99 protein-coding genes (2 of these 99 only partly in view) are annotated in these 114,447 nt (G+C 68.1%); 43 read left to right on the top strand and 56 right to left on the bottom strand.

Annotation, left to right across the window (positions count from 1 at the left end):
* The 12 genes from EDC64_RS24045 to EDC64_RS11845 form a co-directional block, all read left to right on the top strand.
* Positions 1–14, top strand: partial view of an SH3-like domain-containing protein gene (locus EDC64_RS24045; RefSeq protein WP_165933734.1) — the 3' end only. 307 nt of this gene lie to the left of the window's left edge; 14 of the gene's 321 nt are visible here — the last part of the coding sequence; its start codon lies beyond the left edge, outside the window; the stop codon is at positions 12–14.
* Complete coding sequence (locus EDC64_RS24040) at positions 4–318, top strand: SH3-like domain-containing protein (protein WP_132031531.1); 315 nt, start codon at positions 4–6, stop codon at positions 316–318. The genes EDC64_RS24045 and EDC64_RS24040 overlap by 11 nt, the downstream gene beginning before the upstream one ends.
* The gene (locus EDC64_RS11890; RefSeq protein WP_132031529.1) at positions 315–1,004 is read left to right on the top strand and encodes a nitrile hydratase subunit alpha; all 690 of its coding nucleotides are present in this window, start codon (positions 315–317) and stop codon (positions 1,002–1,004) included. Before EDC64_RS24040 ends, EDC64_RS11890 begins: the two co-directional genes overlap by 4 nt.
* 122 nt (positions 1,005–1,126) lie before the next feature.
* Positions 1,127–3,466: an amidase family protein gene (locus EDC64_RS11885; protein WP_132031527.1), complete on the top strand. Its 2,340-nt coding sequence runs from the start codon at positions 1,127–1,129 to the stop codon at positions 3,464–3,466.
* A gap of 102 nt (positions 3,467–3,568) precedes the next feature.
* Positions 3,569–4,246: a phosphoribosylanthranilate isomerase gene (locus EDC64_RS11880; RefSeq protein WP_132031525.1), complete on the top strand. Its 678-nt coding sequence runs from the start codon at positions 3,569–3,571 to the stop codon at positions 4,244–4,246.
* Entirely contained in the window at positions 4,243–5,454 is a 1,212-nt protein-coding gene (gene trpB / locus EDC64_RS11875; protein ID WP_132031523.1) for a tryptophan synthase subunit beta, read from the top strand. The genes EDC64_RS11880 and trpB overlap by 4 nt, the downstream gene beginning before the upstream one ends.
* A complete protein-coding gene (locus EDC64_RS11870; RefSeq protein WP_132031521.1) occupies positions 5,451–5,831 on the top strand; it encodes a hypothetical protein in 381 nt (126 codons plus the stop codon). Before trpB ends, EDC64_RS11870 begins: the two co-directional genes overlap by 4 nt.
* A 111-nt stretch (positions 5,832–5,942) precedes the next feature.
* Positions 5,943–6,779: a tryptophan synthase subunit alpha gene (gene trpA, locus EDC64_RS11865; protein WP_132031519.1), complete on the top strand. Its 837-nt coding sequence runs from the start codon at positions 5,943–5,945 to the stop codon at positions 6,777–6,779.
* 99 nt (positions 6,780–6,878) lie between these two features.
* A complete protein-coding gene (locus EDC64_RS11860) occupies positions 6,879–7,970 on the top strand; it encodes a linear amide C-N hydrolase (protein WP_132031517.1) in 1,092 nt (363 codons plus the stop codon).
* Between the two features lie 230 nt (positions 7,971–8,200).
* A complete protein-coding gene (accD, locus tag EDC64_RS11855) occupies positions 8,201–9,094 on the top strand; it encodes an acetyl-CoA carboxylase, carboxyltransferase subunit beta (RefSeq protein ID WP_132031515.1) in 894 nt (297 codons plus the stop codon).
* 24 nt (positions 9,095–9,118) lie between these two features.
* Positions 9,119–10,444, top strand: coding sequence for a bifunctional folylpolyglutamate synthase/dihydrofolate synthase (locus EDC64_RS11850; RefSeq protein WP_132031513.1), 1,326 nt, complete (start codon positions 9,119–9,121; stop codon positions 10,442–10,444).
* A gap of 264 nt (positions 10,445–10,708) precedes the next feature.
* The gene (locus tag EDC64_RS11845; RefSeq protein ID WP_245504666.1) at positions 10,709–12,277 is read left to right on the top strand and encodes an APC family permease; all 1,569 of its coding nucleotides are present in this window, start codon (positions 10,709–10,711) and stop codon (positions 12,275–12,277) included.
* A gap of 21 nt (positions 12,278–12,298) precedes the next feature.
* On the opposite strand, the gene rpoN is transcribed toward EDC64_RS11845, so the two are convergent.
* The 7 genes from rpoN to EDC64_RS11810 all read right to left on the bottom strand — a co-directional run bounded on the left by rpoN (position 12,299) and on the right by EDC64_RS11810 (position 23,195).
* Positions 12,299–13,828, bottom strand: coding sequence for an RNA polymerase factor sigma-54 (rpoN, locus tag EDC64_RS11840; protein WP_132031511.1), 1,530 nt, complete (start codon positions 13,826–13,828; stop codon positions 12,299–12,301).
* 37 nt (positions 13,829–13,865) lie between these two features.
* Complete coding sequence (gene lptB, locus EDC64_RS11835; RefSeq protein ID WP_245504665.1) at positions 13,866–14,762, bottom strand: LPS export ABC transporter ATP-binding protein; 897 nt, start codon at positions 14,760–14,762, stop codon at positions 13,866–13,868.
* Between the two features lie 262 nt (positions 14,763–15,024).
* Positions 15,025–15,591 carry an LptA/OstA family protein gene (locus tag EDC64_RS11830; protein ID WP_132031509.1) on the bottom strand — a complete coding sequence of 189 codons (567 nt, stop codon included), beginning with the start codon at positions 15,589–15,591 and terminating at the stop codon, positions 15,025–15,027.
* Positions 15,588–16,316: an LPS export ABC transporter periplasmic protein LptC gene (gene lptC, locus EDC64_RS11825; protein ID WP_132031507.1), complete on the bottom strand. Its 729-nt coding sequence runs from the start codon at positions 16,314–16,316 to the stop codon at positions 15,588–15,590. Before lptC ends, EDC64_RS11830 begins: the two co-directional genes overlap by 4 nt.
* A gap of 108 nt (positions 16,317–16,424) precedes the next feature.
* Positions 16,425–17,045 (bottom strand): ribonuclease D, encoded by a 621-nt coding sequence (locus tag EDC64_RS11820; RefSeq protein ID WP_132031505.1) that lies wholly within the window; start codon positions 17,043–17,045, stop codon positions 16,425–16,427.
* A 111-nt stretch (positions 17,046–17,156) separates the two neighbouring features.
* Positions 17,157–18,068, bottom strand: coding sequence for an NAD-dependent epimerase/dehydratase family protein (locus tag EDC64_RS11815; RefSeq protein WP_132031504.1), 912 nt, complete (start codon positions 18,066–18,068; stop codon positions 17,157–17,159).
* 288 nt (positions 18,069–18,356) lie between these two features.
* Entirely contained in the window at positions 18,357–23,195 is a 4,839-nt protein-coding gene (locus EDC64_RS11810; protein WP_132031503.1) for a rhamnan synthesis F family protein, read from the bottom strand.
* A gap of 230 nt (positions 23,196–23,425) precedes the next feature.
* Between EDC64_RS11810 and EDC64_RS11805 the strand changes: the two genes are divergently transcribed.
* Entirely contained in the window at positions 23,426–23,893 is a 468-nt protein-coding gene (locus EDC64_RS11805; RefSeq protein WP_132031502.1) for a CVNH domain-containing protein, read from the top strand.
* A 115-nt stretch (positions 23,894–24,008) separates the two neighbouring features.
* Complete coding sequence (locus EDC64_RS11800; protein ID WP_132031501.1) at positions 24,009–24,626, top strand: carboxymuconolactone decarboxylase family protein; 618 nt, start codon at positions 24,009–24,011, stop codon at positions 24,624–24,626.
* 45 nt (positions 24,627–24,671) lie between these two features.
* On the opposite strand, the gene ilvD is transcribed toward EDC64_RS11800, so the two are convergent.
* Complete coding sequence (gene ilvD / locus EDC64_RS11795; RefSeq protein ID WP_132031500.1) at positions 24,672–26,528, bottom strand: dihydroxy-acid dehydratase; 1,857 nt, start codon at positions 26,526–26,528, stop codon at positions 24,672–24,674.
* Positions 26,529–26,819: 291 nt separating this feature from the next.
* Between ilvD and EDC64_RS11790 the strand changes: the two genes are divergently transcribed.
* From EDC64_RS11790 to EDC64_RS11780, 3 genes are all read left to right on the top strand, one after another.
* Positions 26,820–27,746 carry a ring-cleaving dioxygenase gene (locus EDC64_RS11790; RefSeq protein ID WP_132031499.1) on the top strand — a complete coding sequence of 309 codons (927 nt, stop codon included), beginning with the start codon at positions 26,820–26,822 and terminating at the stop codon, positions 27,744–27,746.
* Between the two features lie 88 nt (positions 27,747–27,834).
* A complete protein-coding gene (locus tag EDC64_RS11785) occupies positions 27,835–28,470 on the top strand; it encodes an alpha/beta hydrolase (RefSeq protein ID WP_132031498.1) in 636 nt (211 codons plus the stop codon).
* Between the two features lie 92 nt (positions 28,471–28,562).
* Complete coding sequence (locus tag EDC64_RS11780) at positions 28,563–28,985, top strand: OsmC family protein (RefSeq protein WP_132031497.1); 423 nt, start codon at positions 28,563–28,565, stop codon at positions 28,983–28,985.
* A gap of 87 nt (positions 28,986–29,072) precedes the next feature.
* Here EDC64_RS11780 and EDC64_RS11775 read toward each other — a convergent pair whose 3' ends face one another.
* On the bottom strand, positions 29,073–30,206 hold the full coding sequence (locus tag EDC64_RS11775; RefSeq protein ID WP_132031496.1) for a zinc-binding metallopeptidase family protein: 1,134 nt from the start codon (positions 30,204–30,206) through the stop codon (positions 29,073–29,075).
* A 367-nt stretch (positions 30,207–30,573) separates the two neighbouring features.
* Between EDC64_RS11775 and EDC64_RS11770 the strand changes: the two genes are divergently transcribed.
* Positions 30,574–31,599 carry a Gfo/Idh/MocA family protein gene (locus EDC64_RS11770; protein ID WP_132031495.1) on the top strand — a complete coding sequence of 342 codons (1,026 nt, stop codon included), beginning with the start codon at positions 30,574–30,576 and terminating at the stop codon, positions 31,597–31,599.
* Between the two features lie 33 nt (positions 31,600–31,632).
* Here the strand turns inward: EDC64_RS11770 and EDC64_RS11765 are convergent, their stop codons facing one another.
* On the bottom strand, positions 31,633–32,103 hold the full coding sequence (locus EDC64_RS11765) for a peroxiredoxin (RefSeq protein WP_132031494.1): 471 nt from the start codon (positions 32,101–32,103) through the stop codon (positions 31,633–31,635).
* A gap of 316 nt (positions 32,104–32,419) precedes the next feature.
* Between EDC64_RS11765 and EDC64_RS11760 the strand changes: the two genes are divergently transcribed.
* Positions 32,420–35,902 (top strand): YhdP family protein, encoded by a 3,483-nt coding sequence (locus EDC64_RS11760; RefSeq protein WP_132031493.1) that lies wholly within the window; start codon positions 32,420–32,422, stop codon positions 35,900–35,902.
* A gap of 7 nt (positions 35,903–35,909) precedes the next feature.
* Here EDC64_RS11760 and EDC64_RS11755 read toward each other — a convergent pair whose 3' ends face one another.
* From EDC64_RS11755 to EDC64_RS11730, 6 genes are all read right to left on the bottom strand, one after another.
* Positions 35,910–37,541, bottom strand: a complete 1,632-nt coding sequence (locus tag EDC64_RS11755; RefSeq protein WP_132031492.1) for an acyl-CoA synthetase — start codon at positions 37,539–37,541, stop codon at positions 35,910–35,912.
* Between the two features lie 76 nt (positions 37,542–37,617).
* A complete protein-coding gene (rpe, locus tag EDC64_RS11750) occupies positions 37,618–38,298 on the bottom strand; it encodes a ribulose-phosphate 3-epimerase (RefSeq protein WP_132031491.1) in 681 nt (226 codons plus the stop codon).
* Between the two features lie 48 nt (positions 38,299–38,346).
* On the bottom strand, positions 38,347–39,330 hold the full coding sequence (locus tag EDC64_RS11745) for a class 1 fructose-bisphosphatase (protein WP_132031490.1): 984 nt from the start codon (positions 39,328–39,330) through the stop codon (positions 38,347–38,349).
* Between the two features lie 75 nt (positions 39,331–39,405).
* Positions 39,406–39,840 (bottom strand): dihydroneopterin aldolase, encoded by a 435-nt coding sequence (folB, locus tag EDC64_RS11740; RefSeq protein ID WP_132031489.1) that lies wholly within the window; start codon positions 39,838–39,840, stop codon positions 39,406–39,408.
* On the bottom strand, positions 39,837–40,919 hold the full coding sequence (locus EDC64_RS11735; protein ID WP_132031488.1) for a hydantoinase/oxoprolinase family protein: 1,083 nt from the start codon (positions 40,917–40,919) through the stop codon (positions 39,837–39,839). The genes folB and EDC64_RS11735 overlap by 4 nt, the downstream gene beginning before the upstream one ends.
* Positions 40,916–41,878 carry an ATP-grasp domain-containing protein gene (locus tag EDC64_RS11730; protein ID WP_132031487.1) on the bottom strand — a complete coding sequence of 321 codons (963 nt, stop codon included), beginning with the start codon at positions 41,876–41,878 and terminating at the stop codon, positions 40,916–40,918. Before EDC64_RS11730 ends, EDC64_RS11735 begins: the two co-directional genes overlap by 4 nt.
* 26 nt (positions 41,879–41,904) lie before the next feature.
* On the opposite strand from EDC64_RS11730, the gene EDC64_RS11725 reads away from it, so the two are divergent.
* Positions 41,905–42,597 carry a HisA/HisF-related TIM barrel protein gene (locus tag EDC64_RS11725; protein ID WP_132031486.1) on the top strand — a complete coding sequence of 231 codons (693 nt, stop codon included), beginning with the start codon at positions 41,905–41,907 and terminating at the stop codon, positions 42,595–42,597.
* Between the two features lie 11 nt (positions 42,598–42,608).
* Here EDC64_RS11725 and EDC64_RS11720 read toward each other — a convergent pair whose 3' ends face one another.
* The 10 genes from EDC64_RS11720 to EDC64_RS11675 form a co-directional block, all read right to left on the bottom strand.
* On the bottom strand, positions 42,609–43,439 hold the full coding sequence (locus tag EDC64_RS11720) for a triphosphoribosyl-dephospho-CoA synthase (RefSeq protein ID WP_132031485.1): 831 nt from the start codon (positions 43,437–43,439) through the stop codon (positions 42,609–42,611).
* On the bottom strand, positions 43,436–44,314 hold the full coding sequence (locus EDC64_RS11715; protein ID WP_132031484.1) for an ATP-grasp domain-containing protein: 879 nt from the start codon (positions 44,312–44,314) through the stop codon (positions 43,436–43,438). The genes EDC64_RS11720 and EDC64_RS11715 overlap by 4 nt, the downstream gene beginning before the upstream one ends.
* Positions 44,315–44,316: 2 nt before the next feature.
* On the bottom strand, positions 44,317–45,291 hold the full coding sequence (mch, locus tag EDC64_RS11710) for a methenyltetrahydromethanopterin cyclohydrolase (protein WP_420808955.1): 975 nt from the start codon (positions 45,289–45,291) through the stop codon (positions 44,317–44,319).
* 19 nt (positions 45,292–45,310) lie between these two features.
* Positions 45,311–46,441, bottom strand: coding sequence for an ATP-grasp domain-containing protein (locus EDC64_RS11705; RefSeq protein ID WP_132031482.1), 1,131 nt, complete (start codon positions 46,439–46,441; stop codon positions 45,311–45,313).
* 4 nt (positions 46,442–46,445) lie between these two features.
* The gene (locus EDC64_RS11700; protein WP_132031481.1) at positions 46,446–47,324 is read right to left on the bottom strand and encodes an NAD(P)-dependent methylenetetrahydromethanopterin dehydrogenase; all 879 of its coding nucleotides are present in this window, start codon (positions 47,322–47,324) and stop codon (positions 46,446–46,448) included.
* A gap of 99 nt (positions 47,325–47,423) precedes the next feature.
* Positions 47,424–48,392 (bottom strand): beta-ribofuranosylaminobenzene 5'-phosphate synthase family protein, encoded by a 969-nt coding sequence (locus EDC64_RS11695; protein WP_245504663.1) that lies wholly within the window; start codon positions 48,390–48,392, stop codon positions 47,424–47,426.
* Positions 48,389–48,823: an HIT family protein gene (locus EDC64_RS11690; protein ID WP_132031480.1), complete on the bottom strand. Its 435-nt coding sequence runs from the start codon at positions 48,821–48,823 to the stop codon at positions 48,389–48,391. Before EDC64_RS11690 ends, EDC64_RS11695 begins: the two co-directional genes overlap by 4 nt.
* Before the next feature lie 63 nt (positions 48,824–48,886).
* Positions 48,887–49,717 carry a transglutaminase family protein gene (locus tag EDC64_RS11685; protein ID WP_132031479.1) on the bottom strand — a complete coding sequence of 277 codons (831 nt, stop codon included), beginning with the start codon at positions 49,715–49,717 and terminating at the stop codon, positions 48,887–48,889.
* 34 nt (positions 49,718–49,751) lie between these two features.
* Positions 49,752–50,702, bottom strand: a complete 951-nt coding sequence (locus EDC64_RS11680; RefSeq protein ID WP_132031478.1) for an alpha-E domain-containing protein — start codon at positions 50,700–50,702, stop codon at positions 49,752–49,754.
* A gap of 77 nt (positions 50,703–50,779) precedes the next feature.
* Positions 50,780–52,195, bottom strand: a complete 1,416-nt coding sequence (locus EDC64_RS11675; RefSeq protein WP_132031477.1) for a circularly permuted type 2 ATP-grasp protein — start codon at positions 52,193–52,195, stop codon at positions 50,780–50,782.
* Between the two features lie 159 nt (positions 52,196–52,354).
* Here EDC64_RS11675 and EDC64_RS11670 point away from each other — a divergent pair, with 159 nt between their 5' ends.
* The 3 genes from EDC64_RS11670 (at position 52,355) to EDC64_RS11660 (ending at position 56,143) form a co-directional block, all read left to right on the top strand.
* Positions 52,355–53,107, top strand: a complete 753-nt coding sequence (locus EDC64_RS11670) for a competence/damage-inducible protein A (protein WP_132031476.1) — start codon at positions 52,355–52,357, stop codon at positions 53,105–53,107.
* Positions 53,108–53,238: 131 nt separating this feature from the next.
* Positions 53,239–55,551, top strand: coding sequence for a xanthine dehydrogenase family protein molybdopterin-binding subunit (locus EDC64_RS11665; RefSeq protein WP_132031475.1), 2,313 nt, complete (start codon positions 53,239–53,241; stop codon positions 55,549–55,551).
* Positions 55,552–55,714: 163 nt separating this feature from the next.
* The gene (locus EDC64_RS11660; protein WP_165933733.1) at positions 55,715–56,143 is read left to right on the top strand and encodes a c-type cytochrome; all 429 of its coding nucleotides are present in this window, start codon (positions 55,715–55,717) and stop codon (positions 56,141–56,143) included.
* A gap of 8 nt (positions 56,144–56,151) precedes the next feature.
* On the opposite strand, the gene EDC64_RS11655 is transcribed toward EDC64_RS11660, so the two are convergent.
* The gene (locus EDC64_RS11655; RefSeq protein WP_132031473.1) at positions 56,152–56,814 is read right to left on the bottom strand and encodes a cytochrome b/b6 domain-containing protein; all 663 of its coding nucleotides are present in this window, start codon (positions 56,812–56,814) and stop codon (positions 56,152–56,154) included.
* A 193-nt stretch (positions 56,815–57,007) separates the two neighbouring features.
* On the opposite strand from EDC64_RS11655, the gene EDC64_RS11650 reads away from it, so the two are divergent.
* From EDC64_RS11650 to EDC64_RS11635, 4 genes are all read left to right on the top strand, one after another.
* Positions 57,008–57,907, top strand: coding sequence for a DMT family transporter (locus EDC64_RS11650; RefSeq protein ID WP_132031472.1), 900 nt, complete (start codon positions 57,008–57,010; stop codon positions 57,905–57,907).
* On the top strand, positions 57,904–58,476 hold the full coding sequence (locus EDC64_RS11645) for a chromate transporter (protein ID WP_165933732.1): 573 nt from the start codon (positions 57,904–57,906) through the stop codon (positions 58,474–58,476). Before EDC64_RS11650 ends, EDC64_RS11645 begins: the two co-directional genes overlap by 4 nt.
* A complete protein-coding gene (locus tag EDC64_RS11640; RefSeq protein WP_207916025.1) occupies positions 58,473–59,003 on the top strand; it encodes a chromate transporter in 531 nt (176 codons plus the stop codon). Before EDC64_RS11645 ends, EDC64_RS11640 begins: the two co-directional genes overlap by 4 nt.
* Positions 59,004–59,114: 111 nt before the next feature.
* Positions 59,115–60,053 (top strand): cytochrome c oxidase assembly protein, encoded by a 939-nt coding sequence (locus EDC64_RS11635; protein ID WP_165933731.1) that lies wholly within the window; start codon positions 59,115–59,117, stop codon positions 60,051–60,053.
* Here EDC64_RS11635 and EDC64_RS11630 read toward each other — a convergent pair.
* The 7 genes from EDC64_RS11630 to EDC64_RS11600 all read right to left on the bottom strand — a co-directional run bounded on the left by EDC64_RS11630 (position 59,976) and on the right by EDC64_RS11600 (position 68,731).
* A complete protein-coding gene (locus EDC64_RS11630) occupies positions 59,976–60,311 on the bottom strand; it encodes a hypothetical protein (protein ID WP_132031469.1) in 336 nt (111 codons plus the stop codon). The genes EDC64_RS11635 and EDC64_RS11630 overlap by 78 nt on opposite strands.
* Positions 60,311–62,842 (bottom strand): cytochrome c oxidase subunit I, encoded by a 2,532-nt coding sequence (gene ctaD / locus EDC64_RS11625; protein ID WP_132031468.1) that lies wholly within the window; start codon positions 62,840–62,842, stop codon positions 60,311–60,313. The genes EDC64_RS11630 and ctaD overlap by 1 nt, the downstream gene beginning before the upstream one ends.
* 232 nt (positions 62,843–63,074) lie before the next feature.
* Complete coding sequence (locus EDC64_RS11620; protein WP_132031467.1) at positions 63,075–63,311, bottom strand: Lrp/AsnC ligand binding domain-containing protein; 237 nt, start codon at positions 63,309–63,311, stop codon at positions 63,075–63,077.
* Between the two features lie 92 nt (positions 63,312–63,403).
* The gene (locus tag EDC64_RS11615; protein ID WP_132031466.1) at positions 63,404–64,663 is read right to left on the bottom strand and encodes a PepSY-associated TM helix domain-containing protein; all 1,260 of its coding nucleotides are present in this window, start codon (positions 64,661–64,663) and stop codon (positions 63,404–63,406) included.
* The gene (locus EDC64_RS11610) at positions 64,660–67,137 is read right to left on the bottom strand and encodes a TonB-dependent siderophore receptor (RefSeq protein ID WP_132031465.1); all 2,478 of its coding nucleotides are present in this window, start codon (positions 67,135–67,137) and stop codon (positions 64,660–64,662) included. The genes EDC64_RS11615 and EDC64_RS11610 overlap by 4 nt, the downstream gene beginning before the upstream one ends.
* A gap of 104 nt (positions 67,138–67,241) precedes the next feature.
* Positions 67,242–68,192 (bottom strand): FecR family protein, encoded by a 951-nt coding sequence (locus EDC64_RS11605; protein ID WP_132031464.1) that lies wholly within the window; start codon positions 68,190–68,192, stop codon positions 67,242–67,244.
* Positions 68,192–68,731: an RNA polymerase sigma factor gene (locus EDC64_RS11600; protein ID WP_132031463.1), complete on the bottom strand. Its 540-nt coding sequence runs from the start codon at positions 68,729–68,731 to the stop codon at positions 68,192–68,194. The genes EDC64_RS11605 and EDC64_RS11600 overlap by 1 nt, the downstream gene beginning before the upstream one ends.
* Positions 68,732–69,058: 327 nt before the next feature.
* On the opposite strand from EDC64_RS11600, the gene thiD reads away from it, so the two are divergent.
* Positions 69,059–69,871 (top strand): bifunctional hydroxymethylpyrimidine kinase/phosphomethylpyrimidine kinase, encoded by an 813-nt coding sequence (gene thiD, locus EDC64_RS11595; RefSeq protein WP_245504662.1) that lies wholly within the window; start codon positions 69,059–69,061, stop codon positions 69,869–69,871.
* A 79-nt stretch (positions 69,872–69,950) separates the two neighbouring features.
* Positions 69,951–70,568: a helix-turn-helix domain-containing protein gene (locus EDC64_RS11590; RefSeq protein ID WP_132031462.1), complete on the top strand. Its 618-nt coding sequence runs from the start codon at positions 69,951–69,953 to the stop codon at positions 70,566–70,568.
* Between the two features lie 22 nt (positions 70,569–70,590).
* Here the strand turns inward: EDC64_RS11590 and EDC64_RS11585 are convergent, their stop codons facing one another.
* The 7 genes from EDC64_RS11585 to rfbC form a co-directional block, all read right to left on the bottom strand.
* Positions 70,591–73,248, bottom strand: coding sequence for a sulfite reductase flavoprotein subunit alpha (locus EDC64_RS11585; RefSeq protein WP_132031461.1), 2,658 nt, complete (start codon positions 73,246–73,248; stop codon positions 70,591–70,593).
* A gap of 20 nt (positions 73,249–73,268) precedes the next feature.
* Positions 73,269–73,994, bottom strand: a complete 726-nt coding sequence (locus tag EDC64_RS11580; RefSeq protein WP_132031460.1) for a DUF4198 domain-containing protein — start codon at positions 73,992–73,994, stop codon at positions 73,269–73,271.
* Positions 73,995–74,224: 230 nt separating this feature from the next.
* Positions 74,225–74,998 (bottom strand): ferredoxin--NADP reductase, encoded by a 774-nt coding sequence (locus EDC64_RS11575; RefSeq protein ID WP_132031459.1) that lies wholly within the window; start codon positions 74,996–74,998, stop codon positions 74,225–74,227.
* 178 nt (positions 74,999–75,176) lie between these two features.
* Positions 75,177–76,049, bottom strand: a complete 873-nt coding sequence (gene rfbA, locus EDC64_RS11570; protein ID WP_132031458.1) for a glucose-1-phosphate thymidylyltransferase RfbA — start codon at positions 76,047–76,049, stop codon at positions 75,177–75,179.
* 10 nt (positions 76,050–76,059) lie between these two features.
* Positions 76,060–76,941, bottom strand: coding sequence for a dTDP-4-dehydrorhamnose reductase (gene rfbD, locus EDC64_RS11565; protein ID WP_132031611.1), 882 nt, complete (start codon positions 76,939–76,941; stop codon positions 76,060–76,062).
* On the bottom strand, positions 76,938–77,990 hold the full coding sequence (rfbB, locus tag EDC64_RS11560) for a dTDP-glucose 4,6-dehydratase (protein ID WP_132031457.1): 1,053 nt from the start codon (positions 77,988–77,990) through the stop codon (positions 76,938–76,940). The genes rfbD and rfbB overlap by 4 nt, the downstream gene beginning before the upstream one ends.
* Positions 77,991–78,011: 21 nt before the next feature.
* Positions 78,012–78,569, bottom strand: a complete 558-nt coding sequence (rfbC, locus tag EDC64_RS11555; RefSeq protein ID WP_132031456.1) for a dTDP-4-dehydrorhamnose 3,5-epimerase — start codon at positions 78,567–78,569, stop codon at positions 78,012–78,014.
* A gap of 318 nt (positions 78,570–78,887) precedes the next feature.
* On the opposite strand from rfbC, the gene EDC64_RS11550 reads away from it, so the two are divergent.
* Positions 78,888–79,580: an EAL domain-containing protein gene (locus EDC64_RS11550; RefSeq protein WP_245504661.1), complete on the top strand. Its 693-nt coding sequence runs from the start codon at positions 78,888–78,890 to the stop codon at positions 79,578–79,580.
* A 40-nt stretch (positions 79,581–79,620) separates the two neighbouring features.
* Here EDC64_RS11550 and EDC64_RS11545 read toward each other — a convergent pair whose 3' ends face one another.
* Positions 79,621–81,042, bottom strand: a complete 1,422-nt coding sequence (locus EDC64_RS11545; protein ID WP_132031454.1) for a mannose-1-phosphate guanylyltransferase/mannose-6-phosphate isomerase — start codon at positions 81,040–81,042, stop codon at positions 79,621–79,623.
* 182 nt (positions 81,043–81,224) lie between these two features.
* Between EDC64_RS11545 and EDC64_RS11540 the strand changes: the two genes are divergently transcribed.
* Positions 81,225–83,366 carry a sodium-translocating pyrophosphatase gene (locus EDC64_RS11540; protein WP_132031453.1) on the top strand — a complete coding sequence of 714 codons (2,142 nt, stop codon included), beginning with the start codon at positions 81,225–81,227 and terminating at the stop codon, positions 83,364–83,366.
* A 135-nt stretch (positions 83,367–83,501) separates the two neighbouring features.
* Here the strand turns inward: EDC64_RS11540 and EDC64_RS11535 are convergent, their stop codons facing one another.
* From EDC64_RS11535 to EDC64_RS11490, 10 genes are all read right to left on the bottom strand, one after another.
* Positions 83,502–84,188 (bottom strand): ribonuclease HII, encoded by a 687-nt coding sequence (locus tag EDC64_RS11535; RefSeq protein WP_132031452.1) that lies wholly within the window; start codon positions 84,186–84,188, stop codon positions 83,502–83,504.
* Between the two features lie 131 nt (positions 84,189–84,319).
* Positions 84,320–85,195, bottom strand: coding sequence for a VOC family protein (locus EDC64_RS11530; RefSeq protein ID WP_132031451.1), 876 nt, complete (start codon positions 85,193–85,195; stop codon positions 84,320–84,322).
* A gap of 107 nt (positions 85,196–85,302) precedes the next feature.
* Complete coding sequence (locus EDC64_RS11525) at positions 85,303–86,931, bottom strand: CTP synthase (protein WP_132031450.1); 1,629 nt, start codon at positions 86,929–86,931, stop codon at positions 85,303–85,305.
* Positions 86,932–87,038: 107 nt separating this feature from the next.
* On the bottom strand, positions 87,039–87,461 hold the full coding sequence (secG, locus tag EDC64_RS11520) for a preprotein translocase subunit SecG (RefSeq protein ID WP_132031449.1): 423 nt from the start codon (positions 87,459–87,461) through the stop codon (positions 87,039–87,041).
* Positions 87,462–87,604: 143 nt separating this feature from the next.
* Entirely contained in the window at positions 87,605–88,504 is a 900-nt protein-coding gene (locus tag EDC64_RS11515; RefSeq protein WP_132031448.1) for an MBL fold metallo-hydrolase, read from the bottom strand.
* Positions 88,505–88,511: 7 nt separating this feature from the next.
* Entirely contained in the window at positions 88,512–90,668 is a 2,157-nt protein-coding gene (gene scpA / locus EDC64_RS11510) for a methylmalonyl-CoA mutase (protein WP_132031447.1), read from the bottom strand.
* A 128-nt stretch (positions 90,669–90,796) separates the two neighbouring features.
* Positions 90,797–92,626, bottom strand: coding sequence for a methylmalonyl-CoA mutase family protein (locus EDC64_RS11505; RefSeq protein WP_132031446.1), 1,830 nt, complete (start codon positions 92,624–92,626; stop codon positions 90,797–90,799).
* Positions 92,623–93,864, bottom strand: a complete 1,242-nt coding sequence (locus tag EDC64_RS11500; RefSeq protein WP_132031445.1) for an SAM-dependent methyltransferase — start codon at positions 93,862–93,864, stop codon at positions 92,623–92,625. Before EDC64_RS11500 ends, EDC64_RS11505 begins: the two co-directional genes overlap by 4 nt.
* Before the next feature lie 89 nt (positions 93,865–93,953).
* A complete protein-coding gene (locus EDC64_RS11495) occupies positions 93,954–95,981 on the bottom strand; it encodes an acetyl-CoA carboxylase biotin carboxylase subunit (RefSeq protein ID WP_132031444.1) in 2,028 nt (675 codons plus the stop codon).
* Positions 95,982–96,125: 144 nt separating this feature from the next.
* On the bottom strand, positions 96,126–97,658 hold the full coding sequence (locus tag EDC64_RS11490; RefSeq protein ID WP_132031443.1) for an acyl-CoA carboxylase subunit beta: 1,533 nt from the start codon (positions 97,656–97,658) through the stop codon (positions 96,126–96,128).
* A 294-nt stretch (positions 97,659–97,952) separates the two neighbouring features.
* On the opposite strand from EDC64_RS11490, the gene EDC64_RS11485 reads away from it, so the two are divergent.
* The 7 genes from EDC64_RS11485 (at position 97,953) to budA (ending at position 106,072) form a co-directional block, all read left to right on the top strand.
* The gene (locus EDC64_RS11485) at positions 97,953–99,017 is read left to right on the top strand and encodes an SH3 domain-containing protein (protein ID WP_165933729.1); all 1,065 of its coding nucleotides are present in this window, start codon (positions 97,953–97,955) and stop codon (positions 99,015–99,017) included.
* Positions 99,018–99,087: 70 nt separating this feature from the next.
* Positions 99,088–100,440, top strand: a complete 1,353-nt coding sequence (locus EDC64_RS11480) for a glutamate--tRNA ligase (RefSeq protein ID WP_132031441.1) — start codon at positions 99,088–99,090, stop codon at positions 100,438–100,440.
* A 46-nt stretch (positions 100,441–100,486) separates the two neighbouring features.
* Positions 100,487–100,897 (top strand): lysozyme inhibitor LprI family protein, encoded by a 411-nt coding sequence (locus EDC64_RS11475; RefSeq protein ID WP_165933728.1) that lies wholly within the window; start codon positions 100,487–100,489, stop codon positions 100,895–100,897.
* Positions 100,898–100,911: 14 nt separating this feature from the next.
* Entirely contained in the window at positions 100,912–101,367 is a 456-nt protein-coding gene (locus tag EDC64_RS11470) for a GNAT family N-acetyltransferase (RefSeq protein WP_132031439.1), read from the top strand.
* 45 nt (positions 101,368–101,412) lie between these two features.
* The gene (gene uvrB, locus EDC64_RS11465) at positions 101,413–104,013 is read left to right on the top strand and encodes an excinuclease ABC subunit UvrB (protein WP_132031438.1); all 2,601 of its coding nucleotides are present in this window, start codon (positions 101,413–101,415) and stop codon (positions 104,011–104,013) included.
* Positions 104,014–104,194: 181 nt separating this feature from the next.
* A complete protein-coding gene (locus tag EDC64_RS11460) occupies positions 104,195–105,076 on the top strand; it encodes a DUF3313 domain-containing protein (protein WP_245504660.1) in 882 nt (293 codons plus the stop codon).
* A 159-nt stretch (positions 105,077–105,235) separates the two neighbouring features.
* Positions 105,236–106,072: an acetolactate decarboxylase gene (budA, locus tag EDC64_RS11455; RefSeq protein ID WP_132031436.1), complete on the top strand. Its 837-nt coding sequence runs from the start codon at positions 105,236–105,238 to the stop codon at positions 106,070–106,072.
* A gap of 54 nt (positions 106,073–106,126) precedes the next feature.
* Here the strand turns inward: budA and EDC64_RS11450 are convergent, their stop codons facing one another.
* Together EDC64_RS11450 and EDC64_RS11445 are read right to left on the bottom strand one after the other, a co-directional pair.
* The gene (locus EDC64_RS11450; RefSeq protein ID WP_132031435.1) at positions 106,127–108,022 is read right to left on the bottom strand and encodes a DEAD/DEAH box helicase; all 1,896 of its coding nucleotides are present in this window, start codon (positions 108,020–108,022) and stop codon (positions 106,127–106,129) included.
* A 128-nt stretch (positions 108,023–108,150) separates the two neighbouring features.
* Positions 108,151–109,263 (bottom strand): S-(hydroxymethyl)glutathione dehydrogenase/class III alcohol dehydrogenase, encoded by a 1,113-nt coding sequence (locus EDC64_RS11445; protein WP_132031434.1) that lies wholly within the window; start codon positions 109,261–109,263, stop codon positions 108,151–108,153.
* Between the two features lie 257 nt (positions 109,264–109,520).
* Here EDC64_RS11445 and EDC64_RS11440 point away from each other — a divergent pair, with 257 nt between their 5' ends.
* Positions 109,521–110,231, top strand: a complete 711-nt coding sequence (locus EDC64_RS11440; protein ID WP_132031433.1) for a superoxide dismutase — start codon at positions 109,521–109,523, stop codon at positions 110,229–110,231.
* Between the two features lie 69 nt (positions 110,232–110,300).
* Here the strand turns inward: EDC64_RS11440 and EDC64_RS11435 are convergent, their stop codons facing one another.
* The gene (locus tag EDC64_RS11435; protein ID WP_132031432.1) at positions 110,301–111,782 is read right to left on the bottom strand and encodes an MFS transporter; all 1,482 of its coding nucleotides are present in this window, start codon (positions 111,780–111,782) and stop codon (positions 110,301–110,303) included.
* 185 nt (positions 111,783–111,967) lie between these two features.
* Here EDC64_RS11435 and EDC64_RS11430 point away from each other — a divergent pair, with 185 nt between their 5' ends.
* From EDC64_RS11430 to EDC64_RS11420, 3 genes are read left to right on the top strand one after another with little or no spacing between them, the layout of a single operon-like run.
* Positions 111,968–112,675, top strand: coding sequence for a hypothetical protein (locus EDC64_RS11430; RefSeq protein ID WP_132031431.1), 708 nt, complete (start codon positions 111,968–111,970; stop codon positions 112,673–112,675).
* Positions 112,676–112,733: 58 nt separating this feature from the next.
* Positions 112,734–112,991 (top strand): hypothetical protein, encoded by a 258-nt coding sequence (locus tag EDC64_RS11425; protein WP_132031430.1) that lies wholly within the window; start codon positions 112,734–112,736, stop codon positions 112,989–112,991.
* Positions 112,992–113,028: 37 nt separating this feature from the next.
* Positions 113,029–113,718, top strand: a complete 690-nt coding sequence (locus tag EDC64_RS11420; protein WP_132031429.1) for a class I SAM-dependent methyltransferase — start codon at positions 113,029–113,031, stop codon at positions 113,716–113,718.
* 7 nt (positions 113,719–113,725) lie between these two features.
* Here EDC64_RS11420 and EDC64_RS11415 read toward each other — a convergent pair whose 3' ends face one another.
* Positions 113,726–114,151, bottom strand: a complete 426-nt coding sequence (locus EDC64_RS11415; protein WP_132031428.1) for a GtrA family protein — start codon at positions 114,149–114,151, stop codon at positions 113,726–113,728.
* 179 nt (positions 114,152–114,330) lie between these two features.
* On the opposite strand from EDC64_RS11415, the gene carB reads away from it, so the two are divergent.
* On the top strand, positions 114,331–114,447 hold the start of the coding sequence (gene carB, locus EDC64_RS11410) for a carbamoyl-phosphate synthase large subunit (protein ID WP_132031427.1). 3,231 nt of this gene lie beyond the right edge of the window; only the first 117 of its 3,348 coding nucleotides appear in the window; the start codon lies at positions 114,331–114,333; the stop codon falls past the right edge of the window.

The raw sequence follows: 114,447 nt of genomic DNA, 5'->3' as shown, positions 1-114,447 counted from the left end.
ACCATGTCGGCTGAGCCCGCCCGCTACGCCTGCGGCGCCCCGGTGCGCATCCGCGATCTGGATAAGCCCGGCCATGTCCGCACGCCCTTCTATGTCCGCAACAAGACCGGCGTGATCGAGCAGGTCTGCGGGGATTTCGAGAATCCGGAAGAGCGCGCCTATGGCCGCGTCGGCGGGGCGCGCATCCCGCTCTACCGGGTCCGCTTCCTGCAGCGCGATCTGTGGGAGGATTATGCCGGTCCGCCGCAGGACACCCTGGTCATCGAGATCTACAGCCATTGGCTTCAGCCGGCTTCAGGGACAGGAGACGTGCCATGAGCGCGCACGATCACGACCACGACCACGATCACGACCACGATCACGATCACGATCATGACCACGCGCATGATCACGGCCATGCGCCGCATCCCACGCGCGAGGACGACGATGTCGCGCTCTCCCCCGGCGAGGCCAAGTTTCTCGCGCTGAAGGGCATGCTGGTCGAGGCCGGGCTGCTGACCGGCGATGAAATCATGCGCCGGCTGGAGATCAATGATCGCGGCTCGCCCCACCAGGGCGCCCGCATGGTGGCACGGGCCTGGGTCGATCCCGATTTCAAGGCCCGCATGATGGAAGATCCGAAGTCCGCCGCGCGCGAACTCGACATCGCCGTCACCGAAGCCAAACTGACGGTGATCGAGAACACGCTGCAGACCCACAATCTCGTCGTCTGCACCTTGTGCTCCTGCTATCCGCGCTCGCTGCTCGGCGAGCCGCCGGCCTGGTATGTCAGCAAGGCGTATCGCTCGCGCGCGGTGCGCGAGCCGCGCAAGGTCCTGCGCGAATTCGGGCTCGATTTCCCCGAGACGGTCGAGGTGCGGGTTCACGACAGCAATGCCGACCTGCGCTACATGATCATGCCGCTCCGGCCGCCGGGCACTGAGGGGCTGGGAGAGGCGGAGCTTGCCGCCTTGATCTCGCGCGACTGCCTGGTCGGCGCGGCGCTTCCTGGAACCCCCGCCTGACCCTGGTCCGGAGGCCGCCCGGTCTCCGCCCGCCGTCCGGCTGCGCGCGCGGCCGGTGATCGCTCCGCCGTGCTCTGCGCGGCCCGTCCAGCCCTCAGGGCCAACAGCAAGAACAGGTCCCCATGGAACATGCGCCGACCAATGTCCCGACCTTTCGTGTGGAAGAGGCGACGATCGCCGATTTGCATGCCGCCATCCGCAGCGGCGCCACGACCTGCGTCGCAGTCGTGGAGCAGTATCTCGCGCGGGTGCGGGCCTATAACGGCGTCTGCACGCGCCTCGTGACGCCCGATGGCGCGCCGATCCCGGCGGTGCAGGGCGCTGTGCGCGGCGGCGCTCCGATCGCCTTTCCGACCGAGACCGTGAAGGCGGCCGATCTCATGCCGGACTTCGCGCGCTATGCCGGTCCGCCGCTGGAATATGGCCGGATGGAGCCGACCGCCTCAGATCCGACGGTGCTGCAGCAATATGGGTGGGTGGTCGGGGTGCCCGATGCCGGGCAGGTGAATGCGCTCGCCACCCTCAATATCCGCGGCGAACGGTCGGTGACCTGCAAAGGCGATTTCGATCTGCACCCCTCCAAGGGCCCACTTCCGCCGGGCGCCCCGCCCATGTGCGAGGTGTTCCGCCACCATCCCGACGCCTTGGAACAGGCGGCCGCCCTCGACGCCGCTTATGGCCGAGATCCGGACCTTGCGGCGATGCCCATGTACGGCGTCGTCTTCTCCTTCAAGGACGCCTTCGACACCAAGGACATGCGCTCCACCGGCGGGGGCGATGCGGCCTACGACATGGACGCCCCGGCGCGGGACCATGTGCTGGTGGACCAGCTCCGCAAGAAGGGCGCCATCATCTTCGCCAAGGCGGTGATGACGGAATATAATGGCCGCGCCGGCGACCCCGGCGGACGTCACGCGCCCGACAAGGTCCTGCCCTCTGTGCTCGGCTATCAGCGCTCCTCCTGGGGCGGCACGCCGGGCAATCCCTACGACACCAGCCGCTCCGCCTCGCTCGGCTCCTCCTCCGGCTCGGCGCTGTCGGTGAGCACGAACATGGTGATGGCGAGTCTCGGCGAGGAGACGCGTGCCTCCTGCCGCGGCCCCTCGAACCACAATGCGGTGGCGCTCCTCCTGCCGCACAAATCCATGATCGGCTTCGACGGCGGGGCGATTGGCGCCGACATCTATGTCGACCGTTCGGGCATCCACTGCCGCACCATTCTCGACTGCGCCAAGGTGCTGGACGCGCTGCGCGATCCCAAGGCGGGCTATTACGACCCGCGCGACATCTTCACCACCGTTCCGCGTTCCTCGGTCCTGCCCTCTTATGCCGCCGCGGCCACGGCGCCCCCCGCCTTGCAGGGATTGCGGCTGGGCATCGTGCGGGAATCCATGATCATCCCGCCGGGTTCGATGACCGAGCGACCGATCGTGGAAGCGGCCGACCGCGAGATCAAAGCGATCCTGCGCGGCCGGCTCGGGGCGGATCTCGTCGAATCGGCCCATGCCCACTGGACCCCCGATCCCGAGATCGAACCGATGCGGGTCGATTTCCGCACCGCTCTGGCGCGTCTCGTCCCGGTGCTGATGCCGGAACTCCTGTTCCGCCTGAAGCTCGACGGCTCGCCCTTGTTCCCGGAATTCGCCGCCGCGATCGTGCCGACCGAATTCATGCCGGGCAAGGTGTTCGGCTCCGGCACCCTGGCGCCGATCGATTATTTCGTCGGCCTCGCCGAGGGCAAGATCGCGCCGCCGGAGAATTTTGATTTGATGAGCGTGCAGCAGCAGCAGCTCGCCAACGCCTTCCGCTTCCATATCGCGCAATATCTCGGCCGCCGGGCGGACGACTGGCTGGCCCTCGGCCAGACCGAGACGCTGACCGATTTCCCGGCCTTGAACGCCCGCTCCAAATTCTGGGGCGACGACCAGCGCGCCGCGTTCCGAAACTGGGAGGAGGTGGTCGACATGCGCAACCGCTTCGACCAGCGCCAGGGCGTGAACGAGCGCATCATGCTGCGCGAAGTGCTGCGGCGCGCGGACATGATGGTGCTCTACGAGAACCGGCTCGATGCCCTGGTGCGGCTGCACACGCCGTTCCCGCCGGCGAAGATCGGCGGCGCGCGTCAGCCGCGCACAGCGGTCGGCCTCGATGCCTCGCGCGACCAGAACCTGCTGCCGGAATCCTTTGACGGGCCGAATGCGGGGCTCACCGAGGCCCTGGTGCCCGCGGGCTATGTGACGACGGTCTACGATCCCGAGCACGATCTGCTGCCGGACGGCGCGCGCTGGGTCTCGCGGGCGTCCGACGTGCCGACGCAGATCCCGGCGCCGGGCCTGCCTTTCTCGCTGGTGTTCCGCGCCGAGCCGGGGCGGGAGGACGTGCTGCTCCAGGTCGCCTCGGCCTATGAGGCGGCCTCGCGTCGCCGCATCCCGCCGCCGGCCTTCGCGGCGGTGCCGGGCTGACCGGCGCGCCCTTGCGAGGGGCGAAGCGAGACACACCGTCGCGGCGCTTTGTCGGCGGCCGGAGCGCTCGTATATAGAGCGCCCCGACCCCGGATGACCCGAATGGCCCTCGACATCAAGATCTGCGGCGTGAACACGCCAGACGCGCTCGATGCGGCGCTGTCTGCGGGGGCGGACCTCGTCGGCTTCGTGCATTTCCCGCGCAGCCCCCGCCATCTCGCCGTATCGGACATGGCGCGGCTGGCCGGGACCGTGGGCGGAAGGGCGGCAAAGGTCGTTCTGACCGTTGATCCCGACGATCGGCTGCTCCGCGATCTGGTCGAGGCGGTCGCCCCTGATCTCTTGCAACTGCACGGCGCGGAGACGCCGGAGCGCGTCGCGGCGATCCGCGCAATGTTCGGGATCGCGGTCATGAAGGTGCTGCCGGTGCGCACCCATGCCGATCTCGCAGCGGTCCCCGCATTCGCCGCGGTCGCCGACCGCCTCCTGTTTGATGCCAAGCCCGATCCCGGGGCGCTGCTGCCGGGGGGAAACGGGCGGGTGTTCGACTGGCAGGTGCTGCACGGCCTTGACCCCGGTCGGCCGATCATGCTTTCCGGGGGACTCGATCCCGCGAACGTCGCGCAGGCTCTGGCCAGCGTGCGGCTCGACGGGGTCGATGTCTCCTCGGGCGTCGAAAGCGCCCCCGGCATCAAATCGCCGGAAAAGATCCTCGCCTTCGTCCGCGCCGCGCGGACGGCTCCGCGTTTCCCGCTTCCGGTGGAAGGCCAAGCCACGTGACTGTCCCCAATTCCTTCCGCACCGGGCCCGACGAACGGGGCCATTTCGGCAATCATGGCGGCCGTTTCGTCGCCGAAACGCTGATGCCGCTGATCCTCAGGCTGGAGGCGGCCTATGAGGCGGCCAAGGTCGATCCGGCCTTCAAGGCCGAGATGGATTTCCATCTCGCCCATTATGTCGGCCGGCCCTCGCCGCTTTATTTCGCCGAACGCCTGACCGAACATCTCGGCGGCGCCAAGATCTATCTGAAGCGCGAGGAGCTGAACCACACCGGCTCCCACAAGGTGAACAACGTGCTCGGGCAGATCCTCCTGGCGCGGCGGATGGGCAAGCAGCGCATCATTGCCGAGACCGGCGCCGGCCAGCACGGCGTCGCGACGGCGACGCTCTGCGCCCGGTTCGGGCTTGAGTGCGTCGTCTATATGGGCGCGGTGGATGTCGAGCGGCAGAAGCCGAACGTGTTCCGCATGAACATGCTGGGCGCGACGGTCATCCCCGTCACCTCCGGCTCGCGCACCCTGAAGGACGCGATGAACGAGGCGCTGCGCGACTGGGTGACCAACGTCCACGACACCTTCTATTGCATCGGCACCGTCGCCGGCCCCCATCCCTATCCCTCGATGGTGCGCGACTTCCAATCGATCATCGGTAAGGAGACCCGCGCCCAGCTTCTGGAAGCCGAGGGGCGCGGCCCGGACAGCCTGATCGCGGCGGTGGGCGGCGGCTCGAACGCGATGGGCCTGTTTCATGAATTCCTGGACGATCCGGAAGTGGAGATTTTCGGCGTCGAGGCGGCCGGTCACGGCATTTCCTCGGGTCAGCATGCGGCGTCGATCACCGGCGGGCGTCCCGGCGTCCTGCACGGCAACCGCACCTATCTGCTGATGGACGGCGACGGGCAGATCGCCGAGGCGCATTCGATCTCGGCCGGCCTCGATTATCCCGGCATCGGCCCGGAACATTCCTATCTCCACGATGTCGGACGGGTGACCTATCTGCCCTGCACCGACCAGGAGGCGCTCGCCGGGTTCCAGCTTCTCTCCAAGCTGGAGGGGATCATTCCGGCGCTGGAATGCGCCCATGCGGTCGGAAAGGTGATGGAACTCGCGCCGACAAAGCCCCAGGATCATCTCATGGTGATGAATCTGTCGGGCCGCGGCGACAAGGACATCTTCACCGTGGCGGACCATCTCGGGGGGCAGCTATGAATTGGAAGGTCTTGGGACTTGTTGTGGCGGCTGCGGCCGGCGGCGGCGCGCCGGCTCTCGCCCAGACGGCTGCGCCCGCGCAGGCTACCCTGACGCTCGCCGCGGATCCTGTGGTCACCGATCCCGCGGGATCGTTCGTGACCGTGCGCGTGACCAATAGCGGCGCCAGCCCGGTGGCGCAGGTGAAGGTCGGCTGCGAATTCTTCGCCGGAGGCAAATCCCTCGGGTCTTCCAGCACCACCCTCTACGCCATCGTTCCCGGTGTCACCGGCACCGACCAGGTCCGCCTGATCCTTCCCGAGGCGGTGGGGCAGGCGACCCCTTCCAGCACCGTCAAGGCGACCAGCGCGCGGTGCGCCATCGCCAGCGGCACCTGAGCCGCGCAAGGCGGCTCCGCGTTCCGGTTCCCACCCCGCCGTTTCCGCTTTCCCTCCGCCGGCCGCCGCGCGGCCGACCCCTCGTTCGGGAGGGGTAGAAACCTTCGGATCATGACCACCCGCATCAGCGCCCGCTTCACGGACCTCGCCGCCGCAGGCCGCCCCGGCCTCGTCACCTTCATCACCGCCGGCGACCCGGATTTCGCCACGTCGCTCGCGCTCCTGAAGGCGCTGCCGGCGGCGGGGGCGGACGTGATCGAGCTCGGCGTCCCGTTCACCGACCCGATGGCGGACGGCCCGGCCATCCAGGCGGCCGGGCTGCGCGCGCTCAAGGCCGGTCAGACCCTCGCCAAGACGCTCGATCTGGTGCGGGCCTTCCGGGACGGGGACGGGGTGACGCCGATCGTTTTGATGGGCTATTTCAACCCGATCTACGTCTATGGCGTGCCGCGCTTCCTCGCCGACGCCAAGGCGGCGGGCGTCGACGGCCTGATCGTCGTCGACCTGCCGCCGGAGGAAGACGACGAACTTTGCCTGCCGGCGCTCGCCGCCGGCCTCGATTTCATCCGCCTCGCGACCCCGACCACCGACGATGGGCGTCTGCCGGCGGTGCTCGCCCAGACCGCGGGCTTCGTCTATTACGTCTCGATCACCGGCATCACGGGCTCGGCGACGCCGGACGCCGATCTGGTCTCGGCGGCGGTCGCCCGCATCAAGCGGCACACCGATCTTCCGGTCGCGGTCGGCTTCGGCGTGCGGACGCCGGAGCAGGCGGCCGCGATCGCCAAGGGCGCCGACGGCGTCGTGGTCGGCTCCGCTTTGGTGGAGGCGGTGCGCGCTTCCCTCGACGAAAACGGCGCCGCGACGTCCCGAACCGTCGCCGACGTGGAAACCCTGGTGCGCCAGCTCGCCGACGCGGTCCGCGGCGTGCGGCGCGGCGCCGCGTAGGTCGCTGGCGCGGCCGGAGCCTGCCGCGCCGTCTTGATACATCTCAGGGCGTCGTGCCGCCGGCCGAGCGAGGCTTTCTCCGATGTGGAGGAGGATGCCATGGCCCGTGGTCGTTTCAGTCGGTTTGTCGGCGGTGTTGCCGCCGGTGCTTTCCTTGCCGCAGCCGCCGATCCCGCCGGCGCCTGCACGCGCGCGCTCTATACCGGATCGGAGGGCGTGGTCATCACCGGCCGCTCCATGGATTGGGCGGAGGACATGCGCAGCAACCTCTGGGCATTTCCCAGGGGCATGGCGCGCGACGGCGCGGCGGGGCCGGATGCCCCCCGATGGGTCTCCAAATACGGCAGCCTGATCACGTCGGGCTATGACGTGGGGAGCGCCGACGGCCTCAACGAGATGGGGCTCGTGGCGAATATGCTCTATCTCGACGAATCCGATTATGGCCCGGCGGATGGCCGTCCCCCGCTCTCCATCTCGCTATGGGCGCAGTATGTGCTCGACAATTTCGCCACCGTCGCGGAAGCGGTGGAGGCACTGTCCAAGGAGCCGTTCCGGATCGTCGCCCCCGTGCTTCCGAACGGGGCGCCCGCGCAGCTCCACCTTGCAATTTCGGACGCGACCGGCGATTCCGCAGTCTTCGAATATATCGCCGGCAAGCTCGTCATCCATCACGGCAAGCAGTTCGACGTGATGACGAATTCGCCGACCTTCGACCAGCAGCTCGCGCTCAACGCCTATTGGAAGGAGATCGGCGGGCTGACCTTCCTGCCCGGGACGAACAGCGCCGCCGACCGATTCGCGCGCGCCTCGTTTCTGATCGAAGCGCTTCCCAAGGCCGCCGACCCGCATTTCATCGCCGCGGTCCCCGAGCAGAGCTATGCCAATCAGGCCGTGGCCAGCGTTCTGAGCGTGATGCGCGGCGTCAGCGTGCCGCTCGGCATCACCACGCCGAACAAGCCGAACCTCTCCTCGACCCTCTGGCGCAGCGTCGCCGATCAGAAGAACAAGGTCTATTTCTTCGATTCCTCGACCAGCCCCAACACGTTCTGGGTCCCTCTCGGCGATCTGGACCTGACGGCGGGCGCACCGGTGAAGAAGCTCACCCTGGAGGGCGGAAGGATCTATTCCGGCAATGCCGCGGCCAGGTTCGAACCCGCCGCGCCGTTCGTTTTCCTGCCCGGCAAGCCGTAGCCGGCGGGCGGATCGCGGCCGAGCGGAGCAGGTCGGCAAGACAGGCGGCGATCCCCCTTTCGGGGGAATAATCAGGATTTGCCGCGGTTTCGCCACCATGGGCGCCCAAGTCCGATGGCTGCGAAAAGACAAACAGATCTGGGCGCGGATTTGCGCGGCGCAGCAGAACCGCACTTCCGTTACCGCGTGCGCGGCATTACATGGAGCACGCCACAGCCGGAGCATCCTCCTTGAACTGGATTTCCAACGTCGTCCGCCCGAAGATCCGCGATTTTCTGGCCCGCCGCGAGGTGCCGGAGAATTTGTGGGTGAAGTGCCCGGAAACGGGTCAGATGGTCTTCCACAAGGATCTGGAGGCCAATCTCTTCGTCATTCCGGGTTCCGGCTATCACATGCGCATGGACGCTGCGCTCCGCCTGAGATCGACCTTCGACGACGCCGCCTATGACGAGGTGGCACTTCCCGAAGTGCCGACCGATCCGCTGAAATTCCGCGACGAACGCCGCTATGCCGACCGGCTGAAGGACGCCCGCACCAAGACCGGCATGCCGGACGCGGTGAAGGTGGCGACGGGGCTTCTCGAAGGGCTTCCCGTGACGGTGGCGGTACAGGACTTCAATTTCATGGGCGGATCGCTCGGCATGGCGGCCGGCGAGGCGGTGGTCACCGGCCTCGAGACCGCCGCGCGCAAGGGCACGCCCTTCATCATTTTCGCTGCCTCCGGCGGCGCGCGCATGCAAGAGGGCATCCTCTCTTTGATGCAGATGCCGCGCACCACGGTTGCGATCCAGGAGCTGCGCGAGGCGCGCCAGCCTTATATCGTCGTGCTCACCAATCCCACCACCGGCGGCGTCACCGCCTCTTATGCCATGCTGGGCGACGTCCATATCGCCGAGCCGGGGGCGTTGGTCGGCTTCGCGGGGCCGCGCGTGATCGAGCAGACGATCCGCGAAAAGCTGCCCGAGGGCTTCCAGCGGGCGGAATATCTGCGCGAACACGGCATGATCGACATGGTCGTGCATCGCCACCAGATGCGCGAGACGCTGTCGCGCCTGTGCCGCCTCCTGGTCAAGGCGCCGGCTGTGCCGCCGCGGGCGCGTCTGCCGCGCCCCGCGACCGCCTGACCGGCAGGATCCGACCGACGGGCCATGGCGCTTCCCGCACCCTCCGGCGCACCCGACGCGATGCTGGAGCGCCTCTCGGCGCTGCATCCCAAGCGCATCGATCTGTCGCTCGACCGCATGCATCGCCTGCTCGCGGCGCTCGGCCATCCCGAACGCCGGCTGCCGCCGGTCCTGCATGTCGCCGGCACCAACGGCAAGGGCTCGACCATCGCCTTCCTGCGCGCCGCGCTGGAGGCGGCCGGCCGGCAGGTGCATGTCTATACCTCGCCCCATCTGGTGCGCTTCAACGAACGGATCCGCCTCGCGGGCCGCCTGGTCGAGGACGCCGCTTTGGCGCAGGCGCTGGACCGCACCGAGGCGGCGAATGCCGGCGCGCCGATCACCCTGTTCGAGATCACGACCGCCGCGGCCTTCCTGCTGTTCGCCGAACACCCGGCCGACCTGCTGCTCCTGGAGGTCGGGCTCGGGGGGCGGCTCGATGCGACGAACGTGGTCGACGCGCCGCTCGCGAGCGTGATCACGCCGGTCTCGATCGACCATGTGGACTTTCTCGGCCCCACGGTCGCGCGCATTGCCGCGGAGAAGGCCGGCATCATCAAGCGCCGCGTCCCTGTGGTCGTCGGCGAGCAGGTGCCGGAGGCGATGGCGGTGATCGAACGGGCTGCCGCCCGCCAGCGCGCCCCGCTGTTCGTCCGTGGCCAGCACTGGCATGTGCATGAGGAAGGCGGCCGGCTGGTCTATTCCGACGAGGACGGGCTGCTCGATCTGCCCCCGCCGCGTCTGATGGGCGCGCATCAGGTCGCCAATGCCGGTCTCGCTTTGGCCACGCTGCGGGCGGTGCCCGCTTTGCGCCTCGGTGCGGCGAGCCTGGAGGCGGGGCTGCGCGGCGCGGAATGGCCCGCCCGCATGCAGCGCCTCGCGCCCGGGCCGCTCGCAGGCCGCGCGCCGGACGGCGTCGAACTCTGGCTGGACGGCGGCCACAATGCCGCCGGCGGTGCCGCGATCGCGGGCGCATTGGTCGAGCTGGAAGAGCGCTATGCGCGGCCGCTGGTCCTGATCGTGGGCATGCTCGGCACCAAGGATGCGGCCGGCTTTCTCGCCCCGTTCGCCGGGCTCGCGCGCGAGGTCATCGCGGTGCCGGTGCCCGGCGACCATGCGGGTCTGTCCTGCGACGAACTGGCCGCCACCGCCGCCGCGTTGGGCATCTCGGCCTCGACCGCGCGCGACGTCGGCAGCGCGCTCGACGGGCTCTCCGCCTTCCCCCTCGTGCCGCAGCCCCGCGTGCTCATCTGCGGCTCGCTCTATCTCGCCGGCGCGGTGCTCGAGGCCAACGGGGCGCAGCCGGCTTAGAGTCCCGCCGACCAAACGGCATCGCAAGGTGATCGGTACGATATTCCTTGCCGATGATGTTATCCAATCTGATGGGATCAGCCTCTGCGGAGACCGCGCGGACGCCAGGCTCCGCGGACCGGCGGGATCCTGCCCGCATCGATACGTTTCCCACTGAAAATCGGTGGTAGGCGATCAAAAAATGCCATCCGATATTGGCGGCGCTGCGGATAGCTTGCACGGCAATATGACCGGGGGGCCGGGACGGGAGAGGCGGGGACAGTCATGCAGATGCGGCGGGAAATCGGCCTGGTCGGCCTGACCTTCGTCGGCGTGAGCGGGGTGATCGGTTCGGGCTGGCTGTTCGCTCCGCTTCAGGCGGCGCAGCTCGCCGGCCCGGCGGCGGTGGTGTCCTGGGTGGTGGGCGGCGTGGCCATGTTCCTGTTGGCGCTCAGCTTCGCCGAAGTGAGCGCCATGCTGCCGGTGGCCGGCGGCCTCGGCAGGCTGCCGCAATTCAGCCATGGCAAGACGGTGGCCATGGTGATGGGCTGGAGCGCCTGGGTGGGCTACAGCGCCACGGCCCCCGTGGAGGTCGAGGCGACCCTGCGCTATCTCGGACCGCACTTCCCCGCTTTGCATCAATCGGGGTCCACCGATCTGTCCTGGCTGGGAATCGCGGTGGCCACCGCGCTCATCGTCGCCTTCACCCTGGTCAATTATTATGGCGTGAAGCTCTTCGCGCGGATCAATACCGGCATCACCTGGGTGAAGGTGCTGATCCCGGTGTTCGTCATCGTCATGCTGCTCGTCTATTTCGAGCCCGCCAATTTCACCGCCGCCGGCGGCTTTGCGCCGAACGGCGTCGCCGGCGTGCTCGGTGCGGTATCGAGCGGCGGCATCATCTTCTCCTATATCGGCTTCCGCCACGCCATCGACCTTGCGGGCGAGGCCCGCAATCCGGGCTTCACCGTGCCCGCCGCTTTGCTGCTGTCGGTGGTGATCTGCTTTCTCGTCTATGGCGGCCTCCAGCTCGCCTTCATCGGTGCGCTCCGCCCCACGGACCTCATCAACGGATGGTCCCATCTCAACCTGCCCGGCACGTTCGGACCGATCGGGGCGGTCGCCTCTGCGCTGGGCCTCATCTGGGTGGCGCGGCTGATCAATCTCGGGGCGGTGGTCGGCCCCTGCGGTGGCGCGCTGGTGGCCGTCGGCTCCAATGCCCGGCTCGCTTATGCGCTGGGCGAGAACGGCTTCTTTCCGAGCCGGATCGCGACCCTCTCCGACCGGGGTGTGCCGGTGGCCGCGCTCCTGCTCAATCTCGTCGTCGCGGTCCTGATGTTCGTGTTCATCCCGTTCGAGGAGATCGTGCAGCTGTGTGGCGCCGCCATCACTTTGTCCTTCGCGGTGGGGCCGGTGGTGCTGCTGAGCCTGCGCCGCGTGGACCCTGACCGGCCACGTCCGTTCCGCGTGCCGGCAGCGCATCTGATCGCCGGCGCGGGGTTCGTGATCGCGACCCTGATCATCTATTGGAGCGGCTGGGAAACGGTCTGGCAGCTCGGCCTGTGCCTGCTGCTGGGCATGGCCATCTTCGTCGTTCAAGCCAGAAGAAGCGGCTTTGCGGGCCTCGACCTGCCGCAGGCCGGGTGGCTCCTGCCCTATTGCGCGGGCATCGGCGCTGCGTCCTATCTCGGCACCTATGGCGGCATCGCCGTGATTCCGCGCAACGTCGATTCCGCGCTTCTGGTGGTGTTCTCCCTGGTGATCCTGGTCGTCGCGGTTCGCCGTCCGCTGAGCCGCGAGGCCTATCGACGCTATTTGGCCGAGGATCCGAATATCGCGCCGGCCGCGGCCTGACGGCCCGGAGGGCCGGGCGCCTCAGGCCAAGGCGGTTTCGGTCCGCGCGCCCTGCTTTTCGCGCCGGCGCTGTACCGAGGAGGCGATGTTCATGCTCTCGCGATATTTCGCCACCGTCCGACGGGCGATGTCGATCCCGTCGCTCTTCAGCTTTTGAACCAGGGTGTCGTCCGAAAGGATGTCGTCGGCGCTTTCCGCCTCGATCAGCCCCTTGATGCGGTGGCGCACGGCTTCGGCCGAATGGGCCTCGCCGCCGCCGGAGGCGGCGATCGCGGAGGAGAAGAAGAATTTCAGCTCCAGCACGCCGCGCGGCGTCGAGATGTATTTGTTGGAGGTGACGCGCGACACGGTGGATTCGTGCATGCCGATGGCGTCCGCGACGGTGCGCAGATTGAGCGGGCGCAGGTGCCGGACGCCGTGGTCGAGGAAAGCCTCCTGCTGCCGCACGATCTCGCTCGCGACCTTCAGGATGGTGCGGGCGCGCTGGTCGAGCGAGCGGGTCAGCCAGCTCGCGCTCTGCAGGCAGTCCGCGAGGAAGGACTTTTCCTTCGGCGACCGGGCCGCGCGGGCGACCGTCGCATGGTAGGTCTGATTGACCAGGACGCGGGGCAAGGTCTCGGAATTCAGCTCCACCAGCCACGAGCCGTCGGACCCTGGACGCACGAACACGTCGGGGACGAGGGGGTGCACGACGCCGGTCCCGAAGATCAGGCCGGGCTTGGGATCGAGCCGCCGGATCTCGGAAATCATGTCGGCCAGATCTTCCGCGTCGACGCCGCAGACGCGGCGCAGGCCGTTGCGGTCGTGCCGGGCGAGCAGTTCGAGATTGGCGAGCAGGGCCTGCATGGCGGGGTCGCAGCGGTCGCGCTCGCGCAATTGGATGGCGAGGCACTCGGACAGGGTGCGCGCCCCGACGCCGCACGGCTCGAAGGTCTGGATCAGGCGCAGGACGGATTCGACCTCGGTGACGCTGGCGTCAAGCAGAGCCGCCACCGTCTCGATCTCGCCCGTGAAATAGCCCGCTTCGTCGATAAGTCCGATCAGATTGATGCCGATCAGCCGGCGGGCGGGATCGGTCTCGGCCACGGCGAGCTGGGCTTCGAGATGGTCGGCGAGGGTGGTGTGACTCGCGAGAAAGGCTTCCGGGTTATAATCCTCGCCGCGCTCGCCGCCGCCCCATTCCATGGTCGACCCGGAGGGCGGGCCGGCGGCGCCCGGCCGTTCGACCGGGGCATCGTCGGGAAACACATTGCCGAGGTCCGTGTCGAGCCGGGCTTCCATCGAGGCCCGGCTGGCTTCGACGGGGGTCTCCGCCCAATCCCCCGGACGCTCGGGCGCGGGTTCGGGGGCGGGGAGGGCGGGCTCTTCGCGCGCGCTCGCCTCGGTCTCCTCGCCGATCCGCTCGAGCAGAGGATTGCGTTCCAGCTCGGCCTCGACATAGGCGACGAGTTCGAGATTGGAGAGCTGCAGCAGCTTGATCGCCTGCATCAGCTGAGGCGTCATCACCAGCGACTGCGTCTGGCGGAACTCCAGCTTGGGGGAGAGGCCCATCAGGCGGCCCTCCGTGGGGCGAGGCTGCGGGCGCCGCTCATAAGCGGAACTCTTCGCCGAGATAGAGCCGGCGCACGTCGGCACTGTTGACCACCGACTGGCTGTCGCCCTCCATCAGGACGGTGCCCGAATGAATGATATAGGCGCGGTCGATCAGTCCGAGCGTCTCGCGCACATTGTGGTCGGTGATCAGAACGCCGATGCCGCGCGTGGTGAGGTGGCGCACCAAAGCCTGGATGTCGCCGACCGCGATCGGATCGATGCCGGCAAACGGCTCGTCGAGCAGCATGAAGGCCGGCCGGCTCGCCAAAGCGCGCGCGATCTCGACGCGCCGCCGCTCGCCGCCCGAAAGCGCGATGGAGGGCGACTTGCGGACATGGGTGATCTTGAACTCTTCGAGGAGGGCATCCACTTCCTCGCGGCGCTTGCGCCGGTTCGGCTCGGTCACTTCGAGCACGGCGAGGATATTGTCCTCCACCGTCAGGCCCCGGAAGATCGAGGCCTCCTGCGGGAGATAGCCGATGCCGAGCCGCGCCCGCTGATACATCGGCATAGGCGTGACGTCGTGGCCCTCGAGTTCGATGCGGCCGGCATCCGCCTTCACGAGGCCGGTGATCATGTAGAAGACCGTGGTCTTTCCCGCGCCGTTCGGGCCGAGCAGGCCGACCGCCTCGCCGCGCCGCACGTTCAGGCTGACGCCGCGCACCACCTTTCGGCCGCCATAGCTCTTCGCGAGATCGAAGGCGGCGAGCGAGACCTGCGCCTGGTCGGCATAGGGAATGCCGTAGCCGAGATCGGATCCGGCCTCGTCCTCCGCATAGGGGTCGGCTTGCGGGTCGTTGTCGTCCCACTCCGCGACGCTGTGCGGGTGGGAGTCGTCCGCCGCTCTGCCGCCGGGCGAGGATTTGGAGCCGAACATGGCAAAGACGTTCAAACGGCGCCTCCGGTCGGATCTCCCAAAGGCGTCGCGTGGCTCGAAACGCGCATCGTTCCGAACCGCCCAGCCGCCTGAGGGTCGTTGAATGGACGCCGGCCCGACCGCTCGATGAGAGCCACCGGCTCCCCCCGGCCCCGCCGCGTCCTGGAGGCCTTCAGTGTTTCCCGTTCAGCCAGCCTTTGCAATATGCAAATTTCAGGCCGCAATCTGGGTGTGTGCTCCGCGACGATCGGTCGCGTAACGGGATACCCTGCGGGGGTTATCGCCGGGGTGCCGCTTCGTTCGGCTTGACGCTGCCCGGCACGATCAGGCTCTCGACCCGACCACCTTCTATCTTTGACACTCCCGTGACGAGGTCAACGGTCAGTTTCTGGCCACGGATCACATTTGGCCCCTGGGTCAGCACGACGGGCCGCCCGGTCATGGTCACGGTGTTGGTCTTCATCTCGAAGATGCCGACGTCACCGGTGGCCGTCTGCTCCTTGGTCTGGACCACGACCCCGCCTTTGGCCTCGAGGCGGCGGATCGAGCTGGTGCTCTGCGGCGCGGTGTCGGAGGGCGCCGCGGAGCCCTCATAAAATACCAGAAGCTCCGGGGAGCGCATGGTGGTGTCGCCTTGGACCACGACCACATTGCCGGCGAACACGGCGGTCTTGTCCTTGTCGCGCACTTCCAGGGAATTGGAGGTGATCCGCACCGGCTGGTCGCGGTTGCGGGCAAAGCCCTGGAGGGCGTTGGGCACGCTCCCCGGCGGCTGCTGGGCGAGTGCGGGACCGGCGAGGCTCGCGAGCAGCAGGGCGGCCAGAACGGGAAGGCGGGGACTCATCGCTTGGCTCCATCGGCGGGGGCGGCGGGCGCCGGCGTCCCAGAAGGCGCGGGAATATCGGTCATGCTGAAATCGAGCTGCACATGGCCCTCGAACAGCGCCCGGCTGCCCCGGTCGGTCACGGTCATGCGGTCGGCGACCAACGTGCCGCTGCGATAGGTCAGGCGGACAGGGTTGGTGGTGGAGAGCGCGCCAGCCTTCACGTCCACGTCGGCATCCTGCATTTCTCCCGCATAGCCGCTATGGGTGGCGAGCCGGACGCCGCCGGTCAAATGGATGAATTGCCGCTTGGTGTCCACGGTTCCCGCCGCCGAGGCGACGCTCGCCCAGCCTTTGTCGGCGAGTTCCATCCGGGCGTCGATATTGGTGAGTTCGAGCACGTCGGGATTGGTCATGTCCTGCGAGGCGGTGGCGGCATTGACCCGGTAGCCACGCCCGTCATCGGTGAAGCCGGACAGTTTCGGCACTTCCATGGTCAGGCGTGTCCCCGACAAATGCAGGGTGCCGATCTCGAACGGCAGTTCGACCGTGGCGCCGAGCTGTTTCACCACTGCGCCGAGGATCAGAATCCCCAGCGCACCGGCGAGCGCCACCGGAAGCGCGCGCTTGGCGAAGCGCACGGCCCGGCTGTGGCGATAGGCGCGGCCGTAATCGGCCGTCTGGTGCGCGCCGAAGCTCGCCGTGTCGCGCCGGCCGTCGAGAACCGGCGATGCGGAATCGTTCATCGCTCTGCTTTACAAAAGCGCCCCAAACCCACCATGGGACGGATTGCGCCCGTGGTGCAAGTCGGGACCCCGATCAGGCGGCCCGTGACGGCGCGCGCCGGCTCGGCCCTATGAATGTGAAAAGATATCCTCCTCCGACCAGCCCGCGAGATCGAGACGCGCGCGGGTCGGCAGGAAATCGAAGCAGGACTTGGCGATCTGGGTGCGATCCTCGCGCGCCAGCATGGCCTCCAGCTTCTCCATGCAGGCATGCAGATAGAGCACGTCCGAGGCAGCATAATGGAGCTGCGCGTCGGACAGGTCCGCGGCCGCCCAGTCCGAACTCTGCTGCTGCTTGGAGAGATCGACGCCGAGCAGCTCGCGGACCAGGTCCTTCAGCCCGTGCCGGTCGGTATAAGTGCGGCAAAGGCGCGAGGCGATCTTGGTGCAGAAGACGGGTGCCGGGGCCACGCCATAGGTGCGGCTGAGGACCGCGACGTCGAAACGGGCGAAGTGGAACAGCTTCACCACCGCCGGATCGGCGAGGAGCCGGACGAGGTTCGGCGCGCCGGCCGCATCCGCGCCACGCGGCACCTGAACGAGATCCGCGCTGCCGTCGCCGTTCGAGAGCTGGACCAGACAAAGCCGATCGCGATGCGGATTGAGACCCAGCGTCTCGGTGTCGATGGCGACGACCGGCGCGGGACGAAACTCGTCCGGCAGGTCGCCCTTGTGCAGGCGGATGGTCATCAGGGCGTCTTCACTCGGAGGGTGTCAGTCGAGGTGTCGCGATAGGTCATAGCCGAAATTCAGACGCCGGCACCATCTTCGTCGTGGGGAGAGGCGCGCGGTCGCAGGGGCTCATTCGCGACACATCCAGTCATAGGTCGCGGCGACCCCTTCGACCAACGGAATTGTGCTCCGCCATCCGAAATCGGCCTGTGCTCGCGCGATGTCCAGCACCGACTCCCGGACGTCGATCGCCCGTCCCGGCTTGTAGATCGGGGCGATGGCGCGGCCGGTGACCGTTTCCAGGATTTCGACCACCTCCCGCAGAGAGGTGCCTTGCCCGCTCCCGGCATTATATGCCCCCGTCCTGTCGGTCGCGATGGCGCGTGCGCAGAGGTCGGCGAGTTCCGCCACATGCACGTAATCCCGGACGACGCTTCCATCGCCCCAGATTTCGAGTGTCTCTCCCCGCCGAAGACGGGTCAGGAAGGTCGAAATCACGCCCTGAACGCCGGTATGGCCCTGCCGCGGACCGTAGGGATTGGAAGCGCGGATGGCGACGGGAGAGATCTTCCGCGTCCGACGGTACATTTCGAGGTAATGCTCGATCGCCACCTTGACGATGCCGTAGGAATTGATCGGCCGAAGAGGGTGCGTCTCCGGAATGGGCACTTGGTCGGGACGGCCATAGACCGTCCCGCCGGACGACAGGAACAGAATTCGTGCAACGCCCAGCCGGTCCATCGCATCCAGCAGGGACAATGTCCCGACGAGGTTGCCCTGGACATCGAGCGCCGGGTTGAGATCGGCGGTGCTGGGGAAAGTGGTGCTCGCGAGGTGCATGACGGCATCGACACCCGCCAAGGCGTCGATGACCGCCATCTGGTCGCCGAAGTCGCCGATCACATATTCGACCCCGTCCAGTGGCGGACGAAACCGTTCCATCTGGCGGTCGAAAACCTTGACCGAATGCCCATGGACGAGCAGCCGATCGACGACGTGGGAGCCGATGAATCCGCATCCCCCGATCACGAGTGTTTTCATGCAGAATGTTCTCGTCGCACTGAAACAATCAAAACTGCGTCCTTCCAGATGCGGCCGCACAGCCCCCTCCGGAAAAGGTCCCTTTGGCGCATGCGTGCAAAAGGGTAAGGCAGTGTCTATGAAGGTTCTGGAAAAGTCGCATCGCCCATCCGGCCGAATTCGCCCGATCAAACTCCGTCCGAGACGGCGCGCCAATCAAATTGCCGCGCGATCTGATCGGAACCGTGCTCTATCAAGAATTGCAGGCGGTTCCGCCGATCACGTCGTTTCGACGGGGCGGCTTGGGCTCTAGCGTGTCACACCTCGTATGTTCGTCACCGTCGTCTGCCAGCCCGCGAGCATGGGAACGACCCCGAACAGGCGTTCGAGCGCATGCAGGTCCGTGCCGTCGTCGGGAAGCGGCTCGCGCGGATAGTCGGCCCAGTCGAGGCCCAGGTCGATGAAGGGCTTGAGCGCCGCAGCGCGTATCCAGAACATGGTGCCGATGGGAAAATTGATCATTCGCGGCAAAGTCGCGTGCCCCATCGTCCGCGCGATGCGCTCGGCTTTGCGCAAGTTCCGGGTCCAGCCGAAAATATGCGGGTCGTCGGGATAGATCAGACCGGTTTTCGCATCCTGCTCGAATCGGCCCAGGATTCGGTCGAGCATCGGGCCGCCACGCGCACCGCCGAGCATGTTTTCCAGAAGGAAGTCGCTCCATGCCTCGACAAACGCCACGCTTCCCAGCCGGCTGCTCTTCTTGACATGAATATGCCCGATCACCTCGTAGTCGCGAACCAGTTCGGGTCCGAATGCCGTTAGAAAGGGTGCGATGTCTCGCCCGATATTCTGGGTCGGGCGCACCACCACCCGTCCTCGGTAGGATTTGAAGACGTTGCGCACCTTATCGGTCGGCGTCGCTTCATCCACGCTGATGAAGAGATCGGGGTGCGATTGGTTCAAAGACAAACGCTCGGAGATTTCCGGCAACCGGTCGGTGAAATAGGCATGAATGTGGAGGGCAGCCTTCACCGAGGCCGCGGACGGGCTGTCGAATTCCCCTCCGCCTTCGAGGACGGGCACCTTCCAGGGACCAGGGGGACGCCCCTTGCGCAGAAAATCCGCATAGGCATCCGTCAGTCCATCATACCCGCTCGCAGGCGTATCGGCATAGATGAAGGGGTTGAAGCCGGGTTCCGGCTTTCGGGCGGCGCCGACCCAGTTGAGGCTTTCGAAATAGTCGCCGACAATCTCGCTGGGCGGGGACGCCGTGCGGTCGGCGGCTTCGAAGAAGTCCGCTCGAAAATGCCCGGAGCGCACTATTTCCGCCGCATCGACGGCCTTGCCCGCCGCGCGGCGGGTGGCGTTCAGCGCCAGCGCTTCGAGGCGCGCGACATATCCGTCGAGATCCACGGATTTGTCCGCATACGCCTTCGTCCTTTCGGAGACCGACTGATAGAGCGTCTCCGAGGAGGCGAGCGCGAGGAGCTTTCCAGCGATATCGGCGGTGTCGATATAATCCGCGACGCACGTGTCCTCGAGCCCGGCGGACGTGAGCAGGTCCGCTATTCCAGTGGCTTCCTTGAAGCATAGAACCGGGATCCCGAGGCACAGTGCGTCGATTCCCACGTTCGGCAGCGGATCGAGGCGACTGGGCAGCAGCAATACGTCGGTGAATTCGTAAACGAACCCGATTTCGGAAGTCGCCGGCAGCATTGTCACGCGATGCTCGATCCCGGCCCGCTGGATCTGGTCGCGCAGATAAACCGAGTAGGCATAGTCCCGGTCCGGCGCGTAGCCCGCCCCAATCCATACGAAATGGATATGATCCGATCCTGGAGACGCCAGGACGCGTGTGGCGGTTTCGATGAAGAGGTCTACGCCCTTGCGGATTTCGACGGTCCCGGCACCGAGAACTTGGAACCTCTTGCGCGCGGCCGGCAGGGGGGCCAGGACCTCGCGAAGGCGTGCCTTTTCGGCACTACGAGAGGCTTCCGAGACGGTCTGTTCCGGCGGATTGCATTTGCCCTGCGGGAGGACGTGCAGCCTCGGCGTAAAGTCCATCAGGTTATTGTCGAATGCATTGTCCAGTGTCAGGCGCGTCGAGAAGACGGTCTCGGCGGCCCAGCGGAGGGCTTCGGGGAAAGCCGACTTCTTTCCGGTATAGGATGCAAATTCGTGGAGCAGGGCCACCGACGGCACGCCGTTTTCGTGCAGCGGTCGCAAAACCGCATGAGATTCGACAGAATTTACAACGGCGAATGCAAACCGCTCCTTCGTAACGAGCCGCTGAATCAGCTGTTCGTAATGCGCCGACTCCATGCTGTGGAGGTTTGCATCGACGACTGCCGCGGACACGGCGCAGAAATCATCGATGAGGTCACCGCCGGTTAGGCACAGGAAGAAGATGTTGTAGCGGGATGAAAGCCGCTCGCCGATGTTCAACGCCAGGATCGGCGCACCGGTCCGACTCGCCTGGTGGCTGACGACCAGTACGTTTCCCCGAGTCGGATCGGGCTTTTTGCGGCCGGGATAGATCCGCGCCGCCTGGGCAGGCCGGGGGGGGGGGAGGAGGGCGGTGGCGACCGATGGTCCGAATTCGGCCCGATGGGGGTCGTGACGTGCCGCACGATCAGCGTATATCGCTGCGCGCGACGCGGACAAAGGCGGGCTGAAGGTCGCGAGCCACCTGTAGAGCGGGTATTTCAACTTGCTCCGAACCAGCCGCCAAGGGCGCTTCCGATTCCGGGACACCTCATGCTCCAGTGCGGTGATCCGCGCCGCGGCATGGTCCGCGTGAACCAGAGCGCTCTCGATCTGGCCCCTGAGGGCAGCATTGATCGCGAGAAGCTCGTCCCGGTCATCGTTGGACGGCGGTGTGGAGGACGGCCTCTTTGGAAACAGAGCGATGCTGGCTTCGGCGAAAGTCGGATCGTAGCCCTGTTCGGATAACACTGATCGCCTTTGCTCCGCGTCCAGGGATTGGAGGACGATCATCTTGATGAAAGGGAAACCCTCTTCGATCAGCGCCCGCCATTCGTTGGTGGTGCGATTGACCTCGCTCCGCGAGGGAAACAGAGCTTCTCCCGTCAGCCCCGCGGCCGTGAAGGCATCGAGGGTCTCCAACTCGTAAGACATGATGACTTCTTGCTTGGTCTCCAGCCACCGCACGGAGCCCAGAAACGCAGTCAGCTTGTCGACGCCCCGGTTCTTGGCGACCAGAAAATAGCTCTGCAAATGGTGCCTGAATTCGTAATTGTCGGTGAGGCCGATCAAGTCTGCGTCGGACGCGCGCACGCGGTCCATCACCCGTCGCATCGCCTCGACCGAGAAGGGGCCGACCATGCTGTCATTGGCGAGGCAGAGAAGCTGAACCCCGGACATGTCGATCTGGCGGGCGACATGCGCCCATGCCGCGAAGTCGAAGCCGCCATTCTCCCGTACGAACAGGCCGTCGACGAGATCTAGCAGGGCCGACGGATCGACGTCGTCCGTGGGCTCTGCGACGATGATCAGCGTGACCGCCAGACCGCATTCTCTCAATGCGTCGAGATAGGGACGCAGATGCGGTTTGATCTGTCCGCCCGGGGCGTGCGTGACGAACAAAACACGTTCGCGCGCGGGCGATGGTGCCTTGACCATTGCAAGCATGGCGTCGGCAACATCCCGCGAGCGATCGGTGGCATGGCGGCGGCGGCCTTCAGCCTCGCCGTGGTGCAGGTAATGCGTGAGGGGCTCGAGTTCGGCCTTGACGATGTCGGGATAGGTCCTGCGGTACCAAGCGGGGTCGAAATCCTCGGACGGCTTGAAGCCCGCCCGCGATCCCAGCCGGATGTAATGAGTGAGCGGGTTGAGCCCGCTCGCCGCGACCTCCGGATGGGCGGCCACATACCAGCGCGTCGAGAAATGCCGATTGGGGTCCCGCCCTTCCGCGGCGCCGAATTCGAAGAAATGGCGGACGGCGGCATGCTGGTCCCGCGGGATGTCGGGATAGCGGTCGAGATACCAGGGTGTATCGAAGAGGCCCGAAGTCTCGGCTTCGGTTTCCTCCGGGCTGAGGGACGGGGGGGCGGGGTCTGGGTTCTTGCCGTCGGTTCTTGTCCGCTTGGGAAACCTGAACAGCGCGCGCCTTTCCTGGTGCGTGGTCAAGCGGGTCATCAGGTCCCGCGTTTCCGCTTTGCTTTCGATCAAGTTCTTCTCTGCCAGGTGCAGCGCCTGTAGGGCCTGCGCATGCGCGGCTTCTGCGGCCCTGAGACGCTCGCGGAGATCGGTCAGCGCGGTTTCCCCGCCGACGACGGTGTTCAGCTGCTGTCCGAGCGTCTCGATCCGCGCTAAGGGATCCGCGAGCGCAGCGGTCAGGCTGGCGCTTTGCTGCGCCATTGCCGCGTGCGCGGCGGCATGCGCCTCACGCGCCGCCGCGCACGCCGTCTGCTCGGCCAAGAGGCGCGCCTGAAGGTCGTTGATCGTGGACTGAAATCCGCCGATCAGGACGCCGCGCGCGGTGTCTTCTTTGGCCTTCTGGTCGGCGAGCCGGATCCGTGTCAGCGAGAGTCGGGCCTGGGCCTCCAGCTCGATGGAATCGGGTGGGACCGGCCGGCGTTCGAAAACGATGGCCCACGGCGTGAGAAAGGAACCGTCGAAGTCCGCTTTCGGCCCGAAGCCCTGCTCCGCGAAAAGCTGCATCCAGTAAATGGGCGGCTGGACGTTGATATGGGTGGACTCGGTAAAATCGGTCGGGCTCGACGAAAACAGAATGCGTGGCGCGATACGGCACATATTTTCGACCGCACGGCGCCCCTCCTCGGGGGACATGTGCTCCAGGACTTCGATGCAGGTGACGAGATCAAACGTGCCCTCTATCGGATCGGCGATCGAACCGCATGTGCAAAAGGGCTGCAGCCCGACCGGTACTTGGCCGATCGCATAGCTCGAAAAGTCACGCCCGAAGGCTTCGATGCCCCGCGCGCGCAGGGTCTCCACAAGAAGTCCGATTGCACATCCAGCATCGAATACAGTCCGCGGAGCGAAAAGATCATCGATCCGATTCGCCACTTCACCGAAAAACTTCAGCCAATGCGGTTCTTCGCGATGGTAGGGCAGGCCGCAATGCGAGCGGAAATACTCTTCATCATAGCCTGTTTCGCCCATCTTGAGAGTCTCTCCGCACAAGGAAGCGCGTCTCTATACTGCCGATGCCAGCTTTGGTCCATGCCGGCATCCAGGGGCTGGCGGGACCTGGATATTGCGCTCGGACGGTGCCTCCGGATTGCTCGCGGGGCGGATTTGAAGGGGGATAGAATTCTGGAACCGGTCGATGCCGCGTCGCCGGGGACGAAACAACCGATTGTGCGGGCGGAAGCTTGCAAGGGGGACGGTCCATGCGTATCGCCATTTTTCACCTCGCCTTTTGCGCGATGGCCCTTTTCGCCGCCCCCGCTTCGGCCGAGCAACCGCCGGCGGGGACTTATCTCACCAGCTGCCAGGACGTGCGCATGGTCGCGGGCTGGCTCAATGCGACCTGCCAGGACCGGTCGGGCCGCTGGGTGCAGGCGACGACCGTGCCGTCCTGGTGCGCGTCCGGCAACGACATCGCCAATGAAGACGGGCGGCTGGTCTGCAAAAGCGGCGGGGTCGGCGCCGCGCCGAGCACAGGCGCCTTCGGCGCGGAACGTCCGCCGGCCGGATCCTATATGGCGACCTGCCGGGATATCCGCGTCTCGGCGGGCTGGCTGAAGGCCACGTGTCAGGATTCGCGGGGGCGGTGGGTGGACGCGACGACCGCGACGAGCTGGTGCGGCCCGGGCCGCGACATCGCCAATAATGACGGGCGGCTCACCTGCCGGTGATGCCTGCGGATTGCCGCCTCGGGTTGCTTGATGCGCGGCGAGATCGGCGGTTCTCTGACGGGCCGGACGCCGCAAGGTCGGCCGGCTCCTTCCCTCCCACGCCCGAGGTCCGACGATGAGCCGACTCCCCATGCTGCCCCGCGATCAGCTCGGCGAACTCGAACCGCTGTTCGCGCGGGTCGAGCAGCAGGGCGGCACCGTGCCCAATGCGTGGCGCATGATGGCCCACGTCCCGGACATTCTGCGCGCCTTCACCGATCTCGCTTATGTCACGCTACGGGTCGAGCGGCAGGTTCCGCCCGTGCTGAAATGGCTGGTCGCCCATGTCGCGAGCCGTGCCGCCGGCTGCAATTATTGCATGCTCCATGCGGTGGCGAACGCCGATGGCCTGCCGCAGGCGGCGGGCGAGCGGGAAAAGATCGATGCGGTCTGGGAATTCGAGACCAGCCCGCTCTTCACCGAGGCGGAGCGGACCGCGCTGCGCGTCGCGCTCGGCGCCGCTCTGGTGCCGAACGCCGTGACCGACGCCGATTTCGAGGCTTTGAAGGCGCATTACACAACCGAGCAGATCGTCGAGATCGTCGCCGTCATCGCTTTGTTCGGCTTCCTGAACCGCTGGAACGACACCTTGCAGTCGGAGCTGGAGGAGAAGCCGCTCGCTTATGCGGCCTCGCACGATCTCGACAAGCGGGGATGGTCGCTCGGCGCCCACGGCAAGTCCGAGCCGGCGTGACGGCCGCTGGCGCGGGACGCGCGACGGTGTCCCGCCCTTGGACCCTCAGCGCTTCAGCGCGGAGACGTCCCGCACCGCGCCCCGCGAGGCGGAGGTGGTGAGCGCCGCATAGGCCTGGAGCGCCTGCGAAACGATGCGGGTGCGGGCGGCCGGCTTCCACGCCTTGTCGCCCTTCGCCTCCATCGCGGCGCGGCGCCGCGCCAGCTCGTCGTCGGACACTTTGAGGTGGATCCGGCGGTTCGGGATGTCGATCTCGATCGTGTCGCCGTCCTCGACCAGACCGATCGCGCCGCCCTCGGCCGCTTCGGGCGAGACATGGCCGATCGACAGGCCCGAGGAGCCGCCCGAGAACCGCCCGTCGGTGACGAGCGCGCATTGTTTGCCGAGCCCCTTCGACTTCAGATAGGAGGTCGGATAGAGCATTTCCTGCATGCCCGGTCCGCCGCGCGGACCCTCGTAGCGGATCAGCACGATGTCGCCGGGGGTGATGCGGCCGGTCGAAAGGATCGCCTCCACCGCCGCATCCTGGCTCTCGAAGATGCGCGCCGGACCGGTGAAGGTGAGGTTGGAGGCGTCGACCCCCGCGGTCTTCACGATGCAGCCTTCCTCGGCGATGTTGCCGTACAGCACCGCGAGACCGCCGTCCTTGGAATAAGCGTGCGCCACATTGCGGATCACGCCGGCTTCGCGGTCGAGGTCGAGATCGTCCCAGCGGCGCGACTGGCTGAAGGCGACCTGGGTCGGCACGCCGCCGGGCGCGGCGCGGAAGAAGGTCTGCACGCTTTCGCTGCGGCTGCGCACGATGTCCCAGCGCTCCAGCGCCTCGGACATGGTCGCGGCATGCACGGTCGGCAGATCATTGTGGATCAGCCCGCCGCGATCGAGCTCGCCGAGGATCGCCATGATGCCGCCGGCGCGGTGCACGTCTTCCATATGGATGTTGGCGACGGCCGGCGCGACCTTGCACAGGACCGGGACCTTGCGCGACAGGCGATCGATGTCCGCCATGGTGAAGCCGACTTCGCCCTCGTTCGCCGCGGCGAGCAGATGCAGCACGGTATTGGTCGAGCCGCCCATCGAGATGTCGAGCGTCATGGCGTTCTCGAACGCCTTGAAGCTGGCGATCGCGCGCGGCAGGACGCTGGCATCGTCCTGCTCGTAATAGCGCCGGGCGAGATCGACGATGAGATGTCCGGCTTCGACGAACAGGCGCTCGCGATCGGAATGGGTGGCGAGCACCGAGCCGTTGCCGGGCAGCGCGAGGCCGAGCGCCTCGGTGAGGCAGTTCATGGAATTGGCCGTGAACATGCCGGAGCAGGAGCCGCAGGTCGGACAGGCCGAGCGCTCCATCACCTTCACGTCCTCGTCGGACACCCGCTCGTCGGCGGCGGAGATCATCGCGTCGATCAGGTCGACCGACTTGGTCTCGCCGGTCGAGAGGATCACCTTGCCGGCCTCCATCGGGCCGCCGGACACGAACACGGCCGGGACATTGAGGCGCATCGCGGCCATCAGCATGCCGGGGGTGATCTTGTCGCAATTGGAGATGCAGACCATGGCGTCGGCGCAATGCGCGTTGACCATATATTCCACGCTGTCGGCGATGATTTCGCGCGAGGGCAGAGAATAGAGCATCCCGTCATGGCCCATCGCGATGCCGTCGTCGACCGCGATGGTGTTGAACTCTTTCGCGACGCCGCCGGCCTTCTCGATTTCGCGGGCGACAAGTTGGCCGAGATCCTTCAGATGCACATGGCCCGGCACGAATTGCGTGAAGGAATTCACCACCGCGATGATCGGCTTGCCGAAATCGCCGTCCTTCATGCCGGTGGCGCGCCACAATCCGCGCGCGCCCGCCATGTTGCGGCCGTGGGTGGAGGTGCGCGAGCGATACTGGGGCATGTCCTCGAGACCTTTATTTCCAGTGCAGGGTGTTCTGCGGACCAATGTGTCGCACATCTCTTAGAGGGAATTCAGGCAGAGCGAAATCCTTTCGCGGACAGGGGTCGCGCTTCGGCCATGCGGGCGCGACATCCCCGGACAGGGCGCAGCGAGGGTCTGCCGCCCGGAGGCGGCGATGGCGCGGCGGCGCTTCTGCCAAAAACGATTGCAAGAATGCAATGAACATAAGATGGAAATCTGAATGAGCTTTCCTTAAATCAATGCTCACACCCCTTTCCGGAGGACATTCGAATGACCAACGGTATCCACCACGTCACCGCCATTTCCGGCCCCGCGCGGCGCAATCTCGATTTCTACCGCGGCGTGCTGGGCCTGCGGCTGGTGAAGAAGACCGTCAATTTCGACGATCCTGGCACCTACCACCTCTATTTCGGCGACGCGGCCGGCTCCCCCGGCACGATCCTCACCTTCTTCCCCTGGGAGCATGTCGCGCCGGGACGCCTCGGCGTCGGAGAGACCCAGGAAACCACCTTCCGCATCCCGGAAGCGGCGGTCGGCTATTGGACCCAGCGCTTCGTGGAGAAGAGCGTACCCCACGATGCGCCGGTCCGCCGCTTCGGCGAGACCGTGCTCGGCTTCCGCGATCCCGACGGGATGCGCCTCGCTCTGGTCGGGGTGCCCGGCATCGAGGCTGAGGCGGCCTGGTCGGCGGGCGACATCCCGGCCGAGCATGCGGTGCGCGGCTTTCACGGCGTCAGCCTGCTGGTGAAGGAGGCGGCGCCCACCGCCGCGATCCTCACCGACGTCCTCGGCTTCGCCGCGGCGGGCAGCGAGGGCGCCTATCACCGCTTCCGGTCCGGGACGGCGCTGGGCGGCGTGGTCGATCTTCGCGTCGCCGGGGACTTCCTGCGCGGCCGGCCTGGCGGCGGCAGCGTCCATCACGTCGCGTTCCGGGCGGCGGACGACGCCGCCGAGATGGAGATCGTGCGCCGGCTCGCCGAGCATCACGGGATCCGCACCACCGAGCAGAAGGACCGCAACTATTTCCGTTCGGTCTATTTCCGTGAGCCCGGCGGGGTGCTGTTCGAGATCGCGACCGACATTCCCGGCTTCGCCGTCGACGAGCCGGCCGCCTCGCTCGGTGACGCGCTGAAGCTGCCCGGCTTCCTGGAGCCCCGGCGCGCAGAACTCGAACGCGTCCTGCCGGACCTGTCCTGATCTTGCGGGCACCGCCCGGCCGGGCGGTGCCCCGTCTCACCCCGTCCGCGCGCTCCTCCGGGTGGCGCGCCCGTCGGAGGATCCAGCCATGACCACCGATACATCGATCCCCTTCGTCCATCGCTACGAGCCGGCGACCGAGCCCGGCCGCACGCCGCTTCTGCTGCTGCACGGCACGGGCGGGGACGAGAACGACCTCCTGCCGCTCGGCCGGCTCCTGTCGCCGGGCGCGGCGCTCATCTCGCCGCGCGGGCAGGTGCTCGAGAACGGCATGCCGCGCTTCTTCCGCCGCCTCGCGGAAGGCGTGTTCGACGCCGAGGACGTGCGCGCGCGCGCCGATGCCCTGGCCGATTTCATCGAGACGGCGTGCGCCCGCTGCGGCCATCCCGCGCCGATCGCGGTCGGCTTCTCGAACGGCGCGAACATCGCCGCGGCGATCCTCTATCGCCGGCCGCAGGCGCTGGCGGGCGCCGTCCTGCTGCGCGCCATGGTTCCGCTCGAAGAGGCGCCCGCGGGCGATTTGACGGGCAAGCCGGTTCTGATCCTTTCGGGCAATGCCGATCCGATCATCCCGGCCGCCAATGCCGAGCGCCTGGCGGCGCGGCTCGCGGCGGCAGGGGCCGAGGTCGAGCACCGCGTGCTGCGCGCCGCGCACGGCCTCACCCAGTCCGACGTCGCGATCGCGCAGACATGGCTCGCGCAGACCTGGCTCGCGGGGAAATGAGCGCCCGCCGTCTCACGCGCGCAGCGTTCGCATCTTAAATAGGAAGCGGCGGTGCGCTTCCCGCTTCCGCCGCCGAGAAAGAGGAGTGCTTCATGTCCACATTCGGATCCGCGGTCTGGTCGGGCGGCATCAAAGACGGCAAGGGCGCCATCTCGACCAAGAGCGGGGCGCTCGACGCCTATCCCTACGGCTTCGCCAGCCGCTTCGAGGGCAAGCCCGGCACCAATCCCGAGGAGCTGATCGGCGCCGCCCATGCCGGCTGCTTCACCATGGCGCTCTCGCTGATCCTCGGCGAGGCCGGCTTCACCGCCGAGCGCATGGAGACCAAGGCCGAAGTGACACTGGTGAAAAAGGAGGACGGCTTCGCCATCACCGCCGTCGCCCTGACCCTGCGTGCCAGCATCCCCGGCATCGACGATGCGACATTCCAGGATCTCGCGGGCAAGGCGAAGGCCGGCTGTCCGGTGTCGAAAGTGCTGAACGCCGACATTTCGCTCGACGCGGCGCTGACCTGATCCTCCCGCCTTCGATCCCGCGCCGGTGATGCGGGATCGAAGGCTCCCGTCCTGTGTCGGGAGCCGGTACGGCAGGGGCTTTTCGGCTCAGTCCGCCACGGCCGGCTCGCGCGCGGGGGCGCAGCGGGCGAGCCAGTCGGCTTCGCGCGCTTTGAGTGCGTCGGGGGTCGCGCGGATCAGGTCGTGGACGAACTGGAGCTTCTCGACCACCGGGGCCGAAAGGACGAAGGGGTAGAGGTCCGGCTGGCCCATCGAGCGGTTGACACTGTTGATCGCCACGGTCAGAGGCACCCAGGCCTCCACCAGATCCTCGGCGTCGCCGGCGCGGTACGGATCGAACTGCACGGCGACTTCGAGGTCGGCCGACTTGCGCACGCGCGGACGGACCTGGATGCCGAACGAGGCGGCGGTCTCCAGCGCGTCGGCCATGTGGAAATAATGCGCCCAGGTCTCGGCGAAGTCCTCCCAGGGATGGGCGGTCGCATAGGAGCTGATGAAGGCGTCCTGCCAGCCCGGCGGGGGGCCGCTTTCGTAATGCCGCTTCAGCGCCTCGCCATAATCCGCGCGCTCGTCGCCGAACAGGGCGCGGCACTGCTCCAGCGGTCCGCCGTCGGCGACCAGGAGGTCCCAGTAATAGTGACCCAGCTCGTGACGGAAATGGCCGACCGGGGTGCGATAGGGCTCGTTCATCGAGGTGCGGCGCTTCTCGCGCTCGGCATCGTCGGCCTCGGCGATGTTGAGCGTGATGAGGCCGCTGTCGTGCCCGGTCAGGACCGGCTGGGGCGCGCCATTCGGCGCCTGGCTGTCGGCGAGGAAATCGAAGGCCAGCCCGTGCTCGGGATCCTCCTCCCGGTCGCGCACCGGAAGCGCCCAGCGGCGCAGCGAATAGAAGAGGTGGCGCTTGGCCTGCTCGACCCGGCGCCAGAGATCGACATTGCCCGGTGTGGCGAGGTCGGGGACCGTGCGGTTGAAATGGCAGGCCGGGCAGAACGCCTCGCCGCCTTCCGGGACCAGCCAATTGCACACGTCGTGCTCGGCATTGGCGCAGAAGACATAGGTCGGGCCGGGATCGGCGAGCGCTTTGAAGCCGCTGCCGTTCGGGGCGAGGGCGGTCATGCGGGCCTGCGCCGGCAGGAAGCCGAGGCGGAAGCCGCAATTCAGGCAGGTGCCATTGTCGAAATGGATCGGGTTCTTGCAGTTCTGGCACTCGAACAGCTTCATGACTGCACCGCTTCCGGCGTCCAGCAGCGACCGTGCCGGACCCGTCCCGCATGAATGATAACACCGGACTCGCCGCTCGGGTGACGTCACCCGGCGGACCCGGCGCGCGCACAGCAGCACGCAGTGCCAAGACGATTGCCGAGCCAAGAGGTTCCCGCACCGGGCGGGTTCGCAGGGTTTTCTTCATGCCCGCCACCGCACGGACCCACAGCGCCGTGCTGTCTCGTCGCCGACCCGGATCAGGATGCCGAAATCCGGCGCGCGGGCAGGGGCGGCCGCCCCGTGCCGTCTCGCTTGGTCTCCTGGTTCCGGCTATGCCGTCGACCGGATCATTGTCGGTCGCCGCCTGTCACAACCGGGAGCCCTCATGCACCGCATCGCCATCGTCGGCCTGGGAATGGCCCATGCGCCGCATCTCGCCAGCCTGCGCGACCTCGCCGACCGTGTCGACATCGCGGCCTGCTACGCGCCGAGCGCGGGGCGCCGGGCGGCGTTCGCGGCGGCCAATCCCGATCTTCCGGTCACCGGCGATCTCGACGCCATCCTCTCCGACCCGACGATCGGCCTGATGCTCCTCTTGACCCCGCCGCGCACCCATCTCGACCTCGTCGAACGCTGCGCGGCGGCGGGCAAGCACGTGCTGCTGGAAAAACCGGTCGAGGTCGACCTCGCGCGGTCGGTGCGGGCCGTCGCGGCGATGGAGGCGGCGGACCGCCGGTTCGCAATCATGCTCCAGCATCGGTTCCGCCCGACCTCTCTGAAGGTCGCCCAGATGCTGGAAACGGGGGCGTTCGGCGCGCTGATTTCGGCTTCCGCTTCGATCCGCTGGTGGCGCCCGCCGGACTATTACGCCCAGCCCGGCCGGGGGACGCGCGCCCGCGACGGCGGCGGCGTCCTGCTGACCCAGGCCATCCACACGCTCGATCTGTTCCTCAGTCTGACCGGACCCGTGGCCCGCGTCGCCGCCATAACGGGGACATCGCCGCTGCGGGCCATCGACACCGAGGACATCGCCGCCGCTGCGGTTCAATTCGCCAACGGCGCGATCGGCACGATCGACGCGACCACCGTCGCTTATCCCGGCTTTCCCGAGCGCATCGACCTCGCCTGCGAGACGGCGACGGTCGTCATCGCCGCCGATGCCCTCGACATCTATTGGAAGGACGGACGGCACATCCATGTCGACGGCGCCCAGGGCGGCGGCGGCGGGGCCGATCCGATGGCCTTCTCCCACGCGGCGCACCGGGCGCTGATTGCGGACTTTCTCGATGCCGTCGAGACCGGGCGCGCCCCGCAGGCGAGCGGTCGCTCGGCGCTCGCCGTCCAGGCGCTGATCGACGCGATCCTCGCCTCATCGGTCGAGGGGCGGCCGATCGCGCTGGCGCCGGGCTGACCGGCGCGCGTCCGGCCGCCCGAGGCTCCGATCCTAAAGCGCCCGCGCGGCCGCCAGCACGTCCTCGGCATGCCCGGCCACCTTCACATTCGGCCAGGATTGGGCCACCGTGCCGGTCGCGTCGATAAGCAGGGTGGCGCGCTGGATGCCCATATAGGTCTTGCCATACATGCTCTTCTCGACCCACACGCCATAGGCTTCCAGCATCGCCTTGCCCTCGTCGGTCGCGAGCGGGAAATCCAGACCCTGCTTGGTCTTGAAGCGGTCCAACGCGGCGACCGGATCGGCCGAGACGCCGAGCAGGGCCGTGCCGGCCGCCGCGAATTCGGCGCGCAGGCCGTTGAACGCGATCGCCTCCTTGGTGCAGCCCTCGGTGTTCGCCTTGGGATAGAAATACAGGACCAGCTTGCGCCCGGCGAAATCGGCGAGCGACACGTCGCCGCCCCCGTCGCGCTTCAGGCGGAAATCCGGTGCCTTGCTCCCGGGCGTGGGTAACTGAGCCATTTGCCTTCCTTTCGACGTGTCTTCGTCCTAGAGCCCCAATGGCCCCACGGAATCGCACCGTGGGGACGCGAAAATTGCTTGGTTGAGACCGCTTCGATCGCGTGCGGGCGATTTTAGCGGGGGTTGAGGGCCGGATATGGCCGACCGCCCTTGAATAGGGGCGGATCGGGCAGTTGGATGGGTTCGCACCGTCGATCATTTTCGGGGCTCCCGCGTTTGCCGCGAAGGAGACCCGGTCGGGGGTGGGGATGGTACAGTCTGCTCCGCTTGGGAAGCCGGCGCGGGGGCGCAGTCGAGGCCGGAGGGCACAGGTAGGATGAGGGATGAGACGGCTGAGCTCAAGCCGGGCCAGCGCCATGTCCGCAGAGGCCGCCTTCGGGGACTTGCCGGGGCGCTGGTTCCGCGCGGCCGCCTCGCGAGAGTCCTCGTCTGGGTCCTGGTGTCGATCGTCGCATTGGCGGGCGCCGCCGCCGTCTCCCTTTATGGGCTGATCTCGGCCGGAATCCTCACCGCCAATCTCGCCACTCCCTATATCGAGCGCGCCATCGAGGAACGCCTCGGCGGCAAATATGACGTCATCATCGGCTCGACCTCGGTCGAGACCATGAGCCATGGCGCCACCGCCGTGATCGTCCACGACATCAGGGTGCTCGGCCCCGCGGACGAACTGATCGCGGCGGCGCCCAGCGCCGAGGTGGAACTCGACGGCAGCCTGCTCACCCTCTCGCCCAAAGCGCGCCGCATCGACCTCATCGGCGCCGAAATGACGGTGAAGATCGCCGCGTCAGGCGTGATCGCGGTCGCCACCGGCAAGGGCGCAAAGCCGCTCACGTCCAGCGCGCCGCCGCCCGCCGACACCTTGCCGCCGACCACGGAGCCCGGCGGCGCGGCGCAGGGCGTGCCCGCGGGCTCCGATCCCCTGGTTCAGCGCGCGCTCGCGACCTGGCTCAACGATCTCGATCGCGGCGCCTTCGACGGCGGTGCGATCCAGGATATCGGGCTGCGGGACGGCACGCTCAAGGTCGAGAACGAATCGAGCGGCCGCAGCGTCACCTTCCAGAACATCACCATCGGCCTGTCGCGCCCCGCGCAGGGCGGGGCGGTGGTCAGCTTCGCCTCCGAGGGGCCGAGCAGCACGGCGCGGCTGATCGTCAGCATCGGGCCGCTCCGGGACCGCGAACGCACCGTCGATCTGGCGCTCAAGGATGTCGCGACCCAGGATCTGGTCGCGGCCTTCTCCCAGGATTGGCGGCGCTTCTACACCGACATGCCACTCAATGCCTCGCTGCGCGGGCGGCTCTCGTTCGACGGGCGGGTGCTGGCGGCCAAGGCCGACGTGAATTTCGGCGCCGGCCAGATCGGCAATGGTGAGGACGTCCTCGAACGCTTCGTGCTCGATTACATGCGCGTCGGTCTCACGCTCGATCCGGCGCGCCGCGTCATCCTCATCGATCCGTTGTCGGCGGCGAAGAACGAGAACATCGTCGCATTGGCGGGCGAGATCGCGATTCCCGCGAGCGTCGCCTACGAATGGACCTACGGCCTGTGGCAGCAGAAGGTGGTGCTGGCGGGACCGGAAATGCCCGATCCGGCCTTGGTCATCGACAAGGTCGACATCAAGGGCCGCTATCTCCCCGGGCGCAAGCAGCTCACCTTCGACCAGGGCATGCTGTCCAGCGCCACCGCCGGAGGCCTCACTTTCACCGGGCTGGTCGACTTCGCCATCGCGCTCCCGACCCTCATGCTCGACGCCAATGGCGGGCGCATGCCGGCTTCCACCGTGCGCCGCTTCTGGCCGGTCTCGGTGGCGCCACCGGCGCGGGACTATGTGCTCGACAACGTCTCGGGGGGCACGGTGGAAGGGGTCAAGCTCGCGGTGAACATGCCGCTGGAGCTGATCGGCCAGAAGGAAGTGCCGCTCCCGGAAGATGCGGTCCGGCTGGAATTGTCCGGCACCGGATTCACCGTCTCCGCCATGGAGGGCGTCCCGCCGATCCGCGACGTGCGGCTCTCGGTGCTGGTCACCGGCCGGAGCGTGCGGGCAGACATGCCCGAAGGGGTCGTGATCACCGCGCAGAACCGGCGCCTCACCATGGCCGGCGGCACCTTCTTCATGGCCGATTATTTTCCCCGCGAGCCGAAGGCGCAGATTCAGGTCAAGATCACCGGTCCCGCCGATGCCGGCATCGAGGTCCTCGGCCTGGAGGCATTCAAGGGGCCGACCGGCACCGCCTACGACCCCTCCACCACGCGCGGCAAGCTGTCCGCTTTGGTGCAGATCAACATCCATTTCCGCAAGGTGCAGGATCCCGCCGACACCGATTATTCCGTTGAGGCCAGCCTCACCGATTTCGGCGTCGACAACATCTTCGCGGGCCAGCGCCTGGAGGGCGCGACCGTGACGGTCTTCGCCACCCCCGCCGGCATCCTGCTGCGCGGCGACGGGCGGATCGCGGGGGCGCCGGCGAGCTTCGAATACGAGAAGAAGAAGGACGTCGCGGACGCCGGCATCCGGGTCAATGCGACGCTCGACGATGCCTCGCGCGCCAAGCTCGGTATCCATCTCATCGCGGTGACCGGCCCGGTCCTGGTGCGGCTCGTCGGCACCACCGACAATGTCGCCACCAAGGCGAATATCGAGCTGGACCTCACCGGTGCGCGGATCATCGATCTCGTGCCCGGCCTCACCAAGCCGGCGGGCCGGCCTCTGAAGGCGCGCTTCGCCTCGACCGACGCCGGCAAGACGGTGAAAATCAACGATCTGCTCCTCGAAGGCTCCGGAACGCTGGTTCGCGGCGCGGTGGAGGTGGCGGATTCCGGCGACGTGATCGCGGCGAATTTCCCGGTGTTCCAGCTCAGCGACGGCGACCGGGCGAGCCTCGTCGCCAGCCGCGCGGGGGATGTGCTGAAGGTGCGCATTACCGGCGAGGTCGTGGATGCGCGCGGCGTGATGAAGAGCCTCGTCGGCAGCGCCAACGGGACCCCGCCGAAAGGCGGGCCGAAGCCGCGCAATCAGGACGTCGACGTCGAGGCGACGATCGGAGCGCTCACCGGCAATAATGGCGAGGTGCTGCGGCAGTTCGACCTCTCGGTCGGACGGCGCGGCACCGAGATGCGCAGCTTCACGCTGTCCGCCCGGGCGGGCCGCGAGGGCAGCGTGAGCGGCGATATCCGCACCGTCAGCGGCCGCCGGTCGCTCGTTCTGACGACGTCCGATGCCGGCGCGGTCCTGCGCTTCCTCGACGTCTACGCCAAAATGGAAGGCGGCGACATGTGGGTCGCGCTCGATCCGCCGCGCGGCGACGCCTCGCCCCAGGAGGGTTCGGTCAATCTCAAGGATTTCGTGGTGCGCGGCGAGCCCGGCCTCGACATCCTCGCTTCGGCCGCCCGCGACCAGAGCGGCCGGGCCGAGCCGGGAACCGCCGCCTTCCAGAAGGCGCAGACCAAATTCGTCCGCACGCCCGGCAGCGTCACCATCAGCGACGGCGCCATTTACGGCCCGGTGGCCGGGGCCACGGTCGACGGCACGGTGGACTTCGCGGCGGAGCGGATCGCGCTGCGCGGCACCTATGTGCCGGCCTATGGCCTGAACAATCTGTTCTCCAAGCTGCCGGTCATCGGCCTCCTGCTCGGCGGCGGACCGAACGAGGGGCTCCTCGGCGTCACATTCGAAATCGTCGGCCCGATGAGCGGCCCGCGCCTCACCGTCAATCCGCTCTCGCTGGTGGCGCCGGGCTTCCTGCGCAAGATGTTCGAATTCCGCGACACCACCATCGCCCCGCCGCCGCCGACGCGGTGACGCGCGCTCAGCCGCGGGCGCGCAGCTCGCGGCGCAGGATCTTGCCGGTCGCGGTCATCGGCAAGGCGTCGGTGAAGGCGACATGGCGGGGATATTCGTGCGCCGAGAGCCGTTCGCGCACATGGTTCTGGATCTCGGCGGTCAGCGCTTCGCCGGGTTCATGGCCGGGCTTCAGCACGATCCAGGCCTTCACCGCCTCGGTGCGCAGCGCGTCGGGCACGCCCACCACCGCGACCAGGGCGACGGCAGGATGCTTCAGGATGCATTCCTCGATCTCGCCCGGGCCGATCCGGTAGCCGGCCGAGGTGATGACGTCGTCGGAGCGGCTGACATACCAGAGATAGCCGTCCTCATCCTGCCGTCCGAGGTCGCCGGTGAGGAGGAAGTCGCCGGCATATTTGTCCGCGGTGGCCTGCGGATTGCGCCAATATTCCAGCATCATGACCGGGTCGCCGGTGCGGACCGCGACAATGCCCTCCTGCCCGGCGGGCAGTTCGCGCCCGGCCGCGTCGACCACCCGCACGTCGTGGCCGGGAATCGGCTTGCCCATGGCGCCGGGGCGGATCGGGAAATAGCTGGAATTCGACCCGACCACGAGGTTGCATTCGGTCTGGCCGTAAATCTCGCGCGCCTCGACGCCGAGCCGCTCGCGCACGAAGGCGCCGAGTTCCGCGCCGAGGCTCTCGCCGCCGGTCAGCAGCGAGCGCAGGACCAGGCCGGGATGCCGGACGTCGGCCTGACGCAGCAGCTTGAGAGCGGTCGGCGGCAGAAAGACGTTGCGCACCTTGTGGTCCGCCATCAGCGCCATCGCCGCCTCGGGATCGAATTTGCGCGCCCGGTGGGCGAGCACCGGCACGCCGAGATAGAGCGAGGGGAAGAGCACGTCGAACAGCCCGCCGATCCAGGCCCAGTCGGCCGGGGTCCAATGCAGGTCGCCGGGCTGCGGCATGCCCTCATGGATGAAGGTGATGCAGGGCAGGTGGCCGAGCAGGACGCGGTGGCCGTGCAGGGCGCCCTTCGGATTGCCCGTCGTGCCCGACGTGAAGATGATGATGGCGGGATCGTCCGGCCCGGTATCGACCGGCGCGAAACGGTCGGAGGCGCGGTCCAGCGCCGCGTCGAAGCCGCGCGCGCCGCCGCTGTCGGGGCCGGTGACGAAGACATGGGCGAGGTCGGGCAGCGCGTCCCGCACCCGTTCGAGCTTGGCGAGACCGGCAAGGTCCGTCACCAGCACCTTCGCGCCCGAGGCCGCGAGGCGGTATTCCAGCGCTTCGTCGCCGAACAGTGTGAAGAGCGGCACGGAGATCAGGCCGGCCTTGAAGGCGGCGAGATGGGCGATCGCGGTTTCGGGCGCCTGCGGCAGGAAGACCGCCACGCGGTCGCCCCGCACCAGCCCGGCGGCGGTGAGCACGTTGGCGAAGCGGTTGGTCGAGCGCGCGAGCGCGTCGAAGGAGATCTGCGCGATCGCGCCGTCCTCTTCGACGAAGATCAAAGCCGGCCGGTTCCGCCCGTCGGCCTGCGCGTCGGTGCAGGCGACGCCCATGTTGAAGCGCGCCGGGATATTCCAGCGGAAGGCGCGGACCGCGGCCGCATAGGGCGCGGATCCGGTGGGCGGGGACACGAACGCGGGGGCGGGCATCGGCGTTCCTTTCGCGGCCGTCTGCGCGGCCTGACGAAACAATCGGACGTTCTTTTTTATCCGCCGTCAAGCCGCCTCAGGCGACGAGGCCGATCGCGCCCGCCGCCGCCGCCCGGATCGCGGAAATGTTGGCGCGATAGCCCTCGATGCCGCCCTTGAACACCGCCGAGCCGGCCACAAGCACGTCCGCGCCGGCCTTCGCGCACAGCGCGCCGGTCTGCGGATTGACCCCGCCATCCACCTCGATGCGGATGTCGCGGCCCCGCACCATGTCGCGGATCCGGCTGATCTTGGGCAGGATTTCGGGGATGAAGGCCTGACCGCCGAAGCCGGGATTGACGCTCATCACACAGATCAGGTCGACCTTGTCGAGGACATAGTCGAGGCAGCTCTCATGCGTCGCCGGGTTGAGCGCCACGCCGGCCTTCTTGCCCAGCCCGCGGATCACCTGCAGGCAGCGGTCGAGATGGTCGGTCGCCTCGACCTGGACCGTGATGATGTCCGACCCCGCCGCCGCGAAGGCTTCGAGATAGGGCTCGACCGGCGCGATCATCAGATGGGTGTCGAACACCTTGTCGCTGTGGCGGCGGAGCGCGCGGATCACGTCCGGGCCGAAGGTGATGTTGGGCACGAAATGCCCGTCCATGACGTCGAGATGGATATAGTCCGCCCCCGCCGCCGCGACGTCGCGCACCTCCTCGCCGAGGCGGGAGAAGTCCGAGGCCAGGATGGAAGGCGCGATCAGCGGCGTGGTCATCGTGTCAGCTCCGGGGACAGGCCCGATATAGGATCGCGGCGGCCGGTCTCAATAATAGGACGCGATCTTCGCCACCTCGTCGCGCGAGCCGAACACCAGGGGGATGCGCTGGTGCAGCTTCTCGGGCTGGATGTCGAGGATGCGGGTGGTCCCGTCGGTGGCGGCGCCCTTGGCCTGTTCGGTGACGAAGGCGACGGGGTTGGCCTCGTAGATCAGCCGCAGCCGGCCCGCCGCATAGCCCTTCCGCTTGTCGCCGGTATAGAGATAGACGCCGCCACGGGTGAAGATGCGGAACGCGTCGGCGACCATGGAGCCGACCCAGCGCATGTTGAAATCCTTGCCGCGCGGCCCGTCCTTGCCGGCGAGGCAATCGTCGATATAAGCGCGCATCGGCGTGTCCCAATGGCGCATGTTGGACTGGTTGACGCCGTATTCCTTCGTCTCCGCCGGGATCTCGACGGCGGCCACGGCGAGCAGGAAGTCGCCGCTCGCACGGTCGAGCGCGAACACCTGGGTTCCCGCGCCCAGCGTCGAGACGAGAACGGTGGACGGGCCATAGACCAGAAATCCGGCGGCGAGCTGGGCGGCGCCCTTCTGCATCAGCGCGTCGGCCGGATCTGGAAAGCGCGCGGCCTCGTAGGGCAGGATCGAATAGATCGTGCCGACCGAGACATTGGTGTCGATGTTCGAGGAGCCGTCGAGCGGATCGACCGCGACCACCAGCGTGCCGGCCGCGTTCAGCGGGATCGGCGTCTCGCTCTCTTCCGAGCCGAGGAAGGCCACGGGCGCTTGTTTCAGCTCGGCGATGATCGCCTCTTCGGCGATCACGTCCAATTCCTTCTGGGTGTCCCCGCCGGCATTGGGATCGGCGCCGCGCACTTTGGCGAAATGGTCGGCGAGGGGACCTTGCGCCACCAGATCGGCGATCGCCACGCCGGCTTGCGCGATGCGCGCGACGGCGGCGGCCACCGCCTGCTTCTGCGCGTCGTCGCCCGCGAAATCGCGCAGATAGGCCTGAAGGGTCACGCTCACCTTGGGTCTCCTCTTGCCGGGTCCGGCGCTTTATGGCGCATGCCGGCGGAGCCGTCGAGGTGGGCCGTGCCCGGATCAGCGGCGGCGCAGGATGTCCACGCCGACATCGCAGAACAGGCCGGTGATCGGTGCCGCCGGCTTGTGCACCACGATCCGCACCTGATCGATCTGCGGAAAATGATCCAGCAGGCGGGTTGCGATCCGTTCCGCCAGGGTCTCGATGAGATGGACCGTGTCGTCCTCCATCACCGCGCGGACATGGTCGTAGACGTCCTGGTAGGAGACGGTGAGCGCGACATCGTCGGCCCAGGCGGCCGGGCGGGTGTCGATCCACCATTCGGCATCGACCACGAAGCGTTGGCCGAGATCGCGCTCGGCCTCCTTCACGCCATGGCGCGCGAAGAAAGGCAGGCCGCGCAGGAAAAGCCGGTCGGTGCGCTGCGGCGCTGCGGCGGCGCGCGCTTCGGTTTCGGCCGTCGCGAGGGCTGCGGGATCTGTCGGGTCGGTCATGGGATCGCGTCGAGCCTCGGTTCGGGGCGGGAAAACAGTCCGGCAGCGTGCGCGAGCCGGCCGACCGCCACGGCCGGGGCGCAGGCCGCGGCGCCGGCGGACAGCGCAGCATCTTCGCTCAGAAGCGCCCCGGCATCCAGATAGCGCCGCTCGGCCCGGACCGCCAGCCGCGTCGCTAGGCCCGCGCCCACGCCCGCGCCGAGGATCGCGGCCTCCGGTCCGACGGCGCCGGCCGAGATGATCTGCGCGAGCGCGCGCGCCAGCATGTGCATCTGCTCGGCAGCGGCGGCAAAAGCGAGTGCGCGCGCGGGGCGAAGCGCGGCGGCATTGGTATCGGCGGCGGCGAGATCGCGTCCGACCATCCGCAGCAGCCGCCGCGCACTGGCCGCGCTGGTTTTCGCGCCCCCATCGGCGGCCGGATGCAGATCGGCGCCGTCCGGCAGGTCGCCGGTGAGCCGGTGGATGTCGGCGGTGGTGGCGAAATGCTCGGCCATGAGCGGCACCATCCGGCCGTCGAACGGCAGGCATCGCGCCAGCGCCATGACCGGCGTGCGGGCGATGCCGGAATAGACCAGTTCTCCGGCGTCGAGCCGCTCCGCATCGGAAAACCCCCGTGCGGCGACCTGCCCGCCGGCGAGCGGCACGATGTCGGTGGTGGTCGAGCCGATATCGATCAGAATGCCCTCCGGCACGGCGCGCGCCAGAGCGGCGGCGGTGGCGTGCCAATTGGCGGAGGCGATGCGCGCGGCATGGCGCCCGGCGGCGGACGGCGCGACGAAGCCGTCCGGCCCGGCATAAAGCGCGAGATCCGGGCCGAGCCGGTCCGCCAGCGCCGCCGCCAGCGCGGCGACGCCGGTCGCGCGGTCCGGCCACAGATCGACCAGTTCCCCGGTCATGGTGGCGGCGCTCGGCACGTCTGGCGTGCCCAGCGCGTCGAAGGCGGCACGCAATTCGTCGAGCCCGCGCCAGAGCGCGCAGGGCGCGATGTCGGTGCGCAGCAAACGGCCGTCCGCGGCGAAGGCGGCACGTTTGAGATGGGCGCCGCCGACGTCCCAGCCGAGCGCCGCGACGGCGCTCATCGCACGCTGATCTCGACCGGCACCGCGCGCGGCAGATGCGGCACCGCGGGCGGCACGCCCGCGCGGATCAGTTCGGGAAGGAAAGCCGCCGGATTGACGCCGAGCGCGCGGTGCAGCCCGGCATAAGCCGTGGTCACCCGGGGATTGATCTCGACCACGATCGGACCCTCCGGCGTCAAGATCAGATCGATGCCGACGATCCCCGACAAACCGGGGCAGGCGGCGGCGACCGATGCGGCGAGCCGCGCGAGCGCACCGTCCGGGTCCGCGATCCCACCCACCGTGAGCCCCGTCAAGCTGAGGCGGCCCTCCGCTTCGCGCAGATGCTGGCGGTTGGCGCACAGAAGCGTGACGCCGTCCGGCCGGCACAGCACGGTGAGGCTCGCCGGCGCGCCCGCGACGAAGGGTTGGACCACGAAGCCGGGGCGGGCCGGCGGCAGCGATCCGGCCGGCCAGATCCGCGTGTCCACGGCGCCCGCGCCGTCGTCCGGCTTGGTGACGCACGGGCCGTCGAAGAGGGGTCCCGCGCCGGCGGGAAAGGTCGGGATGACGGGAAGGCCGGCCGCCGCCAGCCGCGCCGCGGTGCGCGATTTGCTCGAAGCGATCGCGATCGCGTCGGGGTGCGAACCGATCACCCGCGCGCCGCTCGCGCGCGCCAGCGCGATCAAGCGGGCGAGGAGGCCGTCGGTCTCGGGGGCGAGCGGCCACACCACCTGCGCGGTGGCGCACAGGTCCGCCCAGACCGCCCAGGGATCTGCGTCCTGCGCGATCGGGCGGCTCTCGCGCGTCGGTGGCGCAAGCCGGTCATCATGGCACAAAGCGACGGTGACGCCGGGCAATTGTTCGAGATCGGCCACCATCGCGTCGCGCATCAGCGTGCCTTCCGGCAGCAGCGCCTCCGGCAGAGGCTTGCCGGCGCCGCCGCCGGATGTCAGGAACTCGCACACGAACACGCGCATCGCGTTTCTTTCCTCGGTGGCCATCCATGCAGGTTATCCCGGTCCTCGATCTTCTGGGAGGGCAGGTGGTGCATGCCCGGCGCGGCGCGCGGCATCTCTATCGTCCGGTCGTCTCGCGCCTCGCCGATGGGGCCGATCCGGCGGCGCTGGTCGCGGCCCTGCTGGCCCTCGCACCGTTCCGCACGCTCTATATCGCCGATCTCGACGCGATCGCCGGCCGGCCGGGCCATGGGGCCGCCATCGCCGATCTCCGCCTGCGCTTTCCCGGCCTCGCGGTGTGGGTGGATGCCGGCGAGAGCGATCCGGTTGCGCTCGCGCGGCGCCGCGCGGCGGGGCAGGGGACGCCGGTGGTCGGCAGCGAATCGCTTGTCGGCTGGGCCGCGCTGTCCGCCCTGTCGGGCAGCGATTTCGTCCTCTCGCTCGATCGCGGCGCGGACGGGCCGCTCGGGCCGGAAGAGGTGCACGAGGATCCCGCGCTCTGGCCGGAGCGGGTGATCGCCATGACGCTGGCCCGCGTGGGTTCGGGTGCGGGGCCGGACCTCGACCATCTCGCCGCGCTCGCCGACCGCGCGCCGGGCTCCAGGATCTTCGCGGCGGGGGGCGTGCGTGGCCGCGACGATCTTACGGTGCTGGCGCAAGCCGGCCTCGCCGGGGTGCTGGTGGCCAGCGCGCTGCACGACGGGACCCTCGGCGCGGCGGATCTCGCGCCCTTTCTCTGAACCGGTCGGCCTCACGCGCCGGACGCCAGCAGCGCGGCGGCAAGCAGGCTCGCGACGGTGAGATCCGCGCTCGTGCCGGGATTGAGGCCGCGCGCCTTGAGGGCGGCGTCGAATGCGAGGAGACGCGCATGGCGTGCCGCCGGCGGGAGGTGCTCGGCTTCGACGCACACCGCTTCGGCCTCCTCCCGCAACGCCAGCGCGACCGCCGGTCCGTGCTTGCGCGCGACATGGCTGTCGGGAAAGGCGCGCAGAAAGGCGAGATAGACCTCCTGCGCCGGAGCGCGCCCCGCCGCTTGCTCCCGCTGCGCGACGGGCACGCCGCGCGCGAAGACGTCGGTGAAGGCGCACGCATATTGCAGCGCGACCCGGTCGCGGTCGGCGGCGAGCGCCATGGCGGCCTTCAGGCCCATGCGCGCCGGCGCCCGCACGTCCGCCTCCCGCGCGGTCCCGAGCCCGCCGGGATTGGCGGCGGCGATGGCGCGGAACACGGCCGCGGCCTCCGCAATGCCGAGGCCGTCGAGGAGCGCGGCGAGGCGCACGTGCAGATCCCCGCCTTCCGTCTGGGCGGCGGCGAGCAGCGGCGCGGCGAGCAGAACGATGCCGAGATTGGCGTTGCAGCCGGCGGCGGCGAGCGAGGCCAGGGTCGCGGCCTCGATGCGCGCCCCGACATCCTTTGCGGGATCGCAGAGCGGTCCGGCGGCGGCCGCCGCCGCGCGCTCGAAATGCGCGACCTCCATGCCGTGGCCCGGCGCATGGACATGGACATTGCCCGGCTTCAGCGCGTCGAGTTCGGCGCGGCAGGCCGCCTCGAACAGGCGGGCGGCATCGGCCGCGCCGATCATGCCGCCGTGCCTGCGAGCAGCGCGGCGATCGGCTCGGCCATGTCCCGGCCGGTGGCGGCATGCAACCCGCTCCAGGCCGGCATCGAATTGACCTCCAGGATCTGCAGCGCGCCGTCCGCGCCGCGGATCAGGTCCACCCCCGCCACATCCGCACCGACGGCTTCGGCGGCCGCCACCGCCAGCGCGGCGAGGTCGCCCTCCGGGTCGATTGCGACGCCCTGCGCGCCCTGGTGGATATTGGTGATCCAGCCTTCCGCCTCGCGCCGCATGGCCGCCACGGCGTGCCCGCCGATGACGAAAACGCGGAAGTCGCCATGCCCCGCTCCGGCCGGCGGGACGAAATCCTGGAGATAATAGACGCCCGCCACCTCCTCCGGGGGCGGAACCCGTGCCCCCGGCGCAAGGCGCTTCAGGCCGCGCCCCTGGGCGCCGAACAGCGGCTTCAGCACCATGTCGCCCGGCGCGGCATCGAGCGCGCCTTGCGCCGCTTCGGCCGCTTCCAGGACGAGGGTGCGCGGGGTCGGCAGGCCGGCACGGGTGATCAGGAAGGAGGTCATGCTCTTGTCGACGCAGCGCTCGATCGCCCGCGCATCATTCACCACCCGCACCCCGGCCTCCCGCAGCGCGTGCAACACGCCGAGGCGCAGGGTGATCTGCTCGGTCGTGCCGTTCGGCAGGATGCGGACGAAGGCGGCGTCGGGCAATTCGTGCACGAAACCGGGCAGGCAGAGGCCGTGGGGCGCGGCGCCCACGGCGAACCCGCAGGTTTTGAGCGACAGGACGTGCACCGCGCAGCCCCGGCGGCCCAGAGCAGCGGCCAGCCGGCCGACATGCCAGTCGGCGGCCTCCGCGAAGATGGCGATGCGCGCGGCCAAGCTCAGCCGCCGAACGAGCGGGCGACGAGATGCGGATCGAGGGCGCCGGCCGAGAAGCTCGCACCGTGCTCGATCGCCGTCACGGTGACCCGCGCGGGCGAGAAGAGCAGCGGATCGATGCGGTAGAAGTCGCAGTCGCAGGCGGCGAAGATCTCCGCGAAGGGCCGGCCGTGGTCGCGCGACGCGCAACTGGGGAGGGCTTCGGCGAGGTCGCGCGCGGCCGCGGCCGGGCCGCCGACATAAAGCTGCACCTCGCCGCCATAGAGGCAGGCATCGTTGGTGCGTCCCATGGCGGCGATGAAGTCCGGGATCGGCGGCGGCACCGGCGCGCTGCCCCGGCCGTCCCAGATGTCGCTCAAGGGAAAGCCGAGCGCATGCGCCTTGTGGAGGGCGACCTCCAGAATGCGGGCGACGATCTGCACCGTGCCGGCGAGGCTCGCGGTCGGCGTGAGGATCAGGGTGACGCGCGCCGGATCGGCCGCGCAGGCGGCCGCGATCTCCGCGACCACCGCCTCGGGCGGCACCGCGGACGTCTCCAGGACCAGCACCGGGTCCCCGCCGGTTTCGCTTATGCCGAGTTCGGCGAACAGCGGTTCGCACGCGGCGAGGGCGCGGGCCGGTCCCGAGCCGAGCGCGAAAAAGCCGCCGGAGGCGAGCTTCCAGCCGGCATATTGGCTGGCGAGGCAGGCGCGGACGGGATCGCTCGCGCCGACCTCCACCAGGGTGGTGAAGGGCGCGAAGCGGTCGGAGGCCTGGAACCGCACCTGGCCGATCCCGCCCATGCAGATCTCGGCGATGCGGCGTCCCGCCTCGAGCGAGCCGCGCGCTTCGATCCCGCCATCGACGATCCGCGCGCCGAGCTGCCCCTGCGCGACGCCGAGGCGCAGCGGCGCGGCATCGGCGACCAGCGCCGCGACCAAAGGCGCGGTGCGCGCGGCGAAACCCGGGCTCACGGACGCACCGACGCACCGGCGCAAAGGGGGCGCGACGGGTGCCTCATTGCGGCGTGCCGGTCTCCGGCAGGCCGAGATGGCGGCGCATCGCGTCCAGGCCTGCAGCCAGTTTGGCGCGGGCGGCATCGACGCTCGGCCCGCGGGCATGAATGGTGCACACCGGCGCGCCCTGTGGGATCACCGCGCCCGGCGCAGTCCTGTCCTTGGCCTCCGCCGGCCATTCCCCCTGCGGCACGATGATCTGGCGGTCGGCATAAAGGATGGCGGCCGCCGATACGTCGCGCGGCGCCGGCAGGGACGGCGGCAGCTTGCCGCCGCACGCGGCGAGGTGCAGCGCGAGAAGCGGCGGCATCGGGTCGACATCGAAGATTTCGAGGCTGGCGCCGGGGCGCGGATTGACCTCCAGCAGCCACCAGGCCTCCGGCGCGAGCAGGAGGTCGAACGAGACCAGGCCCACCAGGCCGCACACGGTCGCGATCTTGGTGGCGGCGGCGAGGATTTCCGCCCCATGGCCGTGCGGCAGCGCCACCGGCCCCGCCACGCCGCCGAAGCGGAACGGCTGGTCGTCCGAGGGGTCGGTCCATTGCCGGCTGGCGCCGACCACCCGCACTTCGCGGCCGTTCGAAAGCAGAAGCAGCGAATAAGGCACGCCCGCGACCTCGCGCTGGAGATAATGGCCCTCTTGGGGGGGGCCCGTTTCGTCCGGCGCGCGGCGGCGGATATGCTGGCCGCCCCATCCGCCGATGCGCCGCTCCAGCAGGGCCGCGCCGGAGAGCGCGCCGGACGGCGCGTCGAGCGTGACTTCGGGGAAGGGGATGCGCAGATGGCCGCACAGCGCGGCGAGGGCGAGCGGATCCTTCACCACCCGCACCGTCTCCGCCATGTTGCCGAGGATGGGATTGCGAACCCCGACCCGGCTCATCAGCGCCGTGTCGTGCTCGAACCCGCCGCCGAGGACGACGGGCAGGCCGGGCGGCGACAGCGAGGCGAGCGCCTGGATCAGGTCGTCGCCGTCGAAGGCGTAGCCGTTCTTCTTGTGCACGCGCACACAGCGTGCCGCATGGGCGCAGGTGTCGAGATCCGCGAACAGATCGAGCGAGAGCACGGCCAGCCCGGCGCGCGCCGCGCTGGCGGCGAGCGGGCGGGCGGAAAGGGCGATCACGGCAAGGTCCACGGCGTTACTCCACCAGTTCGCGGGCACATGCGAAGACCGCCTCGATCCCGAGGAAGGTCGCGGTCTCCCCGACGCGCATGCGCGTCAACAGAGCGTGCTGAAGCCGGGACTTCAGCGCGCCGATTGCAAGCGCGCCGATCCCCACGCCGTGCGGCAGGGGCGCCGCGCGCGCATGTGGATCAAGGCCGGCAATCCCGGCGGGAGGTACGGCATTGACGTCCGCCGCCACTTTAAGCCGTCCCGCCGCAGAAAGCTGCGCCTGCGAGAGAATTTCGACCCCCGCGGCTCCGGCGCAAAGCAAAATCTCCGCCCGCGGCAGGAGCGTGGCCTTGGCCGCGGCGTCCGGCGCGGCGGCGCAGGCGAGGGACACGCCGAAGCGGTGCGAAAAATCCGCCGCTTTGCCCGTGACCGCGGCGAGATCGCGATGGCTGACGAGGGTCACGCGCCCGCCCGCCATGGCCGCGACGACGCCCGCCATCCCGCCGACCACGCCGGTCGCGCCGAACACCTGGATCTCGGCCCCGACCAGCCCGCCGGCCGCCCGCTCGACGAGCGCGATCATCGCCGCCGCCGTCGTGAAGGCGCCCGAAGGGTCCGGGAAGATGGAAATCTCGAACGGCGGGAGCAGCGCCGCGCGGGCCGCGTCCGCCATATCGAGCGCGAGGCCGGCATCCTTGCCGCCGATGAACAGGCCGGTGCGCCGCGCGGCGGCGGGCGGACGGGAGAACATCATGTCCTGGGTCAGGCCGCGCACCGCCTCGAGCGTCACCCCGGGATAGGGCGCGACATGCGCAAAACCCGCATCGATCGCCATGTTCACGTCGAACGGGCTCACCTGCGGCAAAGGCGAGATCAGATGCAGGATCGGTGCGGCATCCGCCATGGCCGGGGCTCCGATAAAAGAAACGAGCGGGGAAAGCCGGAGCCGGCTCCGCCGCGGCGGAAGGCGCGGTCCGGGCGGACCGGCGGTGTCCTGCGGAGGTCACAGGTCGAGAATGTCGGCGCCGCTATTGTTGCCCCGCGCGCAGAGGAATTCGAGGTTGGTCCGGTCAGCATAGCGCGCACGCAGCGCCTGCAACAGCGATTCCGCCTGCGCCGGGCTGCCGATGACGGCGAAGCCGGTCGGTCCCCACGAGCTTTGCCCGGTGCCGCGCAGCCCGGCCGCGCGTAGGGTCGCGATCGCTTCCGCAACGTCCGGGCTGGTGAAGCGCGCGCCGCCCTGGGCGGCGGCATAATGATCGCCGAGCCGCGCCTGGATGTCGCCGAGCGCGGCCCCGAACGCCTCGATGTCTCCTTCCGCGAGCGCCGGCAAAGCCTGCATCAGGGCGACATGGCACAGATGCGCCGCGAGTGCGGCGGAGAATGGCGGCAGGCCCGCGATCGCGCGCGCCTCCGCCGCGCCGCTGAGGCCGACGCGGGCATGGTCGAAGACCAGCAGTACCCGCCAGGTTTCGGGAAACGGCAGCCGCGCCAGCAGCGGCGCCGGCTGCGCGGCCGCGCCCCGGCCGCCGTCGAGAATGAAGCCGCCGCCCGCGAAGGCGTGCAGGCCAATGGCCGAGCGCCCGCCGCGCCCGAGAATGCGGCCGGCTTCTCCTGCCGCCAATCCGCGCCCCGCGAGGCGGGCGATTCCGGCGGCGACGGCGAGCGCGATCTGGGTGCCGGAGCCGAGGCCGCCATGCGGCGTCAGCGCGTGCTCGATGTCGATGGCGAGCGGCGCGATCCAGCCGAGCGCGCCGCGCACCGCGTCGCGCGCCGCCGCCGCGCGCGCCGCATCCGGGCCGGTGACGCGGTCGGTTTCGGCGCGGGCGAGCCGCATCTGCGTCGCCGGCCGGTCCAGGGCGAGGCCGAGACTTCCGAAACTGCGCCCGAGGCTGCCGCCGAGGTCGAGAAAGCCGAGATGCAGCCGCGCCGGCGCCCGCACCCGGACGGCCCCGCCGCGCTCGGGCCTCACCGGGCCAATGCCGCCTTGAGCCGGTCGGCGTGCTGGGCGAGCACCGCCATGTCTTCCTTGACGCTCGCCGCCGGCTTCATCGCCACCCCTTCGTGGCGCGGGATGACGTGGATATGGAGATGGAACACCACCTGGCCGCCGGCGCTCTCGTTGAATTGCTGCACGGTCACGCCATCTGCCGCGAATGCGTCCTTGCCCGCTTTGGCGATCTTCTGGGCGATCGTGGCGACATAAGCGAGGTCGTCCGGCGCGATGTCCAGAATGTTGCGGGCCGGCGCCTTGGGGATCACCAGAGTATGGCCGGGGCAGCGCGGCATGATGTCGAGGAAGGCGAGGGCGCGGTCGTCCTCATAGACCTTGAAGCACGGCAGTTCGCCGCGCAGGATCTTGGCGAAGATGTTCTGGGGATCGTAAGCGGGGCTTTCGCGCATTCTGGCCTCCCGTACCGGTCGCGTCGCAATCGCAGGCTGCGGCGGGGGGGTCAAGCCCCCGGCTCAGCGCTGGCGCTGCGTCTGGCTCTGAACGGAGCGCGCAGAACGGGTCGCCTCGCGCACCTCGATGACCTCGGCCGGCGCGGTGCCGAGCCCGCGGACGGGACACACGCCGAGCGCGTCGAGCCCGACGGCGAGCCGCACATAAGCCTCGGTCGGGCAGAGCGCGCGGCCGCAATCGAAGCCGATCCAGCCGATTTTCGGCACGTACGCCTCGGCCCATTCGCGCAGAGCGCCTGCCGTTTCCGCTTCCGCGACATAGCCCGAGATCTGGCGCGCCGGGATCTTGAGATGTCGCGCGGCGCTGAGGAAGAGATGGGTCAGCCCGCCGGACGGACCCTTGCCGTCCGCAATGACGGCGGACGCTGCGGCGGCCGGGTCGCCGCCCGTCCCGTCACTCTCTGCGATCGTCTCGTGAATCGTGCTCATCAGCGCGTGGAGCTGGCCCAGCGGCTCGTCGGCATGCGCGCGAACCTTCTCGGCCATGGCGACGATCGGTGCGTCTGCGAGGGTCAGGTCGGTCGGGCGCAGGAACAGGCTCGGCGGAAAGCGTTCGGCGGCCCGCCGGACGATGCCGCATGTGTCCTGCGTGTCGGCATCGCCGGACGCGGCGAACACCACCGTGTCGCCCGGCGCCTCGACGCTGAAGGTGTGGACGAGATTGCCGAACGCGTCCTCGTGGAGATGGAGCCGGCAGTCGGGCTGGATATCGAGCGACCAGCGCTGGATATATTGGCCCTCATGGTTGCGCGGCGTAACGCGGATGGCGGCGATCGCGGTACGCAAGCCCGGTTTGAGGGTAAAAGTCAGTTCGTGCCGGACCCGAACGCGCATGGCTTCCTCGTCGCGCGGCGCAGACGGCGCCGTCTCAGGTGAGATATTGCTCGGCGATCTCGGCCCCGAGCTTGTTGTTGTCCGATACGAATTCGGAAATGAATTCGTGCAGGCCGGTATGAAACACGTCGTCGATCGATTGGTTGCTCAGCCGGGCGCGGATCGAGCGGGCGAGGCGCTGGGCGGGCCCCTGCCGGCCATAGGCGTCGGCGATGTCGTCGAGCGAGCCGGTCAGATTCTCGTAGCAGCTTGCGAGCGAGCGCGGCATCGCCCGGTTGAGGATCAGGAGGTCGGCCACCAGCCAGGGTTTGACGCTGTCGCGATAGACCCAGTGGAAGGCGGTGAGGGCCGACACCGAGCGCAGGATCGAGGCCCATTGGAAATAATCCAGCGGCCCGCCGACCCGTTCCTCTTCCGGCAGCAGCACATGATACTTCACGTCGAGGATGCGCGCCGTGTTGTCGGCGCGCTCGACATGGGTGCCGGTGCGGGCGAACCAGAAGGCGTCGTTGCGCAGCATGGTGCGGTGCATGGCGCCGTCGAAGCGCAGCGAGGATTCTTTCACGAAGGCGAGGAAGCGGGTGAGTTCGTCCCGCGACAGGCCGCGGTCCGGGAATGCCCGCAGCTCGATCCAGGCGCCGTTGATCGCGTCCCACATTTCCGAGGTCAGCGCCGTGCGCACCGAGCGCGCATTGGTGCGTGCCACCTCGAAGCAATTGCGGATCGACGTCGGATTCTCCGGGTCGAGGGCGAGGAAGGAGACGACATTCTCCTCCGTCGCCTTCTCGATCGGCCCGTGCTTCTCGATGAACTGATCGGCGCATCCCGCCGTGAGCACGACGGAACTCCACTCATTGGTGGAGCCGCCATAGGTCAGGGGCATGTAGGACAGGCGCTGGGCGACGTCGAGGATGCGCGCCAGGCAGTCGGCGCGCTCGACGTAGCGGGTGAGCCAATAGAGGTTGTCGGCGGTGCGGGAGAGCATGGTGGGCTCGTCTGTCTTTGGCAGGTTTCGGCGCCGGGCGCCGGATTCGGGCGGGCGTCCTCAGGCAGCCTCGATTCTCAGGTGTCGAGAACCCAGGTGTCCTTGGTGCCGCCGCCCTGGCTCGAATTCACGACGAGGGATCCCTCCTTCATGGCGACGCGGGTGAGGCCGCCGGGCACGATGCGCACCTTGTCGCTGCCCGACAGGATGAACGGCCGCAGATCGACGTGGCGCGGCGCCACCCCTTCCTCGACCAAGGTCGGGCAGGTGGACAGAGCGAGCGTCGGCTGGGCGATGAAATTGGCCGGATCGTGCTTCAGCTTGGCGCGGAACACCTCGATCTGGGCCTTGTCGGCCTTGGGTCCGACCAGCATGCCGTAGCCGCCCGACCCGTGAACCTCCTTCACCACCAGTTCCGGCAGGTGATCGAGGACATATTTCAGGTGCTCCGGCTCGCGGCAGCGATAGGTCGGCACGTTCGGCAGGATCGGCTCCTCGCTGAGATAGAAGCGGATGATGTCCGGCATGTAGGAATAGACCGCCTTGTCGTCGGCGACGCCGGTTCCGACCGCATTGGTCAGCGTCACGTTTCCGGCCTGGTAGGCGCTCATCAGGCCGGGGACGCCGAGCACGCTGTCGGGGCGGAAGGCGAGGGGGTCGAGGAAGTCGTCGTCGAGGCGGCGATAGATCACGTCCACCCGCTTCGGCCCCTCGGTGGTGCGCATGAACACCACATTGTCCTTCACGAACAGGTCCCGCCCTTCGACCAGGTCGACGCCGAGCTTGTCGGCGAGGAAGGAGTGTTCGTAATAGGCGGAATTGTAGATGCCGGGCGTCAGGATCGCGACGTTCGGCTCGGAGCCGCCGCGCGGCGAGAGCGAGCGCAGCGTCGCAAGCAGGTCATCGGCATATTTGTCGACCGGCGCGACCTTGTGCAGCGAGAACAGTTCGGGGAACAGCCGCAGCATGATCTCCCGGTTCTCCAGCATGTAGGAGACGCCGGAGGGGGTGCGCGCATTGTCCTCGAGCACGTAGAAGGTGTTGGGGTCGGTGCGCACGATGTCGATGCCGGCAATGTGCACATAAAGGTCGTGCGGCACCCGCTGGCCGTTCATCTCGGGCCGGAAGGCCGGGTTCTGGAACACCAGTTCCTCCGGCACGATGCCGGCGCGCAGCACGTCGCGCTTGCCGTACACGTCGTTGATATAGAGGTTGAGCGCCTTGACGCGCTGTTCCAGGCCCTTGGCCAGGCCGGTCCATTCGTCATGGGTGATGATGCGCGGGACGATGTCGAAGGGGATCAGCCGCTCCTGGGAATTCTGTTCCCCATAAACCGCGAAGGTAATGCCGATTCTCCGGAAGATGAACTCGGCCTCCTTGCGGCGCTGCTCAAGCACCTCGTGGGGCATCTTTTCGAGCCAGCTCTGGAGCGCTTCATAGGCCGGACGGATGGTTCCATCCTCCCCGGACATCTCATCGAAAATACGCCGCATTTGCACTGCCACTCCGCTTGCTTCCAGCCTATGTACAAACCTTATGCCAAGGAAGAAAAAAGCGCAGTCCGCCGATGCAAGGGTCAAGCTTTTTCCGCGGATGCTGAAATCGTGGGCACGGGCGGCTTTGGTGCCGCCGTACCAGGCAAGGAGAGGGACATGGAGCGGGCAATGGGTGCGGAACCGATCACAGCGGCCCTTCTGGTGATCGGCGACGAGATTCTCTCGGGACGCACCAAGGACAAGAATATCGGCCATATCGCGGAACGGCTGACCGAGATCGGCGTCGATCTGCGCGAAGTGCGGGTCGTCTCCGACGTCGAGGCGCACATCGTCGACGCACTGAACGCGCTGCGCGCGCGCTTCACCTATGTCTTCACCACCGGCGGGATCGGTCCCACGCATGACGACATCACCGCCGATGCGGTGGCGAAGGCGTTCGGCGTGTCGATCGACGTGGATCCGCGGGCGCGGGCGATGCTGCTGGAATATCTGGCGGAAAAGGATCTGAACGCGGCGCGGCTGCGGATGGCGCGGATCCCGGCCGGGGCGGATCTGATCGTCAATTCGGTGTCCAAGGCGCCCGGCTTCAAGATCGGCAATGTCTATGTCATGGCGGGCGTGCCGCGCATCATGCACGCCATGCTGGAAGCCGTGATCCCGACCTTGAAGACCGGCGCCCCGATGCTCTCCGAGACGGTTCGCGCCAATGCGCGCGAGGGCGACATCGCCGCCCCGCTCGCCGAGATCGCTCTGCGTTTTCCCGATGTCGCCATCGGGTCCTACCCGTTCATGGACGATACCGGGCCGAACACGAACATCGTGGTCCGCTCCCGTTCGCGGGACCGGGTGAATGCGGCGCGCGACGCGGTGGCCGAAATGGTCGGGGCGCAAATGGTCGGCGCGCAGTGAGGCCTTCGCGCCACGCTGACGTTCGGTTAATGCCGGCCGCACAGCCGCGCTGTTGCGCCCGGCGGGGGCGCGCCCCAAATTCCTGACACATCGCCCGCCTTCGCCGCCCCGCTTTCCGCCGGAGCCTGCTTATGACCCGCATGAAATTCGGCCAATCCCAGCCCTTCGCGCGGGTCGAGGACGCCGCGCTGCTGACCGGGGGCGGACGCTTCGTCGGTGATGCCGCCGCCGCCGTCGGCGCCGCCGCGGCCTTTGTGGTGCGCGCGCCGCACGCGCATGCCCGCTTCGCCATCCGCGACCTCGATCGGGTGCGCGAGATGCCCGGGGTGCGGCTGGTTCTCACCGCCGAGGACATCCGGGACCTCGGCGGGATGCCGCTCGGCGCGGTGATTCCGGTTGTGGGCGAGGCGCATCTCTGGCAGCCGCACCGGCCGATCCTCGCCGACGGCATCGTCCGCCATGTCGGCGACGCGGTCGCCTTTCTGGTCGCCGACACCCTCGATCAGGCGCGCGACGCCGCCGAGGCGATGACGATCGACTGGGAGCCGATGGCGGCGGTGGCCGATATGGCGGCCGCCTTGGCCGACGACGCGCCGCTGGTCTGGGAGGCGCGCGGCTCCAATCTCGCTTTCACCAGCGAGCATGGCGACGAGGCCGCGGTCGCCGCCGCCTTCGCCCGCGCCGCGCGGGTCGTCCGTCTGACCCTCGTCAACAACCGCCTGGTCACCAATTATCTCGAGCCGCGCGGTGTGCTGGCGGAGGTCGAGGAGACGGGGCGGGTGCGCCTCACCCTCGGCAGCCAGGGCAGCCACCGGCTGCGCGATGCGATCGCCGACAAGATTCTGCACTGGCCGCGCGCAGATCTGCGCGTGATCACGCCCGACGTCGGCGGCGGCTTCGGCACCAAGATGTTCCCGTTCGTGGAATATCCGCTGGCGGCGCTCGCTGCCCGCAGGCTCGGCCGGCCGCTGGCCTGGCTCAGCGACCGCAACGAGCATTTCCAGGCGGACAGCCACGGGCGCGACAACGTCACCACGGCGGACCTCGCTCTCGACGCCGACGGGCGCTTCCTCGGCCTGAAGGTCGACACCCTCGCGAACATGGGCGCCTACCTCAATTATTACGGCCCCTTCGTGCCGGTCGGCGGGGCCCGCATGCTGCCGGGGGTCTACGACATCCGCGCCTTCCACGTGCGGATTCGCGGCGTCTATACCCATACCGTGCCGGTCGACGCCTATCGCGGTGCCGGCCGGCCCGAGGCGGCCTATGTGATCGAGCGCCTGGTCGATGCCGCGGCGCGCGAGATCGGCCTCGCCCCCGAGGACCTGCGCCGGCGCAATTTCATTCCGCCGTCCGCAATGCCCTATCAGACCGCTTCCGGCCGTCTCTACGACAGCGGCGAGTTCGACGGCCATATGACGCGTGCGCTCGATGTGGCCGACCAAGGCGGGTTCGCGGCGCGGGCGGAAGCGGCGGCCGCGACCGGCAAGCTGCGCGGCTTCGGCTTCGCGACCTATATCGAGGCCTGCGGCGGCGGCCTGCCCGAGCCGGCCTTCCTGCGGCTCGAAAAGGACGGGCGCATCCGCCTGAAGATCGGCTCGCAGGCCTCGGGCCAGGGCCACCAGACCGCCTACGCCCATCTCGCCGCGGCTCATCTACGGGTGCCGCTCGACCAGATCGATGTGCTGCAGGGCGATACCGACGACCTCGCCGAAGGCCACGGCACCGGCGGCTCGCGCTCCATTCCCGTCGGCGGTGCGGCGGTGGCGGGTGCCGCGCGCCGGCTCGCCGACAAGCTCCGCGCGCTCGCCGCCGACGCCTTGGAAGCCGACCAGGGCGACATCGAACTGGTCGACGGCACCGCCGAGATCGCCGGCACAGACCGCCGCCTCACCTTCGCCGACCTCGCGGCGCTGCCGGCGGCGACAGAGGACCGGATCGCCGCGCAGGACGCCTTCGCGCCCACCGAGGCCACCTATCCCAACGGCACCCACGCCTGCGAGGTCGAGATCGACCCCGAGACCGGCACCGTGACGCTGCTGCGTTATGTCGTGGTGGACGATTTCGGCGCCGTGGTGACGCCGGCTCTGCTGGAAGGGCAGGTGCAGGGGGGGATCGTCCAGGGCATCGGCCAGGCGCTGCACGAGCGCACCGTCTATGACGAGGCCGGCCAGCTCCTGACCGCGAGCTTCATGGATTACGCCTTGCCCCGCGCGGCCGACATCCCGCCGCTGCATTTCGAGACCCGCAACGTCCCCTGCACGACCAATCCCCTGGGCGTGAAGGGGGCGGGGGAGGCGGGGGCGATCGGATCGTGCCCCGCCGTCATGAACGCCGTCGTCGATGCGCTGTGGCGCGGCTGCGGCATCGCGCATCTCGACATGCCGGCGACCCCCGCCGCGGTCCGGTCCGCAATCGCGGCGCGCGCTCTATCAGAAAGTTAGAGGCTGAGTCACGGATCGGGGCGATTCAACCTGATCCGATCAGGCTCCAGGGATGGGGGCGCGCGCGACGGTCGCAGGCGGCTCGCGCGAGCGTGACCGCTTCGCTCTGGCTTCCGCGCCGCAGGCAGCCGTAATTGGAGCGATTCCACCTGCGGAGTTTTCCATGCGCGCGTTTCTCCTCGCCGGCCTCCTCGTGTCCCTCGTCTCCGGCGCTGCCATCGCCCAGTCCGATCCGATCGCCCAGCGCAAGGCGGCGATGAAGCAGATCGGCGATCAGACCGGAATCGGCGCCGCCATGCTCAAGGGCGAAGCGCCCTTCGATGCCGCCAAAGCGGCGCTGATCTTCAAGACGTTCGCGGAGAATGGCGCGGCGTTCGGAACGCTGTTTCCGGCCGGCTCCGACAAGGGCGACACGAAGGCCGCGCCGGCGATCTGGTCGGACCGTGCCGGCTTCGATGCGGAGCTTGCGAAGTTCAATGCGGCGGTCGCGCAGAATGCCGCCGGGGCCTCGACCGCGGACGGATTCAAGACCGGCTTCACCGCCGTCGCCGCCACCTGCCGCACCTGCCACAGCACCTATCGCCTGCGCTGAGCGGCGCCTCAGATAAAGGTGATGAAGGCGTAGACCGCGCCAGCGGCGACCGCGAAGATCGCCGCGGCGCGGAGCGCCGACGCCATTCGCGGCGCCGGCATGCTCGCGGGCAGACGCTTGCGGCCGGTCACCATCGGCCGCACCAGATCGTGCCGCTTGACCACGGCATAGGCGAGGATCGCCAGCACGTGGAGCACGATCAGGCCGAGAATCAGGTTGAAGTTGAAGACGTGCCAGCCGGTGATCTGTTCGCTGCGGTCGCCGCTGACGAAACGGGCGAGCGGGCCTTCGGTGAACACGCCGTCGTTCGCGAACAGGCCGGTGCCGACCTGGATGCACAGAACCGCGAGCATCACCAGGACCATGAGCCCGCCGGCCGCATTGTGGCCGATCTCGGTATCGGCCTCCCGGCGCGGAAAATGCGCGAGGTGGCGAAGCGCCGCGACGGGGGATTTCACGAACCGCCCGAACCGCGACGTGTCCGAGCCGACGATCCCCCACGCCAGGCGGAACAGCAACAGCGCGAGGATCGTGTAGCCGCAGCGGAAGTGCCAGTCGATCCAGCCGTTCTCGGCGGTCACATAGGCCGCGACGATCAAGGCGGCCAGGGTCCAGTGGAACAGCCGGGTCGGTGCATCCCACACCTTGGTCCAGCGTGTCTGCTCGCGCATCGTCGTCCTCGTCTTCGCGTTCCGCGCTTCTCTTCCGCTGCGGCGGGGGAGAAAGCAACTGCCGCGTCGCCGCTTCCGCCCGGCGCTCCGGGCTCGGCTGGCGCGAACGGCATGTCGACGATGCATGACTCAAATCCGGAAAGGCAGGCTATATGGCTGACACCGGCCTGTTTTTCGCCGCCGGAAAGATCCGATGAACATTCCCGCCGGGATTCTCCTCCAGCTCTGCGCCACGCTGTCCTTCGCCGCCATGTCGACGCTCGCGCGCGGCATCGCCGATGAGGTGACGAGCGGGCAGATCGTGTTCGCGCGCAGCTTCATCGGCCTTTTGCCGCTGCTGGTGTGGGTCCGCTGGCGCGGCGAGGTCCGCGCCGCCATCTCGACACGGAACGTCTGGGGCCATGTGGTCCGCGGTCTGGTCGGGGTGTGCGCGATGTGGGGCGGCTTCGCGGCGCTCGGCTATATCCCGCTCGCCGAGGCGATCGCCTTCACTTATGTAACGCCGCTGATGACGGTCGTGCTCGCGGCGGTCCTGCTGCGCGAGCGGGTGCCGGGGCATCGCTGGATCGCGGTCGGAATCGGCTTCCTCGGCATCGTCACTATGCTGACGCCTTTGTTCTCGGCCCACGGCCTCGGGGCGGACGGGGCCGCCCTCGGCGTCGCCTTCGCGCTCGGCGGGGCGATCTGTGCGGCTTTCGCGGTGACCCAGGTGCGGCGCCTGACCCAGACCGAGACCACCGGCGCCATCGTGTTCTATTTCAGCGTCGTGTCCTCTCTGGCGGCGCTCACGACCGCGCCCTGGTGGACCCTTCCCTCGCGCGAGACCGGGTTCGCTCTGATCGGCATCGGCCTCCTGGGCGGGGCGGGCCAGATCATGCTGACCGCGGCGACGCGCTTCGCGCCGGCCTCCGTGGTGGCGCCGTTCAATTATGCCACGCTGCTCTGGGCGATCTTCTTCGGCGCCCTGTTCTTCCGGGAATGGCCGCACCCTTACGTCTTCATCGGCGCGGCCCTCGTCGTGGCCGCCGGTGCCGGGATCGCCTGGCGGGACGGGCGGCTCTCCGGACGGCCGCGCTCGCGGACGCTGCCATGAGTTCGGGAGACGTCGAGGCCGGGCTCGAGGACGAGCAAGCGTCCCCCACCGTCTCCGATCTGTTCCTGACCTTCCTGCGCGTCGCCATTTCGGGGTTCGGCGGCGCGCTCCCCTTCGCCCGGCGGGAACTGGTCGAGCGGCGCAAATGGCTCGATCCCCGCGAGTTCAACGACCTCCTGTCGATCTGCCAGCTCATGCCGGGGCCGAACATCGTCAATATGTCGTTCTGCCTCGGCGCCCGCTTCCACGGCGTGCTCGGCGCGGCGGCTGCCTTTTCGGGGATCATCGTCGTCCCCTGCATCATCGCGATCCTCCTCGCGGCGCTCTATCTGCGCTACGGCCAGGTGCCGGAAGTCTCGGGCACGCTGCGCGGGGTGGCGGCGGCGGCGATCGGCCTGTTCGTCGGCATGGGGATGAAGATGGCCTATGTCGAGCGGCGCAGCCCGCACATCCTGGTCTTCGCGCTGCTGGCCTTTCTCGGCGCGGGGCCGCTCGGCTTTCCTTTGCCCATGGTCATCCTCGTGCTCGCGCCGTTCTCCATCGCGGCCGCCTGGAGGTGGTCGAAATGATGCCGCGCGATCCCCTCCTCGATCTCACCCTCCACGTCTTCTTCGTCTCGTTCCTGGCGATCGGCGGCGCCAATGCGATCATTCCCGAACTGCACCGCATGGCGGTGGAATCGAACGGCTGGATGAGCGACGGCACCTTCGCGGACCTGTTCGCCATCGCCACCATGACGCCCGGGCCGAACGTGCTGCTGGTGACCTTGATCGGCTGGTACGTCGCCGGGATTCCCGGCGCGGTCCTCTCCACTTTGGTCATGTGCGTGCCGACCGGAGCGGCCGCCTATTACATGTCGCGCCTCTCGCGCAAATTCCAGAAGGCGCGCCCGCGCATCGCGATCCAGCGCGGGCTCGCCGCTTTGACGGTCGGCATCGTGCTCGCCAGCGCCTTCATCCTGATGCGCAGCACCGCGCACGATTGGGTGGCCTATGCGATCACCGCGGCGGCGGCCGCCGTGACCATCGCCACCAAGGCCAACCCCATCGTGATGATCGCCGCCGGGGCGGTGGTGGGCGCGCTCGGCTTCGTCTGATCGCAAATACAGGGCGCAAAATCTCGTCGCTCCCGGCACCGCGGGGCATCGCGCGGCGTTGGTGGGGGGCGGCGGCTCCGCTCAAGGCCTGTCATGCGCCGATGTTCGCTTTTGCTTGCGGTTCTCGCCGGCGCCCTTCTCGAAAGCGGCGCCGCGCGGGCGCACGGCCAGGCACCGGTTGCGCCGGACGCCGTCTTCATCTCCTTCGCACCCGATCTGATCCTGGTCGCAATCCTGCTTCTCGTTCATCTCGCTTACGGGCAGGGCGTGTTCCCCACCTGGCGGCGGGCCGGCCGGAAAGCCGGGCTGGCGGCGTCGCATCTCGGTCTGTTCGCTGCCGGGGAGGTGGCTCTCCTCCTGGCTCTGGTCTCGCCCCTGGAGAGCCTCTCGGGCACCCTGCTCAGCGCCCACATGGTGCAGCATGTGCTGCTGATCGCGGTTGCGCCGCCGCTCCTCGTGCTCGGACGTCCGGAGGTGGCGCTGCTCTGGGCGATGGGCGGGCGGGTCGGCCGCAGCCGGATCTTTCGCCTTGTGCTCGCGGGGTGGCGGGCGGGCGAGACGCCGATGCGGGCGGCGGCGATCCATAGCGCCGTGGTGCTCGCCTGGCACGTCCCGGCCGCGTTCGATGCGGCGATCGACGTGCCGTGGCTGCACGATCTCGAACATCTCACCTTCTTCCTGAGCGCGATGCTGTTCTTCAGCGCGCTTCTGAAGGCGGCGCGCACGCCGCAGGGCGCCGCCTTGGGTGCGCTCGCGAGCCTGATCACGCTGATCTATAGCGGGATGTTCGCCGCGATCCTCACCTTCGCGCCCCGTCCGCTCTACGACCGCTATGTCGCAACCTGGCTGTGGGGAATGACCGCGCTGGAGGACCAGCAACTGGCCGGCCTCATCATGTGGGTGCCGACCGGCTTCGTCTATCTCGGTGTCGGGCTCGCGCTGTTCGCGCGCATGTTGACCTTGCTCGACGGCTCAGGCGCAGCCCGGCGCCGTGAGCGCCGGCAGGGTCTCCCACAGCACCGCGAGGCCGGCGAGCCAGATCCCGCCTGAGGTGACGAAACCCGCGAACCGGTCGAGCCCGGCGGCCATCGCGCGGATCTGAAGCAGAACGAGCAGCACCAGAGCCGCCGCCGTGGCGAGGCACACGCCGAGCGGCAGAACCGGGATCCCGGCAAGGCTCGCCGTCACCCAGTCCGGGCGGGCGCAGAGCAGCCCGGTATAGAGATAGATGCCGAGGAAATGCCCCGCCCAGACGATCAGTCCGGAGAGGAGCAGCAGGAAGCGGGGGACGAAGGGCGCCTCGTGCATCAGCCCGCTCCGATGAGGCGCGGGAACAGATGGACGACCCCCGCGCCGATCAGCCCCTGTCCGATCGTGTAGCGCCAGAAGATATGGGTATTGTCGAAGGTGACGCGGCGCACGGCGTCGAGCTTGCCGGCCAGCGCGCGTGCCGCCGTATAGAGCGCCATGATCGTGATCGTCGCGACGAAAAACGTCTGCAGGCACAAGATCGCATAAACCGTCGCGCCGTAGCCGCTCTCGGCGGGCCGCAAGCCGCTGTCCCACATGCGCGCGAGGTCCAACAGGTTCGCCGCCACCAGGCCGGCGAGGGCGAGGAGGAGCGCTGCGAGAAAGACGCCGTGCCGCCCGCTTCGCGGCGGCGCGAGGTGCTTGCCGGCGAATGCGACCAGCAGTCCCGACACGATATACAGCGCCGCCACGCCGGCCGCCGGCTCGAGCCCGGGAAGCGTCACCCCGGGCGGCGGGAACAGGTCGGGCCGCACGGTCCACAGGAAGAAATAGGAGAACAGCAGACAGGCGAACGTCGTGCCCGCGACGAGGCTCAGCACCACCATGGCCCACCAGGAATGGGAGGCCGGACCGCTGACATAGGTCGGCAGAACCAGCCCGCCGCCGATGTCCACATCGCCGTGGCCGGGGCCGGGATCGGTGTCCCACATCCACCAGATCACCGCGGCGAGGGCGAGCCCGCCGGAGACCACCGCGAGTGTCACCAGCTTCACCGTCAGCAGCAGGAAAAATCCGGCGGTGAAAACGGCGGCGAAGAACGAGCGCCAGCTCGCGCCGGGCATCAGCAGGACATATTGGGGCGCGGCATCGAACGGGCTGGTGATGATGGTCTCGCGCCGGCCGGTGGCGGTCCGCGGCAGATAATGCCGCCCGGATTCCACCTCCTCCGCGAGATTCGGCTGGTCCCAGAGCGGTTCGCGGCTGGTGACGATCGGGATCGAGCGGGTCTGGTAGGTGCCGGTCGGCAGCCATTCCAGCGTTCCCGCGTTCCAGAGATTGCCGGCATTGCCCTCGCTGGTCGGCCGAAGTTTGCGGGCGAGGTCGAACAGGAACAGCAGGACGCCGAGGGCGATCATGTAGGCGCCGGCGGTGGAGACGAGGTTCAGCGTGTTCCAGCCAAAATCCGCGGGATAGGTGAAGACCCGGCGCGGCATGCCCATGAGGCCGGCGAGGTGCTGCGGGAAAAAGGTGACGTTCACGCCGATGAACATCAACCCGAACACCCAGCGACCGAGCCGCTCCGACAGCGCATGGCGGCTGACCATCGGCATCCAGTAATAAATCGCCGCGAACAGCGGAAACACCATGCCGCCGATCAGCACATAATGCAGGTGCGCGACGATGAAATAGCTGTCATGGGCCTGCCAGTCGAACGGCACCATCGCGACCATGACGCCGGTCAGCCCGCCGAGCGTGAAGATGAACAGGAAGCCGAGCAGGAACAGGGTCGGTGTCGTCATCTGCAGGCGGCCGGAGGCGATCGTGGCGATCCAGGCGAACACCTGGATGCCGCTCGGGATCGCCACCGCCATCGAGGCGGCCGAGAAGAAGCCCAGCGACATGCCGGGGATGCCGGTCGCGAACATGTGGTGGACCCACAGGCCGAAGGAGAGAAACCCCGTGCCGAGGATCGCCAGCACCACCAGGCGGTAGCCGACCAGAGGCGTGCGTGCCATGGCCGGCACCATCATCGAGACCATGCCGGCGGCGGGCAAGAAGATGATGTAGACCTCGGGATGGCCGAAGAACCAGAACAGATGCTGCCACAGCAGCGCATGGCCGCCCTTCTCGGCGATGAAGAAAGGCCAGTGGAAGGCGCGCTCCAGTTCGAGCAGCAGCGTGGCGAGGATCACCGCGGGAAAGGCGAAGACGATCATCCCGGCGAACACCAGCATCGCCCAGCAGAAGACCGGAAGCTTGTCGAGGCTCTGGCCGGGCGCGCGGGTGCGCAGCACGCCGACGATGATCTCGATCGCCCCGGCGATCGCGGAAATCTCGATGAAGCCGATGCCGAGCAGCCAGAAATCCGCGTTGTCGCCCGGCGAATAGATGTAGGAGGTCAGCGGAGGATACATGAACCAGCCGCCGTCGGGCGCGAGACCCCAGAACAGCGAGCCGAAGAAGAACAGGCCGCCGATCAGATAGGCCCAATAGGCGTAGGCCGAGAGGCGCGGGAAAGGCAGGTCGCGGGCGGCCTGGAGATTGGGCAGCAGCAGTACGCCCATCGCCTCCACCGCCGGCACGGCGAACAGGAACATCATCACCGTGCCGTGCATGGTGAAGAGCTGGTTGTAGAGATCTTGGTCGACGAAGTCGTTGCCCGGCACGGCGAGCTGGGTGCGCATCAGCAGCGCGAGAATGCCGGCGAGCACGAAGAACAGCACGGCCGTTCCGACATAGAGGACGCCGATCTGGCTGTTGTTGACGGCCGAGAGGAGACGCCAGCCGGTCGGCTGCACCCACACCTTTTCCAGGGCCTCGAGCTCGCCCTCGGGCCGTGGCAGAGGGTTGGGGAGTGGCTTTGTCATGCCGAACCGTCGCGGAACGACCCGGTGATCCCCGACGCCGGGCCTCGCCCGTGCGGAATTTGGCCCGCCCGTGGTCCCGATCGTCGCCGAATCGAAGTCCGGTTCCGCGGTGCAAAGGCCCGCATCGCCCCTCCTTCCGGCGCTTTCATGGGCGCCAAGCTGAAGTCTTCCGGAGCGGTAACGTGCTCTCCGCGATTTTGTTGCGCCCGCCCGTGGCGAAATGCGCCGCGGCTCAGAACGCCTTGAAGGTGATGATGGTGCGGGTGTCGAGAATGCCCGGCAGGGTTTGGACCTGCTCGTTCACGAAATGGCCGATATCCGTGCCCTCGGGAACGTAGAATTTGACCAGCAGATCGAAGTCTCCGGCGGTGGAATAGATTTCCGAAGCGATCTCGGAATCCGCCAGCGCGTTCGCCACCTCGTAGGACCGGCCGAGGTGGCACTTGATCTGCACGAAGAAGGGGGTCACCGGTCTCTCCAGATGGGCGTGGGCCGCGCGCGCAAGGTGGACAAAAGCGGCCGCGCTGGCAAGGCCCGGGGCGGCGCCGGGCCGGCTTGGCCTCAGCCCGCGGCGCGCTTTTTCGCCCGTCCGCGGCGTCCGCCGCGCTTGATCCACCAGATCACGATCCCCGTGGCCGAGAGGCCCGCCACGGCGACACCCGCCGCGGCAATCACGATGCGGCCCGGCAGGCCGGCGATCCGGCCGCTATGGATCGGGAACTGGAGCTGGAGAAAGGTGTCGCCCGCCGTGCCGGCGCGCGGGACGACCGCGCCCGCAGGCGCGGCGGTGCGACCGTCGAAATAGAGCCAGGGGCTGCTCATCATCGCATCCCTGCTGCCGAACCGGACGCCGAAGCGGCCGAAGGCGGGGGAATAGAAGACGAAGGTCGGCGGCAGGTCCCAGCCGCGGGCCCGCGCCTCCGCCTCCGCCCGCGCCAGCACGACGTCATAGGACAGGCTGCGCGGCGCGGGCACGGCGAGCGCCGGCCCCGACAGGGGCGTCGGCGTGAGCGGCGAAAACAGCCGCACCACCGGTTCGAACACCTGGGTGCGCAGGTTCATGGCGACCGAGGAGACGGCGAGGACGATGAGCAGTCCGAACAGCCACAGGCCGGCGGCGCGGTGCCAGTCGAGGTTCAGGCGAAAGGTGCTGCCCCCCTTGATGGTGAAGGCACCCCGCCATTTGCGAAAAAACGGCCGGCCGAGGGGAAAGGTCAGCGCCGCGCCGACGAAACAATCGACCAGCCAGAGCAGCGCCACCGCGCCCATGATCAGGACGCCCAGCGCGCCCGGCAGGCTCAGGCTGTGGTGGAAGACGGAGAGGAAGGGAACGAGGGCCGCGCGCGAAAAGCAGCAGGCCCCCCAGACGCGCCTGCCGAGGATTTCGCCGCTCGCCGGGTCGAGGCTGAACCAGTCCGGAAGCGCATCAGCGCCCGCCGTCCCGCCGGCTGGATCGGGACGGGCCATCGCCCGTACTTCGACCGGGCCCGCATGCGCCCGCTCCAGATCGAGCGCCCAGACCGACAGGCGCGGGTCGAGCGCCTCGACCTTCGCGGCGAGCTGCTCCGGCGACAGGGTCGGCCCGATCGCTTCGGCCGCGTAGAAGCCGGGGTTGAGCAACGCGTCCAGCTCGCGGCCGAACGCGATGACGCTGCCCGTGAGCCCGGCGAGGATCAGGAACAAAGCGGTCGAAAGCCCGACAGAGCGATGGAGCAGCACCAGAGCCGGGCGGACCTTCCAGCCGCGGCGCGCCGATGCGGGCGCGGCGGGCGTGTCCGTGGCCGCCGCCGGGCGGCCCGGATGGGCGCGGGGCGCACTCACCAGCGATAGGCCAGGGTGCCGTAGATCGTGCGCCGGGTGCCGTAAATGACCGAATTCCAGTAGAAGCCCGGTGTGTAATAATCGGTGTCGAAGAGATTGGTGCCGGTGATCGAAAGCGTCGCGCCCTTCAGCCGCGTGTCCACGGCGCCGAGGTCGTAGCGCAGCGCCGCGTCGACCAGAGTATAGCCGGGCACGCGCACCTGCGCCCCGGACTCGGTCTCCATCACGGCATAGGAACTGCCGATATAGCGCACGCCGGCGCCGAGGCCGAGGCCGGCCAGAGGCCCGTCGTGGAAGGTGTAATAGCCCCAGAGCGAGGCGGCGTTGTTCGGCACGCCGGCCGGTACCGTGCCGACCTTGCTCGTTCCGTATTCGTTGGGATTGTCCTTCGTGACCTCCGCGTCGAGATAGGTGTAGGAGGCGACGACGTCGAATGCCGCCGTGAGGTTGGCCTTGGCCTCGAACTCGACGCCGCGCACCCGCACCTCGCCGTCCTGGACCGAATAGCCGACATTGATCGGGTCGTTGGTCAGCACGTTCTGCTGCGTGATCTGGAACACCGAGGCCGTGAACAGGCCGCGGAAGGCGGTGGGCTCGAATTTGATGCCGGCCTCGTACTGCTCGCCCGTCGTCGGCTTGAAGGAATTGCCCTCGAAGTCCGTTCCCGCCACGGGCAGGAACGAGGTGGAATAGCTCGCATAGGGCACGAGGCCGTTATCGAGCTTGTAGCCGAGCCCGACGCGGCCGGTGAAGGCGGAATTGGTGGCGACCGCCTCCTCGTCGGTGAAGCCGTAATCGGCGAGGAGGGTGCGGGAATTGAAATTGTATTCCTCGTTGCGCACCCAGTCCTGCCGCCCGCTGACGGTGAGCAGCCAATTGCCGAGCGACATCTGATCCTGCGCATAGGCGCCGACCTGAAGCAGCTTGCTCTGGGTGTCCGACCAGGGCTGGCCGAACGCATAGGCGAAGGCGTAATTCGGCGCGAAAATGCTGATGGCGTTGTAATTCGTGGAATTGGTGCGGGTTTCCGTGGCGTTGTAATAGCCGCCATCGACGCCGAGCAGCACTTCGTGGCCGATGGGGCCGGTGTCGAAGTTCCCGGTCAGCCGGTTGTCGATGAGAAAACTGTCCGATGTCTTCGGGCGCAGCTGGATGCCGACATTGATGAATTGTCCGTCCACCACCGCGAGCGTGGCATCCCAGCCCCAGGCCGAATTGAAGTCGACGTCGGAATGGCTGTAGCGCGCATTCTGCTGGAAGGTCCAACCCGAGTCGAACGCATGTTTGAACTCGTAGCCGAGACTGGTGGTCTCGACGGTCCAATTGGTCAGGCCGGGCGCGCCGAGATAGAGGCTCGGGGAGATGCTCGGGCCGGTGCCGAAGAGCGTGTTGGCCATCGGAAGGCTCTGCTCCGAGCCGCCTTTCTCGGTCTTTTGATAGCTGGCGAGAACCGTCAGGCTGGTCTGCGCGGTGGGCTGATAGGTGACAGCCGGGGCGAAATAGATCCGGTTGTCCGGGGAAAAGTCGATCTGGGTGCCACTGTCGCGCATCAGGCCGGTCAGGCGATAGAGCCAGGTGCCGTCGGCGCTTGCCGGCCCGCCAATGTCGAAAGCGCCCTGCAGCCGGTCGAAGCTGCCGCCGAGAAGCTCGATTTCGTAGAACGGATTGGCCGTCGGCCGCTTGGTGATGGTGTCGATGATGCCGCCCGGCACGCCGGCCCCGTACAGAGCCGATGCCGGTCCCTTGACCACGTCGATGCGCTGGAGGCCGTAGGTCTCGATATCGGAATCATAGGCGTTGAACCCGCTCCGCAGGCCGTCGCGATAGAAGGCGGCCTGGTCGTTGGCGCGGAAGCCGCGCAGATAGACGTCCGGCATGCCCTGACCGCCGGGATAATCCACCACTCGGACGCCGGGCGTATAGGCCACGGCGGCATTGAAATCCTGGACGCCCCGCTGGTCCATCTCCTGGCGCGTGACCACGGAAACCGATTGCGGGATGTCGATGATCGGGGTGGTCGTCTTGGTGCCGGCGCTGGTGGCGAGGGCGACGATCTGCTGATCCTCGCCGGCCCCCGATACCTCGATCGTGCCGAGGGCGATGGCGCCGTCCGCGCCGCCGCCGACGGCCGGCGCGGTGATGGTGACGGTATCGCGGCGGGTGAAGCGATAAGCGAGGCCAGTGCCCTGCAGCAGGCGCCCGATCGCCGCCTCGGGCGTATAGGCGCCGGTGAGGCCGGGGCTCCTTCGCCCGGCCACGAGGTCGGAGGGAAACAGGAGCTTCAGGCCGGCTTTGTCGGCGAACGCGGTCAGCGCGCTGCCGAGGTCCTGCGCGGGAATGTTGAAGGCGATGGACGCCGGCGCCGCGCTTTGGGCGCGGGCAGGGGCCGGCGGCGCCGCGGCAAGGACCAGGGCGATCGCCGCCGATCCCAGCCAGTGTGCCCGTCGGTCCGCCCGTGCGCGTCGCACATCCATCGTCGAAGCTCCCCATTCCGCGCGCGGTGTCGTCACGCGTCCCAGAAGCAAGGACGAAACGGGGGCTGGGAACTTGCAGCGCGGCGCGCGGCTTTTTTCGCCGCTCAGAGAATGACGGTGAGGAGCGGCAGGCGCAGCACGCGCGCCGGCAGGGTCTGTTCGATCGTGTCGAGGACCGATTGCGGATCGTCGAGGTCGAACACGCCGGTGACTTCCTGGGCTCTCAGGCTGGGGCCCGCGATCAGGATGCGGGTGTGGGTGTGCCGCTGCAATTCGCTGACGACGTCTTCCAGCGGGCGCCGATTGAAGATGAGCTTGCCCCGCCGCCAGGCCGTCGCCAGCCCGGCATCGAGGCTCTGCGGCGCGGCGACCCCCTGGGGACCATAGCGCACGGCCTGGTCCGCCCGCACCGTCACGCCCTCGCGCGACCCGCCTTCGAGACCGACCGCCACGACGCCCTCGACCACCGTGACCGTGACGCTCTGCGCGCGCATGTCCACGTCGAAGGCGGTGCCGATGGCGCGCGTCCAGCCATTGGCGGCGGCGACGAAGAAGGGGCGCGTCGGCTCGGGTACGACGGTGAACAGCGCCTGACCCTCCATCAGCCGAACGCCGCGCCGCGCGGCGGAATAGCTCAGAGCGAGCGCCGTGCGGGCGTTCAGCCAGGCCCGCGACCCGTCGGGCAGAACCACGTCGCGGGTTTCGCCGACGCCGGTGGAATAATCGGCGAGGACCTTTCGGCGGAGCGGATCGGACACGGCGGCGCCGAGCCCGAGGGCGGCGGCCGCGCCGCCGACGATGAGGGTCCGGCGGGTGAGCTTGCCCCGTGCCGCCTTGCTCTCGGCCCGCACGCTTCCGCCCGCCCGGCCGAGCCCATGCCACAAGGCCTCGGCTTCGCGAGCTGCGATTTCATGCGCGGGGCTGGTCTCGCGCCAGGTCGAGAAGCCGCTGCGCTCGCTCTCCCCCGCCGTGCCGGAATGCAGGCGGACCATCCAGTCGATCGCCTGATCGCTGAGCGCGATGTCGGCGAACCGGCGGGGATCGGAGCCACGCATCACACGGGTTCCGCGGACCAGAGCGCCCGCCGGCTGTCGCGGCAATGGCGCAGCGCCTGGGCCAGATATTTCGCCACCATGCTCTGAGACACCCGCAGGCGGGCGGCGATGTCGGCATGGGAGAGCCCATCGCAGCGGTTCAGGAGCAGCGCCGTCCGGGGCTTGGCGGGAAGTTCCAGCAAGGCGCGCACGAGCGCCCGCAATTCGTCCCGGTGAAGCGCATAAGCCTCCGGCGAGGGGGTCTGGTCGGCGATCTCGCGCAGGACGCAATCGTCGCTCGTGCACCGGGAGGTGTGGCGTCGCTCCCGGCGCAGAAGATCGATCGCGATATTGCCGGCGAGCCGAAGCAGGAAAGCCTGCTTGTCGTGCACCGTCGCCGGCTGGTCCGCCATGGTGGCCAGCCGCAGCCAGGTTTCCTGCAGCGCCTCTTCCGCCAGATCCCGCGAGCCCGTGCGGCGGCTGAGATGGCCGCGCAAGGTCCGCCACTGGAGCATGTAGGCCAGCATCAGATCCGAGGGGGCGGGGCGTGCAACGGACATGGAAAGAGAATGAAATCCGAAGTTTATATAATTCTCCCAAAGCTTAGAGACTTGCATTCCTTCCTGCAATGCGAATGATTTAGAGTAATAATAAAATCAAACAAACCGGGGTGTGTGAGGAAGTAGAAAGCGAAGGACTTCACGTCGCGCGGCGCGGCATGTTCAGTCGTGAACGGGCGCGGGTGGTCTTGTCCCGGATCGCGCGGGCATCGGCTGAGATGAAGCCGATGGATCCTCGAACCCGAGCGAATCCCGATTCAATCAAAGCGACGCCTGCTTTAGACTGACGCGGCCGGGACGGTCCGGCGACTGGCCCCGGAGACCGCCGTGCCCGACACGTCCATCCCCATCGCGCTCACCATCGCGGGTTCGGATTCCGCCGGTGGCGCGGGGATCCAGGCGGACCTCAAGACCTTTTCCGCTCTGCGTGTCTACGGCGCCAGCGTCGTCACGGCGCTCACCGCGCAGAACACCCGCGGCGTCTCGGCGATCCACGACGTGCCGCCCGACATGATCGCGGCGCAGATCGACGCCGTGTTCTCCGATCTCGACGTGCGGGCGGTGAAGATCGGCATGCTCTCCCGGCCGGCGGCGATCGAGGCCGTGGCCGCCGGGCTGGCGCGCTGGCACAGGGGCCCGGTCGTGCTGGATCCGGTCATGGTCGCGGCCTCCGGCGCGCGGCTGCTGGAAGATGCCGCCGTCGCCACCCTGCGGGAGCTGCTGCTGCCGCGCGCCGATTTGCTGACCCCGAATCTTCCCGAGGCGGCTGTGCTTCTGGGTGAGGAGGAGGCCGCCGACGAGGCGGCGATGCGGCGCCAGGGCGAACGTCTGATGGCGATCGGCGCGCGCGCGGTGCTGGTCAAAGGCGGCCATGCGGACGGCGCCGAGAGCGTCGATCTCCTGGTGACGGCTGACGGCGCCATGCGGCTGCCCGCGCCGCGCCACGCCACCCGCAACACCCATGGCACCGGCTGCACCCTGTCCTCGGCGATCGCCGCCGGGCTCGCGCGGGGCGAGGATCTCGGCACGGCGGTGGCGAAGGCGAAGACCTATATCAGCGGCGCCATCGCCGCGGCCGACCGTCTCCATGTCGGCCAGGGGCATGGGCCGGTGCACCACTTCTTCGCCCTCTGGGCGTGACGCCGCGCACCATTGGTGCGGCGCGGGAATGCCGCTATCGTCCGCTCCTGCGAACAATCGTTCGGAACAAGGAAGCATCATGGCGCAGCGGGAGCGGGGCGGGGACCGCAATCTGGAGAGCGGTGCCCAGGCGATTACGGGCCAATTGGGCAAGACCATTCAGCGGCTGCGCAAGGCCTACAATCTGTCCCTGTCGGATCTCTCCGAGCAGTCCGGGGTTGCCAAGTCCATCATCAGCCAGATCGAGCGCAACGAGACCAATCCCACCCTCGCGACGGTCTGGCGCCTGTCCCAGGCGCTCGACATGTCGGTGGAGCGCGTGCTCGCCTCCAGCGAGGACGCCCCCTTCGTCGAGAAGCTGACGCGGGCCGACACGCCGATCCTGGTCTCCGAGGACGGGCTGTGCCGCCTCACCATCATCGGCTGGATCAAGACGGTGGAATGGCTGCAATATTACGACTTCCACGCCGAGCCGGGCGGGGAGCTCGATTCCGACGCGCATCAGCGCGGGGCCATCGAATGCCTCAGCGTGCTGTCGGGCACGCTCCAGGTCGATGTCGCGGGCACGGTCGAGACCGCCAAAGCGGGCGAGACGCTGCGCTATCGCTGCGACCGGCGGCATACCATCCGCAATGTCGGAGAGGCGCCGGCCCATGCCTTCATGGTCTGCATGATGAAGGCGGCCGTCCTGGATTGACCCGGTCCGCGGCGCGGCCGGATCAATAGACGTCGCGGCAATAGCGGCGCTCCTCCGCGAGCGCTTCGACGGCGGGGGCGCCGATCAGGTCGGTCAGCACCTGGTCGACCGCCGGCGCCATGCCCTTCAAGCTGCCGCAGACATAGATGGCGGCGCCGTCCTTGAGCCAGGCTGCGACGTCCGCCCCCGCCGCCCGCAGCCGGTCCTGCACGTAGATCCGGGCATTCTGGTCGCGCGAGAAGGCGAGATCGAGTCGGGCGAGGGCGCCGGCGCTCTGCCAGGCGGTGATCTCGTCGCGGAAATAGAAATCGTGCGCCGCGTTGCGCTCGCCGAACAGCAGCCAGTTGCGGTCGCCGCCGCCATGGATGCGCGCCTTGAGATGGGCGCGCAGCCCGGCGAGCCCGGTGCCGTTGCCGATCAGGATCATCGGTCGCGCGGCGTCCGGGCCGTGAAACCCCGGATTCGCGCGGATCCGCAGGTCGATCGTCTCGCCTTCGGTGGCGTGCGCCGTCAGCCAGCCGGAGCCGATGCCGAGGCTGGAATCGGCGTTGCGGGTCTGGCGGATCACGAGTTCCAGCCGCCCGTCCGCGGGGATCGAGGCGATGGAATATTCCCGGTGCGGCAGCGGGGCGAGGCTGTCGGCGAGCGCCTGCGCGCCGCCCGTCACCGTCGCCGCCGGCAGGAGGCTGCGGGCCAGGACATCGCGCAGCGGCACGGTCTGTCCCGCGGCGACGACCGCCGCGGCGCCGTCGAGCCCGTGGCGCGCCAGCACCGCCTCGACCGCGGCCGGGCCGTTGCGCGGGCCGATCTCGACGATGTCGCCGGCCCGCCAGTCCGGCAGCGGGCCGTCGGCGGGCGCGAGCGCGACATGGAAGGTGGGCAGGCCGCTGCTGCCGGGATTGAGGCAGCGCCGCGCGAGGAGGCGCCAGTGCTCGTAGCGCGGCGCGACCCAGTCGGGCAGGGTGCCGAGGCCGGACAAAGCGCCGAGCTGGGCCTGCCAGTGGCGCAGCGCGCCGGGATCCTCGCCATCCACCTCGATCCGGTCGAACAAAGGCGTCGCGCCATGGGTGCGCAGCCAGGCATCGAGGCTCTGCCCGAAGCCGCAGAAGTGCGGATAGGCGCGGTCGCCGAGGGCCAGCAGACCATAATCGAGATGGTCGAGGCCGCGCCCCGCGGCGGCCATGCGCCGGGCGAAGCCGCGCGCTGCGTCCGGCGCCTCGCCCTCGCCGAAGGTCGAGACCACGAACAGAGCGCGCCGCGCCGCCGCGATCGCGTCCGGCGCGAGACTGGCGAGCGGCGCCACCGTCACCGGCAGGCCGGCGGCCTGCAACGCACCGGCGCTCTGCCAGGCGAGCCGCTCGGCGGTGCCGGTCTGGCTCGCGAAGGCGACCAGAACGGGCGCGTCCGTCCCCGCCGCGGCAATCGGCGTCGCCGGAAGGGCGCGCGCGGCGGCACGGGCCTGCGCCTTCTTCTTGCGGCGGTCGAGATAGAGCATCCAGCCGGTGATCGCGAACAGCGGCATCACCAGGCTCGCCAGCATCATCAGGATGAGGCCCGGCAGGCCGAAAAAGGCACCGGAATGCAGCACGAAGATGCTGCCCATGAGCTTCTGCCCGGCGGGCAGGTCGTCATAGCGGCGATGCTCGCGCACCGTGCCGGCGGCATCGAGGACGAGGGTGTTGTTGGCGCGCTCGTGCGCGGGGTCGTGCGGCTGATAGCTGATCGTGAGGCTCTGCGCATTGCCCTGGGGCAGGCGCAGGGTGGCGGTGGAGAAGCCGCCGCTCTCCTTCAGGAAGACCGGCCAGAGTGCGGCGATGTCGAGCGCGGCGCGCGGCGCGCCCTGCGGCCGTCCGCTTTGGCCGCCCTGCGGCCGCCCGCCTTGACCGGCTTGCGCCGGCTGCCCCGGACTGCCGGCGGCGGGACCCGGCGCACCTTGCCCGGGGCCGCCCTGCGCCGCCTGCGGCGGCGGTCCGCCGGGGCGCATCTGCTGCGGGCGTGGCGTGCCGGTGAGGTCGAACAGCGCGCTGCGATACCAGTCATAGGACCAATAGAGGCCGGTCAGCGCGGCGAGCAGATAGAAGGGCAGGACCCAGGTGCCGATGACCGAATGCAGCTCCCACAGGAAGCTGCGGCCGCGATGGGCGATATCGAGCGCGAACCAGGCGCGCCAGTTCAGCATGCGGCGCGGCCAGCGCAGATAGAGCCCGGTCAGAGAGAGCACGATCAGCGCGACCGTGCTGGCGCCGACGATCTGCTTGCCGACGTCGCCGGCCGCCAGCCAGCGGTGGATCTGCATCGTCGTGCGGAAGAAATCCAGCCCCCGGATGTCGCCGAGCATCGCGCCGTCATAAGGATCGACATAGCGCGTCTCGCCGCGCGGCCCGCCGCCTTGGCCGGGCAAAGGCGCGAGCACCACGCGCGCGGCGCGCGCGGGATCCGTCGAGACGGTGACGGCGGTGACGGTGCGCTCCGGCGCATTGGCCCGCACCCGCGCCAGCAAGGCATCGGGCGCGAGAAGGCCGCCCGGCCGCTCGGTCACCGTCCGCACCCCCGGATTGAGGGCGTCGAGGATCTTGTCCTCGAACGAGAGCATGCCGCCCGTCACCCCGACTATTGCGAGCACGATCCCGGCAGTGATGCCGAGCAGCCAGTGAAGCTGAAACCAGACCGCCTTGATCATGTCGCGTCCGCCCCGCGCCGTCAGCGCACCGTGAAGACCATGTTGGCATTGGCGCTGTAGCGCCCGTAGGTCGGCGCCGTCTCGGCGAGGCTGTGCGAGGTCTTGACCACCCACAGGCCCGGCGCGGTGATCTTCACATAGCCGAGCCCGTCCTTCTCCGCCGCCGAGGCATAGGCATAGGTCGCCTCGCGGGTGGAGAAGCCGTCATAGGTCGCGAGGATCCGGCCGGCGAAAGGCTTGCCGTCGAACAGCAGCTTGACCGGCAGTTCGTCGCCGACCTTCAGCTCGGCGGGATTGGCGAGCGGCACGATCTCCAGCCGGTCGCCCGTGGCGATGTCGAAGCCGGTCGCGCCGGGCTTGAGGTTGAGCAGGGCCTTCGAGGCATTCTCCGACAGCGTCGCGGGCTCCGGCGGGCGGCCGGCCTCCGGACGCGGCGTCCGGGTGCGCGAGAGCTTCGCGGTGACCAAAAACGGCGCGTCGGACGGCGCCGCGGCGGTCCCTTCCAGGGACTTGGTCTCGGCATTGGCGGTGAGCGCGACGGCGCTCGCGCCCCCGCCGGACACGACCCGCGCCGTCACGTTCTCGATCGGCGGGACGAAGTCACCGACGATGAAGACTTCCGTCAGCATCACCTGGACCGGAATGCTGGCGCCCGAGGCGGCCTTCGGCTTGACGACGAAATCATGTGCCGCGGCGGGGAACGCGATCGTCGCGGCAAGAAACAAAGCGGAAAGGGGGGCGCGCATGTCACGGGTCCTCGCTCAGGCGGCAACGGCGCGACGCCGTCGACCCGGCCGGAATTGAAGATCCGTGGCATATCAAGCGCCGGACACCCCCACAACATGCCTGGCTCTTCTATAGAGCGATTGTAAAGGGCGTGGTTTTTAAAGATTCTAAGCTTTGATTTTTCTTGGCAACCCGCTGCCGCCGCTGCGGCAGCTCGGGCAGGGCGGAGGGGGCGTGGCCCGGGGGGGCGTCAGCGCTCGACGAAAGCCTTCTCGATCACATAGGCGCCGGGGCTGGACTGGCTGCCTTCCGAAAAGCCGCGCGCCTCCAGCGTCTCGACCACGTCCTTCAGCATTTGCGGGCTGCCGCACAGCATCAGCCGGTCGGCCTGCGGATCGAGCGGCGGCAGGCCGATCTCGGCGAACAAGGCCCCGCTCTCGATCAAAGCGGTGATGCGGCCCTGGTGGCGGAACGGCTCGCGGGTGACGGTGGGATAATAGATCAGCTTCTCCCGCACCATCTCGCCGATCAGCTCGTCGTTCGGCAGGACGTTGGTCAGATAGTCGTCATAAGCGAGCTCGGCCACGGTGCGGCATCCATGGACCAGGATTACCTTGTCGTAGCGCTCATAGGCGTCGGGATCCTTGACCACCGAGAGGAAGGGGGCGAGGCCGGTGCCGGTGGCGAGCAGATAGAGATGCTTGCCCGGCAGAAGGCTGTCCTGCACCAGCGTGCCGGTCGCCTTACGGCCGACCAGGACCTTATCGCCCACCTTCAGATGCTGGAGGCGCGAGGTGAGGGGGCCGTTCTGCACCTTGATGGAGAAGAATTGCAGCTCCTCCTCATAGTTCGCGCTGGCCATCGAATAGGCGCGCAGCAGCGGCTTGCCGTCGACCATGAGCCCGATCATCACGAACTGCCCGTTGAGGAAGCGGAAGCCGGGATCGCGCGTCGTCGTGAAGGAAAAGAGCCGGTCCGTGAAATGCCGGACGCTGGTTACCGTTTCCTGGTTCAGATTGCTCATGGCACCGCCGTCACGGGCGAAACGGCGGGGGCGCGTCGGCGCAATCACCCGATCCGTTCTGTGGGATAGTCGATTTCACCCTATAAAGGATGGCGATGCCCCGCGCCACCGCCCGGAGCGGCATGCGGCGCCATGTCCACGCGCTGCGCCCCCGGCCCAGCTGTCTCGGGGCCGACGCTCAGACGCCCTCGTCGGCGAGGCGCGAGAGGTAGCGCCCATAGACTGACTTGCCTTGCACCTGCGCCGCCTGGCGCAACTGCTCGGCGTCGATGAAGCCTTCGCGGAACGCGATTTCCTCCGGCGAGGAGATTTTCAGTCCCTGCCGCTGCTCCAGGATCTGGACGAACACCGCCGCTTCGAGGAGCGAGTCGGGCGTGCCGGTGTCGAGCCAGGCGAAGCCCCGGCCCATGCGCGCCACATGCAGCTCGCCCAGTTCGAGATAGGCGCGGTTGACGTCGGTGATCTCGATCTCGCCGCGCGCCGAGGGCTTCACATTGGCGGCGATGTCGAGCACCCGGTTGTCGTAGAAATAGAGGCCGGTAATGGCGAGGTTCGACCGTGGCTTTTCCGGCTTCTCCTCGATCGAGAGCACCCGGCCGGTCGAATCCACTTCGGCGACGCCGTAGCGCTCGGGGTCCTGGACGGTATAGCCGAACACGGTTGCCCCGGTTTCGCGGGCCACCGCCTGTTCCAGCAGTTCCGGCAGGCCGTGGCCGAAATACAGATTGTCGCCGAGGATCAGGGCGACGCGGTCCGCACCGACGAAGTCGCGGCCGACGATGAAGGCGTCGGCGAGGCCGCGCGGATGTTCCTGCACGGCATAAGACAGGGCGATGCCGAACTGGCTGCCATCTCCCAGGAGCTTCTGGAACAGCGCACTGTCGTGCGGCGTCGTGATGATCAGGATGTCCCGGATCCCCGCCATCATGAGCGTCGAGAGGGGATAATAGATCATCGGCTTGTCATAGACCGGAAGCAGCTGCTTCGAGACCACCTGGGTGATGGGATAGAGCCGGGTGCCGGTGCCTCCGGCGAGGATGATGCCCTTCACTTTGCCTCCGTCAGGTGGTTTTCAGCAGCGCGTCGACCACTTCGGCGGTGCGCGTCTGCCAGGGCATGGCGCGCACGCCATAGGCCTGCTCGAACAGGCGCGACTCGAGTTCCGAGTTTGCGGGGCGCCGGGCCGGGGTGGGGTAGTCGGCCGTGGTGATCGCGGCGACTTCGGGCGTGCGCCCGGTATGGCGGGCGGCTTGGCGCACGATCTCGCTGGCGAAGCCGTGCCAGGTCGTGGTGCCGGTCCCTGCGAAATGGAAGGTGCCGAACCGCGCGGTCCCGGCCTTCGCCGCGGCGGCGGCGGCGAGCAGCGCCTCGGCGATGTCGCGCGTCGCGGTCGGGCAGCCGCGCTGGTCGGCGACCACCGTCAGCCGGTCGCGCTCGCGGGCGAGGCGCAGCATGGTCTTCAGAAAGTTGCCACCGTGCACGCCATAGACCCAGGCGGTGCGCAGGATGATGTGATCCGCGTGCGCCGCCCGCACCGCCGCCTCCCCGGCGGCCTTGGTGCGACCATAGACGCCGAGCGGCGCCACCGGGTCGCTTTCGACATAGGGGCCGGTCTTGGTGCCGTCGAACACGTAATCGGTCGAGATGTGGAGGAACGGCACACCCGCATGGGCACAGCGCTCGGCGATCAGGCCCGGCGCGCGCCCGTTCACGCGGGCGGCCGCCTCCGGCTCGCTCTCCGCCTTGTCCACCGCCGTGTAGGCGGCGGCATTGATCACCGCGTCGGGGCGCGCGCTCTCGATCGCGCGGGCGATCGCCGCCGGATCGCAGATATCGGCGCCTGCGCGGTCGAGCGCGACGAGGTCGAGCCCCCGCTCGGCCGCGAGCGCGACGGTTTCGCGCCCGACCTGCCCGTTGGCGCCGAACAGAAGCACGCGCATCAGGAGGCGAGCCCCAGCCGTTGCCCGGCATGCCCACGCAGCGGCTCCCACCAGCCGGGATTGGCGAGATACCATTCGATGGTCTTCTTCAGCCCGCTCTCGAACGTCTCGCGGGGGGTCCAGCCGAGTTCGCTCTGCAGCTTCGAGAAATCGATGGCGTAGCGGGCGTCGTGGCCCGGCCGGTCGGTCACGAAGCGGATCAGGTCCTCGCGGCGCCCGATCCCGGCATCGGGGCGGATCTCGTCGAGCAGGGTGCAGATGGTGCGCACGACGTCGATGTTCCGTCGCTCGCTCGCGCCGCCGACATTGTAGCTCTCGCCGAGCCGGCCCTTGGTGGCGATCAGATGAAGCGCTTCCGCATGGTCCTGTACGAACAGCCAGTCGCGGACATTCTCCCCGGTGCCGTAGACCGGCAGCGGCGCGCCTTCGAGCGCATTCAGGATCACCAGCGGGATCAGCTTTTCCGGGAAATGATAGGGGCCGTAATTGTTGGAGCAGTTCGACATCACCGCCGGCAGGCCATAGGTGTGGTGCCAGGCCCGCACCAGATGGTCCGAGGCGGCCTTGGAGGCCGAATACGGCGAATTCGGCTGGTACGGCGTGTCCTCCCGGAACAGGCCCTCGGCGCCGAGGCTGCCGAACACTTCGTCGGTCGAGATGTGGTGGAAGCGGAACGCTTCCGCCGCGGCGCCGGACAGGCCGCGCCAATAGCGCAGCGTCTCCTGCAACATCGTATAGGTGCCGACCACATTGGTCTCGATGAAGGCCGCCGGACCGTCGATCGACCGGTCGACATGGGATTCCGCCGCGAGGTGCATCACCAAGTCCGGCCGGAACTCCGCCAGAGCGGCCGCGACCGCCGGCCCGTCGCAGATGTCGCCGCGCACGAAGCGATGACGCGGATTGTCCGCCACCGGGGCCAGCGAGGCGAGATTGCCGGCATAAGTGAGCTTGTCGAAGGTCAGGACATCGAGGTCCTGGCCGATCAGGTGCCGGACGAGCGCGGAGCCGATGAAGCCCGCTCCGCCGGTAACGAGAATGCGCTGTGCCATCTTGTCCTTGTCCGTCCGCCGTCAGTCTTGCTGGAACGGGCTGTCATAATCCTTGAGGCGCGGCAGGACGCGGTCCTTGTCGGACAGGATCGCTTCGGCCACCGGCCAGTCGATGGCGAGGTCGGGATCGTCCCAGACCAGCCCGCCTTCGCTCTCCCGCGAATAGGGATTGTCGACCTTGTAGAGCACCTTGGTGTTGGGAACGAGGGTGCAGAAGCCGTGGGCGAAGCCGCGCGGCACGAACAATTGCTCGCGCCCCTCCGCAGTCAGGGTGGCGCCGACCCACTTCCCGTAGGTCGGCGACCCGGTGCGGATATCGACGGCGACGTCGTAGATCGCCCCCTGGACGACGCGCACGAGCTTGGCCTGGGCGAAAGGCGGGGCCTGGAAATGCAGGCCCCGCAGCGTCCCGACGGGCTCGGACAGGGATTCGTTGTCCTGCATGAAGTCCGCAACGACGCCGTTCTTCGCGTAGCGCTCGCGGACATAGGCCTCGGTGAAATAGCCCCGCGGATCGTCGAACCGCGGGGGGGTCACCAGAATGACCTCGGGAATGTCCAGGCGCGCGAAGGCTGTCATAGAGGGGGGCAACCCTGTGAAAAAGCGCGCGGACGTTAGCCGCCCGCCTTTGTCAGGTCAATCAAGGCCAAGGCCGGCGAGAGGGGTGTCTTGACCGTCAAAAGAAGCCGACCGGCGGTGCGATTTTTCCAAGGTCTCTTTCGCCCTTCCTTCGTGGTGTTTGTAAAAATACAGTAGAGTAAAATATCGCGGATCGGCTTTTTCTAAAGCCAAGTTTTGGATCGAAGCATGATTTCCGCAACGCCGGATCGGAAGAGGCGAGGATCTGCAAAATGCACGGGATGCTTGGATGGACTTGAGGTTCCTTTCGCATTTTCCATGGCGTTCCAGCCGATCGTCGATGTCAGGCGCCGCAGCATCTTCGCCTTCGAGGCGCTGGTCCGCGGCAGGGAGGGGCAGCCGGCCGCCTTCGTGCTGGACCAGGTGACCGAGGCCAACCGCTACAGCTTCGATCAGGCCTGCCGGATCAAGGCCCTGGAACTCGCCGCGGCGCTGGGGGCGCCGCGGCGCGCGCAGAACGGCGTCTCCATCAATTTCATGCCCGGAGCGGTCTACGAGCCGGCCAATTGCCTCAGGCTCACGCTCGAAGCCGCCCACCGCCTCGGCATCCCTCTGTCTCAGATCATCTTCGAAGTGACGGAGCAGGAGAGGGTGTCCGAGCCCGGCCGCCTCACCCGCATTCTCACCGAATATCGCCGCCAGGGCCTGCTGACGGCGATCGACGATTTCGGCAGCGGCTATGCCGGCCTGGGCCTTCTGGCCGACTTTCAGCCGGACATCCTGAAGCTCGACATGGGCCTGACGCGCGCCATCGATACCGACCCGGTGCGCCGCGCGATCGTCGCCGGCATCGTGCGCATGGCCGGCGACCTCGGCGTCATTCCGGTCGCGGAAGGCATCGAGACCCGGGCGGAGATGGAGACGGCGGCCGCGCTCGGCGTCGCCCACATGCAGGGCTACCTGTTCGCCCACCCGGCCTTCGAGGCGCTGCCGGATCCCCTGTTCGTCTGAGGCGGGCGTGCGGCCGTCGTTCGGCGGCCGGCGCCGGCCCTCAGCAGCGGTCGTAGGCGTCCTCCAGGCGGACGATGTCGTCCTCGCCGAGATAGGAGCCGGTCTGCACCTCGATCACTTCGAGCGGGATGCGGCCGGGATTGGCAAGGCGGTGGACCCCGCCGAGCGGGATATAAGTGGATTCGTTCTCGTGCACGGCGAACACCTTGTCCTCCACCGTCACTTCCGCCGTGCCCTGCACCACGACCCAGTGCTCCGCCCTGTGGTGGTGCTTCTGCAGCGACAGCGTCGCGCCGGGATCGACCACGATCTTCTTCACGTGGAAGCGCTCCCCCCGGCAGATCGTCTGATAGGTGCCCCAGGGCCGGTGCACCTTGACATGCTCGTCCGCGGCATTGTGCCGGGCCGCCTTCAGCGAGGCGACGAGCTGCTTGACCTCCTGGGCGCGATCCGAGGGCATCACCAGGACCGCGTCCTCGGTCGCCACCACGGAAATGCCCGCGAGCCCGATCCCGGTCACCAGCGGGCCGTCGGAGCGCACATAGCTGTCATGGCTGTCGCGCAGCGTCACCGGCCCGGCCGTCACATTGCCGTCCGCGTCCGGCGCGCCGATCTCGCGCACCGCGTCCCACGCGCCGATGTCCGACCAGCCGAAATCCCCCGCCACCACCGCGGCGAGCTTGGTGTGCTCGAGAACCGCGAAATCGATCGATTTCGCCGGCGCGGCGGCAAAGCTCTCGGGATCGAGCCGCAGGAAGCCGAGATCCGTGCCGGCCCGCGCCACCGCGCCGAGCGCCGCGCCGGTGAGTTCCGGCTCGAACCGCTCGGCCTCGGAGATCATCAGCGCCGCCGGAAACAGGAAATTGCCGGAATTCCAGAGATAGCCGTCCGCGACATAGCCCGCCGCCGTGCCGCGGTCCGGCTTCTCGACGAAGGCGTCCACGGTATGCCCGCCTTCCGCCAGCGCCGCGCCCGGCCGGATATAGCCGTAGGCGGTGCGCGGGCCGTCCGGCGCGATGCCGAAGGTGACGATCCGGCCGCTCGCGGCGACCCGGGCCGCCGCCTGCACCGCCGCCTGGAACGCCGCGACGTCCTTCACCACATGGTCCGCCGCGAGCGCCAGGACCAGGCAGTCGGCGCCGTGGATCTGCTGGGCGACGGCCGCCGCGGCCAGCAGAGCCGGCGCGCTGTCGCGCCGCGCCGGTTCGAGGACCACCACCGCCTCGATGCCGACCTCGCTCGCCTGACGCCGGGCGAAGAAGCGGAAATCGGTATTGGTCACCACGATCGGCGGCAGGAAATCGTCGCCCGGCGGCACCCGCAGCAGCGTGTCCTGATAAAGGGTGTTGTCCGAGACCAGGGCCAGGAACTGCTTCGGCAGGCTGTTGCGCGAAAGCGGCCAGAGCCGCGTCCCCGTCCCACCCGCCAGGATTACCGGAACGATCTTGCCTTGCGGCTGCATTACGCCTGTCCCTGATTGCGGTCGACGCCACCTTAGCTCGCACAGCCGCAGGCCGGCGTCCAGCGCAAGCTCGCGGCCGAAAAATGCGCCGAGCGGCCATTGCGACTCCGCAACGCACCCCTCACACTCCACCGCCATAAAAAGAACCGGCACGGGTTGGGAAAACGAAAGGGATGGGTTTCATGTTGGCTCTTGTATTGATCATTGCCTGCGGCCTGTTCGCCCTGGGCTATGGAATCTGGGCCGGGCGCGCCGTCATGGCCGCCGACCCCGGCACGCCGCGCATGCAGGAGATCGCCGCGGCGATCGCCGAAGGCGCGCAAGCCTATCTGCGCCGCCAATACCTCACCATCGCGGTGGTCGGCGTGGTGATCTTCGTTCTGGTCGGCCTGTTTCTCGGCTGGCTGGTGGCCATCGGCTTCCTCGTCGGTGCCGTCCTGTCCGGCCTTGCCGGCTTCATCGGCATGAACGTGTCGGTCCGGGCCAATGTGCGCACCGCCCAGGCGGCGACCAAGTCGCTCGCCGGTGGCCTCGACATCGCCTTCAAGGCGGGCGCGGTGACGGGCATGCTGGTGGCCGGCCTCGCTCTGCTCGGCGTCGCGGTCTATTTCGCCATCCTGACCCACGGCATCGGTCTCGCTCCGGGCAGCCGCACGGTGGTCGACGCGCTGGTCGCGCTCGGCTTCGGCGCCTCGCTGATCTCGATCTTCGCCCGGCTCGGCGGCGGCATCTTCACCAAGGGCGCCGATGTCGGCGGCGACCTCGTCGGCAAGGTCGAAGCCGGCATTCCCGAGGACGATCCGCGCAACCCCGCGACCATCGCCGACAATGTCGGCGACAATGTCGGCGACTGCGCCGGCATGGCGGCCGATCTGTTCGAGACCTATGCCGTGACCCTGGTCGCGACCATGGTTCTGGCGGTCATCTTCTTTGCCGCCACCCCGGCGACGCTGACGACCATGCTGCTTTATCCGATGGCGATCGGAGCGGTGTGCATCCTGACTTCGGTCGCCGGCACCTTCTTCGTCAAGCTCGGCCCGACCTCCTCGATCATGGGCGCGCTCTATAAGGGCTTCGGCGCGTCGGCCGGCCTGTCGGTGATCGCGCTCGCTCTCGTCACCTGGCTGCTGCCGGGCTTCGGCGCGATCGAGGGCAGCACGGTCACGGGCACGCAATTGTTCCTGGCCGGCGTCGTGGGCCTCGCCGTCACCGGCGCCATCGTCGTCATCACCGAATATTACACCGGCACCGGCTATCGCCCGGTGGTGTCGATCGCCCAGGCTTCGGTGACGGGCCACGGCACCAACATCATTCAGGGCCTCGCGGTGTCCCTCGAATCGACCGCGCTGCCGACCCTGGTCATCATCGCCGGGATTCTCTGCGCGTACGGGCTCGGCGGCCTGTTCGGCATCGCCATCGCCGCGACCACGATGCTGGCGCTCGCGGGCATGGTGGTGGCGCTCGACGCCTTCGGCCCGGTGACGGACAATGCCGGCGGCATTGCGGAAATGGCGGGCCTGCCGGCGGAGGTGCGTCATTCCACCGACGCGCTCGACGCGGTCGGCAACACCACCAAGGCGGTCACCAAGGGCTATGCGATCGGTTCGGCCGGGCTCGGCGCGCTGGTCCTGTTCGCGGCCTACAGCCAGGATCTGAAATACTTCATCGGCCAGGCCGCTCCGGGGACCTATTTCTCCGGCGTGACGCCGAACTTCTCGCTGGAAAATCCCTATGTGGTGGTCGGCCTGCTGTTCGGCGGCCTGCTGCCCTTCCTGTTCGCCGCCATGGGCATGACGGCGGTGGGGCGCGCGGCGGGGGCCATCGTCGAGGAGGTGCGGCGCCAGTTCCGCGAGAAGCCGGGCATCATGGAAGGGCGCGACAAGCCGGATTATTCCCGCGCCGTGGACATGCTGACCAAGGCCGCCATCAAGGAGATGATCATCCCCTCTTTGCTGCCGGTCCTCTCGCCCATCGTCTGCTATTTCGTCATCTATTTCGTGGCGGGCGGCGGCGTCGCGGGCAAGTCGGCGGCTTTCTCGTCGCTCGGCGCCATGCTGCTCGGCGTGATCGTCACCGGCCTGTTCGTCGCGATTTCGATGACCTCCGGCGGCGGCGCCTGGGACAATGCGAAAAAGTCCTTCGAGGACGGCTTCGTCGATAAGGACGGCGTGCGCCACTATAAGGGCTCGGAGGCCCATAAGGCCTCGGTGACCGGCGACACGGTCGGTGATCCCTACAAGGACACGGCCGGCCCCGCCGTGAACCCGATGATCAAGATCACCAATATCGTCGCGCTGCTGCTGCTGGCGGTGCTGGGCCACTGAGGATTACCTATAGGCCCGGCGTCAGCCGGGCCGTCCTCCTCACGGCCGGCTGTGGGCCGTCCCTTTCCCGGCCCGGCCCGCAGCCGGGCCGGATCCTTTTGTATTCTGCGCGGCCCCGTCGACAGCCAGGCCGTCTTATTCCGCAGCGACGATCTCGGCTTCCGCAAACAGCAGCAATTGCTGTGCGCGCACCGGCGCAAAGGAGCGCCGGTGGTGCGGGCAGGGGCCGTGGGCGCGCAAAGCGAGGCCGTGCTCGGGCGTGGAATAGCCCATGTGCCGCTCGAAGCCATAGGCGGGAAATACCGCGCCAAGGCCGGTCATGAGCCGGTCCCGAGTCACCTTGGCGACGATCGAGGCGGCGGCGATCGAGGCGATCAGGGCGTCGCCGCCGATCACCATTTCCAGCGGGCAGGCCACCGGCGGCGGATCGTTGCCATCGACGAACACCAGAGCCGGCACGCGCGGCAGCCCGCGCACCGCGCTCGCGAGCGCCCAGAGCGAGGCCTGGCGGATATTGTCGCGGTCGATGCGGGCCGGCGGCGCGAGGCTCACCGAAACCTCTGCGGTGGCGCAGATCTCCTCGAACAGCGCTTCGCGGCGCTCGCGCGTCAGCTTCTTGGAATCGTCGAGGCCGCGCGGCAGCCGCGACGGATCGAGGATGACGGCGGCGGCGACCACCGGCCCGGCCAGCGGCCCGCGTCCGGCTTCGTCCGCGCCGGCGACCGGCGCCGCACCGTCGCGATAGAGGGCGCGTTCGCGCGCAAAGCCGAGACCTGCCGCCGTCTTCCCGGTCTTCCCCGTCTTGCCGCCGTCTCGCGCCACGCCTGATCCCCGCTTCCCACCTGCGCCGCCCGATCGGGTGACCCGGCGAGGCACACGCGGGACTCACCTGCGACTCTGAAGGCACAGGCGGAATTCTAATTCGGAACCGGACGGCGACGCCACCCGGCCGGTCAGGCGTTGGGCATGCGGTCCACCACCAGGATCGCGCCCAAAGCGGCGCGCGCGGGGACCACGACCGCGCCGTCGCTCGCTTCCTCGATCATGCGGCGGGCGGCGAGGCCGCGCCGCATTTCGGCCGTGCCCGCCACAGCGAACCGGATCGCGGCGATGCGCAGGCCCTCCAGACCCGGTGCCGCGACGTTGAAGCGTGCGGCGAAGGCCGGCCGGGCCATGATCTCGATTTCGCCGCGCGGGGTGCGGGCGAGATACCAGTCGTCGGCGACCCGCAGCGGCGTCGCCCCCGTGAGGGTGTCGATGAAACTCGCATGGTCCACGGGATGGTCGGCAACCAGCACCACCCCGGTCACGCCGGCGACGCCGTTATGGTGGCGCTGCATGGCGGGGACCCAGAAATTTTCGGGCTTGCGCTGGGTCGAAGTGAAAAAGCCGGCATCGGGCGCCGCCGGATCCTGCGCGAAGGCGAGGGAGAAGCCGACCTCGACCTCTTCGCCGTCCGGCCGGCGCGCCATCCGCGAGAAATCGAACAGATCGAAGCCGCCGAAGCCGGCGGCATCGAATGCCGCCTTGTCCGCTGCAGGGTCCACGCCTTCGAGAGCGAGCATGGAAAACCCCTCGCCGCAGCGGGCGAGAAAGTCCCGGTTGAAGGCGCCGAACGAAAAATGGCTGCCGGCGCTCTCCGGAATCTTGTCGGGCTCGGCGACCGCCAGGAGCTCGATGAAGAAGCCGGGCATCTGGACGATGCGGTTATAGGTGCCCCAGGGGTGTTGGTTGCGCGGTCCGACCGTGAAGCCGATCAGGTCGTAGATCTCCCCGGCCGCGTCCAGGTCGCGCACCACATGGACGATATGATCGAGACCGCGCGGCATGGGCGCCTCCCCGGCATTGAACTTCCCGGCTTGAAGCTTCGCTTGTGACACGCCTTCGAACGGTGGGGCAACCTTTGACGCGGAGGCGCGGTGCCCACCCCGCTCGGTCACACGAGGCGGCTCTGCTCCATGGCGGCGCCGACGAAGGCGGCGAACAGCGGATGGGGATCGAACGGCCGCGATTTCAGTTCGGGGTGGAACTGGACGCCGATGAACCAGGGATGGCCGGAATGTTCGACGATTTCCGGCAGCAGCCCGTCGGGCGACATGCCGGAAAAGCGCATTCCCTGTTGCTCCAGCCGTTCCTTATAGGCGGTGTTCACCTCGTAGCGGTGGCGGTGGCGCTCGCGGATGTCGAGGGCGCCATAGACGCCCGCCACCCGGCTTTCCGCGTCGAGCCGGGCGGGATAGGCGCCGAGCCGCATCGTGCCGCCGAGATCGCCGTTCGCCCGGCGCTTTTCGAGTTCGTTGCCGCGCAGCCATTCGGTGAGGAGGCCGACCACAGGCTCCGAGGTCTCGCCGAATTCGGTGGAATTTGCCGCGGCGATGCCGGCGAGATTGCGCGCCGCCTCGATCACCGCCATCTGCATGCCGAAGCAGATGCCGAAATAGGGCACCGCCCGCTCGCGGGCGAACTGCGCCGCGCGGATCTTGCCTTCGGCGCCGCGCTGGCCGAACCCGCCCGGCACGAGGATGCCGTGGACATGTTCGAGGAAGGGGGCGGGATCCTCGCGCTCGAAAGTCTCGCTTTCGATCCAGTCCAGCTTGACCTTGACCTTGTGGGCGATGCCGCCATGGGCCAGCGCCTCGATCAGCGACTTATAGGCGTCCTTCAAGCCGGTATATTTTCCGACGATCGCGATCGTGACCTCGCCCTCGGGATTGCGGACCCGGTCCTCGATCGTGGTCCAGCGCTCGAGCTTGGGCAGCGGCGCCGGCTCGATCCCGAAGGCCGCCAGCACCTCGGTGTCGAGCCCCTCGGCATGATAGGCGGACGGCACGGCATAGATGTTGTCGACGTCGCGCGCCTCGATCACGGCGCTCTCGCGGACATTGCAGAACAGCGCGAGCTTGCGGCGCTCCTCGCGGGGGATCTCGCGGTCGGTGCGGCACAGCAGGATGTCGGGCTGGATGCCGATCGAGCGCAGCTCCTTCACCGAATGCTGGGTCGGTTTGGTCTTCAGTTCCCCGGCGGAGGGGATGAAGGGCAGCAGCGTCAGATGGATGAAGATGGCGTGGCCGCGCGGCAGATCGTTCTTGAGCTGGCGCGTCGCCTCGAAGAAGGGCAGGCCCTCGATATCGCCCACCGTGCCGCCGACCTCGACCAGGACGAAATCGAACCCCTCATTGCCTTCGAGGACGAAATCCTTGATCGCATTGGTGACGTGCGGGATCACCTGGACGGTGGCGCCGAGATAGTCGCCGCGCCGCTCCTTGTTGAGGATGTCCTGATAGATCTGCCCGGTCGTCACATTGTCGCGCCGGGTGGCCGGACGGCCGGTGAAGCGCTCGTAATGGCCGAGATCGAGATCGGTCTCGGCCCCGTCATCGGTGACGAACACCTCGCCGTGCTGATACGGGCTCATCGTGCCCGGATCGACATTGAGATAGGGGTCCAGCTTGCGCAGCCGGACGGTGTAGCCGCGCGCCTGAAGAAGCGCACCCAAAGCGGCTGAGGCGAGGCCCTTGCCCAAGGAGGACACGACGCCGCCGGTGATGAAGAGATAGCGCGCCATGGGCCTTCACTCTAATTCGCGCAAACACGATTCGGCGAGAGCGCCGTGCCCGGCGCTTCGCCTTGCCTGTGGAGAACCGGACGCGGCGGGGTTTCCGCCGCGGGGCGTCACTGGGACTGCGGAACCTGAGGTCCGCCCGGCGCCGGTGCGGCGGGCGCGGCCGGAACGGATCCGTCGGCCGGCGCGCTCTGGCCCGCCGGGGCGGGGGGACGAATCTGATCGAGGATGGTCGCACCGCTCTGCGGCACGGATGGCCCGGTCGGAAGCCCCGGCTGGTTCAGGATGGAGGGGGGCGTGCGTCCCCATCCGGCGATCACCGTCAGGCTCAAGCTTGTGACGAAGAAAATCGCCGCGAGGATCGCGGTCGCCCGCGTCAGGACGTTGGCGGAGCCGCGGGCGCTGAAGAAGCCGCCGCTGCTCCCACCGCCGCCGCCGATGCCGAGCCCGCCGCCTTCGGAGCGCTGGATCAGCACGACGCCGATAAGGGCGAGCACCACCATCAGGTGAATGACGATCAGAACTGTCTGCATGGACACCATCGTTCGCGCCGCACCTGGGGCGGCGCCAAGCCAAATCGGAAAGCCAAATCGGGCGCGTTCCTACACGATCGCGCCCCGCATTGAAAGGGCGGCGCGCAATCGCACCGCGCCGCTGAAGCCCTCTTTACCCGGTTTCAATCCGCGTCGCGCCACCCTGCGGCCCGCCGGACCGCCGCCACATTCTGGCGATGCACCGCCTCATAGGGGGCGAAATAGGTGACGGCTCCGGTCGCGAACGCCGCCGCCGCAAAGCTGCGCAGATCCTCGCAATTCACTTTAACTTCACCTGAAATCTCAATGAGCTTTTTAATATAAGCCATTGTTGCATAAATAAATTCTTTACCATACCCGCCGCTGGCGATGGTCTCCTCCGCGCCGTGGTTCGGGAGAATCCGGGTGATATCCCAGTCCGCCATCCGGGCGAGATCGACGAGATGGGCGGCGAGCCGGCCGGGCTCGTCGACATAGGTCACGGGGTCTTCCAGCGTGTCCCCGGCCAGGAGGATGCCGTCGGGAAGCCGCACGACCGTGGCGTCGCAGGAATGCACGTCGACCTGGATCAGGCGGACCTGGAGCGCGCCGACCGCCAGCCCGCATTCGCCCTCATAGGTGCGCGTCGGCAGGATCAGCGGCTTGATCGGCGGGTCGCCGGATTCGAGGTCGGCGCGCTTTTCGGCGAGGATCTCGGCGGTGCGGCGGCTGGCGAGGATCTCGCAATCGGCGAACGCCGCGGTGCCGGCGACATGGTCGTCGTGCCAGTGGCTCAGGACCACGATCATGTGCCGCACGCCCTCGGCCTCCAAAGTCCGGCGGATCAGGCGGGCATGGGCGAGCGAGATATTCGTGTCGTAGATGAGGGCACTACCGGCGTTGATAACGGCGTAAGAAGCGATGCCCGCCTCATATGCACCGTCGTCGAGCCAGTTCGGCGCGGCGGAGTGGAGCCGCACCCCGGGCACCCGCCCGTCGTAGAAAGCGCGAATATGCGGCGCCGGCCGCAGCACCCGGAGGGTGTCGCCGAGCGCCGGGGGCATGGCGGATCTATTCCGCCGCCGCCCGGGAATGGCCCAGGCGCTGGGCCAAAGTGACGACGAGATCGCGCGCCGCATCGGCGATGACCGTGCCGGGCGGGAAGATCGCCTCCGCGCCGGCGGCCTTCAGGGCGTCGTAATCCTGCGGCGGCACGACGCCGCCCACCACCACCATGATGTCGCCGCGCCCTTCCGCCTCGAGGGCGGTCTTCAGGGCAGGAACCAGCGTGAGATGGCCGGCGGCGAGCGAGGAGATGCCGACAATGTGCACGTCGTTCTCCACCGCCTGGCGCGCAGCCTCCTCCGGCGTGGCGAAAAGCGGGCCGATATCAACGTCGAAGCCGAGATCGGCGAAGGCGGAGGCGATCACTTTCTGGCCGCGGTCGTGGCCGTCCTGGCCGACCTTGGCGACGAGGATGCGCGGACGCCGGCCCTCGTCGTGGGCGAACGCTTCCACCAATTGCTGGACCTTGGCCACCTTGTCGGTCATCGCGCCGGCTTCCCGCTTATAGACGCCGGAAATCGCCCGGATTTCGGCGCGGTGACGCCCGAACACCTTTTCCATTGCGTCGGAGATTTCGCCCACCGTCGCCTTGGCGCGGGCAGCCTCGACCGCGAGCGCGAGCAGATTCGCCCCCTGGCTTGCACCCTCGGTGAGGGCGGCGAGGGCGGCTTCCACGTCCGCCGGGTTGCGTTCCGCCTTGAGCCGCTTCAGCTTTTCGATCTGCGCCGCACGGACCGCGGAATTGTCGACCTTCAGGACGTCGATCGGCCGTTCGCGCTCGGGCTTGTATTTGTTGACGCCGACCACGGTCTGCGCGCCGCCGTCGATCCGCGCCTGTGTGGTGGCGGCGGCCTCCTCGATGCGCAGCTTGGGGATGCCGGCCTCGATGGCCTTGGCCATGCCGCCGAGTGCTTCGACTTCCTCAATGTGCGCCCAGGCCTTGGTTGCGAGGTCGGCCGTCAGGCGCTCGATGAAGAAGGATCCGCCCCACGGATCGATCTGGCGGGTCGTGCCGCTTTCCTGCTGGAGCAGGATCTGGGTGTTGCGGGCGATGCGGGCGGAGAAGTCGGTGGGAAGGGCGAGTGCCTCGTCGAGGGCGTTGGTATGAAGCGACTGGGTATGCCCCTGCGTCGCGGCCATCGCCTCGACCATGGTGCGCATCACATTGTTGAACACGTCCTGCGCCGTCAGGCTCCAGCCGGAGGTCTGGCAATGGGTCCGCAGCGGCAGCGATTTCGGGCTTTTTGCGCCGAGATCGGTCATCAGCTTGGTCCAGAGGAGGCGCGCGGCGCGCAGCTTCGCCACCTCCATGTAGAAATTCATGCCGATGGCCCAGAAGAAGGACAGGCGCGGCGCGAACACATCGATGTCGAGCCCGGCCTTGGCTCCGGCGCGGACATATTCCACCCCGTCTGCCAGCGTGTAGGCGAGCTCCAGATCCTGCGTCGCCCCCGCCTCCTGCATGTGGTAGCCGGAAATGGAGATCGAGTTGAAGCGCGGCATCTCCTGCGACGTATAGGCGAAGATGTCGGAGATGATCCGCATCGAGGGCAGGGGCGGATAGATGTAGGTATTCCGCACCATGAATTCTTTGAGGATGTCGTTTTGAATCGTGCCCGAGAGCTTGGCGTGCGGCACGCCTTGCTCTTCGCCGGCGACAATGAACAGAGCGAGGATCGGCAGGACCGCCCCGTTCATGGTCATGGACACGCTCATCTGGTCCAGCGGAATGCCGGAGAACAGGGTGCGCATGTCGTAGATGCTGTCGATTGCGACCCCGGCCATGCCGACATCGCCGGCGACGCGGGGGTGGTCGCTGTCATAGCCGCGATGTGTGGCGAGATCGAAGGCCACCGATAGGCCCTTCTGCCCGGCGGCGAGGTTGCGCCGGTAGAAGGCGTTGGAATCCTCAGCCGTGGAGAAGCCGGCATATTGCCGAATGGTCCATGGCTGGTTCGCGTACATGGTGGGATATGGCCCGCGCAGATAGGGGGCGATGCCGGGATAGGTATCGAGGAAAGTCAGGCCGGCCACATCGTCCGCGCCGTAGAGCGGCTTCACCGGAATGCCTTCCGGCGTCATCCAGGGGGCGGCAGCGGCGCTTTCCGGGGCAAGCTCCGGCGCACGCCACGCGATCTCGGCGAATGCGGGCAAGCGGCTCATAATCCCCATCCTACCTCAAAATACGCCATTTGGCGCGCGTGTCCCACAGTGCGGGTGTCCCGCCACTTTCCGTCCCGGCTTCGCTCCCGACCTGCGGCCCGACGGCCCCGGGCCGGTGCGCACGCCGGTCAAAGCCCGAGCGCGGCGTGGGCGATCCTCAGCGCCGCCAGCACGTCGCCGCCGGCATGGATGAAGCCGCTGACCCCCGCCGCGGTCAGCGGGCCTTCCAACTCTCCGGGCCTCCCGGCGAGCCAGATCGTGTGCGCCCCCGCCGTCTTCAGCGCATCGGCCGCCACCACGCCTTCCGCGGCATAAAGGTCGTCGGACGCGCAGAGGCAGGCGAAGGTCGTCCCCGACGCCACGAAGGCGTCGATCAGATCGTCGAGCCGGGCGAACGGTTCCGGCACCGGGGCCTTGAGCCCGCCGGCTTCGAAAAAATTCTTCGCAAAGGTCGCGCGCGCCGTGAAGGCCGACACCGGCCCGAGCGTGGCGAGGAAGACCATCGGCGGTACGGCCGCCGCCTCGGCCGCGTCGCGCAGGGCTTCGAACGGTTCGGACAGCCGGTGCGAGGCGAATGCGGTGTCCATCACGGCCGGCGGCGGTGCCGGCGCGGGCGCCAAAACCTCCGCCGGTACCTGATCAAGCAAGGGAAATTCGGAGGTTCCGGTCAAGGGCTCCTTGCGGGTCGCGACATCCTTGGCGCGCCGCGCGCGCACCTGCGCCACCTCGTTCTGCCACCAGCCGAGGGAGACGGCATCCGCCATCCCGCCCTTCGCCTCGATGGCGCGGAACACCTCCCAGGCGGCGGCGGCCAGTCCCTCGGTCTGCGCTTCCACCGCCCCGGCCCCTGCGGCAGGATCGGCGACGCGGTGCACGTTCGCCTCTTCCAGGAGGATGAGTTGGGTGTTGCGGGCGAGCCGCCGGGCGAATGGGTCCGGCAGCCCGAGGGCCTGGGTGAAGGGCAGGACGGTGATGCTGTCGGCGCCGCCGACACCCGCTGCGAAGGCGGCAATCGTGCCGCGTAGGAGGTTCATATAAGGATCGCGCCGCGTCAGCGTACGCCAGGCGGTGGTGGCGTGGACGCGGAGCGGCGGCGCCTTCACCCCCGCCTCGCGCATCGCCGCACCCCACAGCAAGCGGATCGCGCGGAATTTGGCGATGGTGGCGATCTGGTTGACGTCCGCGGTCAAGGCCAGTTCGATCCGCCCCGCGGCCTCTTCGAGCGCCATCCCGGTGGCTTCCAGGGCGCGCAGATACGCGATGGCGGTGGCGAGAATTGCGGCGAGTTCCTGCGCGTCCGAGGCCCCGGCCGCGTGGTGGACCGCGCCGTCCGCGCGGGCGAGCGGCGAGGAAAAGCCGCGCGCGGCGAGGAGGCCGCACGTCTCCCCGAAACGTTGCGCGAGGTTTGCCCATGGCATCGGCGCCGAACCCGACCGGGCCATGTCGCCGATCGGATCGAGCCCGAAAGATACCCACAGTCCCTTTGGGTCGTGGCCCCGCTCGTCGATCAGCGCCGCGAAGGCGAGGGCATCCTCGCGCCCCTGGAAGCGCCCGCTCTCGATCCGCGTCTCGATGAGATCGACCATCACGCTGTCGAGGACGCGGGTGAGAACCGCGCCGTCCGGCAGGCCGAAGCCGTGAGCGTGGGGCGAGGAGGCGAAGACGAGCGTCAATCCGGAGGCGCCATTGCCGAGATCGTCGAGCGCCTGAGCGTTGGCGGCGTCGAGGTCGGCCTGGTCGACCCGCGCCGAGACGGTCCAGGGCGCGCCGGGCTGACGGCCGGCGAGGATGCGGCTCTCGGCGCGGCGCGGCGGCAGCGGGTCGAGGACGAGGCCCTCATAGGTGCGTGTGACCAGCTTGCGGTCATAGGGGGCGCCCTTCAGCACGCCCTCGACGAGCTTCATCCAATCCCCGCGGGTCGCGGGCTTCAGGTCGGTGGCGAACGGCAGGTCGGTCATGCCGGGCTCTCCTGCGCCTCGCGGGCGATCAGCGCCCGCTCGTCCTCGAACATATAATCCCGCCGCACCGGCACGTCGTCCCGCCGCTCGGCGAGCAGGAGCTGGAACACCATGTTGGAGCCGTGCAGGAAGCCCAGTTCCACCGCCGAGAGATAGAAGTCCCACATACGTGCGAACCGTTCGCCCATCATCGCCTCCACCTCGCCGTAGCGGGCGAGGAAGCGGCGGCGCCAGGCGCGGATGGTCCAGTAATAATGCAGCCGCAGCACCTCCATGTCGGCGACCCAAAGATGGGTCCGCTCGGTGGAGGCGAAGACTTCGGACAGCGCCGGCACATAGCCGCCGGGGAAAATGTATTTGCGGATGAAGGGGGCGGTCGTGCCGGGCGGCGACATTCGGCCGATGGCGTGCACCAAGGCGAACCCGCCGGGAGCGAGCAGGTCGCGGACGCTGGTGAAATAGTCGTCGAAATGATTGACCCCGACATGCTCCATCATGCCGATCGAGACCAGGCGGTCGAATTTTCCCGTAAGCGTGCGGTAGTCCACCTCGCGAAAGTCGATCAGTTGGCCGACCCCCGCCTGCTCGGCGAGCCGGCGCGATTCCGCAAGTTGCTCGGGGGAGACGTTGATCGCCGTGACATGGGCGCCGCAGGTCTTGGCGAGATAGATCGACAATCCGCCCCAGCCCGAGCCGATCTCCACCACCTTCATGCCCGGCGCGATCTTCAGCTTTGCCGCGACATGGCGGAACTTTGCCCGTTGGGCGTCGGCAAGGGGTTGCTCGGGATGGTCGAAATACGCGCAGGAATAGGCCATCGTCTCATCCAGCCACAGCCGGTAGAATTCGGCCGGATGGTCGTAATGCGAGGCCACGTTTTCCTTCGCCTTCCCGATCGGATTGGCCTGCTGGAACCGCTTCAGGGAACGCCAGGCGCGGCGCAGCGCCTGTTGGACCGGATGGCTGCCGAGGCCCTTGCGGTTGACCGAGAACAGCAGCAGCAGGTCGAACACGCCCGACCCGTCCTCGAAGGTGAGCCGCCCGTCCATATAGGCCTCGGCGGCGACGAGTTCGGGGTTGAAGAACAGGTCCCGCTCCAGCTTCTCGTCTTTCAGCCGCACCGTGACCTTCGGCCCGTCGACCCCCGAACCGAAAACGGTGCGCTGGCCCTTGGCCGTGATGACGGTCAGCGCGCCCTTCTCGACGAAGCGGGACAGGAGATGGGAGAGCAGACGCATTCAGGCAGATCCTCGACGCACGAGCGCAAGCGTTTCCCTCAGCCGCTTGCTTGGGAGGGGGGGAGGGCGAATGCTGCCGGCGGCCCGCATCACGCGAACTCCAGGATCACCGCGTCGACCGCAAGGCTGTCGCCGGGCTTGGCGTGGACCGCCTTCACCACCCCGTCGCGCTCGGCGCGCAGCACATTCTCCATCTTCATCGCCTCGACCACGGCGAGGGCCTCGCCCGCCTTGACGTCCTGGCCCGGCTCGACCGCGATCGAGACGACCAATCCGGGCATCGGGCAGAGCAGTTCCTTGCCGCCGCCGGCCGCCTTCTTCTCCGGCATCAAGGCGGCAAGTTCGGCCTCCCGGACGGTAAAGACGCGCGCCTCGGTGGCCACCCCGCGAAACGCGAGCGCGACTCCGTTCGGCAACGGGCGCACCTGGAGCGCGGAGGGATTGGCGTCGATCGTGCCGAGCCAGACTGGGGCGCCGGGCTTCCAGTCGCTGGTCAGGACATGGGCATGGCCCCTCGCGCCGTCCGCGTCGAACACCTGGACCTTATAGGCGCCGTCCGCCTCCTTGATCTCGCAAGTGACCGAAACCAGCGCATGGGTGCCGCCGAGATGCACCACGCGGCGCTTGTCGAAGGTGACGGGCGTGCCCATCATCTGGCCCGAAATCTGCCGCTTGCGGGCGTTCTGAACGTGATCGATGACCGCCGCCACCGCCGCGAGCTGGTGGGTGAGTTCGCCCTCCGGGGCACGGGCGTGGAAGCCGTCGGGATATTCCTCGGCGATGAAGCCGGTCGAGAGCGCGCCCTTCTGCCAGCGCGGATGCGCCATCAGCGCGGAGAGAAAGGGGATGTTGTGGCCGATCCCGTCGATGGCGAAGGCATCGAGCGCGTCGGCCTGCGCCTCGATCGCCGCCGCGCGGGTCGGCGCATGGGTCACCAGCTTGGCGATCATGGGATCGTAATAGAGCGAGATTTCGCCGCCCTCATAGACCCCGGTGTCGTTGCGCACCGTGATGTCGCCGAATTTGCCTTCGACCGGCGGGCGGTAGCGCACCAGGCGGCCGATCGAGGGCAGGAAGCTGCGATAGGGATCCTCGGCATAGATCCGGCTTTCCACGGCCCAGCCGGTCAGCGTGATGTCGTCCTGGGTGAAGGCGAGCGGCTCGCCGGCCGCCACGCGGATCATCTGCTCCACGAGATCGATGCCGGTGACGAGTTCGGTGACCGGATGCTCCACCTGCAGGCGGGTGTTCATTTCCAGGAAATAGAAGCTCTTGTCCTGGCCGGCGACGAATTCCACGGTGCCGGCGCTGTCATAGCCGACCGCCTTGGCGAGGGCGACGGCCTGCTCGCCCATCTTGCGACGGGTCTCGGCGTCGAGCAGGGGGGAGGGGGCCTCCTCCACCACTTTCTGGTTGCGGCGTTGAATGGAGCATTCGCGCTCGCCGAGATAGAGCACGTTGCCGTGCTTGTCGCCGAGCACCTGGATTTCGATATGGCGGGGATCGACGATGAATTTTTCGACGAACACCCGGTCGTCGCCGAACGAGGACTTCGCTTCGGATTTGGCGCGGTCGAACCCGTCCTGCACCTCGGCGCGGGAATAAGCGATGCGCATGCCCTTGCCGCCGCCGCCGGCCGACGCCTTGATCATCACGGGATAGCCGATCTCGTCGGCGATGATCGCGGCCTGGACGCCGTCCTCGATCACGCCGAGATGGCCGGGGACGGTGGAGACCTTGGCCGCCGCCGCCGCCTTTTTGGATTCGATCTTATCGCCCATCGCCTCGATGGCGTGCGGGTTCGGGCCGATGAAGACGATGCCGTGCTCGGCCAGGGCCTTGGGAAAGGAGGCGCGCTCGGACAGGAAGCCGTAGCCGGGATGCACCGCCTCGGCGCCGGTCGCCTTGCAGGCTTCGATGATCTTCTCGGCGATGAGATAGGATTGGGCGGCGGGCGGCGGGCCGATATGCACCGCCTCGTCCGCCATCTCGACGTGGAGCGCGTCCTTGTCGGCGTCGGAATAGACGGCCACCGTCTTGATGCCCATTTTGCGCGCCGTCTTGATGACGCGGCAGGCGATCTCGCCCCGGTTCGCGATCAGGATCTTCGAGAACATCGTCGTCTGTCCCCCGGCGCTTGGCGCCCATGATTTGCTCGCCGTCATCGCCGGGCGTCTCCCGGCCATCCACGGCTATCCCTGAAGTGACGCCTGATCGGCGCCGCGTGGATTCCCCTGGCAAACCCAGGCAAGACCGCGCTGCTACAGGGGCAGATTGTCGTGCTTGCGCGCCGGCTGCTCCACCTCTTTCGAGCGCAGCATGGCGAGCGCGCGGGCGAGGCGTTTGCGCGTGGTGCGCGGCATGATCACCTCGTCCACATAGCCGCGCTCGGCCGCCACGAAGGGCGAGAGGAAGCGCTGCTCGTAATTCTTCGTCTGTGCCGCGATCTTCTCCGGGTCGCCCATGTCGGCGCGGAAGATGATCTCGACCGCGCCCTTCGCGCCCATCACCGCGATCTGCGCGGTCGGCCAGGCATAATTCACGTCGGCGCCGACATGCTTGGAGGCCATGACGTCATAGGCCCCGCCGAACGCCTTGCGGGTGATCACGGTGACCAGCGGCACGGTCGCCTGAGAATAGGCGAACAGCAATTTGGCGCCGTGCTTGATGAGGCCGCCATATTCCTGCGCTGTGCCGGGCAGGAAGCCGGGCACGTCGACGAAGGTCACGATCGGGATCTCGAACGCGTCGCAGAAGCGCACGAACCGCGCGGCCTTGCGCGACGCGTCCGCGTCGAGAACCCCGGCGAGCACCATGGGCTGGTTGGCGACGAAGCCCACCGTGCGTCCCTCGATCCGGCCGAAACCGGTGACGATATTCTTCGCGAACGCCGCCTGGATCTCGAAGAAATCGCCCTCGTCCACGACCTTCAGGATCAACTCCTTGATGTCGTAGGGCTTGTTGGGATTGTCCGGGATCAGCGTATCGAGGCTGTCGTCGATCCGCAGCGGGTCGTCGAAGGACGGCCATTCCGGCACGCCGTCCTGATTGTTCAGCGGGAGGAAGTCGATCAGCCGCCGGGTCTGGAGCAGCATCTCGACGTCGTTCTCATACGCCCCGTCCGCCACCGAGGATTTGGTGGTGTGGACCTTGGCGCCGCCGAGTTCCTCGGAGGTCACGGTCTCGTTGGTCACCGTCTTCACAACTTCCGGGCCGGTGACGAACATGTAGCTGGTGTCGCGCACCATGAAGATGAAATCGGTCATGGCGGGGGAATAGACGTCGCCGCCCGCGCACGGCCCCATGATCAGCGAGATCTGCGGGATCACGCCGGAGGCGGTGACGTTGCGCTTGAACACCTCGCCATAGCCGCCGAGCGCCGCGACGCCTTCCTGGATGCGCGCGCCGCCGGCGTCGAACAGGCCGATGATGGGTGAGCGCGTCTTCAGCGCCATGTCCTGGATCTTGGTGATCTTGCGCGCATGCTCCTCGGACAACGAGCCGCCGAACACCGTGAAGTCCTTGGCGAAGACGAAGACCTGCCGGCCGTTCACCGTCCCCCAGCCGGTGACCACGCCGTCGCCGGGGATCTTCTGCGTCTCCATGCCGAAATCGACGCACCGGTGCTGGACGAAAGTGTCGAACTCCTCGAACGATCCCCGGTCGAGCAGCAATTCGATGCGCTCGCGTGCCGTGAGCTTGCCGCGCGCATGCTGCGCCTCGATCCGCTTCACCCCGCCGCCCAGAGCGGCGACGCTGCGGCGGCTTTCCAGCTCCTCAAGAATGTCCTTCATGCCCGCCCCCGACGCGATGCCGCCCTCTTCCAACTCAAAGTCACTCTAATGGCGCCTTGCACCGAAGGAAAAGCCCCGCTTTGTCGGGCCGGCTGCAAAATGCGGCGGGAGCGAAAATTCTCTTCGCGGCTGCGGTAGAAGGCCTTTGGTTTGCGGCGAGGCGGAGAGACTGTACGGTGCCGGCACGAAGATGCCGCGCGCGCGACCCAATCCCGCCATGCCTTAGGGCTCGAAAAGCCGCGGAACGTTACGTCAATGGGTTACGGCCGATTTGGCCGCTCGACGAGGGGTATCATGGACGCATTGCGTGTCTTCCCGCCGCGAACCGCCGCGGCGTGGGTGGTGAAGATGCGGACTCGGGGCGTATCTCTGTTGCTGAATCGTCGCGAGTCTCGGGAGGGGGATCTGCGTGCGCAATTGTCGCGCGCGCCGATGCGCCGGGTCGCGACTGCGCTCCTGTCCGCCGGGTTTGCCTGTGCGGCCACGGCTGCTCTGGCCTATCCGGGGGTCACGACCGGAAACGTCAATATGCGCGCGGGTCCGGATACGGAATTTCCGCGCGTCACTGTTCTTCCGGACGGTGTCGGCGTCGAGATTGTGGGCTGCTTGGACAACCAGTCCTGGTGCGACGTGATCTATGGACCTTATCGCGGCTGGGTTTATGGCGAGTATCTCGGCTTCGCCTATCGCGGCCGCACCGTGCTGGTGCCGGAATATGCTCCGGTCGTCGGCATCCCCATCGTCGGGTTCAATTTCGGCAATTATTGGGGACGCTATTATCGCGGCTCGCCATGGTGGGGCCAGCGGTCGCAATGGCAATATTACCAGCCGCGCCCGCGTCCCGGCTGGGGGCCGCCGCCTCCGGGTCCGGGCCCGCGTCCGCCGAATTGGTGGGGGCCCGGCAATCGGCCTCCGCCGCCGGGTCCCGGCCGGCCGGGCTGGCAAGGCGGCAGCCCGACGGGTCTGCCGGTGATCGGGCCGAACGGACCCGTGCCGGGCGGCCCACCACCGAATTGGAACCAGCCGCGCAACCCCGGAAACCCCGGCGGCCCACCGCCGAATTGGAATCAGCCACGCAATCCCGGCAATCCGGGTGGGCCCCCGCCAAATTGGCAGAATCAACCGCGCAACCCCGGCAATCCGGGCGGTCCGCCCCCCAACACGCAGGGACCGCGCAATCCAGGCGGTCCGCCGCCGAACGCCCAGGGCCAGCCGCCGCGCGGTCAGCCCGCGCCGCCGCCCGCGCAAGCGGCGCCCGCACAGCCTGCGCCTGCGCAACCCGCGCCGGCACAGCCCGCATCGCCGGCGGAAACGCCGGCCCGCGGAACCGGGCTTCAGGTCGTGCCTGTGCCACGCTGAGGCCTTGGCGGCCGTCCCGCCGGGGCGGCCGCCTCTTTCCAGACGCGGCGTGGCGTTCTAATGGCATGCCATGCCCGCACCGCTCTCCGTCTTCCGCTTCGCGCCCTCGCCCACGGGCCTTCTGCATGTCGGCAATGCCCGCACTGCTCTGCTGAACGCGCTGCTCGCGCGCCGCGCCGGCGGCATCTTCATTCTGCGATTCGACGACACCGATGCCGCCCGTTCGCGCGACAGTTTCGCCGCGGCGATTGCTGACGATCTCGACTGGCTCGGCATCCCGCCTGACCGGGTTGAGCGGCAGTCGTCTCGCCTGCCCATCTATGCCGCCGCCGCCGAACGTCTGAAGGCGGCCGGACGCTTGTATCCGGCCTATGAGACCGAGGCCGAACTCGATCTGAAGCGCGGCTTGCAGCGCGCGCGCGGCCTGCCGCCGGTTTATGACCGTGCCGCTTTGTCCCTTACCGAGGCGGATCATGCCCGCTTCGCGACTGAAGGGCGGGCGCCCCACTGGCGCTTCAAGCTGGCGCACCGCACGGTCGCCTGGGACGACGGCGTGCGCGGGCGGCAGCAGGTCGACACGGCGAGCCTGTCCGACCCGGTTCTCGTGCGCGAGGACGGAAGCTTCCTCTATACCCTGCCGTCGGTGGTGGACGATCTCGATTTCGGCGTCACCGACGTGGTGCGCGGCGAGGACCATGTCACCAATACCGCAGTCCAGATCGAGCTGATCGCGGCACTCGGCGGGGGCGTGCCGCGGTTTGCGCACCACAATCTCCTCACACTGCCGAGTGGGGAGGGCCTCTCGAAGCGCCTCGGTCATCTCTCGCTGAAGGCGCTGCGCGAGGCCGGCGAGGAGCCGCTGGCGGTGGCGGCCGCTGCGGTGCTGGTCGGCACGTCCGAGGCGCTGGCGCCGGTCGAGAGCCTGGCCGCGCTGGCCGATCGTGTTGACCTTTCGCGTATTTCCCGCGCTCCCGCCCGCTTCGATCCGGCCGATCTCTCCACGCTCACCGCGCGCACGCTCCACATGCTGCCCTTCGAGGCGGTCGCCCGACGGCTGGAGGATGCCGGAATCGGCGGCGGCGCTGTCTTTTGGCACGCGGTGCGCGGCAATCTCGGGCGCTTCATCGATGCCAAGGACTGGTGGGAGATCATCGACACGCCGCGTGTCGGCATGGCGCCGCCGGAAGAGGCGGACTTCCTCGCCGCGGCCGCGGTGGTGCTGCCACCGGAGCCTTGGAGCGCCGAGACCTACGGCGCCTGGATCGCCGCGGTGAAGGACCGCAGCGGCCGGACCGGCAAGGGGCTTTTCCGCCCCCTGCGGCTCGCCTTGACCGGGCAGGAGAAGGGACCGGAACTTGCGGCGTTGCTGCCGCTGATGGGGCGGCGCCGCGTTCTCGCCCGCTTGCACGGAGAGACTGGCTGAGACGGGACGACGCTGATTGCCGTCGCAAATCGAATTGGGAATGACCATGACCAGAGCCGCGGGCCTTGCCGCTTTCGTTATCCTCGCAGCCCCGGTGCTCGGTGCCGCCCCCGCTGCCGCCGCGCCGAAGCCGCCGACGATTTCCTGGTATGGGGGCGAATTCGAGACGTGCAATTCCAAGATGGCGACGGCGGCGATCAGCGATTGCGTCACGGCACTCACCGAGGCCTGGGACAAGCGACTCAATACGGCCTATCGGGCGTTGATGGCGGCGCAGAATCCAGCCCAGAAGGAGCGGTTGCGCACCGCCCAGCGGGCCTGGATTCAGTTCCGCGACGCCAATTGCACCTTTTACGGCAGCGTCGAAGGCACCATCGCCAATATCGAGTTCGCTGAATGCCGCCGCGTGCTGACGGCGCAGCGCACGATCGAGCTGGAACTGGCGAATACGCCGTAAAGTGAGGGGATCCGATGGGGGCCGAGATCGAGATCCGCGCGATCGGCGTGGGTGACCATGACGCCTGGCTCCCGCTCTGGCGGGGATACCAGGCATTTTATGAGATCGAGATACCTGAGGCGGTGTCGCGCCGAACCTGGACACGGCTATGCGATCCGTCCGAGATGGTGTTCGGCGCTCTCGCCTGGTCCGGCGGCGCAGCGGCGGGGCTGGTGCATTTCCTCGCCCACCGCTCGACCTGGACCGCCGGTGACGTCTGCTATCTCCAGGACCTGTTCGTCGCACCGGCGGGGCGGGGCGCTGGGACCGGACGGGCGCTGATCGATCATGTCTATCGTGCCGCCGATCAAAATGGGTGGGAGGAGGTCTATTGGCTGACCCACGAGACCAATGCGACGGCACGTGCGCTGTATGACCGGATCGCGGTGCGCTCCGGGTTCCTGCATTATCAGCGTCCCGTTTCGGGATAGCCGGCGCGCCTTCCCACGCGCCGCTTGAGCCCCCATATTGGCGGCATGGCCAAAGCATCCCGTCCCGGCAAGCTCGGCGAGCGCTCCCAGCGCCATTTCGAGCCGGCGCCGCTCCAGACTCTCGATCCTGCGCTTGCCGCCTCTCTGGGCGTCGCGGCGGAGGATTTCGGCACGTTCGAATCGGCGGGCGCCTCCGCCACCGTGGCGGCGCTGTCGCGGCTGATCGTCGAAGGACGGCCGGAAGTGACCGGCCAGACCTGGATGCCGCATCGCCCGTCCCGTCCGGACAAGAGCGAGGGCGGCATCCGCTTCGCGATGAAGAGCGACTTCAAGCCCGCAGGCGACCAACCTCAGGCGATCGCCGAACTCGCTGCTCAGGCGCGGGCGCAGGAAAAGGATCAGGTCCTGCTCGGAGTCACCGGATCCGGCAAGACTTTCACGATGGCCAAGGTGATCGAGGAGCTGCAGCGCCCCGCGATCGTTCTCGCTCCGAATAAGACCTTGGCGGCGCAGCTTTATGGCGAGTTTAGGAGCTTTTTTCCTGATAACGCCGTCGAATACTTCGTTTCGTATTACGATTATTATCAGCCGGAAGCTTATGTTCCGCGCACGGACACCTATATCGAGAAGGAATCCTCGATCAACGAACAGATCGACCGGATGCGCCATGCCGCGACCCGTGCGCTGCTGGAGCGGGACGACGTCATCATCGTCGCCTCGGTCTCCTGCATCTACGGCATCGGCTCGGTCGAAACCTATTCGTCGATGACCTTCAAGCTGGAAGTGGGCGAGCGCATCGATCAGCGTCAGCTCATCGCCGATCTCGTCGCCCTGCAATACAAGCGCATCCAGTCGGACTTCGCGCGCGGCACTTTTCGGGTCCGCGGCGACAATATCGAGATCTTTCCCGCGCATTACGAGGACCGCGCCTGGCGCGTGTCGCTGTTCGGCGACGAGGTCGAGAGCATCGCCGAGTTCGACCCGCTCACCGGCCATAAAACCGGGGATATGAAGAGCGTGAAGGTCTATGCCTCCTCGCATTATGTCACACCGCGCCCGACGCTCATCCAGGCGATTTCCGGCATCAAGAACGAGCTGCGCCTGCGTCTCGACGAACTGAACCGGATGGGCCGTCTGCTGGAGGCCCAGCGCCTGGAGCAGCGCACCCGTTACGACCTCGAAATGATGGAGGCGACGGGAAGCTGCGCGGGCATCGAGAATTATTCCCGTTGGCTCACCGGCCGCCGGCCGGGCGAGCCGCCGCCGACCTTGTTCGAATATGTGCCGGACAATGCTTTGGTCTTCACCGACGAGAGCCACGTCACCATTCCCCAGATCGGCGCCATGTATCGCGGCGACTTCCGCCGCAAGGCGACGCTCGCGGAGTACGGCTTCCGGCTGCCGTCCTGCATGGACAATCGCCCGCTGCGCTTCGAGGAATGGGACGCCATGCGGCCCCAGACGATCCATGTCTCGGCGACGCCCGGCCCGTGGGAGATGGACCGCACCGGCGGGGTCTTCGTGGAGCAGGTGATCCGCCCCACCGGCCTGATCGATCCCCCGGTCGACGTTCGCCCCGCCCGAACCCAGGTCGACGATCTGTTGGGTGAGGTGCGCGCCGTGGCGGCGGCCGGCTACCGGACGCTGGTGACCGTGCTCACCAAGCGGATGGCCGAAGACCTGACGGAATATCTGCACGAGAACAGTGTGCGCGTGCGCTACATGCATTCGGACATCGACACGATCGAGCGGATCGAGATCCTGCGCGACCTGCGGCTCGGCGCCTTCGACGTGCTGGTGGGCATCAATCTCCTGCGCGAGGGCCTGGATATCCCGGAATGCGCCCTCGTCGCGATCCTCGATGCCGACAAAGAGGGCTTCCTGCGCTCCGAGACCTCGCTGATCCAGACCATCGGTCGCGCCGCACGAAACGTCGACGGGCGGGTGATCCTCTATGCCGACCATGAGACCGGCTCGATGCAGCGCGCCATGGCCGAGACCGCGCGGCGCCGCGAGAAGCAGCTCGCCTACAATGCCGAGCACGGCATCACGCCGGAAAGCGTGAAGAAGGCGATCGGCGACATTCTCGGCTCGGTCTATGAGCGCGACCATGTCCAGGTCGATGTCGGGCTCGCCGAGGAAGGCGCCGCTTTCGGCCACAATCTCAAGACGGTGATGGCGGATCTCGAAAAGCGCATGCGCGCTGCCGCCGCCGACCTCGATTTCGAGACGGCTGCGCGGCTGCGCGACGAAATCAAGCGCCTGCAGGCGACCGAACTGGCGGTCTCGGACGATCCGATGGCCCGCCAGGAGGCGGTGGACGACCGGACCGGCGGCTATCGCGGCCCGAAGAAATACGGCCGCGCCGCCAACGAGCCGCCCAAGCCCGCCAAGGGCAAACGGCACCCCCCCGCGGCGCCCGACACGCCGACGGACGACGGCTTCATCCCCTCCCGCGCCCGCGGACCGGACGAGATGCCGCTTTATGCGCCGCGCCCTTCCGCCAAAGTCGCAAAGCCGAGCCTGGACGATATGGGACCGGGCACGGACCGCGCGGAGCCGATGAGCGCGCTCGATTACCGGCCCGGCCCGCGGCCGGATCCCGGCACGAAGGGATACCGCAAGGGGGGGCGACGGAAAGGGTAGCCTCCGCCTGGACCGCGGCGCACCGGGGAGGGGCCATGTGCATGCGGACGCGCCGTGGCGACGAAGAGGGTGGGGCCGGGCTTGACCTGCCCCGCCCGTTCATGCGGACTGCAGGGTCACCGACAGGCGCACTGCTTCGTCGAATCTTCGTATTGCGGGTCCGAAGCTTGGGGAGAATGGTGTGGTCACGGCGCGCAATCGACTGGCCGGCCTTCTCCCAATCCTGATTCTTCCGCTTCTGGTCGCCGGCTGCGCGACAGCCCCTTTGGATGAGGGTGGCTCTCTTACGTCCTATGGCGACCTCGCTCAGGCCGACGGCATCCTGACCAAGTCGAAGCTGCGCATCGACAAGGACGCGGTTCTCGCCGCAAAGACGGTGCGGATCGTCCCCACGGCGTTTGCCGCGCCGGCGCGGCTGACTTCCATCACGGAGGAGCAGAGACGCTTGGTTTCCAACGCGGTGGACCGGTCGCTATGCGCCGGGCTGAGCGAGCGCTTCGCGGTTGTTTCGCCCGCCGAGCCGGCGGACCTAACCGTCCATGCCGTGATCACCAACATGGCGCCGACGGACGAAACTGCGGTGGCCGCGACCAAGATCGCCTCGGTCGCAAAATCGATCCTGCTGCCGGGCGTACCCGTTCCGACGCCGCGTCTACCGATCGGCCTCGGCAGCCTCTCCATGGAGGCGGAAGCGCGGGGTCCAGGAGGCCGCCCGGAGGCCGCCATGGTGTGGGGACGGGGCGCAAACATGCTGTCGGGTTCGGCGCGTGTGTCCCGATCGGGAGATGCCTACGAACTGGCGGGCGCCTTTGGGGAAGACTTCAGCAAGCTTCTGGTAACGGGCGAAAATCCGTTCAAGTCCCTGTCCGGCCCGCCGTCGCCGGAACGCTTCCAATCCTGGGCTGGCGGGGCGCCGAAACACGCGGCCTGCGAGGTGTTCGGGCGCGAGCCCGGCATCGCGGGTCTGGTCAGCGGCGCTGTCGGCATGCCCCAGGAATGGACCGACAAAGGGGGCGGATCCACTTCGTCCGCCCCGGAAACGGCCGGCCCCAACGCGCGTTGAGCTGCGCGCGGCGCCTGAAACGGGTGACGCTCCGACAACGCAGGTATTTTCCCTCCGATGCGTCACCTGTGACGAGGCTGGGGCTTGCCTCCGGCCCTCCCAGGGGCAGACTGCGCCGCCAGCCGGACCCCGCCGGCTCGACACAGACGAACGGACCTCATGCCGACACTCACCTGCGAGATTTCCCAATCCCTCCTGGACGCCTTGAACCGGGCCAGCACGGACAGCGGGGAGGGGATCGACCATATCGTCTCGCGCGCGCTGGCCGATACACTGCAACTGGACCATGGCACGCTGTTCCAGGTCTCGACCGCCGGCGCCCTGGTGGAGGGGCTGTTCTCCGGTGTGGTGTCTGTGGAGACGCTGAAGGAGCATGGCGATTTCGGCCTCGGCACGTTTGCCGGGCTGGACGGCGAAATGATCGCGCTCGATGGCACCTTCTACCAGATCCGCAGCGACGGCAGCGTCCGTGAGGCGCGGGACGACCAGCAAGTCCCGTTCGCCGAAGTGACGCATTTCGCGGCCGGTGCGCGGGCTGTCCTTCCGCCGTTCGCTTCGATGGCGGACCTCCTGGCCGAGCTCGACCAAAGGCGTGGCACCGACAATCTGTTCTTCGCGGTGCGGCTCGACGGATGCTTCGTCCGTCTCCATCACCGGGTCGCCAGCAGGGCCGCCGAGCGCGAGACTCTCGTCGAGGCGACCGCCCATCAGGCCGAGTTCCATGCGGCCGAGGAGTCGGGGACGATGGTCGGCTTCTGGACGCCGGCTTATGTGCGCGGCATCGGAATCCCTGGCTGGCACCTGCATTTCATCAGCGCCGACCGCGCGCGGGGCGGCCATGTGCTGGATTGCGCCGGCGCCGAGATCGCGTTGGCGCTCGAAGCGATCGATGATTTCCGCCTCGCCATGCCGGAAACGGCGGCCTTTCTCGCCGCCGATCTGTCGCGCGACACCACGGCCGCTCTCGACACCGCCGAGCGTGGCCACGGGCACTGAGCAAACGGCCGATCGGGTGCCGGGGCCTGTGGCCGGGCAGCGGAATATGCCGCCTCAGTCCCAGATGCGCTTGGGCTTGCCGGGGCCGCCGGCATTGTCCTTGCGCTTCTTCGGCTTGCCTTCACCCTTCGGCTTGGGCTCGGCCTTCGGCCCTTTCGGATAGGCGGTGCCGTCCGCCCGCCGCTCCTTGCCGAACGCGCCCCTCACCTTGGGGCGCTCCGCCACGTCCGGCGGACGGTCGGCCTTGACGGGATCATAAGCGGGCTTGCGGGTCCGAGGCGCCCGCGCGGGCGCCGCGCCGCCGACCATGGGCTCGATGAGCACATCGCCGCCCTGCGAGGCCCGGGCCTTTTCGAGAAACTCATCGGCCAGATCCGCGGCCACTTCGAACACCGTCTCGCTGTCGAAGATGCGGATCGAGCCGACATCCTGCTTGGTCACGTCGCCTCGGCGGCAGATCAAAGGCAGCAGCCATTTGGGGTCCGCATTGCGGCGCCGGCCGACCGGCATGCGGAACCAGACGGTAGTGCCGGCCGCCCCCGCCTCCCCACCCGGGGATCCGGCCGCGCCGCCGCGGCTGTCGCGGCTGCGCGCGGGCGGGGCGTCGCTGCGCTCGCGGCTGCGCGCAGTGCGGCCCTCGCCGGGATCGAGGACGTCTTCGGGCGCCGGCAACCGGTCCCGATAGAGCCGCACCAGGGCGGCCGCCAGATGTTCGGGGGAGCGCTGCGCCAGCAGCGTCTGCACGAGGTCGGTCTCCTCCGGCCCCGGCTCCTCGGCGATCAGCGGGTCCGCGAGCATGCGCTCCTGGTCGAGCACACGGATTTCGTCCGGGCTCGGCGGCCCGCTCCAGGACGCCTCCACCCTGGCGAAGGCAAGCAATTGCTCGGCCTTCCGCCGCCGCGAGGGCGGCACGAGGAGGATGCTCGATCCCTTCCGGCCGGCTCGTCCGGTGCGGCCGGAGCGGTGCTGAAGGGCCTCGGCGTCGTGAGGCAGCTCGGCATGGATGACAAGGCCGAGATTGGGCAGATCGATGCCGCGGGCCGCGACGTCGGTCGCGACGCACACCCGCGCCCGGCCGTCGCGCAGCGCCTGAAGCGCCTGGTTGCGCTCGTTCTGGGCCATCTCCCCCGACAATCCCACGGCCGCGAAGCCACGCTCCTGCAACGTCGACAGAAGATGGCGCACGCTTTCCCGCGTGTTGCAGAACACGATCGCGGTCGGGCTCTCGAAATAACGCAGCAGGTTCACCACCGCATGTTCGGTTTCCTTCGGCACGATGCGCACCGCGCGATAGGCGATGTCGGCGTGCCCGCCCTCGGTCGCCGCGACTTCGATGCGCAGGGCGTTGCTCTGATAGCGCTTGGCCAGGGTGACGATCGGCTTCGGCAGGGTGGCCGAGAACAGCAGGGCGCGCTTGTCCGGCGGGGTCGCGGAAAGGATGAATTCCAGATCTTCGCGAAAGCCGAGATCGAGCATCTCGTCCGCCTCGTCGAGGACCGCGACCGCGAGGGCGGAGAGGTCGAGGCCGCCGCGCTCGATATGGTCGCGCAGCCGCCCCGGCGTACCGACGACGATATGGACCCCATCGGCGAGCGCCCGGCGCTCGCGGCGCGGATCCATTCCGCCGACACAGGCGACGATGCGCGCGCGGGCGTGCTCATAAAGCCAGGTCAGCTCGCGCTGCACCTGGAGCGCAAGTTCCCGCGTCGGCGCGACGATCAGCGCCTGCGGCGCGCCGGGCGTTCCGAAGAATTCCGCTTCGCCGAGCAAGGTCTCGGCGATGGCGAGGCCGTAGGCGACGGTCTTGCCGGAGCCGGTCTGGGCCGAGACCAAAAGGTCGCGCCCGGCCGCCTCGGGGGCCAGGACGAGCGCCTGGACCGGTGTCGGCTCGGCATAATCACGCGCGGCAAGGGCCCGCGCGATGGACGGAGAGGGAGGAGAGAAGGCCAAGGGTTTCGCCTGCTTCGGCGCAAACGCGCGGCGCCCCGATGGGAGCCTTGCTGTCGTCGCACGGGGGATAAGGTTGCCACTCTTCTACCCGAGAGCCGCCTTGTGCGCCATCGCCTTCCCGCCGCAGCTCAATAGAGCACGACCGAGCGGATCGATTTGCCCTCGTGCATCAGGTCGAAGGCGGTGTTGATCTCGTCGAGCGGCATGGTGTGGGTGATCAGATCGTCGATATTGATCTTCCCCTCCATATACCAGTCGACGATCTTCGGAACGTCGGTGCGGCCGCGCGCCCCGCCGAACGCCGTGCCGCGCCAGTTGCGGCCGGTGACGAGCTGAAACGGCCGGGTGGCAATCTCGGCGCCCGAAGGGGCGACGCCGATGATAATCGATGTCCCCCAGCCGCGATGGCAGCATTCCAGCGCCTGCCGCATCACCGCGACGTTGCCGGTGCAGTCGAAGCTGAAGTCGGCGCCGCCGTCGGTCAGATCCTGAATCGCGGCGACCACCTTGTCGGCGCCCACTTCGGTCGGGTTGACGAAATCGGTCATGCCGAACTTGCGGGCGATCTCGATCTTGGCGGGGTTGATGTCGACGCCGATGATCTTGTCGGCGCCGACCATGCGCGCGCCCTGGATCACGTTGAGGCCGATGCCGCCGAGCCCGAACACGGCGACATTGGCGCCGGGCCAGACCTTGCCGGTATAGACCACCGCGCCGATCCCGGTCGTTACGCCGCAGCCGATATAGCAGATCTTGTCGAACGGCGCGTCGGGGCGGACCTTGGCGAGGGCGATCTCGGGCAGCACGGTGAAATTCGAGAAGGTCGAGCAGCCCATGTAATGAAACACTTCGCCGCCGTCGCAGGAAAAGCGGGTGGTGCGGTCCGGCATCAGGCCCTGGCCCTGGGTCGCGCGGATCGCGGTGCACAGGTTGGAGCGCTGGGAGAGGCAGGTTTTGCACTGCCGGCATTCCGGCGTGTAGAGCGGAATCACATGGTCGCCGACCTTGACCGATGTCACGCCCGCGCCCACTTCGCGCACGATGCCGGCGCCTTCATGGCCCAGGATGGCGGGAAACTTGCCCTCCGAATCGAGCCCGGACAGGGTATAGGCGTCGGTATGGCAGACACCGGTCGCCATCACTTCGACCAGGACTTCGCCAGCCTTCGGCCCACCGATTTCGATCGTCTCGACCGTCAGCGGCTTGTTGGCTTCCCAGGCGACGGCGGCGCGCGATTTCATGGGGCAGGGCCTTTCTGTAAGGTGGGGGCCGGACGGCCCCTTCAGGCGTCGAGGCAATGTCCAAGCCCGGGGACTTTTGTCAACCGCGCGCATGGAGCGGAACCGCAGCCGTCACCGCTTTGGCGCTTTTTGCTGCCAAGTTGCGCCGGTGCCGCATACGGGGAACCGTGGACGCGATGCGGGGTTGCCCAGGCATGCCGTTACGGTATTCGGCCGGAGCCGGCACCCCCTTGTTCTAGTTCCTGCGGAGGCCCCCCATGGCCCAGATTCCGAGCCTGACACCCGAGACTCTCTCTGCGCTTTCCCGGCGCGATGCGCTGATGATCGCCGGCGTTGCGGCCGGCGCGACATTGTTTGCACCCCATGCCGCCCGTGCGGCGGCACCCTTCACTATTCCGCCGCTGCCCTACGCCGAGGACGCGCTTGCCCCGACAATTTCCCCGCGGACCGTGGGCCTGCATTACGGAAAGCATTCCAAGGGCTATTACGACAAGGTGAATCAACTCGCCGCCAACAAGCCCTATGCCGACATGACGCTCTCCGAAATTGTCGTTTCGGCGAAGAAGGGTGGCGACACCGCGATGTTCAACCAGTCGGCCCAGGCCTGGAACCACGACCTTTATTGGGCGTCCTTCAAAGGCGGTCCCGCCAAGCCGGATGCCGCCTTCGCGAAGGCGGTGGATCGCGACTTCGGCGGCATGGAAGGTCTGGTCCGCAAGATGGTGGAGACCGGCGATACCGTCTTCGGCACCGGCTGGGTTTGGCTTGTAAAGGACGGCGACGGTCTCGCGGTGGTCGGCATGAAGGACGGCATGAACCCTCTTGCGGACGGCAAGACCACTCTCGTCGGCGTCGATGTGTGGGAGCATGCCTATTATCTCGACTACGAGAACCGTCGGGCGGCGCATGTCGAGGCGGTTCTGAACAAGCTCGTCAATTGGCAGGTGGTCAGCGACAGGTTCGGCTGACCGGTGGCATCTTGAGCCCGCCTGGCGGCGGCCTTCGGTCGCTGCCGGGCAAGTCTAAAGACGGGTCAGTTATTGACCCATGTCCTCCAGGCTCTTCCCAGTGGTCTCGATCTGGAAACGCCAGGTGACCCAGGCACCGAGAAGCGAGGTGCCGGCGAGGATGTAGAGCAGGATCTGCGTGCCTATATCCGCAAGCAGGATGGGAAAAAGGAACGCGGTGATGACGGCGCCGATCTTGGCCGCCGCAGCGGCAAAGCCTGCACCAAGTCCGCGCACATGGGTCGGGAAGACCTCGCCGGCGAGCAGATAGGTCTGCGCGTTGGGGCCGATATTGGTCATCAGGTTGAACAGCATGAAGCCGATATAGATGAGCGTCAGCTGCATTCCGCCTTCGTAATTGGTCGAGAAGGACGCAATCAGAAGGCCAGCGGCGCAGCCGAAAAAGCCCAGGATTTGAAGCGGGATCCGTCCGACGCGGTCGGCCAGTAGAACGGCGACGATCATGCCCACCAGAAGCAGCAGATCGATGAAGCCCGCGCCTTTGGCCGCCAGGAGGTCGTTGGCGATGATGTCGCTGACCTCATGCGAAACGCTCGATCGATGTTCGCCGATTGCAGCCGCGAGGATGGTCGGGGTGAAGATCCCGATCCCGTAAGTGGACAGGTCCTGCAGAAACCAGGGCACAGAGGCGAGGATGGTGGCGCGCCGGTTCTTCACCTTGAACAGCGTGCCGAGGTGCCGCTCCTTGTGCGCATGATGATGGTGCGCCTTCACCTTGAGCTTCACGCTTTTCGGATAGTCCGGCTTGCGCTTCAGAAGCAGGCGCATCTGGGCCTCGGCGTCCGACACCCGCCCCATTGCGGCGAGCCAGTGGCTGCTTTCCGTAACAAAGAAGCGGCCCACGAGAACGATGATGCCCGGAATGATGGCGCTGGCATACATCAGGCGCCACGCCCCGATGTCGGGAACGAAGCTCAGGATCAGATAGCCGATCGCCGTGCCGACAAGCGCACCCACGGCCTGGAAGGCGAAGGCGGCGAGCACGAGGCGCCCGCGCGCATTGCTCGGGATGCTCTCAGAAATCACGAGATGCGCGGTGGGATAGTCGCATCCGAGGGCGAGCCCGACGCCGAACAGGAAGGTGAGCAGCCACCAGAAGCTGGGCGCCGTCGCCAGCAGGGCCAGGAACAGGATGAAGATGACCATCTCGACGATGAACATCAGTTTGCGGCCGAAATGATCCGCCAGCCCGCCCAGGGTCAGGGCACCGACCAGGATGCCGAGGAGGCTCGCCGCGCCGACCAGGCCGTGCTGGAAGGCGCTCATGCCGAACTCTTCGGCGATCAGCGGCAGCGCGACGCCGGTCATGAATACGACGAGGCCTTCGAAGAACTTGCCGGCGGCGGCAAGGCCCCAGATCCGCCATTGCATGGCGGTGAGCGGTGCTGACGAAACCGGCGTTCCGTCTCCCCAAACCGGTGTCTCGTCGAGATAATCCTGGACCGAGCGTCCCTCCGCGGCAGCGGGCTGGGTTGTGTGCGGCTGGTTCATGGATGCTCCCCGCAATTGCGCGCCGCGTCCCTTGCGCTCAAGCTGTGAATGGCGTGTGACATCCGCCGTACCGCATTCATCATGCTTCAAAAATGTCGATGGTCCGGGGGGTGGACCGGGTCGCGACGATTTCGCCCGCTGCGAAAGCACGATATGACAAGGGCGTGGCGTCGATGGAGGCGGGGATGGCGAAGGATCAACGCAAATGGCCGCTCTGGGCGGCAGGCGCGGCTCTGGCCGTCTTGCTCGTCGGGTGCGGAACCCCTTCGAGCAATTGGGGCACCGGCGTCGTGACGGAAGCCGACCCCTGGGGCGCCTATGAAGCCGTCGTGCCGATTCCCGCTCCGGACGCGCCGCCGCGCGTGTTCCAATGCACAGGTCCCTGGGCTCCGACCACGACCGAAGTGAACCTCATCGCCGATTTCGGCCAGCAGGCGATCAGCCGCGCAGACGTGATGCAGCCTGACGGGTCGATGGCTCCCGGCTCGGTCCTGCTGGCGGGCGAGCCGAAGCTCCGCGTCGACATCGCATGGGCCGATGCGCTCGGCTACACCATCCCCACCCGCGTCGCCTTTACCGACGAGACACGCTGGGGCGTCGCCGGCATTACGATCGGAACGTCTCTTGCCGATGTCGAAAAGGCCAATGGCGGACCTTTCCGCTTGGTCGGATTCGGCGGCACCAATGGCGGCGTCGTCGCCGATTGGCGCGGAGGACGATTGGCCAACATGACCGGGCCGTGCCGGCTCGGCGTGCAGTTTGCCATCTCCGCTCTGGCGTCTGATTCTGCTCAGGCAAAGGTGTCCGGGCCGAAAGTATATAATTCGTCCGATCCGGCGATCCGCGCAATCAATCCGACCGTTGGCCAGTTCTGGGTCCGCTACAAATGGTGAGGCGAGGGGAGGCCGTTCCGCATATGTGCCTCGATCCCTTTCTGCAACGGAGTGTGACATGCCGCGCATGACGTCCCTATCCAAGCTGGCTATCGCATTCGGTCTCGGTGTCGGGGTTGCCATCGGCGGCCAGGCCCTCGTCACCCGCGCGGTTGCGGGACAGCCCTTCATGGATGCCGCTCTGGAGCAGTTGCGCGGCGCCCGCGCGAGCCTCGTGCAGGCAGAGCCCAACAAAGGTGGCCATCGCGATGCCGCCATTGGCCTGATCGATCAAGCGATCGAGCAGGTGAAGATGGGCATCGCCTTCGCCCGCTAAGGCGGGCGTCCGGGCCGCACGGCAGGAGATCGCTGGCATGGACTGGATCTCCTTCTGGGACGGGTCTCACGCGATCTATGTGAGCGACCGTCACAAGCAGCTCCATTATGCGCGAATCGCCGCCGACCTCGCCCGCTTGGTGCCCACCCCCGACGCGCGGGTTCTGGACTATGGCTGCGGCGAGGCGCTCGCGGCCGCCACGCTGGCCAAGGCCTGCGGGTCATTGACGCTGTGTGATGCGGCGCCGGGGGTACGCGACAAGCTGCGCCACCGCTTTTCCCAGGATGGGGCGATCCGGGTCGCCGCGCCCGATGACGTCGCCGCGCTTCCCGATCGCAGCTTCGACCTGATCGTCGCCAACTCTCTTCTGCAATATCTCACGAGGCCCCAGCTCGACGAGCTGCTGTCGCTGTGGCGGCGGCTGCTCGCACCCGGCGGTCGGCTGCTTTTGGCCGATATCATTCCTCCCGACCGCGGCGCAGCGCGGGATGCCGCGGCGTTGCTCGCCTTTGCCGCACGCGACGGATTCCTGGGCGCCGCGCTTCTCGGACTAGCCCGCACAGCGGTCTCGCCCTATCGAAAACTGCGCGGCGAACTCGGCCTCTCGACCTATCGCGAGGCCGATTTCCTGGCGCTCTTGCGGCAGGCCGGTTTCGAAGCCGAGCGGACGCGCCCCAATGTGGGGCACAATCAGGGGCGCATGGCGTTCCTGGCGGTTCCCGCCTGATCGTCCCTCAGCCCGCCCGGCGCCGCTCGGCGAATGCCCAAAGCCGATAGCTGTTGAAGGTCCAGCACAGAACCAAGGCGCTCGTGAGGACCTGAGCGAGCACGTAGAAGAGCCCGAGCCTGTGGGTGAACAGGTCCATCAGCACGCCGTTCAGGATGAAGGCGACGCCCGCCACGAGAAAGTACCGCGGAATCGCGCCGGCATGGGACCGGGTCGAGCGGAAGGTGAAGCGGCTGTTCAGCGTGTAGGTGACGAGGGTCCCCACGACGAAGCCGATCATCGATGCGGCGACCGGACCGAGCACATCCGTCTCCACCAATGTGCCCAAAACCAGCACATGAGCGACAAAAGCGGTCGCACCGACGGCGATGAAAGTGCCGAGTTGAACCAACAGCGGAACGTGACGGGCGAGGCGGGTGGGGAGGAGGTCCATCGGCGAAATGCAGGTCCGGCTGGAGAGAGGCGACGGCGGTCTTCCGTCGCGCGCAAATATGGTCTAAGGAAGCCCAATAGCTTGCCGGGCGGAGATCTTTCTACGCTGCGGTACGGCACCATCCCAAGGGGCGCGTGACCCGCGGCCCTTTTTTTGCGCCCGTCGAGCGCCATCGAGACATGCCGAAACGCACCGACCTCGAAACCATCCTCATCATTGGCGCAGGCCCCATCGTGATCGGGCAGGCCTGTGAGTTCGATTATTCCGGAACGCAGGCCTGCAAGGCGCTGAAGGAA

The organism is Aquabacter spiritensis (assembly GCF_004346185.1).
GTDB lineage: Bacteria > Pseudomonadota > Alphaproteobacteria > Rhizobiales > Xanthobacteraceae > Aquabacter > Aquabacter spiritensis.
Note: the sequence above shows the minus strand (reverse complement) of the source record. Positions and strands in the feature narration are given on the sequence as shown.

What these genes read in the sequence shown, in the direction of transcription:
- EDC64_RS11590 (WP_132031462.1), top strand. Translation starts at nt 69,951, where the DNA reads ATGGCGCAGCGGGAGCGGGGCGGGGACCGCAATCTGGAGAGCGGTGCC.
- ctaD (WP_132031468.1), bottom strand. Translation starts at nt 62,842, where the DNA reads ATGACAAAGCCACTCCCCAACCCTCTGCCACGGCCCGAGGGCGAGCTC.
- EDC64_RS11845 (WP_245504666.1), top strand. Translation starts at nt 10,709, where the DNA reads ATGCAGATGCGGCGGGAAATCGGCCTGGTCGGCCTGACCTTCGTCGGC.
- EDC64_RS11700 (WP_132031481.1), bottom strand. Translation starts at nt 47,324, where the DNA reads ATGGCGGATGCCGCACCGATCCTGCATCTGATCTCGCCTTTGCCGCAG.
- ilvD (WP_132031500.1), bottom strand. Translation starts at nt 26,528, where the DNA reads ATGCCCCAGTATCGCTCGCGCACCTCCACCCACGGCCGCAACATGGCG.
- EDC64_RS11470 (WP_132031439.1), top strand. Translation starts at nt 100,912, where the DNA reads ATGGGGGCCGAGATCGAGATCCGCGCGATCGGCGTGGGTGACCATGAC.
- EDC64_RS11650 (WP_132031472.1), top strand. Translation starts at nt 57,008, where the DNA reads ATGAACATTCCCGCCGGGATTCTCCTCCAGCTCTGCGCCACGCTGTCC.
- EDC64_RS11805 (WP_132031502.1), top strand. Translation starts at nt 23,426, where the DNA reads ATGCGTATCGCCATTTTTCACCTCGCCTTTTGCGCGATGGCCCTTTTC.
- EDC64_RS11580 (WP_132031460.1), bottom strand. Translation starts at nt 73,994, where the DNA reads ATGCGCGCCCCCCTTTCCGCTTTGTTTCTTGCCGCGACGATCGCGTTC.
- EDC64_RS11890 (WP_132031529.1), top strand. Translation starts at nt 315, where the DNA reads ATGAGCGCGCACGATCACGACCACGACCACGATCACGACCACGATCAC.
- secG (WP_132031449.1), bottom strand. Translation starts at nt 87,461, where the DNA reads ATGCAGACAGTTCTGATCGTCATTCACCTGATGGTGGTGCTCGCCCTT.
- rpoN (WP_132031511.1), bottom strand. Translation starts at nt 13,828, where the DNA reads ATGGGCCTCTCCCCCAAGCTGGAGTTCCGCCAGACGCAGTCGCTGGTG.
- EDC64_RS11435 (WP_132031432.1), bottom strand. Translation starts at nt 111,782, where the DNA reads ATGAACCAGCCGCACACAACCCAGCCCGCTGCCGCGGAGGGACGCTCG.
- EDC64_RS11425 (WP_132031430.1), top strand. Translation starts at nt 112,734, where the DNA reads ATGCCGCGCATGACGTCCCTATCCAAGCTGGCTATCGCATTCGGTCTC.
- EDC64_RS11800 (WP_132031501.1), top strand. Translation starts at nt 24,009, where the DNA reads ATGAGCCGACTCCCCATGCTGCCCCGCGATCAGCTCGGCGAACTCGAA.
- EDC64_RS11505 (WP_132031446.1), bottom strand. Translation starts at nt 92,626, where the DNA reads ATGACCGACCTGCCGTTCGCCACCGACCTGAAGCCCGCGACCCGCGGG.
- EDC64_RS11860 (WP_132031517.1), top strand. Translation starts at nt 6,879, where the DNA reads ATGGCCCGTGGTCGTTTCAGTCGGTTTGTCGGCGGTGTTGCCGCCGGT.
- EDC64_RS11550 (WP_245504661.1), top strand. Translation starts at nt 78,888, where the DNA reads ATGGCGTTCCAGCCGATCGTCGATGTCAGGCGCCGCAGCATCTTCGCC.
- EDC64_RS11770 (WP_132031495.1), top strand. Translation starts at nt 30,574, where the DNA reads ATGCACCGCATCGCCATCGTCGGCCTGGGAATGGCCCATGCGCCGCAT.
- EDC64_RS11760 (WP_132031493.1), top strand. Translation starts at nt 32,420, where the DNA reads ATGAGGGATGAGACGGCTGAGCTCAAGCCGGGCCAGCGCCATGTCCGC.
- EDC64_RS11765 (WP_132031494.1), bottom strand. Translation starts at nt 32,103, where the DNA reads ATGGCTCAGTTACCCACGCCCGGGAGCAAGGCACCGGATTTCCGCCTG.
- EDC64_RS11775 (WP_132031496.1), bottom strand. Translation starts at nt 30,206, where the DNA reads ATGAAGCTGTTCGAGTGCCAGAACTGCAAGAACCCGATCCATTTCGAC.
- scpA (WP_132031447.1), bottom strand. Translation starts at nt 90,668, where the DNA reads ATGAGCCGCTTGCCCGCATTCGCCGAGATCGCGTGGCGTGCGCCGGAG.
- EDC64_RS11790 (WP_132031499.1), top strand. Translation starts at nt 26,820, where the DNA reads ATGACCAACGGTATCCACCACGTCACCGCCATTTCCGGCCCCGCGCGG.
- EDC64_RS11660 (WP_165933733.1), top strand. Translation starts at nt 55,715, where the DNA reads ATGCGCGCGTTTCTCCTCGCCGGCCTCCTCGTGTCCCTCGTCTCCGGC.
- EDC64_RS11810 (WP_132031503.1), bottom strand. Translation starts at nt 23,195, where the DNA reads ATGGGCGAAACAGGCTATGATGAAGAGTATTTCCGCTCGCATTGCGGC.
- EDC64_RS11670 (WP_132031476.1), top strand. Translation starts at nt 52,355, where the DNA reads ATGGAGCGGGCAATGGGTGCGGAACCGATCACAGCGGCCCTTCTGGTG.
- EDC64_RS11885 (WP_132031527.1), top strand. Translation starts at nt 1,127, where the DNA reads ATGGAACATGCGCCGACCAATGTCCCGACCTTTCGTGTGGAAGAGGCG.
- EDC64_RS11480 (WP_132031441.1), top strand. Translation starts at nt 99,088, where the DNA reads ATGCCCGCACCGCTCTCCGTCTTCCGCTTCGCGCCCTCGCCCACGGGC.
- EDC64_RS11415 (WP_132031428.1), bottom strand. Translation starts at nt 114,151, where the DNA reads ATGGACCTCCTCCCCACCCGCCTCGCCCGTCACGTTCCGCTGTTGGTT.
- EDC64_RS11420 (WP_132031429.1), top strand. Translation starts at nt 113,029, where the DNA reads ATGGACTGGATCTCCTTCTGGGACGGGTCTCACGCGATCTATGTGAGC.
- EDC64_RS11850 (WP_132031513.1), top strand. Translation starts at nt 9,119, where the DNA reads ATGGCGCTTCCCGCACCCTCCGGCGCACCCGACGCGATGCTGGAGCGC.
- EDC64_RS11500 (WP_132031445.1), bottom strand. Translation starts at nt 93,864, where the DNA reads ATGCGTCTGCTCTCCCATCTCCTGTCCCGCTTCGTCGAGAAGGGCGCG.
- EDC64_RS11575 (WP_132031459.1), bottom strand. Translation starts at nt 74,998, where the DNA reads ATGAGCAATCTGAACCAGGAAACGGTAACCAGCGTCCGGCATTTCACG.
- trpA (WP_132031519.1), top strand. Translation starts at nt 5,943, where the DNA reads ATGACCACCCGCATCAGCGCCCGCTTCACGGACCTCGCCGCCGCAGGC.
- EDC64_RS11540 (WP_132031453.1), top strand. Translation starts at nt 81,225, where the DNA reads ATGTTGGCTCTTGTATTGATCATTGCCTGCGGCCTGTTCGCCCTGGGC.
- EDC64_RS11545 (WP_132031454.1), bottom strand. Translation starts at nt 81,042, where the DNA reads ATGCAGCCGCAAGGCAAGATCGTTCCGGTAATCCTGGCGGGTGGGACG.
- EDC64_RS11730 (WP_132031487.1), bottom strand. Translation starts at nt 41,878, where the DNA reads ATGCGCGTGTTCGTGTGCGAGTTCCTGACATCCGGCGGCGGCGCCGGC.
- EDC64_RS11515 (WP_132031448.1), bottom strand. Translation starts at nt 88,504, where the DNA reads ATGCCCCCGGCGCTCGGCGACACCCTCCGGGTGCTGCGGCCGGCGCCG.
- EDC64_RS11645 (WP_165933732.1), top strand. Translation starts at nt 57,904, where the DNA reads ATGAGTTCGGGAGACGTCGAGGCCGGGCTCGAGGACGAGCAAGCGTCC.
- EDC64_RS11430 (WP_132031431.1), top strand. Translation starts at nt 111,968, where the DNA reads ATGGCGAAGGATCAACGCAAATGGCCGCTCTGGGCGGCAGGCGCGGCT.
- EDC64_RS11725 (WP_132031486.1), top strand. Translation starts at nt 41,905, where the DNA reads ATGCAGGTTATCCCGGTCCTCGATCTTCTGGGAGGGCAGGTGGTGCAT.
- EDC64_RS11735 (WP_132031488.1), bottom strand. Translation starts at nt 40,919, where the DNA reads ATGAGCGCCGTCGCGGCGCTCGGCTGGGACGTCGGCGGCGCCCATCTC.
- EDC64_RS11525 (WP_132031450.1), bottom strand. Translation starts at nt 86,931, where the DNA reads ATGGCGCGCTATCTCTTCATCACCGGCGGCGTCGTGTCCTCCTTGGGC.
- EDC64_RS11880 (WP_132031525.1), top strand. Translation starts at nt 3,569, where the DNA reads ATGGCCCTCGACATCAAGATCTGCGGCGTGAACACGCCAGACGCGCTC.
- folB (WP_132031489.1), bottom strand. Translation starts at nt 39,840, where the DNA reads ATGACCGACCCGACAGATCCCGCAGCCCTCGCGACGGCCGAAACCGAA.
- EDC64_RS11585 (WP_132031461.1), bottom strand. Translation starts at nt 73,248, where the DNA reads ATGATCAAGGCGGTCTGGTTTCAGCTTCACTGGCTGCTCGGCATCACT.
- EDC64_RS11820 (WP_132031505.1), bottom strand. Translation starts at nt 17,045, where the DNA reads ATGACCATCCGCCTGCACAAGGGCGACCTGCCGGACGAGTTTCGTCCC.
- EDC64_RS24040 (WP_132031531.1), top strand. Translation starts at nt 4, where the DNA reads ATGTCGGCTGAGCCCGCCCGCTACGCCTGCGGCGCCCCGGTGCGCATC.
- EDC64_RS11665 (WP_132031475.1), top strand. Translation starts at nt 53,239, where the DNA reads ATGACCCGCATGAAATTCGGCCAATCCCAGCCCTTCGCGCGGGTCGAG.
- EDC64_RS11815 (WP_132031504.1), bottom strand. Translation starts at nt 18,068, where the DNA reads ATGAAAACACTCGTGATCGGGGGATGCGGATTCATCGGCTCCCACGTC.
- EDC64_RS11605 (WP_132031464.1), bottom strand. Translation starts at nt 68,192, where the DNA reads ATGCGTGGCTCCGATCCCCGCCGGTTCGCCGACATCGCGCTCAGCGAT.
- EDC64_RS11755 (WP_132031492.1), bottom strand. Translation starts at nt 37,541, where the DNA reads ATGCCCGCCCCCGCGTTCGTGTCCCCGCCCACCGGATCCGCGCCCTAT.
- rfbB (WP_132031457.1), bottom strand. Translation starts at nt 77,990, where the DNA reads ATGGCACAGCGCATTCTCGTTACCGGCGGAGCGGGCTTCATCGGCTCC.
- EDC64_RS11490 (WP_132031443.1), bottom strand. Translation starts at nt 97,658, where the DNA reads ATGAAGGACATTCTTGAGGAGCTGGAAAGCCGCCGCAGCGTCGCCGCT.
- EDC64_RS11780 (WP_132031497.1), top strand. Translation starts at nt 28,563, where the DNA reads ATGTCCACATTCGGATCCGCGGTCTGGTCGGGCGGCATCAAAGACGGC.
- rpe (WP_132031491.1), bottom strand. Translation starts at nt 38,298, where the DNA reads ATGACCACGCCGCTGATCGCGCCTTCCATCCTGGCCTCGGACTTCTCC.
- EDC64_RS11640 (WP_207916025.1), top strand. Translation starts at nt 58,473, where the DNA reads ATGATGCCGCGCGATCCCCTCCTCGATCTCACCCTCCACGTCTTCTTC.
- EDC64_RS11870 (WP_132031521.1), top strand. Translation starts at nt 5,451, where the DNA reads ATGAATTGGAAGGTCTTGGGACTTGTTGTGGCGGCTGCGGCCGGCGGC.
- EDC64_RS11655 (WP_132031473.1), bottom strand. Translation starts at nt 56,814, where the DNA reads ATGCGCGAGCAGACACGCTGGACCAAGGTGTGGGATGCACCGACCCGG.
- EDC64_RS11785 (WP_132031498.1), top strand. Translation starts at nt 27,835, where the DNA reads ATGACCACCGATACATCGATCCCCTTCGTCCATCGCTACGAGCCGGCG.
- EDC64_RS11445 (WP_132031434.1), bottom strand. Translation starts at nt 109,263, where the DNA reads ATGAAATCGCGCGCCGCCGTCGCCTGGGAAGCCAACAAGCCGCTGACG.
- EDC64_RS11530 (WP_132031451.1), bottom strand. Translation starts at nt 85,195, where the DNA reads ATGCCGCGCGGTCTCGATCATATCGTCCATGTGGTGCGCGACCTGGAC.
- EDC64_RS11830 (WP_132031509.1), bottom strand. Translation starts at nt 15,591, where the DNA reads ATGAGTCCCCGCCTTCCCGTTCTGGCCGCCCTGCTGCTCGCGAGCCTC.
- budA (WP_132031436.1), top strand. Translation starts at nt 105,236, where the DNA reads ATGCCGACACTCACCTGCGAGATTTCCCAATCCCTCCTGGACGCCTTG.
- EDC64_RS11495 (WP_132031444.1), bottom strand. Translation starts at nt 95,981, where the DNA reads ATGTTCTCGAAGATCCTGATCGCGAACCGGGGCGAGATCGCCTGCCGC.
- EDC64_RS11690 (WP_132031480.1), bottom strand. Translation starts at nt 48,823, where the DNA reads ATGCGCGAAAGCCCCGCTTACGATCCCCAGAACATCTTCGCCAAGATC.
- EDC64_RS11630 (WP_132031469.1), bottom strand. Translation starts at nt 60,311, where the DNA reads ATGCACGAGGCGCCCTTCGTCCCCCGCTTCCTGCTGCTCCTCTCCGGA.
- EDC64_RS11675 (WP_132031477.1), bottom strand. Translation starts at nt 52,195, where the DNA reads ATGCGGCGTATTTTCGATGAGATGTCCGGGGAGGATGGAACCATCCGT.
- EDC64_RS11440 (WP_132031433.1), top strand. Translation starts at nt 109,521, where the DNA reads ATGGCCCAGATTCCGAGCCTGACACCCGAGACTCTCTCTGCGCTTTCC.
- EDC64_RS11610 (WP_132031465.1), bottom strand. Translation starts at nt 67,137, where the DNA reads ATGGATGTGCGACGCGCACGGGCGGACCGACGGGCACACTGGCTGGGA.
- EDC64_RS11475 (WP_165933728.1), top strand. Translation starts at nt 100,487, where the DNA reads ATGACCAGAGCCGCGGGCCTTGCCGCTTTCGTTATCCTCGCAGCCCCG.
- EDC64_RS11600 (WP_132031463.1), bottom strand. Translation starts at nt 68,731, where the DNA reads ATGTCCGTTGCACGCCCCGCCCCCTCGGATCTGATGCTGGCCTACATG.
- EDC64_RS11485 (WP_165933729.1), top strand. Translation starts at nt 97,953, where the DNA reads ATGGACGCATTGCGTGTCTTCCCGCCGCGAACCGCCGCGGCGTGGGTG.
- EDC64_RS11720 (WP_132031485.1), bottom strand. Translation starts at nt 43,439, where the DNA reads ATGATCGGCGCGGCCGATGCCGCCCGCCTGTTCGAGGCGGCCTGCCGC.
- lptC (WP_132031507.1), bottom strand. Translation starts at nt 16,316, where the DNA reads ATGAACGATTCCGCATCGCCGGTTCTCGACGGCCGGCGCGACACGGCG.
- rfbC (WP_132031456.1), bottom strand. Translation starts at nt 78,569, where the DNA reads ATGACAGCCTTCGCGCGCCTGGACATTCCCGAGGTCATTCTGGTGACC.
- EDC64_RS11685 (WP_132031479.1), bottom strand. Translation starts at nt 49,717, where the DNA reads ATGCGCGTTCGGGTCCGGCACGAACTGACTTTTACCCTCAAACCGGGC.
- EDC64_RS11680 (WP_132031478.1), bottom strand. Translation starts at nt 50,702, where the DNA reads ATGCTCTCCCGCACCGCCGACAACCTCTATTGGCTCACCCGCTACGTC.
- uvrB (WP_132031438.1), top strand. Translation starts at nt 101,413, where the DNA reads ATGGCCAAAGCATCCCGTCCCGGCAAGCTCGGCGAGCGCTCCCAGCGC.